Below are 114,301 nucleotides of genomic sequence, written 5' to 3' on the forward strand. Positions count from 1 at the left end.
ACACGGCACGGTACGCCTCGGCCTGCTTGCTCAGGTCGTCGAAGACCACGAGGACGTGCTTGCCGCCGTACATCCAGTGCTGACCGATGGACGAGCCGGTGTAGGGGGCGAGGTACTTGAAGCCGGCCGGGTCCGACGCCGGGGAGGCGACGATGGTGGTGTACTCCATCGCGCCCGCCTCCTCAAGGATGCCCTTGATGCCGGCGATGGTGGAGGCCTTCTGACCGATGGCGACGTAGATGCAGCGAACCTGCTTCTTCGGGTCGCCGGAGGCCCAGTTCTCGCGCTGGTTGAGGATGGTGTCCAGGGCGACGGTGGTCTTGCCGGTCTTCCGGTCACCGATGATCAGCTGCCGCTGGCCCCGGCCGATCGGGGTCATCGCGTCGATGGCCTTGATGCCGGTCTGCATCGGCTCGAAGACGGACTGCCGGGCCATCACGTTGGGGGCCTGCAGCTCCAGCTCGCGGTAGCCCTCGTCGGCGATCTCACCGAGACCGTCGATCGGCTGGCCGAGCGCGTTGACCACGCGGCCCAGGAAGGCGTCGCCCACCGGCACCGAGAGCACCCGGCCGGTGCGCTTGACGCGCTGCCCCTCCTCCAGCCCGGAGTAGTCGCCGAGGACGACGACACCGATCTCCCGGACGTCGAGGTTCAGCGCCACGCCGAGCGTGCCGTCCTCGAACTCCAGCAGCTCGTTGGTCATGGTCGAGGGCAGGCCCTCGACGTGGGCGATGCCGTCGCCGGTGTCGGCGACGGTGCCGACCTCCTCACGGGAGACGTCGGGCGAGTAGGAGGAGACATAGCGCTCCAGGGCGCCGCGGATCTCCTCCGTCGAGATGGTCAGCTCGGCCATCCTCTGCTTCCTTAAGTATCAGGGGCCCGGGATACCTAGTACCGACCGGTCCTCGGGTCGACTGTCTTTCCGGGCGCTTCGCGGGTGCTGGTCAGCGCTTCGCGAGCGCGTTGCGGGTCTCGTTGAGGCGGCGCAGGATCGTCCCGTCGTAGAGGTCCGAACCCACCCGTACGCTCACTCCACCGAGGATCGTCGGGTCAACCGTAAGCTTGACAGCAACCTGTCGATCGTATATGGCGGAAAGCCGATCGCCCAGGCGCCGCTCCTCCTCCTCGGTGATCGGAGCAGCCACCGTCACGTACGCGACCTGCCGGTCTCGCCGCTCCGCCGCCAACTCCACCAGCCGGGACAACGCGGCGGTGAACGACCGGCCACCGAAGCCGGCCAGCGCCGCCTCCGCCAACCGCACCGTCACCGGCCGGGCCTTGCCCGTCAGGAGCATCCCGACCAGTTCGGCCCGCTGCGCCACCGGCGCCATCGGGTCGGACAGGGCGTTGGACAGCTGCGGATCCGCGGCGACCACCTGGCCGAAGCGGAACAGCTCGTCCTCCACCTCGCCCAGTTCGTCGGCGCGGTCCGCGCTGGCGAGCAGTGCCTGCACACCGAGGCTCTCCGCGCCGTCGAGCAGTTCCGACGGCGCGGACCAGCGACCGGCGACGAGGGTCCCGAGCAGGTCGAGCGTGTCCGCGCCGACCTTGCCGGAGAGCACCGAGTTCACCAGGCCGGTGCGGTCCGCACCGGCGCGGGCCGGGTCGGAGAGCGCCCGGCGCAGCCGAACCTCCCGCCGCAGCAGGTCCGCGACGGCGAGCAGTTCCGCACCGGTGCCGGCCACGGTCGACGGCTCGGCACCGGCGACGTACTCCTCCAGCCGCGCGAGCGCGGCGGCGTAGGACTCCCGGCTGGCGGCCTGCATCAGCGGGCCCCCGCGCTCTCAAGGTCGGTGAGGAACCGCTCGACGGTGCCCTTGCGGCGGGCCTCGTCGGCGAGCGACTCGCCCACGATCCGGCTGGCCAGGTCGACCGCGAGGCCGCCGACCTCCGCGCGCAGCTCGCGCACGATGGTCTGGCGTTCCACGGCCAGCGACTCCCGGCCGGCGGCGATGATCCGGTCGGACTCCTCCCGGGCCTTGGCCAGGATCTCCGTCCGGATCGACTCGGCGTCGGCTCGGGCGTCGTCCCGGATCCGGGCCGCCTCGGTACGCACCTCGGCGAGCTGGGCCCGGTACTGCTCCAGCAGCTGGTTGGCCTCGGCCTGAGCAGCCTCGGCACGCTTGAGGCCGCCCTCGATCGCGTCGACCCGCGCCTGGTACATCGCCTCCATGCGCGGCATCACGAACTTCAGCAGCACGAAGCAGAGCAGGGCGAAGGCGATCGACCCGATGACGAGCTCCTGCCAGATCGGCACGAGCGGGTGGTGCTCTACACCTTCAGCGGCGACATACATGTCAGACCTCCGGGTCGCGTCGGGCTACGTCAGACTGCGAACGCGAGCACCAGGCCGAACAGGGCGAGCGCCTCGACCAGCGCGAAGCCCAGGACCAGCCAGGTGCGGTTGTAGCCGGCGGACTCCGGCTGGCGGGCGCTGGCCTGGATGTAGGCCGCGAAGACCAGGGCGACACCGATGCCGGGGCCGATGGCGGCGAGACCGTAACCGATGGTGTTGACGCTGCCATCGATGGCGGCAATAACGTCCATTGCGGGTATTCCTCCTAGTAGACGCGTGAGTCCTCACGCGTACGCGGTCGTACCGGAAGCTTGGTCGGGCCGGGCGGCCCGCCGAGGTCTGTGGATCAGTGCCCGTCGGCGAGCGACGTGCCGATGTAGTTGGCGGTCAGGGTGACGAAGACGTAGGCCTGCAACAGCGCGACGAGCACCTCGAAGAAGGCCATCAGGATCGCCATCAGGAACGAGAAGACCGAGGTCACCTGGACGAAGACGTTGTCCGAGGCGAGCATCACGAAGCCGCCGACCGTGAAGACCAGCAGGATCAGGTGCCCGGCGAACATGTTGGCGAAGAGTCGTACCGCCAGCGTGACGGGTCGGTTGATGAAGTTCTGCAGGAACTCGATCGGGATCAGCAGGACGTGCATCGGCCACGGCACGCCCGGGATGATCAGGCTCTGCTTGAGGTAGCGGCCCAGACCCTGCTTGCGGACACCGATGTAGAGGTACATCACGTAGGTGATCGCGGCTAGCACGATCGGGAAGGCGATGTGCGAGTTCGGGGAGATCTGCAACCCGGGAGTGACGCCGAAGAGGTTGGTCACCGCGATGAAGCAGAACAGCACCGTGAAGTAGGGCGCGAACCGGATGCCGTCCTTGCCCATCTGCTCCCGGGCGATGTTGTCCCGGACCAGACCGTAGATCGACTCGGCCATCCACTGGCCCTTGCTCGGCACCAGCTTCGGGTTCCGGTAGGTGGCCATGAAGAAGATGATCAGAAGCCCGACGGCCAGCCAGATCATCAGCGTGAACTTCGTGACCCACGGGCCGGCGAGATCCGGCGGGTAGAAGTCTCCGACGCTGGGGGGCCAGGGAAGGCCCTCTGCGGCGACAAGCTGTCCGCTCACCGTGTCATCCTCCGCACTCGACAGACCCGCGCGTGCCGGCACTCAGGCACTGAGCCTCTTCATGATCAGGTAGATCGCTCCGGCTGCGCCGAGCATCATGCCCACGGCGATTCCGACGCCGGTCGGCAGGCCCAGGAACTCCCCCGCCAACCAGCCGAGGAATCCCCACACCACGATGCCGGCGAGCAGGTAGCCGAGGACGGCTCCGGCGACACCTTCCGACGAGTGTTCGTCGGGGCTTCTGCGGTGTGGGTTGTCGGCCATGACGAGGCGAACACTATCAGCCGGGTGTTTCGCGAGTGTGCGGCACCCCCCACACTGCGAGCAGCGTGCGGGCGGCGGGTGCGGCGCGTCAAGCCGGGGTTAGCCTACTCCTGTCCGGCCAGCCGGACAGGCCGACGAAACGCCGGGGAAACTCCAGCCGTACGGTCAGTGATCCGACGGACGGTCCACGCTGGGCAGCGGGGAACGCAACGCCCAGGTCAGGTGGGCACCGGTCCACACCACCACGGCCGCGATGATGGCCGCACCCATGTCCGGCAGCCCCGGCCAGCCGGTGGCCGCCACGGCCGCCATCGCCACCCCCAGGATGACGATCTTCGTGGCGTAGGTGACCAACCCCACCGACATGATCAGTCGCGGGTGGACCGCGTCCGCCCAGGCCACCGAGAGACCCGAGATCAGGTAGCTGACGACCACCAGGGCGATGCCGGCGGCCACCCCCGCCGCACCGGTCGGGCCGCGCAGCACGGCGGCGGCCGGCACCGCGACCACGGCCAGCGCGGCACAGGCCAGCAGCGGCAGGCGCAGGTACGGCAGCCGGGCACGGATGGCGCCGGGTTCCCCGGCCCGGGGCGCAGTCGCCCAGGGTACGCCGGATCCCTCCGGGGGCGCGCTCATCGGGGGTACGCCGGGAACTCGGCCGCCAGTTCGGCCGCGTCGGCGGCGATCCGGGCCAACTCGTCGACGCCACCCGGGGCGGACGGGTCGGTCCGCACCGCCCGGGCGATCAGCACGGCGACCTGACGCATCTGCGCCTCCCCCATGCCCTGGGTGGTGACGCTGGGCGTACCCACTCGAATCCCGGAGGCGACAAACGGTTTCTGCGGGTCGTACGGGATCGCGTTCTTGTTCAACGTGATGGTCGCCGCGTCGCACCGCGCCTCCGCCTCGGCGCCGGTGACCCCGATCTCCCGCAGGTCGATCAGAGCCAGGTGGGTGTCGGTGCCGCCGGAGACCGGGCGCATCCCCTCGGCGGCCAGCCCGGCGGCGAGCGCCCGGGCGTTCGCCACCACCTGCGCGGCGTAACTGCGGTACGCCGGTTGCGCCGCCTCGTGCAGCGCGACCGCCTTGGCCGCCACGGCGTGCATCAGCGGGCCGCCCTGGGTGAACGGGAAGACCGCCTTGTCGATCCGCTCGGCCACCGCCTCCCGGCAGAGGATCATGCCGCCGCGCGGGCCGCGCAGCACCTTGTGGGTGGTCGCGCAGACCACGTCGGCGTACGGCACCGGCGACGGGATCGCCTGCCCGGCGACCAGCCCGATGAAGTGCGCGGCATCCACCATCAGGTACGCGCCCACCTCGTCGGCGATCTCCCGGAACCGGGCGAAGTCGATCAGCCGTGGGTACGCGGTCGCCCCACAGATGATCATCTTTGGCTGGTGGGTGCGGGCGAGATCCCGTACCTCGTCGTAGTCGATCAGCTCGGTGTCCTGCCGGACGGTGTAGCCGACGGGTTTGAACCACCGGCCGGAGAAGTTCACCCGGCTGCCGTGGGTGAGGTGCCCGCCGTGCGGCAGCTCCATCGCCAGCACCGTGTCACCCGGCTGGACCAGCGCGGCGTACGCGGCCAGGTTGGCGCTCGCGCCGGAGTGCGGCTGAAGGTTGGCGTGCTCGGCGCCGAAAAGGTCCTTCGCCCGGGCGATGCCGAGCTCCTCGGCCCGGTCCACCTGCGCGCAGCCGCCGTAGTAGCGCCGGCCCGGATAGCCCTCGGCGTACTTGTTGGTGAGCGTCGAGCCCAGCGCCGCCAGCACGGCCGGCGAGGTGAGGTTCTCGCTGGCGATCAGCTGCAACCCGCCGCGCAGCCGGTCCAGCTCGCCCAGCACCACCTCCGCGATCTCCGGGTCGGCCGTGCTGAGCTGCTCGAAGTCCGGCCCCCAGAAGGTGCCCTCGGCGGTCTCCACAGCGCCAGAGTCTAGGAGACCGCAGACTGGAGGCGTGAGATGCCTGGTGACCGGAGCAACCGGATACATCGGCGGGCGCCTGGCGCCACGCCTGCTGGCCGAGGGATACGCGGTGCGCTGCCTGGCGCGGCGGGCCAATCGGCTGCGCGACGTGCCGTGGGCCGCGCAGGTCGAGGTGGTCGAGGGCGACCTGAGCCGGCCGGAGAGCCTGGCCGGGGTCTTCGACGGCGTCGACGTGGCGTACTACCTGGTGCACTCGCTCGGCCAGGCCGGCTTCGAGGCCGCCGACCGACAGGCCGCGACAACCTTCGCCGAGGCGGCCCGCGCCGCGGGCGTACGCCGGATCGTCTACCTGGGTGGGCCGGAGCCGGCGCCCGACGACGTCGCCTCGGCGCACCTGCGCTCCCGCGCCGAGGTGGCGCGGATCCTGCTGGACAGCGGCGTGCCGACGGTGGTGCTGCGGGCAGCTGTGATCATCGGTTCCGGTTCGGCGTCGTTCGAGATGCTGCGTTACCTGACCGAGCGGCTGCCGGTGATGGTCACTCCGCGCTGGGTCAGCAACCGGATCCAACCGATCGCGGTCCGCGACGTGCTGCGCTACCTGGTCGGCTGCGCGGCGCTGCCGCCGGAGGTCGACCGGGCCTTCGACATCGCCGGTCCGGATGTGCTGACCTTCGGCGACATGATGCAGCGCTACGCCCGGGTCGCCGGGCTCTCCCGCCGTCTCCTGCTGCCGGTACGGCCGCTGACGCCCACGCTGTCGTCGTACTGGGTGGGACTGGTCACCCCGGTGCCGAACGCGCTCGCCCGGCCGTTGGTGGAGAGCCTGGTGCACGAGGCGGTCGCGCACGAACACGACATCGCGGAGTACCTGCCGGACCCGCCGGACGGGCTCACCGGTTTCGACCGGGCCGTCGACCTGGCGCTGGCCAAGGTGCGCGACGCCGAGGTGGAGACCCGGTGGTCGAACGCGGCCGGTGCGGACGCCCCCGCCGAGCCGCTGCCGAGCGACCCGCACTGGAGCGGCGGCACCGCCTACACCGACCTGCGGGAGCAGACGGTGGCGGCCCCGCCGGAGGCGTTGTGGCAGGTGATCGAGGGGGTCGGCGGGGAGAACGGCTGGTACTCGTTCCCGCTCGCCTGGTCCGTGCGCGGCTGGTTGGACCGGCTGGTCGGCGGGGTGGGGCTGCGGCGGGGCCGGCGTCACCCGCACCAGTTGCGGGTCGGCGAGGCACTTGACTTCTGGCGGGTGGAGGAGATCGTCCCCGGCGAACTGCTGCGGCTGCGCGCCGAGATGCGGCTGCCCGGCCGGGCCTGGCTGGAGATGCGGGTGCAGACCGACGACGCGGGACAGGTCAGCTACCGGCAGCGGGCGGTCTTCCTGCCCCGGGGTCTGGTCGGGCACGCGTACTGGGCTGCGGTGACGCCGTTCCACGCGGTGGTCTTCGGTGGGATGGCCCGCAACATCGCCGAGGGTGCCGAGCGGTTGGCGGCGGCCGCCCCGGTCCGCGGACCGGCCGCAGGCTGAGGCGGTCAGTTGCCGGTGCGCTGCCCGGTGACCCGCCAGGCGGTCGTCTCGCTCGGCGGCACGAAGTCGCGGACCGGCTCGTCGCGCAGGGCGAAGGAGAGGATCTCCCCGACCGCCTCCACCATGGCGGTCTGCACCGCCCGGCCGACGGCGTCGCGCGGCTCGTCGGGGTTGGCCGCCATCGCCGCCACCGCCACCTGCGGGGTGAGGGCCACGACCGTCTCCGTGGCGTACCGCTCGGAGCTGCCCGTCTTGCCCACCACCGGCCGGCCGAGCTGACCGCGCAGCTCGGTCGCCGTGCCGCCGGCGCAGCCCTGGTACATGGACTGGTCGCCGACCGGGCAGCGGGCGGCGTCCACCGCCGCCCGGGCCACGTCGACGTCGAGCACCTGCCGGCAGTCCGGCTGCCCGGCGGCCACCCGGCGGCCGTCCGCGTCGGTGATCGAGGTGACCGGCGTGGGCGCGCACCAGGTGCCCTCCGCGCCCAACGTCGCGTACGCACCAGCCAGGTCGAGCGGGGTGGTCGCGGACACCCCCAGGGTGAACGGACCCCACTCCCGGGCGCCGTGCCGGGCCAGTTGGGCGTCGTCCTCGGCCCGGAACACGATGCCGAGCCGTTCGGCCATCTCCACCACCCGGTCCGCCCCGACCCGCTCGGTGAGCCAGGCGAAGTACGTGTTGACCGAGTCGCCGAAGGCGGTCCACATGTCGTGCCGGCCGCTCATCGAGGCGCTGGCGTTCTGCGGACACCAGTACCCGCCGCAGCTCGCCTCGGTGCCGCTGACCCGGAAGTCGGTCACGATCCGCCGAGGCGCGTCGTAGACCGTGTTCAGGGGGAGTCCGGCCTCCAGCGCGGCCAGCATGGTGAAGAGCTTGAACGTGGAACCGCCCTGGTAGCCGACGATGGTGCCGCCGCCGGCGACGAGTTGGTTGACGGTGTTGGGGTGGTTCTGCTGCCCGCCGGGGTTCGCGGCCACGCTGTAGGTGCGGTTCACCGACATGGCGAGCACCCGCCCGGTGCCGGGCTGGACCACCGCGGTCGGCATGGCGTGTGGGTGCTCGGCCGGGTAGATCCGCCGCACCTGTTCGGTGGTGGCCCGCTGCACACCGGGGTCGAGCGAGGAGACGATGCTGAACCCGCCCCGGCGCAGGGTGCGTTGCCGCTCGTCGACGCTGCCGCCGAACGCCTTCTGGCTGTTCCACCACCGGGTGAACCAGTCGCAGAAGAAGCCCCAGTCGTTGTGCCCCTCGGGCACTGCGGTGCAGTCGTTCGGTGTCTCGCTGGGCCGCAGGTTCAACGGCTGGGCCGCGATCCGGGCCGCCTCCTCCGGCGCGGCCACGCCCGATTCGACCATCCGGTCCAGCACGTAGCCGCGCCGGGCGGTCGCGCTGTCGGCGTCGCCGTTTATCGGGTCGTCGCTGTCCGGGGAGCGGACCAGCCCGGCCAGCAGCGCCGCCTGGGCCAGCGTGAGCTTCGCCGGTGCGGTGGAGAAGTACCGCTTGCTGGCGGCGGCGATGCCGTACGCGCCGGCGCCGAAGTACGCGATGTTCAGGTAACGGGCAAGGATCTGCTCCTTGGTCAGCTCCCGCTCCAGCGCCAGCGCGTACCGGATCTCCTGGATCTTGCGGGCGGTACTCACCTCGGTGGCCGCGGCGCGTTGCGCCTCGCTGAGCCGGGGGTCGGTGCTCAACACGTTGCGGACGTACTGCATGGTCAGCGTGGAGGCGCCCTGCCGGGTGGCGCCGTCGCGCCGGTTGGCGGTGAAGGCGCGCACGATGCCCCGCAGGTCCACCCCGCTGTGCTCGTGGAAGCGGGCGTCCTCGGCGGCGATGATGGCCTGCCGCATCACCGGCGCCACCTCGTCCAGCGGCACGTCCACCCGGTCCTCCTGGTAGAAGGAGGTGATCAGCGTGGTGCCGTCGCTGGCGTACAGGTTCGATCGTTGGGCCGTCGGCGGTGTCCGCAGCGTGTTGGGCAGCTCCGCGTAGGGCGCGGAGAGCGCCGAGAATCCGATGCCGAACACCAGCGCGGCCGGCAGCGCCGCCACCGCCAGCACCAGGCCGGCAAGCGTGCCGGCCAGCAGGACGGTGAACATCTTCGGCAGGAACGCCCGGGTCATCAGCTCTCCCCGCAGGAGCCGTCAGGACTCCCCCAGGATGGCGCTAATCACCCTTTCTGCCGCGCCTTTCCCCCAAACCCGGATGAAATTCGCCGATCAGGGGAGCAGCAGCGCGGCGAGCGGCTGCACCGTCTCCTCGATCTCGTCGGCGACCCGGCTGAAGCACTGGTCACCGCGCCCCCACGGATCGTCGAGGTCGTCGGTGGGCAGCGCGGTGGCGTCCTGACGGGCCTCGTGCGCCGCCTCGACCAACGCCACGCCACGGGCGTGGACCGCGTCGGCGGTGGCCTCGGCCGCCGGCAACCCGGCCGGATCGAGAGCGGCCAGCAACCGGCCGAACTCGCCGAGGACGAACGTGCGGGCGGCGGCGTCGGGCCGCAGCGCGGTCACGTACTCCTGCTGATCCGCGGTGGCGGTCAGCACCAGGTCGGCTGCGTCGATGTGATCGGAGCGCAGCTTGCGGGCGGCGAAACCGGCGGTGTCGCCGCCCCGGTTGGTGACCTGACGGGCGGCCGGCGGGTTCATCTCCTCACCGGCATGCCAACCGCCGGTGCCCGCGCTGTGGCTGTGCAGCAGTTCCTCCGCCCGGGCCGGGTCGACCTCGCGCCGGGCCAGCCGATCGGCCACGGCGAGGGTGAGCAGCCGCTCGGCCATCGGAGAGCGGCAGACGTTGCCCATGCAGACGTGCAGGACGGTGAAGGGAGGCACCTACACCACCTGACTCTCACGCAGCTCCGGTACCACCTCGCGGAGCCGGGCCAGGTCGATCGCGCCCTCCCGGACCAGCACAGGCTCGTCGCCGGTCAGGTCCACGATCGTGCTGGGCACCGGATCCACCGCCGGCCCCGCCTCCAGGTAGGCCCGCACGGAGTAGGCGAGTTGGTCGCGTGCCTGGTCGGCGGTGAGCGCGGCCGGCTGACCGAGCTTGTTGGCCGACGCGACCGCCATCGGCCCGGTCTCGCGGAGCACCTCCAGCGCCACCGGGTGCAGCGGCATCCGTACCGCCACCGTGCCGCTGTCGTCGCCGAGATCCCACCGCAGGCTCGCCGAGTGCTTCACCACGATGGTCAGCGCCCCCGGCCAGAACGCCTCGACCAGATCACGCGCCGCGGCGGGCAGGGTGTAGGCCAGGCCGTCGAGGGTGTGCCGGGAACCGATGAGCACCGGCGGCGGGGCGTGCGGGACACCCTTGGCGTCCAGCAACGCCTTGACCGCGTACGGGGTGAACGCGTCGGCGCCGATCCCGTAGACCGTGTCGGTCGGCAGGACGACCAGCTCGCCGTTGCGGACCGCCTCGATGGCCGCAGCGATGCCGCGGTCCCGGTCGGCGAGCGACCGGCAGTCGTAGAGCATCACGAGGAGCCAGTCTGCCACGTCGCGGTGGCACCGGGTGGCGGGCGGTCCGCGAGGCGGGACGCGGTGACGAAACGCGGCCGGTCGGCGAGGTCGCGATGGTCGACGATCGCGGCGTACCGACCGTCGGCGGCGAGCAGACCCGGCACCACCACGCCGTGGCTGTCGTCGTGTTCGATGCCGAGGACACCGCCGGGACGCAGCAGGAAACCCGCGCGGTCGATCACCCGGCGGATGACGTCCAGCCCGTCCGCCCCACCGAACACGGCCTCCGCCGGGTCGTGGTCGGCCACCTCCGGCGGTACGGCCACCGCGAGTGGAACGTACGGCGGGTTGCACAGCAGCACGTCCACCCGACCCGCCAGCTCGGCCAGCAGCGCCGGTTCGGTGGCGTCCGCCGCCACCACCTCGATCGGCCGGTCACCGGCGGCGACCCGATCCGCCGCGTTGCGCCGCAGCCAGGACAGCGCCCGCGGCGAGCGTTCCACCGCCACCACCCGGGCGTGCGGCACCTCGGAGGCCACCGACAGGGCGATCGCCCCGGACCCACTGCACAGGTCCACCACCAGCGGCTCCGACCGCCCGTCGGCCTGCCCGCCGTCGTCGCCCGCGATTCGCCGGGCCTGGTCGACGCCCCACCCGGCGAGCAGTTCGGTCTCCGGGCGCGGCACGAAGACACCCGGCCCGACGGCCAGCTCCAGGTGCCGGAAGCCGGCGGTGCCGGTGAGATACTGCAACGGTTCCCGTCGGGACCGGCGGGTCACCAGCGCTCGGTAACCGTCGAGTTGCTCGTCGGTGAAGCCGTCCGCCAGCGCCAACCGCCCGCGAGGGATCCCGAGCACATGCCCGGCCAGCACCTCGGCCTCCGTGCGGGCCGAGGTCACGCCGGCGGTGGCGAGAGTACGGGCCGCGTCGGCGATCACGGGCGTAGGACGGTGACGTCTCGTCCCTTCGGACGGGTGTTGCGGTGCGGTGGTCACGCAATAATCATGAGGCGTCGCCGTGCACGTGCATAAGCGGGTGCAGCGGCACACCGACAGGAGGTCGCGGGTGGGCTGGCTCGACCGGGTCGAGGACCAGGTTGACGCCCTGACGAAGGCGCGGGCGTTGCAGGAGGTGAGCCGTTCCACCGAGGCGTACGGGCTCCTGGAGCAGGTGCTGCGTGCCACCAGCGACCCGCACGCCCGCGCCGACGCGCTCGTGCAGCGGCTCTCGGCCCTGATCAACCTCGGGCGCACCGCCGAGTACACCCGCGCCATCGAGGAGGCGTCCGCGGCGGTACGCGACCTCGCCGAGCCCTATCTGCACGGGCACCTCAACGCCCTGGCCGCGCTGGCCGCCCATCATCAGGGCGCGCTGGACCGCTGCGTGACGCACCTGGTCAAGGCCGCCCGGGCGCTCGGAGCGGTGGAGGAGGCGGACCGGGACACCGCCTGGGGCTGGCACGACCTGGCGATGGCGTACTCGTACCTCAGCTTCCACGGCTACGCGTTGGGCGCGATCGAACGCGCCCGGCAACTGGGCACCGCCGCCGGCATCCCCGAGGAGACGTTCGCCGCACCGGGCATCCGGCTGCGCAACGCGGTCGCCCTGGACCACACCGGTGACAGCGACGGCTGTCTGCGCGTACTGCGGGATGTCGGCGGCGACCTGGGCCGGTTCGTCACCGCCGGACGGGCCGACCGGCTGCGCCCCAGCAGCCTGGCCGCCTACGGCTACGCCGCCGCCCGCCGGTGCGCCCTCGGCGACGACATCGACCCGGTCCCGGGCCTGGACCCGGCCCGGCTGCTCGGCTGCGGCGCGGACAGTGCCCGGGCCCGCGACATGCGCCAGCTCGGCCAGGTGTGTCTCGCCATCGCCAGCGGACGCCCCATCGAGGCGGTCACCCGGCTGGACACCGTCCACGTGTCCGCGGAGACGCTCGGCGCGGCCGAGCCGGCCCGGCTGCGCAGCATGGCGCTCGGACGAGCCGGCGACCACGCCGCCGCGCACCGGGCCGACCGGCTGGCCTTCCGGCTCGCCGCGCAGCGCCACGACCGGCTCCGTGACGTCTACATCGACGGCATCGCCGCCCGGATCGACCACGAGGAGATGCGCCGTGAGGCGGCCCGGTTCGAGGGGGAGGCGTTGACCGACCCGCTGACCGGGCTGCCCAACCGGCGCCGGCTGGAGCGCTACATCGCGGCCGTGGTCGCCCGGGGCGAGCGGGTGGTGATCGGCGTCTGCGACCTGGACGGGTTCAAGGCGGTCAACACGCGGCACGGGCACCACTCGGGAGACCTGGTCCTGCAACGTGTCGCCGGAGTCATCAACCGGGTGATGCGTCGGGGCGACTTCGTCGCCCGCTACGGCGGCGACGAGTTCGTGGTGGTGCTGCCGGAAGCGGGGATGACCGAGGCGGCCGAGGTGGCTCGGCGGATCGACGCGGCCGTCCGCACCGAGGACTGGGAGTCGCTGGTACCGGGCACTCCGGTCGGGGTCAGCATCGGCTTCGCCGAGGTGGGAGCCGGCGGCCCCGGCCAGCGGGACGCGCTCGGCGCCGCCTTCGAGGCCGCCGACCGGGAGATGCTGCGGGCCAAGGTCCGGCCGCGTACCGCCTGACCGACGGCGGCGTCTCAGCGGCGGGTGAGCTCCGCGTCGCCCGCCAGGCGCGCGGCCCGGTCCGCCTCGCCGAGCGCGTCGAGCACGCCGTCCAACTCCCCGGCAAGTACCAGATCCAGGTTGTACGCGGTGAAGCCGATCCGGTGATCGGTGATCCGGTTCTGCGGGAAGTTGTAGGTGCGGATCCGCTCCGAGCGGTCCACCGTACGCACCTGGGCCTTGCGGGCGTCCGACGCGGCGGCGTCGGCCTGCTCCTGCGCGGCTGCCAGCAGCCGGGCGCGCAGGATCCGCATCGCCTGCTCCCGGTTCTGCAGCTGGGACTTCTCGTTCTGGCAGGAGACCACGATGCCGGTGGGCAGGTGGGTGATCCGCACCGCCGAGTCCGTGGTGTTCACCGACTGTCCCCCGGGCCCGGACGAGCGGAACACGTCGATGCGCAACTCGTTCGGGTCGATGGTGACGTCGACCTCCTCGGCCTCCGGCAGCACCAGTACGCCGGCCGCGCTGGTGTGGATGCGTCCCTGCGACTCGGTGACCGGGACCCGCTGCACCCGGTGCACGCCACCCTCCCACTTCAACCGGGACCAGACGCCGTTGCCGCCCTCCGGCACACCCTTCGCCTTGATCGCCAGCGAGACGTCCTTGACGCCACCGAGGTCGGAGTCCTGAGCGTCGATCACCTCGGTGACCCAGCCGCGCCGCTCCGCGTACCGGGTGTACATGCGCAGCAGGTCACCGGCGAACAACGCGGACTCCTCACCGCCCTCACCCGCCTTGATCTCGACGATGACGTCCTTGGCGTCGTGCGGGTCACGAGGGATGAGCAGTTCGGCGAGACGCTCCTCAAGCACCGGCAGCGTCGCCGCGATCGTCTCGGCCTCGGCGGCGAAGGAGGCGTCCTCGGCGGCCAGTTCGCGCGCCGCGGCGAGATCGGCGCGGGCCTGCTCCAGTTCGGCGGCGGCCTTGTGCAGCGGCACCAACTCGGCGTAGCGACGGCCGACCCGACGGGCGGTGCCCTGGTCGGCGTGGATCGCGGGGTCGGCCAGCCGCTTCTCCAACTCGGCGTACTCGTCGAGGAGGGCGGCCAGGCGTTCACTGCTCATGCTGGGGATCGCTCCTTGAGACCGGACACAGACGGACGACGCCCGCGTCCGGCGGTGAACCGGACGCGGGCGTCAGACGAGGAGCTACTTGGCCTTCTTGCCCTGAACCTTGGCGTACTTCTGCTGGAACTTCGCGACCCGACCAGCGGTGTCCAGCACGCGCTGCTTGCCCGTGTAGAACGGGTGGCAGGCGCTGCACGTCTCGACGTGGATCGAGCCGCCCTTGGCGGTGCTGCGGGTGGTGAAGGTGTTGCCGCAGGAGCAGCTGACCTCGGTGGTCACGTACTCCGGGTGGATGTTGGGCTTCATGTCGCCTCGGTCCTCTCGTCTGTGGTCGCCGGGTCGCCCCTGGCCTGCCTGCCGATGGGGGCGTGAACCGGAACCGGTGGCCGATTGACCAGTCTGCCATGGGCTTCGGTGGGCCCTGGAGGCGGGCCGCGTCGGCTGGTCGCCGGTAGCAACATCTGGCCTCACGTACGCATTCCCGCCGCCGGGCCGAGCATTCCTGCGGCCGATCCACCCGAGAAGGGCGTGGCCGGATCCGGCCACGCCCCTTCGTCGGTCTTCGTCGGCGGGAGTTACTCCCCCGGCGTCGACTTGGCGATCTGCATCAGGAACTCGATGTTGGTACGGGACTGCTTGAGCCGGTCCAGCAGGAGGTCGAGCGCCGCCTGCGAGTCCAGCGAGTGCAGCACCTTGCGGAGCTTGTGCACGATGGCCAACTCCTCCGGCGCGAGCAGGATCTCCTCCTTGCGCGTGCCGGACGGGTGGATGTCGATGGCCGGGAAGGTCCGCTTGTCGGCGATCTTCCGGTCCAGCTTCAGCTCCGCGTTACCGGTGCCCTTGAACTCCTCGAAGATGACCGTGTCCGCCATGGAACCGGTCTCCACCAGGGCGGTGGCGAGGATGGTCAGCGAGCCGCCGTTCTCGATGTTGCGGGCCGCGCCGAGGAACCGCTTCGGCGGGTACAACGCCGTCGAGTCGATACCACCCGACATGATCCGGCCGCTGGCCGGCGCCGCCAGGTTGTACGACCTACCGAGCCGGGTCACCGAGTCGAGCAGCACGACGACGTCGTGGCCCAGCTCGACCAGGCGCTTGGCCCGCTCGATCGCCAGCTCGGCGACGGTGGTGTGGTCCTGCGGCGGGCGGTCGAACGTGGCCGCGATGACCTCGCCCTTGACCGACCGCTGCATGTCGGTGACCTCTTCGGGTCGCTCGTCGACAAGCACCACCATCAGGTGGCACTCCGGGTTGTTGTGCGTGATGGCGTTGGCGATCGCCTGCAGCACCATGGTCTTACCGGCCTTCGGCGGCGAGACGATCAGCGCCCGCTGCCCCTTGCCGATCGGCATGACCAGGTCGATGACCCGGGTGGTGAGGATGTGCGGCTCGGTCTCCAACCGCAGCCGCTCCTGCGGGTACAGCGGGGTGAGCTTGTAGAACTCCGGCCGGCGCTTGGCCTCGTCCGGCTCCATCCCGTTAATGGTGTCCAGCCGGACCAGCGGGTTGTACTTGTCCCGCCGCTGCTCGCCGTCGCGGGCCGCCCGGACCGCGCCGGTGATCGCGTCACCGCGCCGCAGGCCGTACTTCTTGATCTGGGACATCGACACGTAGACGTCGTTGGGACCGGCCAGGTAGCCGGTGGTCCGGACGAAGGCGTAGTTGTCCAGCACGTCGACGATGCCGGCCACCGGCACGAGCACGTCGTCCTCGCCGACCTGCGGCTCACGGCCGCCGTCGCCGCCGGAATCGTTGCGGTCACCCCGGCCCCGCCGGCGGTCCCGGAAACGGCTGCGCCGGCTGCGCCGACCGCCGCTGTCGCCGTCGTCGTCACCGTCGTTGTCCCGCTCGCCGCGCTGGCCGCGGTCACCACGGTCGGCGCGCTCGCTCGGTCACTCCGGTCACCGCGCTCGGCACGCTCACCGCGCTCGGCACGGTCACCGCGCTCGGCACGGTCACCGCGCTCACCGCGCTCGGCACGGTCGCCCCGCTCGGCACGCTCACCGCGCTCGGCACGGTCGCCCTGCTCGGCACGCTCACCGCGCTCGGCACGGTCGCCCCGCTCGGCACGGTCGGCGCGGTCGGCGCCACGGTCACGGCCGGACTGGCCCTCGGACCGCTCGCCCTCGGCGGCGGCCTCCTCGGCGCGCGGTTCCGCCACGGCGGTCCGGCTCCGCCGGGTACGGCCACGGCCCTCGCCTCGACGCTCGCCGCCGGCTGTTCGGCGCCACGACGTTCGGCCTCCGGCCGCTCGCCGGCGTCCCGTACCTCCGCGTGCACCTCCTCGCGGACCGGTGCGGCGGCCGCCGCGACCTCGGCCCGTGGTCGAGGGGCCCCGGCAGTGCCGCCCTGCCGCTCGGTGATCGCGCTGATCAGCTCGCCCTTGCGCATGCGAGCCGTCCCCGAGATGCCGAGCGACGCGGCCAGGCTCTGCAGCTCCGGCAGCAGCATCGCCGACAGGCCGGTGCCGCTGCGCCGGCGGCGGGCGGGGGCAGCGGTGGTGGCATCGCCAGCGACGTTGGAAACATCCGACGTCACGTCGGTGGTGTCGCTCAATGGATTCCTTCCCTCGATAGGCCGGGACTGCCCGGAATCGACAACAGGTGGCCGGGCGGCCTCGGTACACCCGCCTCGCATGACGCTTCGCGGGAGTCTTTAACACAGCAGCCGGTCGGTCTCCCGACCCACCAGATGGAGCGGTGGGCGGGGTTTCGCCGTCTGCGGCGACCAGTGAAGACTGCGGTGCGGCGTGGGCCTAGGCAGGGGTGACGGGCTTACCGCCGAAAGCTTCGGGGGTGCGCCGACCCGCAGGGAGATCGCATGCTTCGCGGCTGTGCTAAGTCTAGAGCGTAATCAACTCTTGCGACCTGCGGCAACAGGGTCCCGCTCCGCGTGTCCGAGTCTACCCCGTTCGACTTGCGCCCCGCATACATCTACCGGCAACCGCAGCAGCCGCCAGTCTGTTCCCGCGTCGAATTCTACGGGCAGCTCGGACAGGGCGAGCACGGTGGGGCCCGCACCACTGACCACGGCCGCCACACCGGCCGCACGCAGCTCGTTGACCAGGGTGTTCGTGCCCGGCATCGACGTCGCGCGATAGCCCTGGTGCAGCCGGTCGGCGGTCGCCGGCAGCAGCAGCGCCGGCTGCGTGGTCAACGCGTGCACCAGCAGCGCCGCCCGGCCGGCGTTGAACGCGGCGTCGGCGTGCGGCACGGTGGCCGGCAGCGCCGCACGGGCCGAGGCGGTCAGCCCCCGCTCGGCCGGCACCAGCACCGTGGGGCGTACGCCGTGGGCCACCGGCAGCGACACCGCCCGGGAACCGTCCGGCTCCGTCCAGGCCAGGGTGAAGCCGCCGAGCAGGCAGGGTGCGACATTGTCCGGATGGCCCTCGATCTCGGCGGCCAGCCGCAGCACCGCGTCGTCGCCGAGGCGACTTGCGCCCTCCGCCACCAGCGCCCGGGCCAGCAGCACCCCGGCGACGATCGCCGCCGACGAGGAGCCGAGCCCGCGCGCCTGCGGGATGCGGTTGACGCATTCCACCGCCAGCCCCGGCGGTTGCACACCGAGCGCGTCGAAGGTCGCGCGCATGGCGCGTACCACCAGGTGGCTGTCGTCGACCGGCAGATCACCGGCTCCCTCGCCGATCACCGTCACCGTCACGCCCCCGGCCGTCACCTCGGCGGCGACGTCGTCGTGGAGCGCGAGGGCCAGCCCGAGCGCGTCGAAGCCCGGCCCCAGGTTCGCACTGGTGGCCGGCACCCGGACCCGGACCGGTTCGGCGACGAATGTGGTCGACACCCCGCCCATGCTAGGGACAGCCGCCACCGATGGGGAGCATCGCCCGGCACCTGGGACGCCGAACACCGACGGCCGGCGGACCGCACCTCGCTACCGGTTCTCCGCGACGGCGGGTGGCGACGCGGCGAGCGACAGGCCCCGCGTCGCGATCCGCCAGCCGATCGCGTAGACCAGGGTGACCAGGCCGCAGCCGGCCAGTACGACACGCTCGTCGACGATGTCCACGACCGCGGCCACCACCAGCTGGCTGACGGAGATCGCCAGGGTCGCCAGCATCATGTCGGTGGCGAAGACGCGACCCCGTAGCCGGTCCGGCACCTCGCCCTGCAGGGCGAAGTTCGACATCACCCAGTTGCTGCCACCCGCGAAGTGCGCCACGAAGACCAGGACCAGCACCAGCGGGAACCAGGCGGCCACGGAGGTACCGAGGTAGGCCAGTCCGTACGCCGACATGGACAGGGCCAGGCCGGGCAGCAGCCAGGCGCGGTTGGTCAGCACCCGACGCATCATGATCGGACCGACCAACGCGCCGGCACCACGGACGGCGAACAGCAGGCCGGCACCGAGCGCGCCGACCCCGTACACCCCGGCGAGCAGCGGAAAGACGGTCAACACACCGTTGCCGAGACCCACCGCCGACTTGACCGTCACCAGCGCCAGCACCCGCGGACGGTGCCCGATGTAGACCAGGGCTTCGCGGATCGCCGCCCAGGTCTGCGGCGGCTTCGCACCCCGTTCCCGGGTTGCCTGCAACGGGCGGCGGATGAGCGTGGCCAGGCCCGCGGCGATCACCAGCCCGACCGCGCCGACCCAGAAACAGGCGTACGGCCCGGCGGCCGCGCTGAGCACCCCACCGAGCGACGCGCCGACGACGGTCATCGTGCCCCACGCCGAACCGGCCACCGCGTTGCCCGCGGCCAGCTCGTCCGGATCGAGCACGTTCGGCAGCGCCGCCTGCGCCGCCGGGGAGTAGAACGCCTTCGCCACCGCGACCACGCCGATACCGAGCAGCGCCAGCCAGGCCGTGCCGGCATCGCGTACGCCGAGCAACAGCAGGACGCCGACGAGCGCGGCGGCGTTCGAGACGATCATGATCGTGCGCCGGTCGAAGCGGTCGGCGATGGTGCCGGTGTACGGCAGCAACAGCGCCACGATGCCGGTGTCCACGGCGAGCACCAGGGCACCCCACACCCCGCTGCCGGTCAGCTTCGGCAGCAGCACCAGCAACGGCACCATGACGAACCAGTCGGCACCGAAGACCACCAGTTCGGCCAGGAAGAGATTGCGGAAGTTCCGGTTGCGGGTGAGGACCGAGAGGGTGGACGCCACGGAGCGGACCATACCCGGCCACCGTCGGTGGCCGAGTCGGAGCGCGAACATCCCCGGAGGGCCCGAGGACCCTCCGGGGACCCCCGGTCACCCGTTCGGCGGGAACGGCGAGTTGCGGGTCTTCGGCAGCCGGAGCACCTCGAACTGGTCGGTGTTCTCGATCAATGCCCCGGAGGGCGCCGCCGGTACCGGCCGGCTCTCCCGCCGGCCGGTGTCCGCCGTGCCGGCACGGGCCTGCGCACCCACCGGCGTCCGGTCGGTGTCCGGCGCGGTGCCATCGGCGTCGTCGGCCTCGCCGGCACCCGGTGCACCGGCCGGGTCACCGTGGCGGCGACGTCGCCACGCCCGCACCGAGACCTTGGTGTCCTCCACCATGGCGTACAGCGTCGGCACCAGGATCAGCGTGAGCAGGGTGGAGGTGAGCAGGCCGCCGATCACCACGATGGCCAGCGGTCGCGAGATGAAACCGCCCTCTCCGGTGAGCCCGAAGGCCATCGGCGTCAGCGCGAAGATGGTGGCGATCGCGGTCATCAGGATCGGCCGCAGCCGGTGCCGTCCACCCTCGACCACCGCCTCCCGCACACCCATGCCCTGGGCTCGGTACTGGTTGACCAGATCGAGCAGCACGATGGCGTTCGTCACCACGATGCCGACCAGCATGAGCACACCGATCAGCGCCGGCACGCTCAGTGCGGTGCCGCTGACCAGCAGCAGGGCGATCGCTCCGGTGGCCGCGAACGGAATGGAGACCAGCAGGATGAGCGCCTGCACTACGCTGCGGAACGTCGCCATCATGATCAGGAAAACGATCGCGATCGCGGCCAGCACGGCCAGGCCCAGGTCGGCGAAGGTCTCCCGCTGCTCGGCGCTGACCCCGCCGAGGGAGAACGTGGCCCCCGGTACGTCGATCGCGTCGAGCCGACTCTGCAGCTCGGTGCTGATCGCGCCCAGGTCGGAGCCGGTGACCGTGCCGGTCACCGAGACGCTGCGCTCGCCGTCGATCCGTCGCACCTGTTGCGGGCCGGTGGTCTCGGTGACGTCGGCGATGTCGTCCAGCTTGACCCCGCCCACCGGCAGGGCCCGCAGCTCCGCCACGGTCATCGGCGGTGCCGCCGACAGGCGCAGCACCACGTCCCGGGCGGCGCCGTCGACGGTCACCTGACCCAGCGGCGTACCCCGGAAGGACTGCGACACCAGCTGACCGACGGCGGCCTCGGTGAGCCCGGCCCGGCTGGTCGCCACGCGGTCGACCGTCACGTCGATCCGGGGTACCCGCTCGGCCAGGGTGGTCGAGACGTCCTCGACCCCGCCGATGCCGGTCAGCGCCGTCTCGGCCTGCTTCGCGGCGGCGGCCAGCACCTCGGGATCGGCGGCCCGGACGATGACCGCCAGTTCGTTGGCGGACGCCCCGCCCTGGCCGGCCGGGAAGGTGATCTCGCCGGCTTCGGATCCGAGCGCCGTGAACCGGTCCCGCAGCACGCCCCGCATCGCCTTCGCGTCGGTCTCTTCGCCGAGCCGCAGGGCGTAGTTGGCCACGTTGTTGCCGGCGCTGCCGGCCCAGGGTGTGTCGCCGCCACCGGCGGTGACCTGGTACGAGTCGATACCCGGAGTGTCCGCCAGCACCGCCTCGACCCGCCGGGCCGCCGCGTCGGTGCCGGCCAACCCGGTGCCGACCGGCAGTTCCTGGCGGATGTTGAGGGTGTCCTGACCGGAGTCGTCGAGGAAGTTCGTCTCCAACTGCCGGGCCAACCCGAAGGTGCCGAACAGCACCAGCAGTCCCGCCGCCAGGGTCGCCCACCGGTAGGCCCGCCGCCCGGTGGCGAACCGGATGACCGGCAGATACGCCCGCTGCAACGGGCTGCGCAGCTCGCGCTCCTCCGCCGCCCGCCGGACCGCCGCTCCGTCGGCCGCGGCGCTGACCGGCTTGAGGAACCAGTAGGCGAGCACCGGGATCACCGTCAGCGACACCAGCAGCGAGGCGAGCAGCGCCACGGTGACCGTGATCGCGAAGGGTGCGAAGAGCTGCCCGACGAAGCCACCGACCAGGGCGATGGGCGCGAAGACGGCCACCGTGGTCAACGTCGACGCGGTCACCGCACCGGCCACCTCGCGGACGGCAGTGAGAATCGCCGGCCGTTTCGGCCCCCCGTAGGTCAGGTGCCGCTTGATGTTCTCCAGCACGACGATCGAGTCGTCCACCACCCGGCCGACCGCGACCGTCAACGCGCCGAGGGTGAGCAGGTTGAGCGAGTAGTCACCGATCCAGAGGGCGATCAGCGCCACCACCACCGACAGCGGGATGGAGACCGCGGTGACCAGTGTGGAACGCACCGACAGCAGGAACACCAGGATGACCACCACGGCCATGATCAGACCCAGCAGGCCCTCGGTGCTCAGCGTCTTGATGGACTTCTCCACGAACGGCGCCTGGTCGAGCACGACGGTCAACTCGGCACCCGTGGCGGACCGCAGGTCGGCGAGCCGGTCGGCGACCGCGTGCGAGATCTCCACCGCGTTGCCGTCCGGGTCGGCGGTGACCGCGATGCCGAGGCTCTCCCGGCCGTTGGTACGGGTGATGGCGGTGGCCGGGGCGAGTTGCTCCTCGACCGTGGCGACGTCACCGAGGCGGACCGGTCCGGCCTTCTTGACCGGCGGAGCGACGATCACGTCCCGCAGCTCGTCCAGGGTGGTCAGCGGGGCGCCCACCTGCACCGGCAGGGTGCGCTGGCCGTCCAGCACGGCACCGGCGGGCACCGCCACGCCGTTGGCCTGCAACGCCGTGCCGATCGCGGTCGGCTGCACCTTCGCCTTCGCCAGCTTCGCCGGATCCGGAGTGATCACCACCAGTTCGTCCCGGACTCCGGTCAGCTCGACACCGCGTACGCCGTCGATCGCTGCCAGTTCCGGCACCACGGTGTCCCGTAGCTTGCCGGCGAGGATCCGCTCGTCGTCGTCGCCGGACGCGGCCAGCACCACCGCCGGCAGGTCGTCGGTGCTGCCCGCGATCACCTGCGGGTCGACGCCCTCCGGCAGGCTGGTCCGGTTGATCGCGGTCTGCATCCTGCTGACCATGTCGTCGAGTTCGGTACCGAACTCGTACTGCACCTGGATGGTGGTCAGGCCCTCGCGGGAGGTCGAGATGACCGAGTCGAGACCGGAGATGCCGCGCAGGCTGTCCTCGATCGGCTCGGCGACCTCGGACTCGACGACCTCCGGTGCGGCACCGGGGTACTGGGCCACGATGAATGCGGCGGGGAACTCCAGTGACGGTAGGAGTTGCTGCTTCAGTGATGGCACGGCGTACGCACCGAAGGCCGTGGTCACCACCGCGATGAGGGCTACCAGCCCTCGGTTGGCGAGGCTGAATCTGGCGAGCAGCGACATCGCGAGGCTCACTCCTGAGGGAGACGGTCGAGGGGTACGAGCAGTGTGCCCGACCCGGTCGGTCTGCCGATCTCCGGGGCGGGCGGGGATCACGCCGACGGCAGCACCGGCTCGGCGCCGCCATCACCAGGTACTCCGCGCGCTGTCGAGCTGACTGCACCGGCGGATCGCCGTTGTCCCTCTCCGCCGGCGGGAGGTGCCGGGGTCAGGCGAGGTCGAGGGAGCGGGCGGCGACGAGCGGATCGTTGGCGATGGTGACGGGGGCGGGAGCGGTCGAGATGGCCCACTCCGGATCCTTCAGACCGTGCCCGGTGACCGTGCAGACCACCGTCGCCCCGGCCGGCACCCGGCCGGCGGCGGCCTGCTGGAGCAGGCCGGCGACGCTCGCCGCGCTGCCCAGTTCCACGAAGACACCGACCTCCCGGGCCAGCAGCCGGTACGCCGCCAGGATCTCCCGGTCGGTGACCGCCTCGATCAGGCCCCCGGAGGTGTCCCGCGCGTCCAGGGCCTTCGTCCAACTCGCGGGGTTGCCGATCCGGATGGCCGTGGCGATGGTGGACGGCTCGGCCACCACCTGCCCGGTCACGATCGGCGCCGCCCCAGCCGCCTGGAAGCCGTACATCTTCGGTAGCCGGCTGGCGTTGCCGGCGTCATGGTCCTCCGCGTAACCCATCCAGTAGGCGGAGATGTTGCCGGCGTTGCCCACCGGCAGGCAGTGGATGTCGGGCGCGTCGCCGAGCGCCTCGACGATCTCGAAGGCGGCCGTCTTCTGGCCGTGCAGCCGGTCGATGTTCACCGAGTTGACGAGTGCGACCGGGTAGTCCTGGGCGAGCTTGGCGGCCAGCGCCAGACAGTCGTCGAAGTTGCCGTCGACCTGGAGCAGCTTGGCGCCGTGCACGAGCGCCTGCGCCAGCTTGCCCAGCGCGATCTTGCCCTGCGGCACCAGCACGGCGCAGGTCATCCCGGCCCGGGCCGCGTACGCGGCGGCGGAGGCGGAGGTGTTACCGGTGGAGGCGCAGATGATCGCCTTGTTGCCGGCCTCGACCGCCTTGGAGACGGCCATCGTCATGCCCCGGTCCTTGAAGGAGCCGGTCGGGTTGGCACCCTCCACCTTGAGGTACACGTCGCAGCCGAGCCGGGCGGAGAGCACCGGCGCCGGCAGCAGCGGAGTGTTCCCCTCGTGCAGGGTGACCACCGGCGTGGCCTCGGTGACCGGCAACCGATCCCGGTAGGCGTCGATCAGACCACGCCACATCACGCTCTCCTCGCCTCCGCGATTGACCCGGGCGCTCACAGCCCGCCCTCGACCCGCAGCACGCTCGCCACCGCCCGGACGATGTCCAGCCCACGCAGTTCCCGCACGGTCGCCGCGAGCGCCGCGTCCGGCGCGACATGGGTCACGATGACCAGGACGGCGTCACCGGCCGCCCCGGCGGCACCGGCGGCCGGCACCTGACGGACGGTGGCGATCGAGACGTCGTGCCGGGCGAACACCCCGGCCACCGACTCCAGCACACCGGGCCGGTCGGCCACGTCGAGGCTGATGTGGTAGCGGGTGAGCGCCTCACCCATCGGCCGCACCGGCAGGTCGGCGTACGCGGACTCGCTGGCCGCGCGGACCCCGGCGAGCCGGTTGCGGGCCACCGCCACCACGTCGCCGAGCACCGCGCTGGCGGTCGGCGCCCCACCGGCACCGCGTCCGTAGAACATCAACTGCCCGGCCGCCTCGGCCTCGACGAAGACCGCGTTGAACGCGTCGCCGACGCTGGCCAGGGGGTGGGTGACCGGGATCATCGCCGGGTGCACCCGGACGCTCACCGTCTCCCGGCCCTGCCCGTCGGCACCACGCGCGGCGATGCAGAGGAGTTTGATCGTGCAGCCCATCGCCTTGGCGCTGGCCACGTCCGCGGCGGTGACCTCGGTGATGCCCTCGCGGTGCACGTCGGCGGCGGCGACCCGGCTGTGGAAGGCCAGCGAGGCGAGGATGGCCGCCTTGGCGGCGGCGTCGAAGCCCTCCACGTCGGCCGTGGGGTCGGCCTCGGCGTACCCCAGCTCGGTCGCCTCCTCCAGCGCCTCGGCGAACCCGGCACCGGTGGCGTGCATCGCGGAGAGGATGAAGTTGGTGGTGCCGTTGACGATGCCGGTGACCCGGGTGATGCGGTCACCGTGCAGCGACTCCCGCAGCGGTCGCAGCAGCGGGATGGCCCCGGCCACGGACGCCTCGTAGTAGAGGTCGCCGCCGCCCTCCGCCGCCGCGTCGTGCAGGGCACCGCCGTCCTCGGCGAGCAACGCCTTGTTGGCGGTGACCACGCTCTTGCCGGCCCGCAACGCCTCCACCAGCCAGCCGCGCGCCGGCTCGATGCCACCGACCACCTCGACCACCACGTCGACGTCGTCCCGCTTGATCAGCCCGAGCGCGTCGGTGGTGAACAGGGCCGGGTCGACGGGAAGGTCGCCGCGGTCGCGCCCGATCCGGCGTACGGCGATGCCGGCGATCTCCAACGGAGCACCGACGCGGGCGGCGAGGTCCGCCGACTGCTCGTGCAGCAGCCGGACCACCTCGGCACCGACGGTGCCGCAGCCGAGCAGGGCGAGGCGTACAGGTGACGTCATCCCACATCCAAAGCGAGCAGGTCCTCTTCGGTCTCCGGTCGAACGATCAGCCGGGCCCGGCCGTTGCGCACCGCGACCACGCCGGGGCGGGGCACGTGGTTGTAGTTGCTGGCCATGCTGCGGCAGTACGCGCCCGTGCCGGGCACCGCGACAAGATCTCCGGGCTGCACGTCGGCGGGCAGGAATTCATCCTTCACCACGATGTCCCCGGACTCACAGTGCTTTCCCACCACGCGGGCGAGCATCGGCCCGGCGGCGCTCGCCCGAGAGGCCAGGGTCGCCGAGTACGACGCGTCGTACAGGGCGGTCCGGATGTTGTCGCTCATCCCGCCGTCGACGCTGACGTACGTCCGGATGCCGTCGACATCCTTGACCGTACCCACCGCGTAGAGGGTGAACACGGCCGGGCCGACGATCGCCCGGCCCGGCTCGATGGACAGGTGCGGGGTGGCCAGCCGCTCCGCCGCGCACTCCGAGTCCACGATCTTGCGTAGCCGCTTGGCCAGGTCGTGCGGGGCGGCGGGATCGTCCTGCGAGGTGTATGCGATGCCGAAACCACCGCCGAGGTCCAGCTCGGGCAGTTCGACGCCGCGGGCGTCGCGGATCTGCGCCTGCAGGGCCAGCACCCGACGGGCGGAGACCTCGAAGCCGCTGGTGTCGAAGATCTGCGAGCCGATGTGCGAGTGCAGGCCACGCAGCTCCAGCACGTCCTCGTCGAGCACGCGCAGCGCCGCCGTCAGGGCCGCCCCACCCGCGAGGGAGAAGCCGAACTTCTGGTCCTCGTGGGCGGTGGCGATGAACTCGTGGGTGTGCGCCTCCACCCCGACGGTGACCCGGATCAGCACCCGGGGCCGTACGCCGCGTTCGCGGGCCAACGCGGTGAGCCGCTCGATCTCGTGGAACGAGTCGACGATGATCCTGCCCACGCCGACGTCGAGGGCCCGGGTCAGCTCGGCCACCGACTTGTTGTTGCCGTGGAAGCCGATCCGTTCCGGCGGCATCCCGCCGGCCAGCGCCACGGCCAGTTCCCCGCCGCTGCACACGTCGAGGAACATGCCTTCCTCGGCGATCATCCGGACCACCGCCCGGCAGAGGAAGGCCTTGCCGGCGTAGTAGATGTCCTCGTCCGGGAAGGCCGCCTGGAAGTCCCGGCAGCGCGAGCGGAGGTCGTCCTCGTCGAGCACGTACACCGGGGTGCCGAACTCGGCGGCGATGTCGCGTACGCCCAGGCCCGCGACGGTGAGCGCGCCGTCGGTGCCGCGCGTCACGTGGCGCGGCCACAACTGCGGCACCAGGGCGTTGACGTCGTCCGGGGTACGCAGCCAGGCCGGCCCCCGGTTGCCGATGTCGCCGTGCAGCGCGCCCGCCTCGTGCGCCCGCATCAGTGCCTCCCTGGATTCGCGACCGCGGGACCCGCGGCCTCACTTCTCGCGCTCACGACTACATCCGCTCCGGCGCCGAGACGCCGAGCAGACGCAGCCCGTTGGCGATGACCACCCGGGTCGCGTCGTTGAGCCAGAGTCGCGCCCGGTGCAGGTCGGTGACGGCCTCGTCGCCCCGGGGCAGGATCCGGCAGTTGTCGTAAAACCGGTGGTAGGCCCCGGCCAGGTCCTCCAGGAACCGGGCCACCCGGTGCGGCTCCCGCAGCTCGGCGGCGGCGGCCACCACGGCGGGAAACTCGGCAAGCGCCTTGAGCAGCTCGTTCTCCTTGTCGTGGTCGAGCAGCTCGGGCCGGAACGACGCCGCGTCGCCCCGGGTGAGGCCGACCTCGGCGGCGTTGCGGCCGACGCTTGCCGTGCGGGCCGCCACGTACTGCACGTAGTAGACCGGGTTGTCCCGGGTGGCCCGGGTCCACAACTCGATGTCGATGTCGATCGGCGAGTCGCTGGAGTACCGGGCCAGCGCGTAGCGGGAGGCGTCCACCCCGATCGCGTCGACCAGGTCCTCCAGGGTCACCACGGTGCCGGCCCGCTTGCTCATCCGGACCGGCGCGCCGTCGCGGACCAGGTTCACCAGCTGGCCGATGAGGATCTCCAGCGTCTGCTCGGGGTCGTCGCCGAAGCAGGCGGCCATCGCCTTCATCCGGCCGACGTAGCCGTGGTGGTCCGCCCCCAGCATGATCACGACCCGGTCGAAGCCCCGTTCCCGCTTGTCGAGGTAGTAGGCGCAGTCGGCGGCGAAGTAGGTCCACTCACCGTTGGACTTGCGCAGCACCCGGTCCTTGTCGTCGCCGAAGTCGGTGGTCCGCAGCCAGGTGGCGCCGTCGTAGTCGAAGAGGTGGCCCTGCTCGCGAAGCCGGGTCAGGGCGTGCTCCAGCTCGCCGCGATCGTGCAGGTCCTTCTCGTTGAAGTAGGTGTCGAACTCGACCCCGAAGTCCCGCAGCGAGGACTTGATCTCGGTGAACATCAACGCGACACCCTCGACCCGGAAGACCTCCTGGGCGGCGGCGTCGTCCAGGGCCAGCACGTCGGGCCGCCGGGCGGTGACCTGCTCGGCGATCTCGGCGATGTACGCACCGCCGTAGCCGTCCTCCGGCGCCGGCTCGTTGCGGGCGGCGGCCAGCAGCGAGCGGGCGAAGCGGTCGATCTGCGAACCGGCGTCGTTGAAGTAGTACTCGGTGCCGACCTCCGCGCCGGTCGCTCGCAGCAGCCGGCTCAACGCGTCGCCGACCGCCGCCCAACGGACGCCACCGATGTGCACGGGGCCTGTCGGGTTGGCCGAGACGAACTCCAGGTTGATCTTCAGGCCGGCGAGCCGGTCGCCGCGACCGTACTCGTCGCCCGCCTCGACGATCGCACGGGCGAGCTGTCCCGCGGCGGCCGCGTCGAGTCGGATGTTGAGGAAGCCCGGGCCGGCGATCTCGACCGACTTGATCCCCGGCGTGCTGGCCAGCTCGGCGGCGAGCGCGGCGGCCAGTTCCCGGGGCGGCAGGCCGACCTTCTTGCTCAGCTGAAGCGCCAGGGTGGCCGCGTAGTCGCCGTGCTCCGGGTTGCGCGGTCGCTCGACCGTCGTGTGCCCCGGCAGCGCGGAACGGTCCAGCTCTCGGTCGGCGAAGACGGCGTGAGCGGCGGCGAGGACAGCTTCGGCGAGTTCTGCAGGAGTCACCGATCCATGTTATCGGGGGTAGACTCGGTCCCCGCGGCGGCGACCCAGCAACCGAACCCGGCCCGCCAGAGCCCCTGACCGACCGACCTGACGAGGCACGATGAGTATCAGCACCCCGGGCGGCCCAGAGCGCCGCCCGACCGTGGTCAGCACCGGCAAGAAGCCGGCGGCGGGACGGCCGGCCGCCGGCGCCAAGGCGACCGGAGCCAAGGCTGGCCCGGGCAAGGCCGGCTCGGCCCAGCGCGCGGGGGGCGGCAAGGGGCCACGTAAGCCGATCACCCCGGTGAAGGTCAGCCAGGGCCGGTCGTGGGGACCGATCGCCCTGTTCGTCGCCGTCGGCGTACTCGCCGCGTCGATCATCGGATTCGGCGCCTGGGCGACTTTCAAGGGCAGCCAGTCCTGGGAGGACAAGGCGGCCGACATCGCGGGCATCGTCAACTACCGCCAGGACGACCCGGACAGCCTCACCTACGAGTCGCACCAGGCCGGCAAGATCGAATACAAGTACAGTCCGCCGGTCGGCGGCGCGCACAACAACGCCTGGCAGCGCTGCCTCGGCGACGTCTACGACGCGCCGATCGCGGCCGAGCACGCGGTGCACAGCATGGAGCACGGCGCGGTGTGGCTCACCTACCGCCCCGACCTGCCCGCGGCCGATGTCGAGAAGTTGGCAAGCGTGATCCGGGGCAACGACTTCATGCTGATGAGCCCGTACGAGGGGCTGGACGCCGCCGTGTCGCTCCAGGCGTGGGGTTACCAGCTCAAGGTCGACAGCGCCGACGACCCGCGGATCAAGGAGTTCGTCACCACCCTGGCGCAGAACGCCTCGATCGAGCCGGGCGTGCCCTGCTCCTCCGGCAACTACACCACCGGCACCGGCACCGAGCCGCGCGAGTTGGCTCCGCCGACGGGTGGCTGACATGCCCAGCGCTATCCAGGAGGCGACCCCGGCGGAGCGCAACGGCACCGAACTCCACCGGCCGTCCCGGGCGCTGCGCTACCTGACCCTGGTCATGGCGGCGGTCCTGCTGCTCGGCATCGGGTGGACGGCCGCGACCCTGGTGTCGGACCGGGCTCCAGGTGACGACTCGGCCGAGGCCGGCTTCGCCCGGGACATGTCCCGACACCACGCCCAGGCGGTGGAGATGGCGATGATCGCGTACGCCAAGGCGCAGAATCCGGCGATCCGGCAGATGGGCTACGACATGGCCCTGACCCAGCAGGCTCAGATCGGTCACATGCAGCGCTGGTTGCAGGAGTGGGAGTTGCTGCCCACCGGTTCACGGCCCGCGATGGAGTGGATGCCCGACGCGGTGCCGGTGGGCCCGGACGGGCTGATGCCGGGCATGGCGACCCGCGAGGAGATCACCCAACTGCACGAGGCCCAGGGCGTCGAGGTCGACCGACTCTTCATCAAGCTGATGATCGATCACCATCTTGGCGGCGTGCACATGGCCGACGGGGTGCTCAAGGTCTCGGACCGGCCCGAGGTGGTCCGGTTGGCCGAGGCATCGAAGCAGGCACAGCAGAAGGAGATCAACGAGCTGCGCCGGATGACCCCTGCCGACGGTTGACCCCTTCGTCTGGCTGACCAACCTCGCCGCCCCGCTCGTCGACCGAGCGGGGCGGCGGCGCGTAGGCATCCAGGTGCCAGCGAGTTCGCCTTCTCCGCCCCACCTTGAGGACATAAGACCGATTTTCCCTCTAGGGGTTACTTGGAGCGAAGTGCACTCGTTGTCCGGGACGTGGGGGTTGCACTCAGAGACGCGCGGCGTTCGGTCACCAGTTGGTGCCGACGCCACACCATCGGCGGTGACGGAGCGGTGGCAGCCGTCCGTCGCGGACAGCGGCAGGGTGAGCCGGGAACACTCAGCCGCGAACAGGAACTCGAACTGATCGACACCCTTCGGGGCGTCCACCCCGACGCGTTCGGTCTGGACGAGGAGCTGTGGACCCGCCAGAGTCTGCACGCCCTCATCCAGCAGCAGTTCGGTCTGACGCTGGACGTTGGGGTCGTCGGGGCGTACCTGCGGGCCTGGGGGTTGGGCCCGCGCGAGCCCCGCGAACGGGCCTGCGGGCTCTGCGTCGGGGCGGTCGAACGCTGGGTCCGCAGCGAGTACCCGGCGATCACCCGGGCGGCCCAGGAACACCTGGCCGAGGTCTACTGGGTCGGCCGGGTCCGGCTGCGGGGCACCATGCCGGCGGCCGACGTCATCTCGGCGGTCTCCTCGCGAGGGCGGGTCCGGTTCATGGTCACCACCCCGTCGGTCGACCCACCACTGCCCCGGGAGTTCGTGCACCGACTCAGCGGGGCCGAGCGGCGCACCGTACACCTGATCGTGGACGGCTCCTGGGCCCGCAACGAATGGCCACGCCGACTCCCCCGGCGCATCGTGCCGCACCCGCTGCCCAGCTGCGGACGCGCACTCGCCGCCTGACGCGCCGATACCGATTGGGCGATCGGGAGAGCCGTTTGCTAGTCTTCTCCAGTCGCTGAGCCCCCGTAGCTCAGGGGATAGAGCACCGCCCTCCGGAGGCGGGGGCGCAGGTTCGAATCCTGCCGGGGGCACCTTCTTCTGGAAGATCTTGCAGTGGTTCGACCGCATCCCGAGCCGTACCGTGGCCACATGCCAACGCAGGTGATCGTGCTCAATGGCGGATCGAGTGCGGGAAAGTCCGGAATCATTCGGTGCCTGCAGGCGATCCTGCCGGAACCGTGGCTCGCCGTTGGGGTAGACCGGCTCATCGAGGCGATGCCTGCGACCATGCGCTCGCCGGAGAGCATCGACTTCGCAGCCGACGGCACCGTCATCATCGGGCCGGAGTTCGACCGGCTGCAGCAGGCTTGGATGGCTGGGGTCGCTGCCACTGTCCGAGCCGGTGCCCGCGTCATCATCGACGACGTCTTCCTCGGCGGCGCTGGATCGCAGCAGCGGTGGCGGATCGTGCTCGACGGGCTGGACGTGCTGTGGGCCGGCGTCCGCTGCGATGCGGAGGTCGCCACCGGTCGCGAGATCGCCCGCGGCGACCGGGTCCGGGGGATGGCCGCCGCACAGGCCGACGTGGTGCACCGGGGTGTGGTGTACGACGTGGAGGTCGACACCACCCACACCGAGTCGATCGCGTGCGCCAGAACGATCGCGGCTCTGTTGTAGCGGCCGTCAGCTGAGCGGCCTGCCCATGTCGGGACCTTGGTCCTGGCGGCTTCGGGTGTTCCGGCCCGCGCGCGACGACCCGCCGGGGGGCGACAGTGGTCAGGTAAAGAAGCTGACCACGGAGGCAACGATGACCGTCCACCAGGGCACCCACCGCTCGATCGAGCGCCCGCTCGAGCACGCCGAACTGCCCGGCGCCATGCTGACCACGACCGCCGCCCGGGCCCTCGCCGTGCTGCGGATCTCCACCGGCCTCGTCTTCCTCTGGGCCTTCCTCGACAAGACCTTCGGCCTCGGCTACGCCACCCCGACCGAGCGGGCCTGGATCAACGGCGGATCGCCGACCAAGGGGTTCCTCGCCAACGTCGAGGTGGGACCGTTGCAGTCGGTGGCCCACACGATCGCCGGGACCTGGTGGGCGAACGCACTCTTCATGGTCGGGCTGGCCGCCATCGGCCTCGCCCTGATCGCCGGCGTCGGCCTGCGGGTGGCGGCCGCCTCGGGCACCCTGATGATGGCGCTGATGTGGCTGGCCGAGTTCCCGCTGGCCCGGTTCACCGCCGGTGGCGACCCGACCGGTTCCACCAACCCGGTGGTCGACTACCACCTGATCTACGCCGTGGTCCTGGTCGCCCTGGCCGCCGCGTACGCCGGGCACACCTGGGGTCTGGGCCGGCTCTGGGCCCGCCTGCCCTTCGTGCAGCGCCACCGCTGGATGCTCTGATCCGCTCGACCAGCCGATGGGCCGGACCGCCGCCACGGTCCGGCCCATCGGCGTGCCTGCGGCAGGAAGACCGGCGGGGGCGCTCGTGCTGTTCAGTCCGCGGCGGCGCGCCGGGCGCGGGCCCGACGGCGGCCCTCGTGCATGGCCTGCACCCGTGGCACCGGAATGGCCCGCCCTTCCTCGATCAGGTCGGCGGGGAGCCGCTGCGGCGGCGGCATCAGCCCGGTCCACGGATCCCGCTGCGTCACCAGCGCCGGGACCGTCCGGATGGTGAAGTCCGCCGGGGTCACGGACGCCAGGTCATCCCAGGCCACCGGGAAGGAGACCGGCACGCCGGGACGCAGTCGGGGGCTGTACACCGACACGACTGTCGCGCCGCCGGTGCGGGTGGGGTCGACGAAGACCTTGCCGCCCCGGTCCTCGCGGATGAAGGCGGTGGTCGCCAGCGCCGGATCCAGTCGTTCCGCCCGAACCGCGAGGGCCCGGGTGGCCGCGGCCAACTCCTCGGCGTCGGGGCCGGGCTCGACCGGGACGAAGACGTGCACCCCCTTGGCGCCGCTGGTCTTCACCGCGCCGGCCAGCCCGGCGTCGGCGAGGGCCTGCCGGACCAGCAGCGCGGCCGCCACCCCGGCCGCGAACCCACCACCCTCCGGCGGATCGAGGTCCAGCACCAGGTGGGTGGTACGGCTCAGGTCCCCGACCGTGGCCAGGGTGGGGTGGTACTCGACGGCCCGCTGGTTGGCGAACCAGAGCAGGGTACGGCGGTCGTCGCAGAGCGCGTACGCGATCTCCCGGCGGGACGCCTCGGCCCAGATCGACACCCGAGATACCCAGTCCGGGGTGTACCGCGGCAGGTTCTTCTGCATGAACTGCGGCTGTCCCGGGCGCACCCGGACCACCGACAGCGGACGGCCGCGCAACTGCGGGACGATCCGGTCGGCCACCGCGTCGAGGTAGTCGACCAGGTCGCGCTTGCTCGCGCCCGACCCGTCGAACAACGGCTGGTCGAGGTTGGTAAGCGCGACCCCGTCCCGGGTCTCGTCAGCCCCCACCCGATCACCATCCCGGCCGGACGCCTTGCGGTCAACCGGAACCCGCAGGTGATCCGTTGACGCCGTCAGCTCGACAGGCTCCATGGGAGGAGGGTTCCCGACCGCCCACCGCGAGGCTCACCGGCGGCGACGGCGGCGAGCAGCCGGGCGGCGTGGGCGCGGGTCGCCGCGTACAGGCCGGAGCCGTAGCTGATCCGGGCCACGCCCAGGGCGGCCAGTGCCGTCCGCCCCGGTCCGTCGGGGCGGGCCAGCACGTTCACCGGTGCCGCCACGGCCTGCACGAAGCTCCGCAGTTGCGTCGGGTCGGCCAGCAGGATCGGGTAGACGCAGTCTGCCCCGGCCGCCAGGTAGCGACGCGCCCGGCGGATCGCCTCGGCGAGCCGGTCGGCCGGCTCTGCACCGGGCCGTAGGAAGACGTCCGTCCGGGCGTTGACCACCACCGCCACCCCGGCGTCCTCCGCCGCGGCCCGCACCCCGGCCAGCAGGTCGGCCTGTTCCTCCGCATCGATCAAGACGCCGGTACGCGGATCCGAATCCTCCAGATTGAGCCCGACCGCCCCGGCGTCGAGCAACCGGGCGACCAGTTCGTCCGGGCGCAGACCGTAGCCCCGCTCCACGTCGGCGGTGACCGGGACGGCGACCGCGCGGGCGATCCGGGTCACGGCGGCGAACATCTCGCCCGGCGGGATTCGCTCGCCGTCGGCGTACCCGTGCGAATCGGCGACGGCGGCGCTGCCGGTGGCCACTGCCGGAAAACCGGCGTCGACCACCGCCCGGGCCGAGGCGGCGTCCCAGGCATTGGGGAGCACCAGCGGGTCGCCGGGGCGGTGCAGGGCACGAAGCGCGACCGCCCGGGCCGCCGTCGAGTCGCTCATGACCCGATTCTCGGCCCGACTCGGCGCCCGTCCGGAGAGCCAATTCGGCATCGCCGGTTGTGGGAAACGCCACTGATCTGACCGATCGGTCAGCTCTGACCGATCGGTCAGGCATGCTGAGAGTCATGGCCCGCACCACCCCGCAGACGCACGGCGAGATCCTCGCGGCGGCGGCGAGACGCTTCGCCGCCACCGGCTACCGGGGCACGTCGTTGCAGGACATCGCCACCGAGGTGGGCTGTTCCAAGGCGGCGGTGCTGTACCACTTCGCCAACAAGGAGGCCATCCTCACCGAGCTGATGGCACCCGCGATCGAGGTGCTGCGGTCACTCGACGACCGGATCGCCGACCAGCCCGGGCCGGCCGCCGCGCAGCGGGTCGCCGCCGAGGGCTTCGTCGACCTCGCGGTCCGGTTCCGCGGTGAGATCGCTCTGCTCCGGGGCGAGTTCCCGGAACTGCTGCAACAGCCCGGCTTCGCCCACATCCAGCAGATCTCCGAACGGTTGATCGACGCACTCGCCGGGCGGCCCGAGCGGGCCGCCGCCCGGATCACCGCGCTGGTGCTGCTGGCTGGCATCGCCGAGACCTGCGGCCAGTTCGCCGACGTGCCCGACCAGGAACTGGGCGACGCGCTGCTGGCCCTGCTGCGCCGGGCGCTCGAACCGCCCGCCCACTGACCCGTCCCACCATCCACGACCGAGGGAAAGGACCTCATGGCGACCCTGCTCTACCGGCTTGGCCGGGGATCGATGCGTCGGCGGCGACTCGTCGCCGCGATCTGGCTCGTCGTACTCGTCGGGCTCGGCCTGGCAGCAGCGACCCTGCGCGGCCCGACGGCCAGCAACTTCACCATGCCCGGCACGGAGTCACAGCGTGCGCTCGACCTGCTGAACGAGCAGTTCCCGGCGGCAGCCGGCGCCACTGGCACCATCGCGGTCAAGGCACCCGCGCCGGGGCAGCTCGGCACGCCCGACGGCCAGGCGGCGATCCAGTCGATCGTCCAGGAGGCCACGACCGTCCCCGGTGTGCTCGCCGCCGTCGACCCGTTCCAGGTCGGCTCGGTCTCTCCCGACGGCCAGTACGCGCTGATCCAGGTGCAGTTCAACGACGGTGCCGACCAGATCACCGAGGAACAGCGGGAGGCGTACGAGCAGCTCGGCGCCCAGGCCGAGGCCCAGGGTTGGCAGGTGGCGCCCGGCGGTGAGGTGCTCAACACCGAGCCCGAGGTCGGCTCCACCGAGGCGATCGGCGTCGCGGTGGCCCTCGTCGTCCTGGTGGTCACCTTCGGCTCGCTGGTGGCCGCGGGCATGACCATGCTCAACGCGCTCATCGGCGTCGGCGTCGGCATGGCCGGCCTCTTCGCGCTGAGCGGCGTCATCGAGCTGACCAGCACCGCACCCATCCTCGCGTTGATGCTCGGCCTGGCCGTCGGCATCGACTACTCGCTCTTCATCACCTCGCGGTATCGGCAGAACCTGCTCGACGGCATGCCGGCGGACGAGGCGATCGGCCGGGCGGTCGGCACCGCCGGCTCGGCGGTGACCTTCGCCGGAGCCACGGTGGTCATCGCCCTGGCCGGTCTCGCCGTGGTGAACATCCCGTTCCTGACCGTGATGGGTCTGGCCGCCGCCGGCACCGTCACCGTCGCGGTGCTGGTGGCGATCACCCTGCAACCGGCGCTGCTCGGCTTCGCCGGCCGCCGGGTGCTGCCCCGCCGGTTGCGCTCGTCGGTGCCGGTGGCGCTGACCGCCGATGACCTGCCGGACGACGCCGCCCGCCGCAGCGACGTGACCACCCACCGCGCGGCACCGGAGACCGCCACCAACGGCAGCGAGGACACCTCGGCGTTCGGCTTCCGGTGGGCCCGGCTGATCACCCGGTTCCGGATTCCGGTGATCCTGGTCGGTCTGCTCGGCCTGGGACTGCTCGCGTTGCCGGCGCCGGACATGCGTCTGGCGCTGCCCGACGCCGGTACCGCGCCGGTCGGCTCGGCAGCGCGGGTCTCCAACGACCTGATCACGGAGGGCTTCGGACCGGGCTTCACCGGCCGGCTCGCGGTGGTTGTCGCCGGCGACGACGCCGGTGCCACCGCCGCCGCCATCCCGCAGGTCACCGCCCTGGTCCAGCGCACCGACAACGTGCTCGCCGTGGCCCCGCCGCAGCTCAGCCCGGACGGCCGGACCGCGCTGCTCGGGGTGATCCCGCAGACCGGTCCGACCGACCCGGCCACCGAGACGATGGTGCACGACATCCGCACCGCCGTCGGTGACATCCAGGGCGCCGACGTGCTGCTCACCGGGGTTACCGCGATCGGCATCGACATCTCCGAGAAGCTCTCCGACGCGCTGCCGATCTACCTGGCGCTGGTGGTCGGCCTGTCGATCCTGCTGCTGATGCTGGTGTTCCGCTCGGTGCTGGTGCCGGTCAAGGCGGCGCTGGGCTTCCTGCTCACCGTCGCCGCCACCTTCGGCATCACGGTCGCGGTCTTCCAGCAGGGGCACCTCGCCGACCTGGTCGGCCTGGACACTCCCGGTCCCCTGATCAGCTTCCTGCCGATCCTGCTGATCGGCATCCTGTTCGGCCTGGCCATGGACTACGAGGTGTTCCTGGTCTCCCGGATGCGGGAGGACTTCGTCCACGGCGACACCGCCCAGCAGGCCACCATCAACGGGATGGGGCACGGCGCGCGCGTGGTCACCGCCGCCGCCCTGATCATGACCTCGGTCTTCGGCGGCTTCATCTTCCTCGACGACCCGGTGATCAAGTCGATGGGCTTCGCGCTCGCCATCGGCGTGGCCATCGACGCCTTCGTGGTCCGGATGACCATCGTGCCGGCGGTGATGTCGCTGCTCGGCAAGGTGGCCTGGTGGCTGCCCCGCTGGCTGGACCGGGCGCTGCCGAACGTCGACATCGAGGGCGAGAAGCTGCGCGCCCGGCTCGACGACAAGGTCGGTGCCGGCGCCTGACCCGCACGTCGACCCGGCCCTCCACCGCACGTCGGGTGGCGGGCCGGGTCGACGCCGGCTCAGACGCCGGCCGGGTAGGTCTCCATCTCGCCCGGGGCGGCCAGGGCGGGCAACGGATGCAGGGCGGTGGTCTCGTCGCACCAGATGAAGGCGTCGTAGCGCTCCCCCAGCCGGGTCGGCACGTAGTTGCCCCACGACTCGAACGACGGGTCGTACACCACCCCGATCGCCCGGTGGTCGAGCGTGTCGGTGACCCAACCCGGCTGGTCCGGCCCGCCGAAGACGAGCACCGCCCGCTCCGGCATCAGTTCGTGCAGCCGATGTTCGAGCGAACCGGGCCGGGCCGGTGGCACCACCATCGCCTCCGCCGGCGAACCCCAGCGCGGCGCGGCGATCACCGTGCCCCGCCAACTGCCGAAGCCGATCAGCGCCACCTGGTCCGGGCCGTGGCGTTCCCGGGCCAACTGGCCGATGTTCACCATCCCGTCGGCGGCCATGTCGGTCGCCCGCGCGTCACCGACGTGCGTGTTGTGCGCCCACACCACACCCCGGGCGCCCGGCCCGTAGCGGTCGAGCAGGCGATCCAGGGTGTCGGTCATGTGGATGTCCCGGACGTTCCACGAGCCCGGCCCACCGGCGACCATCTCCCGGTAGTAGCGCTCCGCGCCGGCCACCACCTCCGCGTTCTGCCAGGCCGAGAAGGCGTCCGGCCCGTCGGCGGCGGCGTGTTCCCGGGTACGCGCCAGCAGCCGGATCACCTCCTGCTCGCACCGGGCGGAGACGAACCGGCTCGCCGCGCCGTACTCCTCGACCCGCTTGCCGTACGGCTCGAAGCACCGGTAGGCGTCCTGGGCGATCTCCAGCGACGCCGGCTCCTCCTCACCGAGGTAGTCGAAGATCGCCTGCATCGACTCCCAGAGGCTGTAGACGTCGAGCCCGTGGAAGCCGACCCGGGCGGTCTCGGCCCGGTCCATGTTCCAGGCCCGCAGCCAACGACAGAAGCGGGCCACCTCGGCGTTGGCCCACATCCACGTCGGCCACCGTTCGAACCCCTCCAGGGCGGTCTGCGGCTCGGCCGCCGCTCCCGGGGCACCGGTCACCGAACGGTGCACCCGGTCGCAGTCCGGCCAGTCGCCCTCCACCGCCACGAAGGAGAAACCGCACTCGGCGACCAGACGGCGGGTCAACTGCTCCCGGATGCGGTAGTAGTCGTAACTGCCGTGCGTCGCCTCCCCGATCATCACCACCCGCGCGTCCCGGACACGCTCCAGCAACGGATCGAGGTCGCTCGGCGCGCCGAGCCGCTGTACCAGCATGCCTGCGGCTACCCGGCACCCCGACGGGCAAACGCGGTGGCCCGCCGGGGGTGTGCCGGGGCAGCTACGCGGGTAGTCCGCACAGCATGACCGACAGCGGTGCCGCCCTGCACGAGTACCTCGCCGGGTTGGAGTATCCCGTCTCCCGTGAGGATCTGATCCGCTGGTGTCAGGAGAACGGGGCGAGCACCGAGCAGTTGCAGGCCGTACGCGCGCTGCCGGTGGACCAGTTCAGCTCGCCCACCGAGCTGACCGAGGCGCTGGGCACCCTCCCCTGAGCCGGCTAGCGGGCGTGCAGCAGGCGGTACAGCACCAGCCACTGCTCCGGCCAGACATGCCCCACCGGGAGGTCCGGGTCGAGCCGGCTGGCGCGCAACGCCGCCGCCAGCCGACCCTTCGAGTGCTCGCGGGCCAGCGACGCCGCGAGCGAGCCGCCGACCCCGCCGAACCCCAGCTCGACCATCCGGCGGTACGCCGGTAGGGCCGGGTTGGCAGCAACGGCGTTGCCCGCCGCTCGATGCGCAGGATGCCCGCGTCGACCCGGGGCACCGGGCGGAACGCGGTACGCGGCACCCGCCCGGCGAGCCGCCAGTCGAACTCCGGCCAGCTGAGCACCGTCAGTCGGGTCGACCGGCCGTACTCACCGGTGCGCCGCCGGGCGTACTCCAGCTGGGTGAGCAGGGTGGCGGCGCGCAGCCGCGGCGCGGCCAGGCACCAGCGCACCACCGCCGCGGTCAGCGACCACGGGATGTTGCCGACCACGCAGAACTCCTCCCCCGGTGCCACGGTGGCGAGGAAGTCGGCCTGGCGGTGTGTCACGTTCGGCAGGGTCGCGCAGACCCGGGCCAGTTCCGTCGCGGCGACGGGATCCACCTCGTACGCCGTCAGCCGGCCGCAGCGCGTGGCCAGCGGGCGGGTCAGTTGCCCCCGGCCGGCGCCGACCTCCAGCACCAGTCCGTGCGGATCGGGGCGGGCGGCGTCGACGAACCGCGCGACGGCGGCCGGGTCGGCGAGGAAATTCTGCGAGAGCACGCGACAGGACCGGTCGCGTCCGGTCGTGCGGGTACGGCGGGGCGCCATGGCGTCGTCCTTGTCTGTCGCCGGGTGGCGACGGGAGCGGACAGGCGACCGTCGACGGGGCCTGTCCGAGCGATCGGGACTCGGACGGCCCTGGTGAGATGGCGCGGAAGCGGCACCGCGCGATGCGGTGCGGGTGACGCGGGCGGATGCGCGGAAGGCGTCAGTCGCGGGTCGCGCCGGCCAGGGCCGGACGCCGGACGCGCGGGCGGGCCACCAGCAGCGGCCCGTAGGCGGCCGGCGAGGCGACCGCGTTGATCAGGGCGTGCACGCACATGCCGGCGACCCTACCGACTCCTCCGGCCGGTGGCGACCGCTTTACCGCCCGCGCTCAGGCCGGCACGTCGACCATGGTGCCCTGCGCGCGGGCGGCCTCGGCGGCGGCGAGGACCGCCACCACCTCGCGGCCGAAGCGCACGTCGCAGCGGTGGTCCCGGGTACCGGCGTCGACCTCGGCCAGCAACTGGTCGATGGCCACCCCGAAAGCCGTCGCCGGGCTGGCACCACCGTTCGGCAGTCGCTCGATGCCGCTCTCGCCGTAGAAGACGAACTCGGCGGCGACCGAACGGGGTGGTGCGTCAAGCGTCAGCGAGACCGTGCTGGTGGCCCCGTCGGCGTGGCTGAGCAGCAGGTGCACCAGGCCGCCGGGACCGTCGGTGGCGGCGACCCGGGCCACCCGACCGAGCACCGGCAGCAGCACGGCCAGCGCGTGCGGGCCGACGTCCCACAGCGCGCCGTGCTCCCGCCGCCACGGCGACTGCCCGTACGGGCTGCCGGGCTGGAAGATCGAGGCGAACCGGATCACCGTTGCGGTGTGCCAACCGCCGGCCGCGGCGGTCGCGGCGATGAAGCCGGCGACGTCCGGCTGGTACCGGCCGGTGAAGAAGACCACCGACGCGACACCCGAGTCGGTGGCCGCCTCGACCACGCGGTCGGCGTCAGCCACGGTGAGCGCGAGCGGCTTGTCCAGCAGCAGGTGCCGACCGGCGGTGGCGGCCCGGACGGCGATGTCCGCCTGGACGTCCGGCGGCAGTGCGACGGCAACCGCCTCGCACGCCTCGATCAGCGTGTCGACGTCGTCGAAGGCCGGTACCCCGTACCGGGTGGCCAGCGCGGCGGCCTTGTCCGGGTTGCGCCCCCACACGCCGACCAGTTCCGCTCTCGGGTGCGCCTCGAGCGCCGCCGCGTGCGTCTCCGCCGCCCAGTGCCCGGTGCCGAACAACCCGAACCGCATCCCGTACCTCCGCCGTCCTCGCCTGGCCACGGCCGATCCGCGACAGTGATCACGCTAGTCCCCGCCGAGCGGCCGCGCCCGCCGTCCCGCCGGGACATGTCGGCGTCGCTCTTACTACGGGGGTTAGTAGAGTGGGCCGGTGATCGGAACGAGCACCGGACGGACCGGGTGACCACCGCCGCGACCACCACCGGGTCGCCGGCCGACGGGGCCCTGGCCGTCGCCGCCATCGTGCTGTCGCTGCTGGTCGCGGCCTGGGCGCTGGTGGCCGCGCTGCGCCACCGGCCGCCGGACCGGATGCAGTTGATCGGGCTGGGCGTACTGGAGCTGCTGCTGCTCGGCCTGGTGCTGGTGACCGCCGTGGCGCTGGCCGACGGTGAGCGTCCGGGCGAACCGGGATCGTTCTTCGGCTACCTGGTCACGCTGGTCTGCCTGCCGCCGCTGGCGGCGGTGCTGGCCCGGATGGAACCGACCCGGTGGGGCTCGGCGATCGTGTGCGCGGTGTGTCTGGTTACGCCGGTGGTCGTGGTCCGGCTTCAGCAGACCTGGCAGGTGCTCGGTGGCTGAGCTGAGCACCGCCCGGCCCCGGACCAACGCCGGTCCGGGACGGTTGCTGATCGCGGTCTACCTGCTCTTCGCCATCGCCGCCAGCAGCCGCGCCGCCCTCCAGATCGCCACCAGGTTCGACGAGGCGCCGTTGGCGTACCTGCTCTCCGCGCTCGCCGCGATCGTCTACGTCGTGGCGGCGGTCGGGCTGGCGCGGGCCGGTCACGCGGGCCGCCGGATCGCCCTGGCCTGCTGCGCGCTGGAACTGGTCGGCGTGGTCGGTGTCGGTGCCGTCAGTCTGGCTCGACCGGACCTGTTTCCCGACGAGACGGTCTGGTCCGGCTTCGGCAGCGGCTACGGATACATACCGCTGGTGCTGCCGGTCCTCGGCCTGGCCTGGCTCCGGCACACCCGCCGGAGGGCGGCAGGGGCCCCTTCCTGACACCGGTGTGCCGGCAGGGGCCCCACTGAACGAGGCCGGTCAGTCCCGGGGGCCGCCGGCGACGTAGACGACCTGGCCGGACACGAACGACGCCCCCTCGCTGGCCAGGAACGAGATGGTGTGCGCCACATCGTCGGGCCGGCCCACCCGGCGGACCGGGATCTCCGACTCGGCGTGCTTCTGCATCGCCTCGAAGTCCACCTTCATCCGGGCGGCGGTGGCCGCGGTCATGTCGGTGACGATGAAGCCGGGCGCGACCGCGTTGACGGTCACCCCGAACGGGCCCAGCTCGATGGCGAGGGTCTTGGTGAAGCCCTGCATCCCGGCCTTGGCCGCCGAGTAGTTGGCCTGCCCCCGGTTGCCCAACGCGGAGGTGCTGGACAGGTTGACGATGCGGCCCCAACGGGCCTCGACCATGTGCTTCTGCGCGGCCTGACTGAACAGGAACGCCCCCCGCAGGTGTACGCCCAGGACGGTGTCCCAGTCGGCGTCGGTCATCTTGAACAGCAGGTTGTCGCGGAGCACCCCGGCGTTGTTGACGAGCACGGTCGGCGCGCCCAGGTCGGCGGCCACCCGTTGCACGGCGGCCTCCACCTGGGCCCGGTCCGCCACGTCCGCACCGACGCCGAGCGCCCGGCCGCCGGCCGCCGCGATCGCGTCCACGGTCTCCTTCGTCGCCGACTCCTCGATGTCGACCACCGCGACGGCCAGCCCGTCCGCGGCCAACCGCCTGGCGGTGGCCGCGCCGATTCCCCGTGCCGCTCCGGTCACGATGGCGACCCGCTGCCCTTCCGACATGCCTACCTCCCGGTAACTTGGCTCGACGGCAGGAGCCTAACCCACGCCGGGACGGCCTGACCCCCGTCGATCCCGACCTCCGGACCGGGCCCGCCGGCCCGGAGGTCACCGACCGAGGGTCGGCCCGGCCTTCGGCTCAGTGCGACCAGGATCGACAGAGCCGGATCCAGCGGTAGCCGTGCCCGGACAGTTGCAGTTTGTCCAGCTTGCCGACGTCGTCGTAGTTGCGGTCGGCGAGCACGTCGATGGGCAGATCCGCCTCGGGCTGAAGCCGGCTGAGATCCACCTCGGCGTCGGTGGTGCCGAGGTTGTGCAGGAAGACCATCGTCCCCGTCGGCCCGTCGGCCCGGTGCGCCAGCACCCCCGGCGGCATCGGCACGTCGATGTGCGTGGTGGAGCCGAAGCCGATCTCCGGGGCTTCCCGCAGCGTACGGATCATCCGCTCGAACCAGGCCAGCAGCGAGGTGCGGTCCCGTCGTTGGAGGGTGACGTTCACCTTCTCGTACCCGAACTCACCCTTGTCGATGACCGGGCGGACGAGCTTTTCCGGCTCCGCGGTGGAGAAGCCGGCGTTGGGCTGGTTGGACCACTGCATCGGGGTACGGATGGCCTGCCGGCCGTCCAGCGACAGGTCCTCGCCCATGCCGATTTCCTCGCCGTAGCGCAGCACCGGCGTGCCGCGCAGCGAGAACTGCAGGGAGTACGCCAACTCGACGCGCCGACGGTCGTTGCCCAGCATCGGTGCCAACCGGCGGCGGATGCCCCGGTCGTAGATGCGCATGTGCTCCTCGGGACCGAACTGCTCGTACACCTCGTTGCGCTGTTCGGCGGTGAGCCGGGACAGGTCGATCTCGTCGTGGTTGCGCAGGAACGTCGCCCACTGCCCGCCCTGGGGCAGTGCCGGGGTGTCCCGCAACGCCTCGATCACCGGTTCCGGGTCCTGCCGGGCCAGGGCCAGCATCAGCCGCCCGTTGAGCATGAAGTCGAACAGCATGTGCACCCGGTTCGCCGAGCCGCCACTGTCGCCGAAGAAGGCGGGCAGGTTGTCGGGCTCGACGTTCGCCTCGGCCAGCAGGACCGCGTCCCCGCGCCGCCACTGCACGTGCTGGCGCAGCTCGGTGAGGAACTCGAAGTCCAGTTCCGGGCTCGGGTCGCCGGGCTCGGTGCGCTCGATGATGAACGGCACCGCGTCCATCCGGAAGCCGGCGACGCCGAGCTGGATCCAGAACGACATGATCTTCTTGATCTCGGCGCGTACCGCCGGGTTCATGGTGTTCAGGTCCGGCTGGAACTTGTAGAAGCGGTGGTAGTACCAGGCCTTCGCGGTCCGGTCGTAGGTCCAGGTCTCATGCTGTTCGCCGGGGAAGACCATGCCCTGGTGCCGGTCGGCCGGCTCCTGCTCGGACCAGACGTACCAGTCGCGGTACGGCGAGTCCGGCGAGGAGCGCGCGGACTGGAACCACGGATGCTGGTCGGAGGTGTGGTTCACCACCAGGTCGATGATCACCCGGATGCCCCGGTTGTTGGCCTGGTGCAGCAGTTCGGCGAAGTCGCCGAGCGTGCCGAACCGTGGGTCGACGTTGTAGAAGTCGGTCACGTCGTAGCCGTCGTCGTCGTTGGGCGACGGATGGATGGGGTGCAGCCAGAGGCAGGTCACCCCGAGCCGGGCGAGGTAGTCCAGCCGGCCGATCAGACCCCGGATGTCACCGACCCCGTCACCGTCGGAGTCCGCGTACGTGTCAATGTCGAGGCAGTAGACGACCGCCTCCGAGTACCACCTGTCAGACATGCCCCCGTACCTTCTCCCGGCCGGGACGTCGGCAAACCCGACTCGGTACGGTGCCGGCATGCGCAGCATCGATTGGTCCGGCGGCGACTGGCACGGCCGGCCGGTCCGGGTGGCCGAGGAACCGGACGGCACGCTGGCCGTCGAGCCGGCTCACGGCAGCGACCTGTGGCGGCACACCAGCTACGGATTCGTGCATGACGACGCCCCCGCACTGCTCGCGTCGTTTCCCGTCGGTACGGCCGTGGAGGTCGACTTCCGGCTGGCCTGGACCGGGCAGTTCGACCAGGCCGGCGTGCTGGTCCGGGTGGACGACCGGAACTGGGTGAAGGCGGGCGTGGAGGTCAGCGACGGCCAGCCCCAGGTGGGCGCGGTGGTGACCCGGGACGTCTCCGACTGGTCGGTGGCACCGGTCCCGGACTGGGCGGGCCGGGAGGTGAGCGTACGGGTCAGCCGCGCGGGCGACGCGCTCACCGTACGGGCCCGGGTCGCCGGTGAGTCGTGGCGACTGGTTCGGCTCGCTCCGCTGGCTCCCGACGCGGTGGCGGCGGCTGGGCCGTACTGCTGCTCGCCCAGCCGGGGCGGGCTCGTGGTGCGGTTCACCGGATGGCGCGTCGGCCCGGCCGACGAGGCGCTGCATCCGCCGGAGTGATCTGTTCGACGGGTGTGTCTCGCGGTTGCGGCGGGGTAAGAGTTCCGTTCACGCCGAACCCGCGAAAGGCATCATCATGGCGCTCGCCCAGGACGTCGACCCCACCCAGGTCGGCGGGCTGACCGGCTGGATCGCCGGGGTGATCGAGGCGAGCGGCGCGGTGGGGGTCGCCCTGCTGGTCGCCCTGGAGAGCATCATCCCGCCCATCCCGAGCGAGATCGTCCTGGCAATGGCCGGATACCTGGCCGGCGAGGGAAAGTTCAACGCGCTCGTGGTGACCGTGGCGGCGACCGCGGGCTCGGTGCTCGGCGCGTTGTTCCTCTACTGGGTCGGCGCGGTCGTCGGCGAGGACCGCCTCAAACGGTGGCTCGACAGGTTGCCCCTTGTCGATCTGGACGACCTGGAGAAGGCGGACCGGTGGTTCGAGCGGTACGGCCGCTGGGCGGTGTTCTTCGGCCGGATGGCGCCGGTGGTCCGCAGCCTGGTGTCGGTGCCGGCCGGGGCGAACCGGATGCCGCTCGTCGAGTTCGTCACGCTCACCACGCTGGGCAGCGGCATCTGGAACGGGATCTTCATCGGGCTCGGCTACGCCCTCGGCTCCCGCTGGCAGCAGATCGACCGCTACAGCTCCTGGTTCGACTACGGCATCCTCGCCCTGTTCGCCATCATGCTCGCTACCTGGGTGATCAAAAAACTCCGCCGCCGCCACCACTCCTCCCCCACCCAAACCCCCTCCCGCTGACCGCCCCTGCACCCCTACACCCCCTGCGCCAAGCCCAAGATCCGGGCAACTTCGGGGATGCTGCTGCCCCAGCCGAGCCCGAGACAGCAGCATCGGGGAAGTTGCCCGGATCTTGAGCGTGTCAGGGGAGGGTGCGGAGGTGGGGGGAGACGGTGCGGGCGAAGGTGTTGTTGTTGGTGACGTCCCAGTTGATGGACCAGGTCATGGCGCCGCGCAGGCCGGGGTAGGTGCGCGGCGGACGGAAGCTGCCGCAGTTGGTGCCCCGGGTGAGGCAGTCCAGCGCGGCGTTGACCACGCTGGGCGCGACGATGCCGCCGCCGGCCGCGCCGGGACCGGCCGGCAGGCCGAGCCCGACCTGATCGGGCCGCAGCCCCGCCTCCAACTGGATGCAGGCCAGCGCGACGATGAAGTTGACCGTCCCCTGGGCGTACGCGGCGTTGTTGTCGCAGCCGAGCATCGCCCCGGAGTTGTAGAACTGGGTGTTCACCACGGTCAGGATGTCCTTGATGTCCAACGCCAGCTTGAAGTAGCTACCCGCCGGGTTCTGCATGTCGATGGTCTGCGGCGCCATCGCGATGATCAGCCCGCTGCCCACCTTCGCCCGCAGTGACCGCAGGGCCTGCGCCATGTACGTCGGGTTCAACCCGTTCTCCAGGTCGATGTCGACACCGTCGAAGCCGTAGCGCTGGATCAGGGCGTGGACGCTGTCGGCGAAGGCCACCGCGGACGCCGAACTGTTGACCACGACCCGGCCGGTCTCGCCACCCACCGAGATGATCACTTTCTTGCCACGGCTCTGGAGGGTCCGCACGTCGGCGGAGAAGTCGGCGTCGGTGTACCCGCCGAGGGCGGCGGACAGGCCGGGGTCGATGGCGAAGCCGACCGCGCCGGGCGTCCCGGTCGCGTCGGCGAAGGCGACCGCCACCAGGTCGTACTCGGTGGGCACGTCCCGCAACCGCAGCTCGACGGCCGGGTTGTCGAAGTTGTGCCAGTAGCCGGTGAGGATGTGTTTCGGCAGCCCGGCGACCGGCGGCGGACTGGTCGGCGGCGGGTCGTCGGCGGAGGCGTGGTCGGCGGCGGGGTCGTCGGCGGCGGCGTGGTGGGTGGCGGCGTGGTCGGCGTCGTGCCGCCGGTGCAGGCCGCGCCGTTGAGCCGGCAGTTCGCCGGTACGCCGGAACCGCTGCCGAGGAAGCCGAAGGAGACCGAGGCGCCGGGCGCGATGGTGCCGTTCCAGGAGCGGTTGGTGAACGTGTACCGCTGGCCGCTGGAGGTCAGCAGCGCGTCCCAGTAGGTGCCGACCGTGGTGCCGGCGGGCAGGTCGAAGGCGAGACTCCAGCCGTTGACCGTGGTGCCGCCGCCGTTGGTGATCGTGTACTTCCCCTCCCAGCCCGAGCCCCAGTCGGACGTCTTGACGAAGCTCGCGCTGACTCCGGCGGCGTACGCGGCGGGTGCCAGCCACACCGCGCCGAGCGCGGCGGCCAGCGCGCCGACCACCGACAGCACCAGGGTTCTGGACCGTTTCATGTGCCCCTCCAGCCCGGACGAAAATCCATGAACATCAACCTGGCGCCTATTATTAAGAGTGTTAACTGTTTCTGTCCAGGGCTGGCCTGGAGGAATCGGCACGGCCCCCGGTTCCGCCGGAGGCGACGCCAGGGGCCGTGCCGCACGCCTCAGCGGCGGAAGTGGAACCAGTTGACGTTGACGAAGTCGTTGGGCTGACCGCTGGTGAAGGTGAGGTAGACGGTGCGCCGTCCGGTCACCCCGGAGACGTTGCCGGGCACCGAACGCCAGCTCTGCCAGCCGCCGGTGTTGGCGATGGCGAAGCTGCCGATGGGTGCGCTGGTCGGGCTGTCCACCCGTACCTCCACCAGGCCGCTGACGCCGGACGCCGCGCCGGAGGCGACCCGGGCCACGAAGTCGCGCGGCCCGCCGGAGCCGAACTCCACGTTGTCGAAGCGGACCCAGTCACCGTTGCGCAGCGCCCCGATGTTCTGTCCGCCCTCGGAACACGCCTCGACGATCACGCCGTTCTGGGCGTTGAAGGACTCGGCCTGGATGGTCGCGTACGCGTCCCGGGTGCCGCCCGGCGGCGGGGTGGTCGGCGGCGGCGTCGTGGGCGGCGGGTTGCTGCCACCACCCCGGCTGTACACGGCGACGTAGTCCACGAGCATCGGCCGGCCGGGCACGGTGGCCGAGGTCGGCGTGGCGCTGCCGGCGACCCCGTTCGGGAAGGCCCCGCCCATCGCCACGTTCAGCAGCAGGAAGTAACCGGCGTGGCTGGTCATCTGCGACCAGTACGGCTCACCGATCCGGCTCTGGCTGACCGTGTGGTAGAGCTGCCCGTCGACGTACCAGCGCAGTTGCTGCGGGCTGACCGAGGCGTCCCACTCGAAGCGGTAGGTGTGGAACGCCGACTGGCAGGTGCTGCCCGGGCAGGCCCGGGAGGCGCCGATGCCGTTGAACTCGTCGCACGGGCCGCCCGGTGCGACGCCGCAGTGCAGTACGCCCCAGACCGAGTTGAGGCCGTTGACGTTCTCCATCACGTCGAACTCGCCGATGCCCGGCCAGTTCTGGTAGTTGCCCCGGTAGGGCGAACCGAGCGCCCAGAACGCCGGCCAGTACCCAGACGCGGCGGCACCGGTGACGTTCGGCATCTGGATGCGGCCCTCGATGGCCAGGATCCCGCCGGCCGGGGCCTTGAAGTTGCTGCGGACGGTCTCGATGCGGGCCGAGGTCCAGCGGCCGGAACTGTCGCGCAACGGGGTGATCCGCAGGTTGCCGGCACCGTCCTGGCTGACGTTCGCGGTGCTGTTCGTGTACGTCTGGATCTCGCCGGTGCCCCAGTTGGGCGGGCCACCCGGGTAGCTGGTGCCGGTGTCGATGATCCAGTTGCCGGAGGACGGGAGGGTGCCGGCGGCGCCGGTGAAGTCGTCGCTCCACACCAGGCTCCAGCCCGACGGGGGTGGTGGCACGGCGGCGTCCGCGGTCGTGCTTAGCCCGGCCAGGACGGTGGTGACGGCGGTGAGCAGGACCAACGCCAGCGGCAGCCGGCGTCGCACAGGCGGGGCGGCGGATGCCGCCGGGGCAGATGTCATGGACGTGCCTCTCTGCGGGGACGGGTGAGAGAGCGCTCTCTCAGGAGTTGTACGTCGCCCTCGCGCAGTTGTCAATGTCGATCGATGTGGCCGGTCCGGCCAGCGGACACACCGCGCCACACCGGCCGGAGTTTCCCGGTGCCACCACAGGGGGTAATTGCCGGCCGACCCGGTGCGGACGGACCGCCCGGCAGAAGTGGACGGTGGTACTGATGGTCACACAGGCGGCACCGGCACCGGGCTCACCGGTCGAGGCAACCGATCTGCTCACCGTGGGTGTCGAGGAGGAGTTCCTGCTCGTCGACCCGGACACCGGGGTCGCGGTGCCCGCTGTCGAGGCGGTGATGGAGCAGGTCCCGGCCGAGCTGCGGGGACAGGTCGAGCGGGAGTTCCAGACCAGTCAGATCGAGATCGGCAGCCCGCCGGGATTGGAACTCTCCTCGATCCGGCACTCCCTCGGCCTGCTCCGCGCCTCGCTGGCCGACGCCGCCGAGCGGGCCGGCACCCGGCTGCTGGCGATCGGCACCGGGCCGGTCGACGGTCCGGTGCCCGCCGTGGTCGACAAGCCCCGCTTCGACCGGATGCTCGCCCGGTTCCGGCTGCTGGTCCCCGGGCCGGGCAACAACGGCATGCACGTCCACGTCGGAATTCCGGACCCCGACGCGGGCGTACAGGTGCTCAACCACGTGCGGCCGTGGCTGCCGATCCTGCACGCGGTCACCGCCAACTCGCCGTTCTCCCGAGGGGCGGACACCGGCTACGCCAGCTGGCGGTCGATCGAGTGGGAACGCTGGCCCTCGGTCGCGCCGACGCCCTACCTGGTCAACCACGACCACTACCAACGGCTGATCCGGCAGCTGATCGCCAGCGGCGTGATGCTCGACGAGGGGATGCTCTACTGGTACGCCCGGCTGTCCGCCAAGTACCCGACGGTGGAGCTGCGCATCGGTGACGTCTGCCCGACCGTCGACGACGCGGTCCTGGTCGCCGCGCTGGTCCGTGGGCTGGTGGCGACCGCGCTCGACGACATCGCGGCCGGACGGCCACCGCTGCCGACCGACCATCACCTGCTGGTCGGCGCGCACTGGCGGGCCGCCCACGACGGACTGGAGGGTGAGGCGGTCGACCTGTCCAGCGGTGAGCTTCGGCCGGCCTGGGACCTGCTGCACCAGCTCGTCGGACGCCTCGGGCCGGCGCTGGAACGCCACGGCGACCTCGCCGAGGTGACCAGCCTGCTGGAAGGGCTGCGCCGGCACGGCAGCGGCGCCCAACGGCAGCGTTCGGTGTACGCCCGGACCGGACGGTTGGAGGATGTGGTGACGGACGTGGCACGCCAGACCCGGGGCGAGGACCCGGCCTGAGGGAAGGAGGTGACGGTGTGACGGAACGGCTGATCGTCATCGGTGGTGATGCCGCCGGCATGTCGGCCGCCGCCCAGGCGCGCCGCCGCCGGGGCCCGGACGACCTGGAGATCGTCGTGTTCGAACGGGGGCACTTCACCTCGTACTCGGCCTGCGGAATCCCGTACTGGATCAGCGGCCTGGTGACCGACCGGGAGCAGCTGGTGGCCCGGTCGCCGAAGACGCACCGCGAGGACTACGCCATCGACGTGCGGATCCGGCACGAGGTGGTCGGGATCGACCTGGACCGCCGCGAGGTGGTCGCCCGCGACCTGGACGGCGGCGGCGACGTCCGCGAACCGTTCGACAACCTGATGTACGCCGCCGGGGCGGTGCCGAAGAAGCCTGCCTGGGCGCGCACCGACGCCGCCGGGGTGTTCGGGGTGCAGACCCTCGACGACGGTTCGGCGTTGCGCGGTTGGCTGGAGGCCGAGCCGCGACCCCGGCGGGCAGTGGTGGTCGGCGGCGGCTACATCGGCGTCGAGATGGCTGAGGCGCTGGTCCGCCGTGGGCTGTCGGTCACCCTGGTCGAGCGCGACGAGCAGCCGATGTCCACCGTCGACCCCGACATGGCCCGGCTGGTCACCGAGGCGATGCGCGGGCTGGGCGTGGACATCCGCACCGGCGTACGGGTCACCGGCCTGACGGAGCGCGACGGCCGGGTGAGCGAGGTGGTCACCGACGACGGGCCGATCCCGACCGATCTGGTGGTGCTCGGTCTCGGCGTACGCCCCAACACGGAGCTGGCCACCGCCGCCGGCCTGCCGCTGGGACCGACCGGCGGGATCCGGGTGGACCGCCAGATGCGGGTGTCCGAGGTGCCCGGGGTGTGGGCTGCCGGAGACTGCGTGGAGACCCTGCACAAGGTCAGCGGCATGCCGGTGCACGTTCCGCTGGGCACCCACGCCAACAAGCAGGGCCGGGTCGCCGGGATCAACATCAGCGGCGGGTACGCCACCTTCGCGGGGGTGATCGGCACCGCCGTGACCAAGGTGTGCGACCTGGAGGTGGGGCGCACCGGGCTGCGGGAACGCGAGGCGCGGATGGCCGGGTTCGAGTTCGTCTCGGTGATCGCGGAGTCGACGAACCGCGCCGGCTACTACCCCGGCGCCCGGCTGATGACGGTGAAGCTGATCGCCGAGCGCCCGAGCGGGCGGCTGCTCGGCGCCCAGATCGTCGGCTGGTCCGAGGCGGCGAAGCGGATCGACACCCTGGCCGTGGCGCTGTGGAACAAGATGACGGTGGACGACATGACCGCCCTCGACCTCGGCTACGCCCCGCCGTACGCCCCGGTCTGGGATCCGGTGCTGGTCGCCGCCCGCAAGGCCGTGGACGCGCTCGCCCGCTGACGGCTCCGGGGCGGGATTCTGTCGGTGCCGGGGGTTAGCGTGTGCGCGCCGCCCGGTCAGGGCCGACGCGAACCCTCGGAGGAAACCTTATGTCGCAGGAGACGACCTACCTCGAACTGTCCGAAGTGGACGGTGCGGCGCACAAGTTCTACGAGGTGGCGGTCGACGACACCACGATGACGGTGCGCTATGGGCGGATCGGCGACCAGGGCCAGGTGAAGACCACCGGCTATCCCGACAACGCCCGGGCGCGGGCCGCCGCGGCGAAGAAGATCGGCGAGAAGATCCGCAAGGGGTACGCCCCGGCCGTGCCCGGCGTACGCCAGAAGCGGGCCGTCTCCCGGCGACAGATCGTCAGCACCCGCTCCACCGCCCGCACCGCCCCGGTGCTCTGGCGGTACGACTCCGGCGCACCGGCCTTCGGCATCTTCGTCGACGGACGCACCTGCATGGTGGGCAACGAGCGGGGAGTGATCACCACCCTCGACCACGATGCCCGGGTGGTGGACCAGGTCCGCCTGCCCGACGGGGTCAAGTGCATCGTCGCCGACGACGCCTGGATCTACGCCGGCTGCGACGACGGCAACGTCTACGACCTCTCCGGCAAGATCCCCCGGGTGGCGTACGCGATCGTGCCCGACATCGACATCTACTGGCTCGACATCCACGACGGCGTGCTTGGTGTCTCCGACGCCGACGGCGGGATCGCCGCCATCGACCACGAGGACGAGTTCCTCTGGCGGCGGGCCGGGCGCGGCCGGTCGGCCTGGATGGTGCGCTGCGACGCCGACGCCGTCTACCACGGCGACTCGACGGGAGTGAGCGGCTACGACTGGCGCACCGGTCGCGAGCTGTGGCACACCCGCACCGGCTCGGTGCTCTTCGGCTGGCAGGAACGCGACGCCGTGTTCGCCGGCACCGCCACCCGCGAGGTGGTCCGGATCGGCAAGGACGGCGGGTCGGCGCTGCGCACCTACCGGGCCGACGCCCCGGTCTTCTCCTGCGCCACCGCCGCCGACGGCCGCTACGTCTTCGCCGGGGACAGCCAGTCCTCGATCTACTGTTTCGCCGCCGACGGCACCCGGCTGTGGAAGCTCGGCACCGGCTGCGGGTCGGCCTACTCCATGCAGTACCACGACCAGCGCCTCTACGTGGTGACCACCAGCGGCCACCTGGCCTGCATCGACGCCAGTGAGCCCGCCATCCGGGCGGCGGAGGCGGGCAGCGTGCCCGACGTGGTCGACGTCAAGGCGCCGGCCCGACTGCCGGAACCGGCGGCGGTGACCCAGGTCGAGGTGGTCGCCGACACCGGCGGCGGCGTGGTGGTGGAGTGTGTCGAGCAGGGTGGCCGGCTGCGGGTGCACGTGCTCTCCGGCGGCTACCACCGGGACTGGTCGGTGCAGTTCCCCAAGGGCATCCGCGAGCCGGGCGCGCGCTACCTGGTCACCGAGGTCCGTGAGTCCGGCCGGGGCGGCTTCTACCGGGCGTACGGCGACATCCGCCGGCTCCGCTGATCTCCGTTGTGATGGCCGACCGGGCTCGGCCATCATGATTCGGTGAGCGGCGTGCTGCGCGTCCCCGACGGCTTGACCTGGCTGCACGGCGTGCCGGGCGGGTCGGAGTGGTTGGCCGGGCTGCCCGACCGGCTGGCCACCTGCGCCCGGCGCTGGTCGCTGCGGCTCGGGTCGCCCTTCGGGTACGCCTGCGCCTCCTGGCGGTGCCGGCCGAGTTGCCGGACGGCACCCGGGCGGTGCTCAAGGTGCAGTTTCCCGACGCGGAGAGCGCGCACGAGGCGACGGCGCTGCGTAGCTGGGACGGTGCCGGGGCCGTCCGGCTGCTCGCCCACGACCCCGGCCTGCGGGCACTGCTGGTGGAGCGCTGCGACCCCGGCACACCGCTGCACGCGGTACCGCTCGACGAGGCGCTCGACGCCGTGGTGGCGCTGCTCCCCCGCCTCTGGGTACCGGCCGGTCAGCCGTTCCTGTCGTTGGCGGAGGCCGCCGCCGGTTGGGCGTCCCGGCTGCCGGCCAAATGGGAGCGGGCCGGACGGCCGTTCGAGCGGCGGCTGGTCGAGGTCGCGCTCGACCAGCTCAACGGGTTGGCCGGCAGCCAGGGCGAGCAGGTCCTGGTCAACCAGGACCTGCACGCCGCCAACGTGCTGCGCGCCGAACGCGAGCCGTGGCTGGTGATCGACCCGAAGCCGTTGGTCGGCGAGCGGGAGTTCTCGGTCGTGGCGATGGTGCGCGGCACCGAGCTGGGTCACTCCCGGGCGGCCGTCCGTCGCCGGCTGGACCGGCTCAGCGCCGAGCTGGGGCTGGACCGGGACCGGGTCGTGGGCTGGACGATCGGTCAGACGATGGCCTGGAGCATCGACGGCGACCGGGTCTTCACCGACCACGCCGAGGTGGTCCGCTGGCTCCTCGACTGAGGTGGCATTTCGGTCAGATCTTGGTCGAGCACGGCCCCCTGGAGGGCCGTTCCGGACCAAGATTCACGCCGGTGGGGTCAGGACTGGCAGGTGGGGCACCAGTAGAGGTTGCGGGCGGTGATGGTGCCTCGGCTGATCGGGGTGCGGCAGACGTGGCAGGGCTGGCCGGGGCGGCGGTAGACGTAGACCTCTCCCCCGTGCCGGTCGACTCGCGCCGGACGACCCATCGCCTCGGGCAGGTGGGCGGCGCGGACGGTGTCGATCCGGCCGGTGCCGACCGCGAGCGTCATCAGTTCCACCAGATCGGCCCAGAGCACCTCCCACCCGGCCCGGGTCAGTTCCCGGCCGGGCAGCCTCGGCGACAGACCGGCGCGGAACAGCGCCTCGGTCACGAAGATCAGACCGGTGCCGGCCACCACCGCCTGGTCCAGCAGCAGCGCCGCCAGCGGCGTCACGCTGCGCGAGATCCGGGCGTACGCCCGCTCCGGGTCGGCGTCGACGCGCAGCGGATCCGGTCCGAGTCGCGCCCGGAGCGCGGCCACCTCGGGCGGGCTGAGCAGTTCGCAGGCGGTCGGTCCGCGCAGGTCGAGCCAGTGCCGGTCACTGGTCAGCCGTAGCCGGATCTGTCCCACCGGCTCCGGCGGCTCACCGTCACCGTCGGTGACCTTGCCGTAGAGGCCGAGGTGCACGTGCAGCGTCAACTCACCGGCGTAGTGGTGCAACAGGTGCTTGCCGTACGCCTCGGTGTCGTCCAGCACCGTCCCGGAGACCATGGCGGCACCGTCGGCGAAGCGGCCCTGCGGGCTGGCGGCATGCACCTTGTCCCCGGCGAACAGCTCGGCGTGCCGGGCCGCCAGGCGATGAATCGTGTGTCCCTCTGGCACGGCGCCAAGCGTAGCCAGCGGTTGGCGCAGCAGTCTCCGGCCGGCCGGCGTCACCCTGCTCCGCCCCGCACCCGGCGGGTCGCCCCCCGGCCCCGGCGCAACCCTCGACTCCCCCGCCGCTCGGCCGGCCCGGCAGCTGACAGTTACTCGACGGTAGGGATTGTCCTCGGGATTCTGGTTCAATTGCCGGTCGGGCCGCCGGCACGGCGGGCAGCACGTCGACTCGATGGGGCGGTGAGTCGTGACGGATCGGATGCGCCGCGCGGTGGTGGTCGGCAACAGCGACGGGATCGGACTGGCGTTCACCCGCCGGCTGCTCGCCGACGGCTGGCTGGTCACCGGGCTGTCCCGGCGGGACAACCCGATCATCGTCCCGACGTACGCCCACCACACCGTCGACGTCACCGCGCCCGACTATCCCGAGGTGCTGAGCAAGGCGATCGACGAACTCGGCGGGGTGGACCTGTGCGTCTACGCCGCCGGCGTCGGCGAACCCGTCGACCTGGCCGACCTGGACCCGCAGACACGCACCTTCGAGGTCAACCTGATGGGCGCGGTACGCACCGCCGCCGTGGTGGTGCCCAAGATGCTCGCCGCCGGCGACGGGCACCTGATCGGGATCTCCAGCCTGGCCGACCGGCTGGTTTCCGGCGAGGCACCCGGCTACGCCGGTTCGAAGGCGGGGCTGTCGTCGTACCTGATGGGTCTTGCGGCGGCCCTGCGCCGGCACGGCGTGCACGTGACCACCGTGCGGTTCGGATTCGTCGACACCAAGATGGCCAAGGGCACGTTCCGACCGCTGATGATCCCGGTCGACCGGGCCGTCGAGGTCCTCGCGCACTGTGTCCGCAACCGCCCCGTCCGAGTCTCCCGCCCCCGCCGCCTCGCCCTGCTCACCGCAGCCCTGGCCCCCCTCACCCGCCCCCACTGACCCACCCACAAACCCTGATCGGCGGGGTGGGGGGTGGGGCAGGGGGTGTCGGTGGGGCGAGGGGTGGGTAACTCCGAGATGTTGTGGCGTGGCTGGCGAATACGGGGCTGATGCCGCCGTCCACGCATCGATCAGGAGGTGAAGATCATGAAGTTTCCTTCGCTGTTGCGCCGGGACGAATCGGCGGCACCGACGGACGACGACCGGGGCCGGAGCGGGACGGTCGCCACCGACACCCGCACCGACGCGCGACCCGACGTCACGGGCGGCACCGACGGCAGCACCGAGCAGCGCCGAACGCCGACCGGCAACACCGTCGTCACCGGGCGGGCTTCCGCCGACCGGAGCGCCGGCCCGGACGCCGACCGGGTGACTCCCCAGCCCGACGCGGAGCGGGCCGCCGAGGCCCGGGCCGCCACCGCCCGCTCCACCGTGCACGGTGGCGGAGCGGCCGCGCCGCCACCGAGACCACCGACCGCGACGCGACCGTGGACGGCCACCGCACCACGGGCCTCGACCGCACTCTCGACGGCCACCGCACCGCCGAGGGCGACCGGATCGTCGACGAGAACCGGCGCGCCGACCGTGACCGGATCGCCGACACCGTCGAGCGGGACGGCACCGTGGATGACCGGACGCCCGACGGCGAGGCCGATCGAGACGTACCGCCGGCACCCGTCGGCCCGCGACCCCGGGCCAGCATGCTGGCCACGCTCGGCCTGATCGTCGGCGTCGGCAGCGTCCTGTTCGTGCTCACCGGCGCCCTCGCCGGGTACGGCATCGCGCTGGGCGCGATCGGGGCGGTGCTCGCCGTGCTCGGTCTGATGGCCACCCGCCGGCGGCACGTCGCCGGCAAGTCCGACGCGCTGCTGGGCATCGCGTTCGGACTCGGGGCGGTGGTCCTGGGCGTGCTCGCGATGACCGGCCAGTACGACTGGCCGACCACCGATGGGGACACCGTGGTCCGCTTCCGTGAGTGGCTTGATTCACAGTTTGTGGATCGCCTGTAGCGGGCACTTTTCGCCCCGCCGGTGGTTCACCGGTGCCGGTCGGTGCGGAACCGACCGTAGCCCGATCAGATCTGGTGGTTCACCAGCCGGGCGCACACGCTCGTCAGGGGCGGCGATTCGCCGCCCCTGACGTATGCCCGGGGTCGATCCGCCGCTGTTCACGAGCCATACGCAATGAATCTGCACCAGTCGGGTGCCAAACGCAACGATCTGCCGCTGAATGCAAGGGTTCGCGGTGGATCCTGCCGGTCTTGCCCGCATACCGTTGAGCCACGGCGCCAGCCCGTGGGCCGACGGTGGCCGGGCGCGCCCGAGGCTTGGAGCAGGACACATGACGATGGACGCCACCCGCCAACGGTTTCTGATGTGCCGGCCGACGTACTTCGCCGTCGACTACGCGATCAACCCGTGGATGGATCCGACCGCCCCGGTCGACGCCGACCTCGCCGTACGGCAGTGGGAGCGGCTGCGGCAGGTCTACCTGGACCTGGGCCACACCGTCGAGGAGATCGCGCCGGTACCGGGCCTGCCCGACATGGTCTTCGCCGCCAACGGCGGCACCGTGATCGACGGCAAGGCGATGGCGGTGCAGTTCCGCGATCCGCAGCGCGCCGACGAGGCCCCCGCGTACCGCGCCTGGTTCGAGGCCGCAGGCTTCGAGATGTACGACCCGAAGCACGTCAACGAGGGTGAGGGCGACGTCCTGCTGGCCGGCGACCACCTGCTCGCCGGCACCGGTTTCCGCACCGCGCACGCCTCGCACGCCCAGCTCCAGGAGGTCTTCGGGTACCCGGTGATCACCATGCAGCTGGTCGATCCCCGTTTCTACCACCTGGACACCGCACTGACCGTGCTCGACGAACGCACCGTGGCGTACCTGCCCGAGGCGTTCTCGCCCGGCAGTCAGGCCGTGCTCCGCCGGCTCTTCCCGGACGCGGTGCACGCCACCATGGCCGACGCGGAGGTGCTCGGCCTCAACGCGGTCAGTGACGGCCGGCACGTGGTGCTGCCCGAGCAGGCCACCGACCTGGCCGCCAAGCTGCGCGACCGGGGCTACCAGACGATCGGCGTCGACCTGTCCGAGCTGCGTCGGGCCGGCGGCGGCCCGAAGTGCTGCACGTTGCGACTCCGTCAGGGAAAGGCAGACCGATGATCGAGGACATGCTGCGGACCCCCGCCGCGGTGCAGGACTCGGAGCGGCACACCGCACACAACTACCACCCGCTGCCGGTGGTGATCACCTCGGCCGAGGGTGCCTGGGTGACCGACGTGGACGGCAACCGCTACCTGGACTGCCTGGCCGGCTACTCGGCGCTGAACTTCGGTCACCGGCACCCGACGCTGATCGCCGCCGCGCACGCTCAGCTCGACAAGCTCACGCTGACCAGCCGGGCGTTCATCCACGACCAGTTCGCCGACTTCTGCCGGGAACTGGCGGCGCTGTGCGGCAAGGACCTGGTGCTGCCGATGAACACCGGGGCCGAGGCCGTGGAGACCGGCATCAAGGTGGCCCGCAAGTGGGGCTACCAGGTCAAGGGGGTACCGGCCGGCCAGGCGAACATCGTGGTCGCGGAGGGCAACTTCCACGGGCGTACGACCACGATCGTCAGCTTCTCCACCGACTCCGACGCCCGGGCCGACTTCGGGCCGTACACGCCGGGCTTCCGGATCGTGCCCTACGGCGACCTGGCCGCGCTGACCGAGGCGATCGACGAGCACACCGTCGCCGTGCTGCTGGAGCCGATCCAGGGCGAGCAGGGCGTGGTGGTGCCGCCCGAGGGTTACCTGCCCGGCGTACGGCGGCTGTGCACCGAACGCGATGTGCTGTTTATCGCCGACGAGATCCAGTCCGGCCTGGGTCGCACCGGCGCCACGTTCGCCTGCGAGCAGGAGGGCGTCGTGCCGGACATGTACCTGCTGGGCAAGGCGCTCGGCGGGGGCATCGTGCCGGTCTCCGCGGTGGCCGCCGACGCGGACGTGCTCGGCGTACTCAAGCCCGGCCAGCACGGTTCCACCTTCGGCGGCAACCCCCTCGCCTGTGCCGTGGCGACCGAGGTGGTCCGGCTGCTGGCGACCGGCGAGTTCCAGCGCCGCTCCGCCGCACTCGGCGAGCGGCTGCACGCCGGTCTGCGTGGTCTGCTCGGCAAGGGTCTGGTCGCGGTACGCGGCCGAGGTCTGTGGGCCGGCCTGGACATCGACCCGGCGCTGATGAGCGGCCGGGAGGCCTGCGAACGGCTGATGGAGCGTGGGGTGCTGGCCAAGGACACGCACGGCTCGACCATCCGGCTCGCGCCGCCGCTGGTGATCACCGAGGAGGAGATCGACCACGCGGTGGCGCAGCTGACCGCCGTACTGGCCGGCTGAGCTGTCGTACCGCCGGTGGCGCCGGGCCGACGGTCCCGGCGCCACCGGCGTCAGCGTGGCAGGCGCATCGCCATGGTCGGCGCCTCGGACATCACCGAGTCCGGGTTGTACGGCGCTCCCGCCGGGAACTCGTTCGGGCGACCGATCTGCACCCCCGGGTACAGCTCCACCATGTCACCGGTGCCGAGCACCCGGGACTGCTGTGGGGCCAGTGCGAGCCGGTCCGTCTCCGCCAGGGAGCCGCCCGGCCGTACGCCCGAACCGTTGGTGCTGACGTCGGTGGCGACGACGTCCGCGCCGCGCAACTCCAGCCGCAGGTGGTTGCGGCTGATCCAGCGTCGCGCCTCGTCGTTGAGCCACTGGCCGAGCATGATGCCGCCGGAACCCTCCGGTGCCCGGCCGATCATCACCGGCTGGTCCTCGGTGAGCACGAAACGACGACGGATCAGGCCACCGACGCGTACCGCGAGAACCTCACTGCGTGGCCGGGGCCCGGCGTCCCGCAGCCGCGAACCGTGCCGGGGGCAGGTGGGCACGCCGTTGCGCAGCGACGGCGGCGGCTGCCCGGTCGGCGCGCGGTCGATCCGGCCAGGTCGGCGAAGGCTCCGCCGCCACCGGCACCGCCGAACAGGGTGCAGCCGGACTCGGGGCACCGCCACTCACGGGAGAGCAGCTTGGCGCCGGCCGGTGAGGGCGGGCCGGAGACCGGGGTGTGACCGCCGCCGACGTGGGCGATGAAGACCGGGCCGCCAGCACCCGGCACCGGGGCGAGGACCCGGCCCGGCTGCTCCACCAGCCAGGGGAACCGCCCACGTAGGCCGTCGAAGCGGACCCGGCTGAGCACCGGCAGGCCGAGCAGGTCGGCCACCTCCAGCATCCGGTCACCGGGGTTGTCGAGCACCTCCACCAGGCCGTCGTCGGCCCACCGACGCACCACCATCCGCTCGTTGGAGGTGAGATCGGCGTCGGAGAGCATCCCCCGGTGCACGACCGCGTAGACCGGGACGCTGTCCTCCTCCAGGCTGCGCGCCAGCGCGTCGATGACCATGCCGAGGCGCAGCGAACTGGCCGGCCGCCCACCGTCGAGATCCTGGTAGCGGATGATCTCGGCCAGGTCGAGCACCGCGCGGGCCAGTTGCGGGTCGGTGCAGACCCGACCCTCGATGGCGTCCAGCACCTTGCTGATCTCGAACCTCATCAGGCACTCTCCACGATCTCGTCGATCCGCCGGGCCAGTCGGATGTCACGCATGGTGACCCCGCCGACCGAGTGGGTCACGCAGCGGAAGGTCACCGTGCGCCACCGGATGTCGATGTCGGGGTGGTGGTCCAGTTCCTCTGCCGTGGCGGCGACCCGGTCGACCACTGCGATGGCGTCCAGGAAGCTGACCAGCTCCACGGTTCGGGTGATCCCGGCGGGGTCCCCCGACCAGCCCGCCAGCCCACCCAGCTCGTCTCGCACCGCCTCGGCGGTGAGCACCTCTGCCATGGCCAGACCCTACCGGTGCCGACCGGAACCATCGCCACGCCGTTGACGTGGACACTCTCAGCTCATCCGGCCGACGGCGGATCGCAGCCGGACCAGGTCCCTACGGCGGCGCTCGTAGGTGGTCGCCAAGCCGATCAGCGCCAGCCCGGCGGCGGCCAGAAAGGCCCACCGGGGCAGCAGATCCCAGCTGCGCACCAACTCGTACAGGGCCAGCAGGGCCAACGTGCCCGCGCCGAGCAGCACCGGCGCCTGCCAGCGGCGGACCGCACCGAGCAGCGTCGCGGCGAGCGCGACGACGCCGAGCAGCAGTCGCCGCCAGGGGTCCGGGTCGGTGCCGAACAGCACGACGGTCAGGCTGGGCAGCAGCAGGGCGGCCAGGCCCGGGCCGAGCGCAAGCCAACTGTTCAGTCCCGGCCGGGTACGCAGCCCCACCGCACCAGCACCCAGCGCCACCGCGGCCAGCGGCACCGTGTACGCCTCTAGCACGCTGACTCCGCCGGCCGCCAACAGCAGCCAGACGGCCAGCAGTTCACTGCCCCCGCCGATACCGGCGAAGCCCCAGCGCCGCTCGAACGACTCGTCCCGACGCAACACCCGGACACCCATCGCGACGCCCCACAGCACGCAGATCGTCGCGGCGTGCCGGAGTGCGCCAAGGGTGAGCAGCAGCGCGAGCAGCGCCACCGCCTGCGCGGCGACGTCGAGCACCCGGCCAAGCAACACCCCCGCGGCGGGGGCGGCGGATGTCCCGGACGCCGTTCGGCTGGTCCCCGCCGCCGGCGCAACAGTCGGAGGAGGCCCTGCCGGTCGCGGCGGGTTCCACCGGCTCGACGGCAGCATCGCGGCGAGCGCCAGGGTGAGCGCGGCCACACCGAGCACCGCGAACGCCGCCACCCGCAGCGGCTGCCCGCCGGCCAGCGGTGCGGTGACCGCGAACCCGGTCGCCGCCGCCACCGCCACCAGCCAGCCGAGTACGCGTACCGGCACCGCACGGGCGGCCACGCCGACGACCGTCGCCGCCACCACCAGCAGTCCCAGCGCGCCCAGGGTGCCCGCCCGGGTGGCGTGCAGGCTGAGCAGCCCGGCGACCGCCAGCACCAGGCCGACCGGCAGGGCCACGGCACCGAACCGTCCGCCCGGGCGGGACAGCGCGACCGTCAGCAGCAGAGCCACCCCGCCGAGCAGCGCCACCGCCGGCACCACCGGCCACGGCGTGGCGGCGGCGACCAGCAGCACCGGACCGGCCGCGGCGACGAAGGCAGCACCGCACCGGCCACCCGCCAACCACCGCCACCAGCGCCCCTGCCAGCAGCGGCTCGCGCGTCGTCGCCGCTGCCACGGCCGTCCGAACCAGCACCGACACCCGCAGCAGCGCCGGCCACGGCACTCGCCTGCGGCCGAAGCCTCCGGCCCGGCCGGCGTCGACTCGCCGTGTCTCGGGCCGGTGCGCGAGGCCGGCCAGACGGCCAGCGCCGCCGCCAACGCCAGCAGTGCCATGGTCAGGCCGACCGGTAGCGCGTCCGGTGACAGGCGAGTCGCCGGAACGCCGACCATGGGGCGGGTGGCGGCCCGTACGGCGTCAGCAGGGCGGACAGCACCACCGGTAGGGCCACCACCGTCGCCACCGTGGCCAGAACCAGCCCGGCCACCGGCAACAGCCCCACCGGGCGGGCCCGGAATGCGGCGAGAGCGACAAGCGACGCCGCCACCGCCGCGTACACCGTCACCCGCTCCGCACCCGGCACGGTCAGGGGCGACAGGCCGGTCAGCACGGCCACCACGGCGAGCCCGGTCGAGGCGTACCCGGCCAGTTCGGGCCAGGACCGACGCAGCGCGAGCAGCGCCACGGCCGGCAGCGCGACGGCGGCCAGCGCGCCCCGGGCCTGCCACCACGGCGGGGCACCGACGCCGATCAGCGCGATCGCCGCCCCCGCCGGTACCACGAGCACCGCGGCGGCCAACCCGCAGCCGGCCACCGTCCGCCGCACCGCATCGCCGCGTCGGCCGGCGACCGCCGCGCCGAGGCCGACGGCCAGGATCACCGCGCAGGCGGTACTGGCGCCGATCGGGTCGGCCAGACCCACCAACAGCCCGTGGCCGAGCAACACCGCACCGGCCGCCGCCGAGGTCAGCACCGCCGCCGTGGGCAGCGCCGGGCGGACCAGCGCCGCGACCAGCAGCACCGCACCCACCACGAGGTCGATCGCGACCACCGCCGGCCACGACGCGGCCCAGGCCACCGGCACGGCGAACGCGGTCGCCGCGAGAGCGGCCGCCAGCACCGCCGGCCGCGCCGCCCGGACAGCAGCAGCGCCACCGCCGCCGAGGTCAGCGTCACCGCCACCGGCAGTTGCCACCCCCACGCGAAGGCCGGCCCCGCCGTGGCCCCCGCCACGGCGGCAACGACCGACCCACGGCGGCACCCGCCAACAGCAGTCCCGCCAGTGCCGCCAGCAAGCCCGCCACCGCCGGCCACCAGCAACGCCCCCACGCGTGGACCGGGCCGCCAGTTGGGCGGAGCAGGCGTACCGCGCCGGCCAGTCCGGCCGCGACCAGCGCTGCCACCAGCAGCCACACCGAGGCGCGTAACTCCACCACCGGACGGAGAATCGCCGCTGCCAGCACCGGCACCAGCGCGCCGCCTGCCACCGCCCGCGCCGGCCCGCCGCCGGCCAGCAACGCCGCACCCAACGCGGTGAGCGCCACCAGCAGCATCGGCCCACCGGCCAGCAGCGGTACGCCACCCGCCCGGCCGACCAACAGCGGCACTCAGCGCACCGCCCGCGGCGAGCAACAGCCAACCGGCGAACCCGACCCAGGCCAGCGCTGAGCCGGCCAGCCGTCGCCGGTTCGGCGCGGCCCCCTCGTCCGCGCCGACACCGGCCCGCCGCCGCAGCGCCACCACCACCGCCAGGTCGACCAGTGCCACCCCGACGAAGACCACCGACCAGCCGGCCGGTCCCGGCGAGCCTCGGCGGCGAGCAACGGCAGCAGCGGCTGGCCGACGAGCAGCGCGGCGAACCACGGCACGGCCAGTCGGCTGAGTCGGGCGTGCTGATCGCCACCGCCGTGGCGATGGCGGCCACCAGGGCGGCGTACCGGCTGCCCGGCCAGGCGGTCACCCCGGAACAGGTCGACCGTCCAGGCGGCGTACCCGTCGAGCAGCACCAGCAGCAGCCCGACGGCGGCGAACGTCTCGGCGGTGCCACGCAGCCCCCGCCAGCGGGCGACGAGCGGCACGGCCAGCAGCAGCGCGGTGAACGCCAGCAGGATCACCGCCCGGCCGGCCACCCCGACCGAGGCCCAGGCCACCGCGGTGAAGACCGTCGCCGCCGTGCCGAGCAGCAGTCCACCCAGGACGAAGAGCAGGCCCTGCACGGTCCGCGTCGACGTCTCCGCGCCACCCGGGCGCGCCGAGACGGAAGCGGGCCGGCCGCCGGTCGACACCGGAGCGGGCGCCGAGTGCCCGCCGACGGTCGGTGGGGCGCGGTGGCCCGGCGGCGCGGTGGCACCGGGAACTCGGCCCGGACCGCGGCGGCCAGTTCGTCCCGCCGTCGCCGCACCGCATCCAGCCGCCCGGTCAGCCCCTCGTACGCCTGACGGGCCCGCTGCACCTCACCGCCCAGCGCGACGATCTCCCGGTCAAGCCGGATCACCTCGGCGGCGGCCTGGTGCGGCGGTCGGCCGCAGCCGGTGCAGCCGGAGGTCAGATTCGCCGGGCTTCCGCAGGCCGGGCAGGGGTAGGCGTTGTCCACGCCGTCATCCTCGACGGCCGGACGCCGCCGGCACCAGAGTGCGCGTACTCAGGAGCGGGTGTGCTCGAAGACCCAGGCGGCGTACCCGGGATGGGCGCACTCCACCCGGGTGACCAGAATCTCCGGCACCTCGTAGGGATGGCTGGCCCGCAACTGCTCGACCAACGCATCGACCCGGTCGGGCGCGGTCTTGAACTGCACCGACCATTCGGTGCTGGTCTCCACGCCCGACCGCCACCAGTACGTGCTGTCCACCTGGCCACCCACCTGCGCGCAGGCCGCCAACCGCCCGGCCACCGCGGCGGCGGCCAGCAGGTCGGCGACCGACCGCGCGTCGACCACCGTCGTCACCACGCTGATCTGCTCCACCCGCGCACCCTACGTCGCGTCGTCGCGGTTGGTCGCGATCCACTCGTCTATCCGACTCCACCATTCGTAGAGCCAGTCGATGCGCTCCTGCCGGCCGGTCGGCACCTCCTCCGGCGGCACCGACCAGAACCGCATCACCAGCCGCTTGTCCATCGGCAGTTCCCGCCACACGTCGGTGACGGTGAGCATCCGGTCCAGTCCGGTGTGCGCCACGAAGATCACCCCGGCGTCGGGTGCGGCGTCCAACGCCGCCAGCAGCCCACCCGGCTGTGGGGCGAGCACGTGCCGCATCGCCTCCGCCTTCAGCGCCATCCGCTCGTGCCCCCGGTCGCGCAGTCGGGCGATGGCCCGCAACCGGCGCTTCGGGGTGAAGTTGCTGCCCTCGGGAAAGATCACGAAGGCGTCGTCCTCGTCCAACCCGGTGGCCAGATGCCCGACCTGCTCGGTCAGCGAGCCCCGCCCGTCGTGCCCCGGCGCGATGAACCGGCTCGGCAGCCGGTTGAGCAGCACGTCGATCGCCGGATCCCACTGAAGCGTGTCCTTGAGCACGATCCGTGGCTCCCGCCGGAACCAGTTCACCAACGCGTGGATCAGGATGAACGAGTCACCCGGACCGGCGTGCCGGCACAGCACCAGTTCCGGTCGGCCCGGCAGGGCGGTGTCCGGGTCGGTACCGACCACATCGATGCGCAGCCGCAGCATCGACCGGGCCTGCCAGAAGAACACCCGCAGGAACCAGCCGGCCAGCACGTAGTGGGCCCGCTGGAAGGCCGGCGCGCGCACCCGCCAGCCGAATCCGGAGCCGACCCAGAGCCCGAAGAGGCTCAGCAGCGCCGCCGCGTCCCAGACCAGGTAGAAGCAGCCGAGCCAGAGCAACCGCAGGGGACGGAGGTGCCCGGGGACGAACGGGGACACGGCGAGGGCGAGCAGGGCCCACAGCGGCACCGTGGTGACCAGCAGGATCGCCAGCAGAACCACGCCCGGTGCCAGCAGCAGTCGGCGCAGCCAACGCGGCGGTAACGGCATTTCAGCGGTCCAGGTTGGCCAGGTAGTGCCGGGAGGCCGAGTAGGCCCGGCTGATCCGTCGGCCCACCGCCGCCATGTCCCGGTACGCCCACGGAGTGTCGTCGCGTGGCTCCAGCCCGCCGGTCGGCAGCACGTGCACCTCCACCCCGTCGGGCAGGGCGGCCATCTCGCGGGCGAACCGGTGCCGGCGGGCGATCTCGAACGCGACCTGGGCGATCTCCCAGGGTCGCCGGGGCGGTGTCAGCGCCCGCTCGATCCGGCCCACCTGGAGTACGAAGATCCGGCCGGCGCCGGCCGCGACCGCCTCGCCGATCGGGATGGAGTTGACGATCCCGCCGTCGACGTAGTGCTGGTCACCGATGCGGGCCGGCGGCAGCAGTCCCGGCACCGAGGCGGAGGCGAGGACGGCCGGCACCACCGGCCCGCTGACGAACCAGTGCTCGGCGGCCCGCTCGATGTTCGCCGCGCAGCAGCGGAACGGAATCTTCAGATCGGCGAAGGTGGTCTGGGCGCCGAGTTCGTTCTCCAACAGCTTCCGCAGCGGCCGGGGCGAGTGCAGATGGGTACGGGCGGCGAAGCGTCGCAGCTGCCGGGCGACCGAGTCGCCGTACACCTCGCTGGCCTCCGGGGAGGCCCACAGCCGTACCAACCGGTCGGTCACCGCCTCGGACGGGTCGGCCGCCACCAGGGCGCCGTTGACCGCACCGATGGAGGTGCCGAGGACCAGGTCGGGCCGGATTCCGGCCCGGAACAGGGCGCGCAACATGCCCACCTCGACCGCGCCCAGGACGCCCCCGCCGCCGAGCACGAAAGCCACCGGTCCCCGCGCCATGCCGTTCATCCTGGCACGGCCGGGCACCGACGGTCCCCTCCCGTACGCCCTCGCACCCGTGGCACCCCCACCGTTACGCGACGCCACCGGCCAGTCGCACCCACCGATATGCATCGAGGCCCGTTGACAGGTGAGCAACATTCGCGCAACCTGATACCGCTCCCACCTATGAGGCAGGTGCGATCCGTGAAGCCAGCGCTGCAGCCCGGCCGGTTGCTGGCCACCAGATACCGGCTGATCGACCAGATCGGCTCCGGCGGCATGTCGGTGATCTGGCGGGCCCACGACGAGGTACTCGACCGGGTGGTCGCACTGAAGGTGCTCGCCCCGTCACTGGCCGCCGACGCCAGGTTCCGCGACATGGTCCGCGAGGAGGCCCGCGCCGCCGCGCAGCTGGTCCACCCGAACGTCACCTCGGTGCACGACTACGGCGAGACGGTGTCGCCGGACGGCGCCATCACCTCGTTCGTGGTGATGGAACTGCTCGCCGGTGAGGAGCTGGAGTTCCGGCTCACCGAGGGTCCGCTGCCGTGGCCACAGGCGGTCGAGATCGGCGCCCAGGTCGCCGACGCGCTGGCCGCCGCCCACCGGCTCGGCATCGTGCACCGGGACATCACCACGGCCAACGTGATGATGACCCAGGTCGGCGCGAAGGTGCTCGACTTCGGCATCGCCACCCGGATCGGTGCCCCCGACGACGACGAGGACGGTGCCACCTTCGGCACCCCCGCGTACGTGGCGCCGGAGCGGCTCGACGGCGCGCCGGCCCAACCGGCGACCGACGTCTACTCGCTCGGGGTGCTGCTGCACGAGACCCTGACCGGCCGGGTGCCGTACCCGGCGGACACCTGGGACGAACTCACCGTGGCGCTCGCCGAGCGCCCACCGCCGTCGCTGGTCGGGGTGCCGGGGTTGCCGGCCACGGTGGCCGAGATCTGCCTGCGCTGCCTGTCGCGGGACCCTGCCGACCGCCCCACCGCGCGGCAGGTGGCCACCGTGCTGCGTGACCAGATGCTGCCCGCTGATCCGCAGGCCAACACGATGCTCGCGCCCACCGTCACGCTGCCCACCACACGCCGGGCCGACGCCCCGGTTCCTGCCTGGGTCCTACCGACCGTCGGCCCCACCGCTTTGCAGCCTGCCCTCGCCGGGGCCGTCTCCGGCGCTCCGGCGGGCACCTCGGTCGCTCCCGGTGGCACGGTCGACGGCGCCGCCGGGCAGCCGTCCGGGCGCGACGCACAGACCGCTACCGGGGTGCTCGACGGCGGGTCCGTCCCGGTCTCCGGGTCGATCCGGGGCGGGGGCGGCGGTTACCGCGCCCGGCACCGGTGACCGGCGACGACCCACAGCGGGGGCGGCGACCGTGGCGCCCGCTGCTCGTCACGGCGGCCGTGGTCACGCTGGTCGCCGCGGCGCTGACGGTGCCGGCACTGCTGCCGGACGATGACGCCGGACCGCCCGCCGTGCTACCCACGACCGGACCGACGGCGACGTCCGAGCCGGCCCCACCGGATGCCACCGCCAGCGTGCCGCCGACCCCCGCGCCGTCGAGCACCTCGGCCACGCCAGCGGCGACGACCGGCGCGCCGAATCCGCCCCCGGGTGGCGGCGACAGCCTCGTCGAGGCCGCGAACCGCCTGGACCAGGTGATCGGTGCCGGTCTCGCCGACGGTGGCATCCGTGACGATGTCGGCATCGACCTGCGCAACGAACTGCGCAACCTGACCCGGGAAGTGACCGGGGGCGAGGGTGAGCTGGGGCCCGGCGTCGCCCGGCTCCGGGAGAAGGTCTCCATCCGACTGCGCGAGAAGGGTCTGAGCCCGGCGTACGCGCAGCAGTTGGACGCGGCGATCACCGCGCTCGGTGCCGCGCAGGTCTGAGCGGCACGACCGGTCAGGCCGGGGTGACCCGGGCCGGCTCGCGAACCGCGGCCCGGGGGGTCGCGGCCGCGAGGAAGCGGCGGTACACCTCCTCGTAGCCGGCGGCCATCCGCTCGGTGGAGAAGGTCCGGGCCACGTGCGCCACGCAGTCCTCCGGGTCGAGCTCCACAGCCCGCCGCAGGGCCGCCGGCAGCTCGTCCGACCGCTGGCAGATCAGCCCGCTCACCCCGGGGCGGACCAGTTCCGGCACCGCTCCCCGGTTCAGCGCCACCACCGGCGTCCCGGTCGCCATCGCCTCCAGCATCACGATGCCGAACGGCTCCTCCCACTGGATCGGCATGACCAGGCAGCGTGCCTCGACCAGCAGCCGCAGCACGGCCTTCCGGTCGGCGTCGAGCACCACCGTGACGTCCGGCCCGAGCATCGGCCGGATCACCTCGTCGTAGTAGCGCCGCTCGGCGGGCTCGTTGCACTTGCCGGCCAGCACCAGCGGCAGACCGGCCGCACGGCAGGCGCGGATGGCCAGTTCCGGCCCCTTGTCCGGGCTGAACCGGGCGAGCCACAACACGGGCCCGTGGCTGGGGGCCTCCTTGCGCGGGAAGCCGTCCAGGCTCATCGCGTTGTGCACGGTGCCGACCCAGGGCAGCTGCGGATTCAACCCCCGTTGGGTGTGTGAGATCGCCACCAGGCCAACCCCCCGGTCGGTGTCGCTGAGCACCGTGCCGTACTCGCCCACCGGGTTGCCGTGCACCGTTGCCACGGTGGGTACCTGCCGTCGCCCGGCCACCAGCGGACCGATCGTGCTGTGGTCGTGCACGATGTCGAAATCGGCCGGACTGAGCAGATGGTTGACCCGGGCCAGGTGGGCCAGTTCGGGCAGCGCCTCACCGAGGCGGTCGAACTGCAACTCGTCGAGGGTGGCGAGGAAGTCGGCGGCGGTGCCGTGCGCCGCGCCGGCACCCATCAGCGTCACCGCGTGCCCCCGGGCGATCAGGGCGTCGACCAGACCCGCCACCACGTGTTCCAGTCCGCCGTAGCCCGGCGGCGGCACCGACAGCCAGGGCGGCACGACCATGGCGATCCGCAACCGCTGCTCGCGCGCAAGGTTGTCGGCCACGTGCCCTCCCCGTTGCTGTGCGGGCGTCGACCCCGATCGGCTCCCCTGCTGGGATCGAGCGTCTTCCCGGTCCGGGCATGGACAAACCGGGGCCGGATCGCCGGGTCAACCGCCCACCAGCAGGTGATCGCGTACCATGCACACGCCCTCGGCCGACCACGCGATCCGTTCCGCCTGATCCCGCTCCCACCAGGACCGCACCACCCCGCTCAGGGTCACCGTGTCGCCGCGTACCTGGACGATCACCCGTTCCGTGCCGATTCCCCGCATCAGAGCCCGTTGCACGTCACTGCGAATCCGGTCGACGTCGGCCGGCGCGGCGGGCCGCACCTCGACCAGGTTGGTGACGCCGCGTACGCCCCGCAGCCGGCGCAACTCCCGCTCGGCGGTCCGCCGCTGCCAACCGAACTCCACGGTGCCGCGTAGCATCAGCCACCCGTCGGAGACGGTGAGGTCCAGCCGCTCGGCCGGCACGAAACTGTGCCACTCCAGGGCCCGGCTGGCCGCGATCGCCAGGTCGCCGTCGGTGATGTCGACCGGACCGGTGGGTCGTACCTCGATGTCGTCGGCGACCGCCCGCACCCCGCGTACCCGTTGGGCCCCGCGCACCGCCGCCCACCTGCGGGCGGCGCTGTCCACGCCGCCGGCCAGCGACACCACTCCTTCGCGCACGCTCACCCCGATGTCGGTGGAGCGCACCTGCGCGTCCCAGGCGAGTTCGGCGAGCACGTCGCGCTGGATCTGGTCGTCACTGCGGGTAGCCGTCGCCGTGGTCATGACACCCTCCGGTTCCGCTGCGGCAGTCTCCGTCGCCGATGTTGCCGACCGGCAGGGTGAGGTTGGTTCACCCGGTCGGGGTGAACGGGCTCGAGATGGAGGAAGGGCGGCGGGTGCCATGGCCAACCCCCTTGGCCACGCCACCCGCCGCCCCGGAGGGAGGAAGCAGGTCCTGTCTCGTTAGGACGCTTCGGCGAGCGTCACGGTTGCCGTCGCCTCGGCCCCATTTCGCTGGTACGTCACCTCGACCTGGTCACCGACCTTGCCGGCCTGAACGGCGGCCACCAGATCGCTGGAGTCGTTGATCACCTTGTCGCCGAACCGGGTGATGACGTCACCCTGTTGCAGCCCGGCCCGCTCGGCCGCGCTGCCCGGGTTCACCGCGCCGATCAGCGCGCCACCGTCGGGCGCCGCGTTCACGCTGACCCCCAGCGACGGGTGGCTGATCTTCTCGCCGCGCTGGAGCTTCTCCGCGACGTCCTTGGCCTTGTTGCTCGGGATGGCGAAGCCCACGCCGATGTTGCCGGTGTTGCCCTGCCCCGCGGTGGCGATCGCGGTGTTGATGCCGATCACCTCGCCCCGGGTGTTCACCAGTGCGCCACCCGAGTTGCCCGGGTTGATCGGCGCGTCGGTCTGCAACAGCCCGGAGATCGAGCTGACCGCCTGGCCGGGGAGCTGCTGCCCCCCGCCGGCCTGGATGGTGCGGTCCCGGGCGCTGAGGATCCCCGCGGTGACCGAGCCCTGCAGGCCGAGCGGACTGCCCAGGGCGAGCACCTGGTCGCCGACCTGCATCGCGTCGCTGTCGCCGAGGGTGGCCGGCTGGAGATCGGTCAACCCGTTCGCCTTCAGCACCGCGAGGTCGGTCTTCGGGTCGGTACCGACAACCTCGGCCTGGGTGCTGGTGCCGTCGGCGAAGAAGACCCGGACCGTGTCGCCACCCCCGGCGATCACGTGGTTGTTGGTCAACACGTAGCCGTCGGCACTGAGCACCACGCCGGAGCCCTCACCACTGCCGGTGCTGATGGACACCACGCTGTCCTGCACCGACGCGGCGATGCGCGGCAGGTCGGCGCCGTCGATCACGGGTGCGGCGCTGTAGGTGCGGGTGATGCCGCCGCCGTCGCTGAGCGCCAGGGTGAGCGCCCCACCGGCGACGCCGCTGCCCAGCATCAGGGCGAACACCGCCACGCCGGCTCCGGCAAGCTTGGCGATCTTGCCGAGGCGGGGGCCGCTGGACGGAGTGGGTGCCCACGGGGCCGGCTGCCCCGGGTACCCGCCCTGCGTTCCGGGCTGCCCCGGGTAACCACCCGGCGTGCCGCCGGCCTGCCCCGGATACCCGGACTGGGCGACGCCCGGGCCGGTCGGCTGGCCGCTCCAGGCCGGCTGGCCGGGATACCACGGGTTTGCGGGGTAGCGGGCGCCCGGCTGGTACGGATGCTGGTGCTGGTGGCCGCCGGTCGGCGCCCAACTGGGCTGACCGGAAACCGGCTGTGCCGCCGGGGTCGAGCCGGCGGCGGCCGGGGCCGGCCGGCTCGGTGCGGCGTCCGGTCCACCCGAGGACGGGTCGACGGCCCGGACCGGTACGGTCGGCGCCTCGACCGTCGGGTCGGCGTCGGGACGGTCAGTGGACGGAGAGTCGGACCGCGCGTACTCGGCGCGGGACAGCTCGGGTTGCGACGGCTCGGCGTCGGTGGGGGCCGGCCGCCGCGGGTCGGGCTCGTACTCGGTCATGCCCCTACCTTCTCCCATCGCTCTGCGTCCCGCCTTGGGCGGAACTGAGGATTGGCTGAAAATCACTGATCGTCGATGTCGGTGGCCGGTGCGAGCGGCAGCCGTACCCGGAAGGTGGCACCACCACCCGGCGTCTCGCTCACCTCCACCGTGCCCTGGTGCACGGTCACCAGCGCGGCGACGATGGCCAGGCCGAGACCGGTGCCGGTGTTGCCGTCGGTCCGCCGGGTACGCGAGGCGTCCACCCGGTAGAAGCGCTCGAAGACCCGCTCCGCCTGCTCGGCGGTGAGCCCCGGCCCGGTGTCAACCACCTCGATCACCGCCAGGTTGCCGGGCTCGGCGCGCAGCCGCAACGTCACCGCCGCACCGGGCGGGGTGTGCCGCAGCGCGTTCGTCATCAGGTTGCCGATCACCTGCCGCAACCGGGCGTCGTCGCCGCGTACGACGAGCGGCCCGGAGCCCGGCTCGATCTCCAGCTCGATGCGCCGGTCCGGTGCCGTCGCGCGGGCCGCCGCCACCGCGTCCGCGGCCAGTACCGGCAGCTCCACCGGGGCGAGCGAGAGCGGTCGTTCGCGATCCAGCCGGGCCAGCAGCAGCAGGTCCTCCACCAGCAGTCCCATCCGGGCCGCCTCGTCCTCGATACGGCGCAGCAGGTCGGAGGTCTGCTCCGGGGCGCGGGCGGCACCCTGGCGGTACAGCTCGGCGAAGCCCCGGATCGTGGTCAGCGGGGTACGCAGTTCGTGCGAGGCGTCCGCCACGAACTGCCGCATCCGTTCCTCGGAGCGGCGGGCCCGGGCCTCGGAGATGCGGGCCCCCTCGGCGGCCTCCCGGGCCGCGGACTCCGACGCCGCCCGGGCGGTGAAGGCCATCTCGATCTGACTGAGCATCGCGTTCAGGGCCCGGGACAACCGGCCCAGTTCCGAGGTCGGGCAGGGTTGGCCGTCCTCCGGGTCGGGGACCCGGCGACTGAGATCACCACCGGCGATGGCGGCGGCGGTGCGTTCGATCTCCACGAGCGGCTTGAGGCTGGTCCGGACGATCGCCGCGCCGACCGAGGCGAGCAGCACCAGCACCGCCCCACCGACCAGCAGGTCGATCCAGATGAGCCGCTTCACCGCCTGCTCCACGTCGGTGAGGTGCTGCCCGATCGCAGCCCACTGCCCGTTGGGTAGCTCGGTGTAGAGCATCCGCCAGCGCACGTCGGTGCCTCGCGCCCGGGTATCGAACGGTTTCCCGGCCAGTTGCTGGAAGCCGGCGGCGTCCTCGGGCCAGTGCGGCAGGTCGGCAGCGTCGAACCGGCGTTCGTCGAACCCGTAGTCTTTGACCAGCCCGGTGCTGCGGCTGGTCACCACCACCACGTAGTCGGTGGGGATGACCGAGTCGGGCGGGATGTAGACCTCCGCCCAGGGCTTGCCGGCCAGATCGCTCTCGATGGTTTCGACCGCGCTTGTCAGCTCCTCGTCCACCTGGTCAACCAGGTAGCTACGAAGAAAGATCGTGGTCAGTGAGGCGATCACCAGCAACGCGGCGGCGACCAGGGTCAGCACGGCCGCGACCAGCTTGACCCGCAGCGGTACCGCGCGGAGTCGGGTCTTGCCCTGCTGTACCGCGTTCACGCCGCCGGCTTGCGCAGGACGTACCCGACGCCGCGCAGGGTGTGGATCAGCCGGGGATCGGTCGTGTCGACCTTGCGGCGCAGGTACGAGATGTACGACTCGACGATGTTGTCGTCGCCCCGGAAGTCGTAGTTCCACACGTGGTCGAGGATCTGCGCCTTGGACAGCACCCGGTTGGCGTTGAGCATCAGGTAGCGCAGCAGCTTGAACTCGGTCGGCGACAGCTGCACCCGCTGACCGGCCCGGTACACCTCGTGGGTCTCCTCGTCCAACTCCAAATCGGCGAAGGTGAGCCGGGGGGGTGCCTGCTCGCCGGTGCTGGTGCGGCGCAGCACCGCCCGGATCCGGGCGGTCAGTTCCTCCAGGCTGAACGGCTTGGTCACGTAGTCGTCGCCGCCCAGGGTGAGCCCACGGATCTTGTCGTCGGTGGCGTCGCGGGCGGTGAGGAAGACCACCGGCGTACGGGTGCCGCCCTCGCGCATCATCCGGATCACCTCGAACCCGTCGAGGTCCGGCAGCATCACGTCGAGCACCACCAGGTCGGGGCGATGATCCCGGGCCGCGCTCAGCGCGGCGCTGCCGCTGGTGGCGGTGGCCACGTCGAATCCCGCGAAGCGCAGGCTCGCGGAGAGCAGTTCGAGGATGTTGGGATCGTCCTCGACGACGAGCAGTCGCGCCTCGGTCTGGGTAGCGGCCATGCCGCCCATCATCCGCGCAGACACTGCGCCTCCGCTGGGCGGATCCTGGAAAAACCCTGTGAGCGGCGGTTGTCGGAGCTGCTTCAGCCACCGGGCCCGTCGCCGGGCACCGACGGTCAGGCGGCCAGCGGCAGCTCCCATTCCGGCTGCCCGGCGGGTGAGCCAGCCGCCGCACCGGCCGGCGACGTGACGGCCGGAGACCGGGTCGGCACCGGTAGCACGGTCGCCGTGGGCCGTCCCGGCGCACGGACCGGCTGTTCGGGCGCGGGCCCGGCGACCACCGGAGCGGTCAGCGCCACCGACGCCGACGGTACGAGGTGCACGGCCGATTCGGCGACCCGGGCCAGTGCCCGCCGGTCGGCGGACCGTCCCGGGTGCAGGGGGGCGGCGATGTCGACGCAGACCGTCAGCTTCCGCACCGCGAGCATCCGCCGCACCGAGCGCAGCAGGGTCTCGTCGCCGACGAAGGCCGGGGCCGTGGTGGTCTCGCCGGTCACTCCGCACCGGTAGCCGATCCGCAGTGGCACGACGGGCGCCCCGGCGTCGATCGCGGCCTGGAACATCGCCGGCCGGAAACCCGTCGGCGGACGGCAGGACGCCGCGCCGCCGCACCAGGTGGTGCCCTCCGGGAAGACCGCGACCGAGCGGCCCGACCGCAGCGCCGAGGCGACCCGGCCCACCGTGGCGGGCAACCCGCGAGGCCGGGAGCGATCCACGAACACAGTCCCGGCCGCGCGGGCGAGCAGCCCGATCAGTGGCCACCGGCGCACCTCCTGCTTGGCCACCAGCCGGGCCGGCGCGACCGCGAGCAGCGCCAGGACGTCCCACCAGGAGACGTGGTTGGCGACCAGCAGGACCCGCCGGCGGGGCAGCCGACCGCGCACTTCGAGGCGTACTCCGCAGGCGCGGGCCGTGGTGCGGGCCCAGCCGCGTAGCGCGGCCTGACGCTCCCGGGTCGGTAGCGCCGGAAGCAGGGCCGCCAGCCCGATGCCGAGCCCGAGCATGCCGAGCAGGCCGGCGGCACGGCCCAGTTGCCGGAACACCGGGATGGCGGGTGCCTCGCCCGGGCCGGGCAGACAGGCCGGACCACAGCCGGAGCTGGGCCGCCACAGCGGGCTCACGGTTGCCCGCCGAGGAAGTGCCGCAGGTAACGCGGGTTGATCCGGTCCATCGAGAGCAGCACGTAGAAGTCGGCCACCCCGAAGTCCGGGTCGTACGCCGGTTCGCCACAGACCTGCGCGCCGAGCCGCAGGTAGCCGCGCAGCAGCGGCGGGACCAACCGGGCCGATCCGGCGATCGTCTCGGTCGGCACACCCGGTTCGGCGAACCAGGGCCGCAGCGGCCGGACCCGCAACGGCTCCGGTGCCAGGTGCTTCGCCCGGGCCTGGGCCCAGACCTCGGCGGCGGCGAGACCACCGTCGGCCACCGGCACGGAGGCACACCCGCCGAGCCAGCGCAGCCCTCGCAGGTGCAGGTAGCGGGCGATGCCCGCCCACATCAGGTTGATCACCGCCCCGCTGCGGTGCGCGGGGTGCACGCAGGACCGGCCGGCCTCGACCAGTTGGGTCCGCAACGGGTCGAGCGCGCTCAGGTCGAACTCGCCCGCCGCGTATCGGCGGCTGGTCCGCCCCGGCGGAAGCAGCCGGTACGTGCCGACCACCTCGCCGCTGCTCTCCTGGCGCACCACCAGGTGGTCGCAGTACGGGTCGAAGATGTCGCGGTCGAGGCCCGCCGTGTCGGTGGACACGGTGGCGCCCAACTCGCCGGCGAACACCTGATGACGCAGGCGTTGCGCGGCCTCGACCTGGCTGGGGTTGTCGGCGATCGAGAGGGTGTAGCCGCTGGTCGTCAGTGCGACGTCCACGGCTGGCAGAACGGCCATGCCCTCTGTGTAGCGCCCGGTCGGTTGCCGGCCATGGTGACCAGCGGTGTCGATCCGGTGAACGCCGGTCGGCGACCGGTGGCCGACCCGCCGCGCCGGGCCTCGGCGACGACGTGCGAGGCTGCCGGTGTCGGCGACGAGGCCGGGCGGGCGGAGGGCTTGATGATCATCGAGGGTCGCTTCAACGGACCACCGGGCTCGGGCAACGGCGGCTGGAGCGCCGGGGTCTTCGCCACCGCGTACAGCGGGCACGGTCCGGTCGAGGTGACCCTGCGCCGACCGCCGCCGCTGGACACCCCGCTGACCCTTGTCGACGCACAGGTGCGCGACCCGGCCGGCGAGGTCATCGCGCAACTGCGCCCGGCGGGCGACCTCGGCGAGGCCGTCCCCCGGTGGACCTGGCGTCCGCCCGGGCCGCGTCGGCGGCGTACCCGGGGCTGGTGGAGCACCCGTTCCCCGGCTGCTACGTCTGTGGTCCGCAGCGCACCGACGGTCTGCGGATCTTTCCGGGTCGGCTGCCGGACGGTCGGACGGCCGCGCCGGTTCGGGCACCCCGGCAGGTCGTCCCCGCCACGGTCTGGGCCGCCCTGGACTGCCCCGGCGGCTGGGCGGTGATCGGTGCCGGCCGGCCGTACGTGCTGGGCCGGATCGCGGCCCGGATCGAGGCGCTGCCCCGCCCCGACGACGAGTGCGTGGTGACCGGTGCGGTGATCGGCACCGAGGGCCGCAAGGCGTTCGTGCACACCAGCCTGTACGCCCCGGACGGCCACCCGCTCGGTCACGCCCGGGCGACCTGGATCGCCGTGTAGACACGGTGGTCGATCGGCTCGTACCTGGGGATGAGACGTCTCCTGCCTGAGACGGACCACGATTTCCCGAACGAGCCCGATTGAATTACTTGACCATTAACGTCACGCTGTGCAACGGCGCACCCCGGCGCCACACGGGAGGAGAACGATGACCGACGGGCGACCAAGCCCCACCAACGACGCCCAGATCGTGGTTTCCGGTCTGACCAAGCGGTACCGCAACGTGGTCGCGGTCAACAACCTGTCGTTCACGGTCGAACCGGGTCGGGTCACCGGCTTCCTCGGCCCGAATGGTGCGGGTAAGACCACCACCCTGCGGATGCTGCTGAACCTGGTCACCCCGACCGCCGGCACGGCCACCATCGGCGGTCGGCGCTACCCCGACCTGGCCGACCCGCTGCGGCACGTCGGCGCGGTCCTGGAGGCGTCCAGCGCGCACAAGGGGCGCACCGGCATCAACCACCTGCGAGTGATCTGCGCGGCCGCCGGGCTGCCGCGGGAGCGGGCCGACCAGGCGTTGGAGCTGGTCGGGCTGACCCCTGCGGCCAAGCGCAAGTTCAAGGGTTACTCGTTGGGCATGAAGCAGCGGCTCGGCATCGCCGCGGCGATGCTCGGCGACCCCCGGGTGCTGATCCTCGACGAGCCGGCCAACGGCCTGGACCCGGAGGGCATCCGGTGGATGCGCGGGTTCCTCAAGGGCCTGGCCGCCGAGGGCCGCACCGTGCTCGTCTCCAGCCACCTGCTCTCCGAGATGCAGTTGCTGGCCGACGACGTGGTGATCATCGCGGCCGGACAGCTGGTCCGGCAGGGTCCGGTGGAGCAGGTGATCGGGTCGATGGCGCAGGGCGTCCGGGTGCGGGTCCGCACCCCACAGGCCGACGCGCTGACCGCCGCGCTGAAGGGCGGGCCGGCCACGGTGGAGAACGACGGACAGGGTGCCCTGCTGATCGGCGGGGTCGACGCGCCGACGGTGGGTCGGACGGCTCTGACTGCCGGGGTGGAACTGCACGAGCTGACCACTGAACGACCCGACCTGGAACGCGTGTTCCTGGAACTGACGGCCGGAAAGGCGGGCATCCGATGAGCAACCTTGTCCGCTCCGAACTACTCAAGATCCGTACGACCAGCACCTGGTGGTGGTTGGCCATCGGGGCGTTCCTGTCGATCGCCCTGGCCTTCGCCTTCAACGCGTGGCTGGCCACCGAGACGCTCAGCGGCGGTGGCGAGGAGTTCGGCTACACCGGCGACGCCGCCTCCGCACCGGCCCAGGCGGCGAACCTCTACACCTCGGGGCAGTACCTGGGGCTGATGTTCGTGATGCTCATCGGCATCCTCATGGTCACCAACGAGTTCTTCCACCAGACCGCGACCACGACGTTCCTGGCCACCCCGCGACGCACCTCGGTGATCGTCAGCAAGCTCGTCGCGGCCAGCCTGCTCGGCTTCGCGTTCTGGCTGGTGACCACGATCATCGATCTCGCCGCCGGTGCGACGTTCCTGTCCCTCAACGACTACGGCACCCAGCTCGGCGAGTGGGAGGTCCAGCGGGCCCTGCTGCTCAACCTGATGGCGTACGCGATCTGGACGGTGCTCGGCGTGGGCATCGGCACGCTGATCACCAACCAGTTGGGCGCGGTGATCACCGCCTCGGTGCTCTACCTGATCGGCACCCAGGTGGTGGGGCTGCTCTTCCTGCTGTTGGCCAACTTGCTGGACAACATGGCCGTGATCAAGTGGCAGGTGCTCTGGCCGGCCGCCGCCTCCCAGGTCATGATCACGCCGGGCGAGAACGAGATGTTGCCGGTGTGGTGGGTCGGCGCACTCGTACTGGTGGGCTACGCCGTGGTCAGCGGCGTGGCCGGGATCCTCATCACCCGGCGCCGCGACATCTCCTGACACCCGGGCGGCCGACCCGGTCGCCCCGTCCCGACGGGTCCGGTGCACCGGTGGACAGCCGGCGCACCGGGCCCGTCGGCCTTAGCAGCGATCAAGGGAATACGCAGCGCTAACCGAACTTCTGGCATCTTCTGTGAATCCGACCACGGGACGGAGGCGGAAATGCCCCGGAGTCGGCTACGGCGTAGCCTGGAACCGTCCTGTGCGCCCGTCCCGGCGCATCGGGCACCGCGTGACACACAAACCCGCGTGAAAGAGGCGATTACCGGCCGTGTCGACCCAGCAGACTTCGCAGGAGAACCCACTGGCGGGTTTCGGCCCGAACGAGTGGATCGTCGAGGAGATGTACCAGCGCTACCTCGCCGATCCCCGCAGCGTCGACCCGGCCTGGCACGACTTCTTCGCCGACTACCGGCCCGGTCAGAACACAGCGGGCACCGGTGACGGGCGGCCGGCCACCACCGCCGCCAAGGACGCGACCCCGGCCAGGACCGAGACGGCCACCAAGAGCGAACCGGCGGCCAAGGCCGAGCCGACGGGCAAGGCCGAGCCGGCAGCCAAGGGCGACCGCCGCGCGGCGGCGGAGACCTCGAAGCCGGCGTCCGCCGCGTCCAAGTCGACCACCGCGAAGCCCGCCGCTGCCAAGCCCGCCGCCGCCAAGGCCGAGCCGACGAAGAGTCAGCCCACCCGGACCGCGCCCACCACCGGCGGGCCACAGACCACGCCGCTGCGCGGAGTGGCCGCCAAGATCGTCCAGAACATGGACGCGTCGTTGGCCGTACCGACCGCGACGAGCGTCCGAGCCGTGCCGGCCAAGCTCCTGGTCGACAACCGCATCGTGATCAACAATCACCTCGCCCGGGGACGCGGCGGCAAGGTCAGCTTCACCCACCTGATCGGCTACGCCCTGGTGCGGGCGCTCGTCGCCCACCCCGAGATGAACAACTCCTTCGCCGAGGTCGACGGCAAGCCGGTGATGGTCCGCCCCGAGCACGTCAACCTGGGCATCGCCATCGACCTGACCAAGCCCGACGGCAGCCGCAACCTGGTGGTTCCCTCCATCAAGGCCTGCGAGCAGATGGACTTCCGGCAGTTCTGGCAGGCGTACGAGGACGTCGTCCGGCGCGCCCGCCGCAACGAGCTGACCATGGAGGACTACTCCGGCACCACCATCTCGCTCACCAACCCCGGCGGCATCGGCACCGTGCACTCGATGCCGCGACTCATGCAGGGCCAGAGCGCGATCATCGGAGTCGGCGCCATGGAGTACCCGGCGCCGTACCAGGGCATGAGCGAGGCCACCCTGGCCGAGCTGGCGGTCAGCAAGGTCATCACGCTGACCAGCACGTACGACCACCGGATCATCCAGGGCGCGCAGTCCGGCGAGTTCCTCAAGGTCATGCACGAGCTGATGCTCGGCGAGCACGGCTTCTACGACCAGATCTTCACCTCGCTGCGGATCCCCTACGAGCCGGTGCGCTGGATGCGCGACGTCGCGGTCGACAGCGAGGGGCAGATCAACAAGACCGCCCGGGTCCACGAGCTGATCCACTCCTACCGGGTGCGCGGTCACCTGATGGCCGACACCGACCCGCTGGAGTTCAAGATCCGTAAGCACCCGGATCTGGATGTCCTCCAGCACGGGCTGACCCTGTGGGACCTGGACCGCACCTTCCCGGTGAACGGCTTCGCCGGCCGGCAGCGGATGAAGCTGCGGGAGATCCTGGGGGTCCTGCGCGACTCGTACTGCCGCCGGGTCGGCATCGAGTACATGCACATCCAGGACCCGGCCGAGCGCCGCTGGATCCAGGAGCGGGTCGAGCGCAAGTACGAGAAGCCGCCGGCCGGCGAGCAGAAGCACGTGCTCAACCGGCTCAACGCGGCCGAGGCCTTCGAGACGTTCCTGCAGACCAAGTACGTCGGCCAGAAGCGCTTCTCGCTGGAGGGTGGCGAGTCGCTCATCCCGCTGCTCGGTGAGGTGCTGGAGAACGCCGCCGAGGGCGGGCTGGACGAGGTCGTCATCGGCATGGCCCACCGGGGTCGACTCAACGTGCTGGCCAACATCGTCGGTAAGCCGTACGAGAAGATCTTCTCCGAGTTCGAGGGACACCTGGACCCACGCTCCACCCAGGGCTCGGGCGACGTGAAGTACCACCTGGGCCAGAACGGCAAGTTCACCACTCCCGACGGCGACCACGCCGTCAAGGTGTCGGTGGTGGCGAACCCGTCGCACCTGGAGGCCGTCGACCCGGTGCTGGAGGGGATCGTCCGGGCCAAGCAGGACCGCATCGACCTCAAGCTGGAGGGCTACACCGTGCTGCCGCTGGCGGTGCACGGCGACGCGGCCTTCGCCGGCCAGGGCGTGGTGGCCGAGACGCTGAACCTCTCCCAGTTGCGCGGTTACCGCACCGGCGGGACGGTCCACGTGGTGGTCAACAACCAGGTCGGTTTCACCACCGCGCCGGAGTACAGCCGCTCCAGCCTCTACAGCACCGACGTGGCCCGGATGATCCAGGCCCCGATCTTCCACGTCAACGGTGACGACCCGGAGGCCGTCGTCCGGGTGGCCCGGCTCGCCTTCGAGTACCGCCAGGCATTCAACAAGGACGTCGTCATCGACCTGGTCTGCTACCGGCGGCGCGGGCACAACGAGGGCGACGACCCCTCGATGTCCAACCCCCAGATGTACCGGATCATCGACTCGAAGCGCTCGGTCCGCAAGCTCTACACCGAGGAGCTGATCGGGCGGGGTGACATCACCGTGGAAGACGCCGAGGAACTGCTGCGCGACTACCAGGCGCAGTTGGAGCGGGTCTTCAAGGCCACCCGCGACGCGGCCAGCACGCCACGTCAGCTGAGCCGCCCACCCCGGCAGGACGAGCCCGAGCCGCAGGTGGAGACGGCGACCGAGGCTTCGGTCATCAAGGCCATCGGTGAGGCGCACGTCAACCTGCCCGACGGTTTCACCCCGCACAAGCGGATCCGGCAGCTGCTCGACCGGCGGGCCCGGATGGCCGTCGAAGGCAACATCGACTGGGGTTTCGGCGAGATCATCGCCTTCGGTGCGTTGCTGCACGACGGGGTCACCGTCCGGCTCGCCGGGCAGGACTCGCGTCGCGGCACCTTCGTGCAGCGGCACGCCTCGATCGTCGACGCGGAGACCGGCGACGACTACCTGCCACTGCAGTCGCTCACCGCCGACGGCGAGCGGTCCCGGTTCTTCGTGCACGACTCGCTGTTGAGCGAGTACGCCGCGATGGGCTTCGAGTACGGCTACTCGGTGGAGAACCTGGAGGCGCTGGTCTGCTGGGAGGCGCAGTTCGGTGACTTCGTCAACGGTGCCCAGTCCGTGATCGACGAGTTCATCTCCTCGGGCGAGGTGAAGTGGGGCCAGCGTTCCGCCGTGACCCTGCTGTTGCCGCACGGCCACGAGGGTCAGGGACCGGACCACACCTCCGGCCGCCCGGAGCGCTTCCTCCAGCTCTGCGCCGAGGACAACATGCGGGTGGCGAACCCGACGACGCCGGCGAACTACTTCCACCTGCTGCGCCGGCAGGCGTTGTCGCCCAAGCGCAAGCCACTCGTGGTGTTCACGCCGAAGTCGCTGTTGCGGCACAAGCTCTGCGTCTCCTCGGTGGAGGACTTCACCACCGGCGGCTTCTCCCCGGTGCTGGCCGACCCGGCGGCCGGCAACGCCGAGCGGGTCAAGCGGGTGCTGCTCTGCTCGGGCAAGGTCTACTACGACCTGTTCCAGGCTCGGCAGGAGCGCGGCATCAGCAACACGGCGATCATCCGGCTGGAGCAGCTCTACCCGATGCCGGTGGAGGAGATCCGGGCCGCGCTCGCCCAGTACCCGAACGCGGAGGACTTCGCCTGGGTGCAGGAGGAGCCGGCCAACCAGGGCGCCTGGTCGTTCGTCGCGCTCAACCTGCTGGAGCACCTCGACGATGTTCGGCTTCGCCGCATCTCCCGTCCGGCCGCCGCGGCGCCGGCAGTCGGGTCGGCGAAGATGCACGAGGTCGAGCAGACCGCGCTGATCGAGGCGGCACTTCCCCGCCCCTGACGAGAACTGACCCGGTCCCGTCCCGCCCCAGGGTGGGACGGGACCGGACGGCTTCACCGGGGCTCCGGTGAGGAAGCGAGCAGACCCATGTACTTCACCGACCGGGGCATCGAGGAACTGGTCGAGCGGCGCGGCGACGAGCAGGTCAGCCTGGAGTGGCTGGGCGCGCGGCTGCGTGACTTCGTCGACCTGAACCCGGAGTTCGAGACCCCGATCGAACGGTTCGCCACCTGGCTGGCCCGGCTCGACGACGAAGACGACGACTGATCACCGTGCCAGCCATCGGGCCGGCCGGCCGACGCGCCCGGTCGTGGCGTCGACCGCTGTCGAGCCCGACCGGCGCCCCGGGGCGCCGACGGAGGGTCGTGGCGACCGGGTTCGCCCTGGCGTTGCTGCTGGCTGGTTGTGCCGACCAGCCCGCACCGCCTCGGGTGACCGACCCGGTCGGCTCCGCGCCGCCCCTGCCCTCGGTGTTCTATCTCGACCCGGCCAATCCGGCCGAGTTGGAGGCGCAACAACGCGCGGCCCGGGGTGACACGGCCGCAGCGGAGACGCTGCGCACAATCGGCAGCCGACCGAGCGCGAAGTGGCTCACCGGTGGTCCGGCCCGCGACGAGGTCGACGCGTTCCTGGGTCAGGCCGCGATCGCGGGCCAGACACCCGTGCTGGTGTTGCACAACGTGCCGCAACGCGACTGCGGCCGGCAGGGCGAGGGAGGCGCCCGTACCGGCGCGGAGTACCAGGCGTGGATCCGCGATGTCGCGGCCGGTGTCGCCGGCCGTCCGGTGATCGTCGTCCTCGAACCGGGTGCGCTGCCCGACGCGGTGGCCGGCTGCGTCCGGGACGCCGCCGGCCGGCTCGCCCTGCTGCGCGACGCGGTCACCGTGCTCGCCAGCACCGGCACCGCCCGGATCTACCTCGATGCCGGGCATCCGGGGTGGATCCGCGACGTCGAGGCGTTGGCGGCGGCACTGCGCCAAGCCGGCGTGGACCAGGCCGACGGGTTCGCACTCAACGTGGCGAACTTCGTCCGCACCACGGACAACGTCAGCTACGGCCACCGGATCTCCGACGCGCTCGGCGGCGACACCACGTTCGTCATCGACACCAGCCGCAACGGCAACGGCCCCTACCCGGCCGAACGCGTCGGCGGTGCGCCGAGCTGGTGCAATCCGCCGGGCCGGGCGATCGGCGAGGAACCCACCGCCGACCCAGGCCTGTCCCGGGTGGACGCCCTGCTCTGGATCAAGTTCCCCGGCGAGTCCGACGGCGACTGCCGTCCCGGCGAACCCCCCGCCGGCCAGTTCTGGCCCACCTACGCCATCTCACTCGCCCACCCCGGACAACCCCGTTGATCATGAGGTTAGCGGCGGCGAAACGGACAAAATGCCCCGCTAACCTCATGATCAATGAGAGCTGGTGGGGGTTGGGGTGGGGGGCAGGCCGGTGCGGCGGAGTTTTTGCCAGCCTAGGCGGCCGCCGGTGAGGGCGGTCGTGACCGACTGGATCATCACCAGGTACATCAGCTGGCGGTAGACGAACTGCTGCAACGGCAGCACCCACAGCACGCTCAGCTTCTCCCGATCGAGGCGGAACGCGACCACGGCGGTCAGCGTCTGCAAGGCGAGCATGACCAGCCAGGCCACCGCCGTCGCGGTCCGGTCGAGGAAGAACAGGCCGTAGAGCGCGAGGAGGTCGATCACCGGTGCCAGCAGCGGCAGCAGCACCCCGAACAGGCTCAGGAACAACAGGCAGCGACGGGTGAATCGGCCGGAGGCGCCACGGTCGACAAGCGAACGCCGATGTTTCCACATCGCCTGCATGGTGCCGTAGCTCCACCGGTACCGCTGCTTCCACAACTGCCCCAGCGTCGCCGGGGCCTCCGTCCACGCCCGGGCCGTCTCCTCGTAGACCACCTTCCAGCCGGCACGGCCGAGCGCCATGGTGACGTCGGTGTCCTCGGCCAGCGTGTCGTCGGTCAGGCCACCGGCGTAGCGCAGCGCCTGCCGGCGGAAGGCGCCGATGGCCCCGGGCACGGTGGACATGCAGCGCAACGTCTCGTACAGCCGGCGGTCGAGGTTGAAGCCGATGACGTACTCGATGTGCTGCCACTTGGCGATCAGGCTGTCCCGGTTGCCCACCTTGACGTTGCCGGCCACCGCGCCGACCTGCGGATCCGCGAAGGGTTGGACGAGCCGTCGCACCGAGTCGTGCTCGAACACGGTGTCCCCGTCGACCATTACGATCAGTTCGTGCCGGGCCAGCGCGACCCCGGTGTTCAGCGCGCTCGGCTTGCCGCCGTTGGGCTTGCGGACGACCCGGACGTTCGGCAGCCGCAGCGCCTCGACGATCGCCGCCGTGCCGTCGGTGGAACCGTCGTCGACGACGATCACCTCGATGCCGCCCGGATGGTCGCCACCGGCCAGCGAGCGGACGGCCGCGGCGATCCCCTCCTTCTCGTTGTACGCGGGCACGATCACCGAGACCGGCTCGGTCACCGGCGGCCCCCAGGCCCAGTCGGGGGCGCGGCGTCGCCGGGCGTGCCGGCCGGCGAGCACCAGCAGCAGGACGGTACGAGCCACCGTCAGCGCGCCCACCGCCAGGAAGATGAACCCGAGCCAGCCCAGCGTCCGGTCCGCGCCCTGCACCCCCCAGATGAGCATCCGGCCGCGCCAGCGTTCCCCGGTGCTGGCCGGCTGACCGGCGTCGACCCGGTGGTCCACGCCGGCCTCGGCGAGCGCGAGGTTCAGGCCACCGGTGACGGTGACGAAGCGGTAGCCGCGCTCCTTCAGCAGCGGGATGAACCGGTCGAGCGCGGCGACGGTCTGCGCCCGTTCGCCGCCCGCGTCGTGCCAGAGTGTGATCGCGCCCGAGTATCCGGGCGGCGTGGCGTTGGTGACGATCTGGTCGACGCCGGGCAGCGCCCAGTCCCGGCTGTCGGTGTCGTTGAGCACGTTGAGGTAACCCAGCTCGCCGGCCTGGGCGAACACCGGCCAGTCCAGATCGTTGATGGCCTGGGCATAGGAGGAGTACGGGAACCGGATCAGCGAGGTACGGACGCCGGCCGCGCTGGCGATGGCCAACTGGGTCTGGGTGTACTCCATCCGGCGTCGCCAGTCGGGCAGGACGGCCAGGTCCGGGTGCGTGAAGGTGTGCACACCGATCTCGTGGCCGTCGGCGGCCAGTTCCCGAACCAGCTCCGGGTGGCGGGCCACCTGCGAACCGACCACGAAGAAGGTCGCCGGCACCTGATGAACGGCCAGCACCCGCAGCACCTCGCGGGTCCAGACCGGGTCGGGACCGTCGTCGAAGGTGAGCGCGACGGTGCGCGGGGGCAGTCGGTACGACCGGGTCAGCCCACCGGTGCTGCTGATGATCGGACCACCGGCGACCACCGCCGTCGGCACCGCACGCTGCCCGTCGTGGCTGACCTGACGATCCGGCGCGAAGGACGCGTTGGCGTACGCGCCGACGAGCAGCACGGCGGCGAGCACCGCGCAGAGTACGCCGAGAAGGGTCCAGCTCGGCGGTGGCACGACCCGCCGACCTCGCACCGCCCGGCGGGACCGGCGCGCCGGCAACTCAGTCATCGGCCGGGGCGTCGTCGGCACCGTCCGACGGGTCGACGCTCGGCGACGCCGGTGCCGTGGTGGACGGCTCGACGCTGGGAGTGGTCGCCGGTGTGGTCGACCGGGAGGGTCGCGGTGACGCCGGTGGCGACGACGAGACACGGCTGGGTGGCGCCGGGATGCTTGTCGTCCTGGCTGCCCGGGTCGGGGTGGCCTGCGGGCGCGGCGCACCACCGCCCGTGGTACGGGAGGCGGCCGTGCTCGGCGGCGCCTCCGCGGCGGGGATCGACGGGGCCGGTGGCGGTTGCCAGGGCCGGCGGGTCGGCTCCACGAAGGGCAGCACCCTGTCGGCGTTCACCGGGCCGCCCGCGAAGCTCGCCACAACCAGGCCGGTGTAGAGCAGACCCACCAGACCCAGGGCGTACCCGATCCAGCGCAAGCGGGACCGGCGCCGGCCGCTCGGGTCCACGAAGACCGGCGGCGGCTGGGGTACGGCGGCCATCACGGTGGTGGGGCTGTCTCCCGGCAGCACCACCGTGGCCGCGTCCAGCACGGCCGGCTGCACCACCGTGGGTGCGTCCAGTACCGACGGCTGCACCACCGTGGCCGCGTCCAGTACCGACGGCTGCTCCACCGTGGGTGCGTCCACCACCCGCTGCGTGACCGTCGGCGAGTCCAGCACGACCGGCTGCACGAGGGTCGGGGCATCCAGCACGACCGGCTGTACCGCCGCAGGCGCTTCCGGTGCGGCCGGCCGCACCGCTGTCGAGGCCGCTGCCACGGCGGGCGGTGCCATCGTCGGCGGCTCCGCGGGCCCTGGCGTCGCGGCCGGTTCGGCGGCTGTGGGTCGCTCGACGCCCCATCCGCCGTTGGCCGTATCGGCGCTGGTCAGAGGGTCCGCAGTCATGGCCGGGAGTCTAGGAGTGAACAATCCTCGGCTTCCTCCGGGAGCCCGGCGGTGGGACGGACATCCCAGTTCACCGCACGAGCACCCGAGCCGGCGTGAGCGTCGACTCGCAGAGGGTGAGCATCACCTCCGCCGGTGGGCGGCCGGTTGCGTCGACCCGGCTCCCCGGGCTCGTCGAAACCGGCCGCGAGCAGGTCGAACGTACCGGCGGCGCTCGTGCCGGCGGTCGTACCGACCGGATGGTCCGGCGTCCGCCCCTGGGCGGTCGGGTCGAAATAAAGATCTTCCTGGCCGAGCCGGAGGTCAGCCGTGCGCTCGTCGGACGGGCGGTCACCGGACGGCCCGGGTGGGCGGGTCCGAGGACCCACGCGAGAACCACCCTGATCTTGTAGCGTGAGTGCCGTGGCCCGGAGCGTTTACCTGACCAGTGTCGGCTCGGGCGGGGGGAAGTCGACGATCGCCCTCGGCCTCGCCGAGCTGCTGTCCCGACAGGTCGGCGGGATCGGCGTGTTCCGGCCGCTGGTCGCGCAGGATCGCCCCGACCCGATCCTCACCCTGCTCAGCGAGCGTTACCGGGTGGGCCTACCGGTGGCGGAGCTGAACGGCACCACGTACGCCGAGGCCACCGCCCTGGTCGCCGACGGTCGTCGGGAGGAACTGATCTCCCGGATCGTCGAGCGTTACCGGGAGGTGGAGCGGCGGTTCGCGGCGATGGTCGTGGTGGGCAGTGACTTCGCCACCGCCGGTGACACCGCCGGCCCTCGCGAGCTGGCCTTCAACGCCCGGCTGGCCACCGAGTTCGGCAGCGTCGTGGTACCGGTGGTCGACGGCTACGGACAGCAGCCGTCGGCGATCGCCGCGGCCGCCCGAGGCGCCTACCACGACCTCGCGGACCTCGGCGCGACCGTGCTCGCGGTGCTGGCCAACCGGGTTCCGGGGGCGATGTCGCTGCCCCCGTTGCCGGTCCCCGCGTACGCCATCCCGGAGGTGCCGAGCGTGTCCGCACCGACGGTGGCGGAGGTGGCGGGCGCGTTGGGTGCCACGCTGCTGGCCGGAGACGAGACCGCGCTCGCCCGTGACGTGCTCGACTACGTCGTCGGTGCGGCGCACGTGCCGACCCTGCTGGAACACCTGACCGAGGGCGCACTGCTGATCATGCCCGGTGACCGGGACGATCTGCTGGTGGCGGCGAGCGCCGCGCACGTGGCCGGGCAGGTGTCGCTCGCCGGGTTGGTGCTCACCCTCGGGGTGCCGCCCGACCCTCGGGCGATGCGTCTGGTGGAGGCACTGAACGCCCGACTCGCGGTGCTCTCGGTAACCAGCGACAGCTATCACACGGTGGCCGCGTCGAGCCGGATCGAGGGCCGGCCCAGCACCGGGAACCCCCGGAAGGTGGAGGCCGCGCTGGGCGCCTTCGAGGCGCACGTGGACACCGTCGAGCTGGCCGGCCGACTCCGGGTCAGCCGGTCCGCTCGGGTCACTCCGTTGATGTTCGAGTACGACCTGATCGACCGCGCCCGGGCCGGACGGCGACATCTGGTACTGCCGGAGGGCACCGAGGAACGGATCCTGCGCGCCGCCGAGATCCTGTTGCGCCGGGGAGTCGCCGACCTGACCCTGCTCGGGCGGTCGGACGAGGTTGCCCGGCGGGCCCGGGAGCTCGGGTTGGACATCGGCGAGGCCCGGGTGGTGGACCCGGCGAGCAGCCCATGGCGCGACGAGTTCGCCGAGGCGTACGCGAAGCTGCGCGCGCACCGGGGCGTCACCGCCGAACTGGCGCACGACATCGTCGCCCAGCCGAACTACTTCGGCACCATGATGGTGTGGGCGGGCCACGCCGACGGCATGGTCTCCGGCGCCACGCACACCACGGCGGCGACCATCCGGCCGGCCTTCGAGATCGTCAAGACCATGCCGGAGGTCTCCGTCGCCTCGAGCGTCTTCTTCATGCTGCTCGCCGACCGGGTGCTGGTCTACGGCGACTGCGCGGTCAACCGTGATCCGGACGCCGCCCAGCTCGCCGACATCGCCATCTCCTCGGCGGACACGGCGGCGCGGTTCGGCATCGAGCCCCGGGTGGCGATGCTGTCGTACTCCACCGGCGCCTCGGGCGCGGGCGAGGACGTGGAGAAGGTCGCGGCGGCCACCGAGTTGGTCCGGCGACGCCGACCCGAACTGGCTGTCGAGGGTCCGATCCAGTACGACGCGGCCATCGACCCGGCCGTGGCGGCCACCAAGCTGCCGGGCAGCGCGGTCGCCGGCCGCGCGACGGTCTTCATCTTTCCCGACCTGAACACCGGCAACAACACGTACAAGGCGGTGCAGCGCTCGGCCGGGGCGGTGGCCGTCGGGCCGGTAATGCAGGGCCTGCGCCGGCCGGTGAACGATCTCTCCCGGGGGGCCACCGTGCCGGACATCGTCAACACCGTGGCGATCACCGCCATCCAGGCCGCCGCGCTCGCCGAGGTGCCCCGGTGAGCAAGGTGCTGGTGCTCAACAGCGGGTCGTCGTCGGTCAAGTACCGGCTGTACGACGGCGACCGCGTACTGGACCGGGGCACCGTGGAACGGATCGGCGAGCCCGGCGGCGGTCCGAGCGACCACACCGGCGCGATCCGGCAGATCCTGGACGGCCTGGACCTGACCGGCCTCGCCGTGGTGGGGCACCGGGTGGTGCACGGCGGCCGGCGGTTCACCGCACCGACGCTCGTCGACGACGCGGTACTGGCCGCCATCACCGACCTGGTGCCACTGGCTCCCCTGCACAACCCGGCGAACCTCGCCGGCATCGAGGTGGCCCGTCAGGCCCTGCCGGAGGTACCGCAGGTCGCCGTGTTCGACACCGCGTTCCACCACACGCTGCCCGACTCCGCCGCCACCTACGCCATCGACCGCGAGGTCGCGCAGCGGTACTCGATCCGGCGGTACGGCTTCCACGGAACCTCCCACGCGTACGTGTCCCGACGCACGGCGGAGCTGCTGGACCGGCCGTACGAGGAGATCAACACGGTCACGTTGCACCTGGGCAACGGCGCCAGCGCGTGCGCGGTGGCCGGCGGACGAAGCGTCGCCACCTCGATGGGCATGTCGCCGTTGGAGGGCCTGGTGATGGGTACCCGCAGTGGCGACCTCGATCCCACGATCGTGTTCCACCTGCGCCGCGAGGGCGGCCTGGGCGTCGACGAGATCGACGACCTGCTCAACCACCGCAGCGGCCTGCTCGGGCTCAGTGGGGTCAACGACATGCGCGAGCTGCTCGCCCGCCGGGCGGCCGGCGACGAGGCCGCGACGCTCGCCTTCGACGTCTACTGCCGCCGGATCACCGGCTACGTGGGGGCGTACTACGCGTTGCTCGGCCGGGTGGACGCGGTCACCTTCACCGCCGGGGTCGGCGAGCACGCGGCACCGGTACGCACGGCGGCGCTGGCCGGGCTCGACCGGCTCGGCATCACGGTCGACCCGGACCGCAACGAGGGCAGCGGCGACCGGTTCATCTCGCCGGACGGCGCGGAGGTCGCCGTGTGCGTCATCGGCACCGACGAGGAGCGGGAGATCGCCCGCGCCGCCCGGGCCGTGGTCACGGCCCGCAGCTGACGCCCGACCGGTCAGCCGAAGGCGAGCCAGGTGGCGAGGGCGAGCAGCACCGCGGCGATCACGGCCGCGCCGATGATCAGACCGGTACGCGACGCCGCCTCCGCCGGAGCGGCCTCCGGGTTGGCGAAGGCGCGGAACGCCTCGGTGTTGCCGCTCGGGTCGGTGTAGTTCTCAGCCATGCCGGGAACCTTAGCGAAACCGATCCAGCCCTCCGTGCCCCGGACCACCCGCGATCTTGCACTTTCCGTCTCGACAATCATCAGCAAAACCGACATTCATCCGACCAGAAGTGCAAGATCGGCGCGACCGGAACGGCGGTGTCGGAGATCGGGGCGGGCACAATCGGAGCCATGTCGCGTCGTGTCGCCTCCGTTCTGGTCGCCACCAGCCTCCTCGCCAGCGCTCTGGTCGGGTGTTCCACCGACCGTGAGCCCACCGAGGGGGCGGGCGCGCCCACACCTCAGCCCACCGCCTCTGCCGCGCCCTCGGCACCGGCGGTTCCCGCCGGCCGCGCCCCGGCAGACACCTTCGCACTCGGCGTACGGCAGCTGAAGCTGAACCGCGACGGCGACCGACCGCTACCGGTGACGGTCTGGTACCCGGCGGCCGGCCGGGCCGGTGGGCGGCCGGCCAACGGTGCCGAGGCGGCAGACGGGAAGTTCCCGGTCATCATGTTCAGCCACGGCCTGGGTGGCCGTCCCGACGACTACGAGTCGCTGCTGACCCGGTGGGCCTCGGCGGGATTCGTGGTTGCCGCGCCGACCTTTCCGAAGACCTCCCGCGGTGGCGGCGAGAACAACGTGCTCGACGTGCTCAACCAGCCGGCCGACGTGTCGTACGCGCTGACCCGGGTGCTCGCCCTCGACGCCCGCGACGGTGACCCGCTACGCGGGCGGCTGGCCACCGACCGGGTGGCCGCCGCGGGTCACTCGGCGGGTGCGGTGACCACCATCGGGCTGTTCACCGCCGGTCGTGACGAGCGGCTGGCCGCCGGAGTCGTCTTCGCCGGTACCGCCCTGGGGGTGGGCACCGCCTTCGCCGGTGCCGCCGCCCCTCAGATGTTCGTGCACGGCGAGGCCGACGAGGTCGTGCGGTACGCCGCCGGCAAGGCCGTGTACGACAAGGTGCCGTGGCCGAAGGCGATGCTGAGCCTGCCCAACGGCGACCACGGCCGCGCCCTGCTGCGCGGTGAGGGCGCCGCGCTACGGGTGGTCGCCGACACCACCACCGAGTTCCTGCGCTGGACGCTCTACGGCGACGCCGAAGCCAGAAAGCGCATCCCCACCGCCGCCTCCCGCGACGGCATCGCCACCCTCGACGACCACCTGTAGGCGGCCCGAGGAACTCACGCGGTGTGGTCGACGACCACCTTGCCGAAGATGTCACCGGAGTGCAGCCGGGCGAAGGCGTCGCCGACGCGGCTGAACGGCACCACGCTGTCGATCACGGGGCGCACTTTCCGCTCGGCGCAGAACGCCAGCAGGGCGGCCAGTTCGTCGGGAGTGCCCATCGAGGTGCCCAGGATCTCCAGCTGCATGGCGAAGACCCGGCGCAGGTTGACAGTCGGCTCGTGGCCGGCGGTCGCGCCGGAGACCACGATCCGGGCACCCAGGGCGGCCGACTTCAGCGAGTGGTCGAAGGTGGCCGCACCGACCGTCTCGATCACCACGTCCACCCGTTCGGGCAGCCGCGCACCCGGTTCCACGGCGGTCGCGCCCAGCTCGGCGATGCGTTCGCGCTTGGCGGCGTCGCGGCTGGTCGCGTAGACCCGCTTGCCCATCGCGGCGGCCAGCGCGACGGCCGCGGTAGCCACGCCGCCCCCGGCGCCCTGGACCAGGACGGCCTCGGCGTCGTCGACCCGACCCTTGGTGGTGAGCATCCTCCAGGCCGTCAGCCAGGCCGTCGGCAGGCACGCGGCGTCGGTCGCCAGCAGCCCCGCCGGCAACGGCAGCAGGTTCGACCGGGGTACGGCCACCCGCTCCGCGAGCGTGCCGGGGAAGTACTCGGAGAGGATGGACATCCCGCGCGGGTCGCCAGGTGTCGGCACGACGGGGTACACGACCACCTCGTTGCCGTCCGGGTCCACCCCGGTCGCGTCGCAACCGAGGATCATCGGCAACTGCTCGGCGCGGAGCCCGACGCCGCGCAGTGACCAGAGGTCGTGGTGGTTGAGCGAGCTGGCCGTGACGCGCAGCGTCACCCAGCCGTCGTCGGGCAGGCTCGGCTCGGGCTGTTCACCGACGGTGAGCGCGGCGAGCGGGTCGGCGTCGTCGAAACGGGAGGCGAAGGCGGCACGCATGATCCGCACCGTAACAAGCTGAGCGCCCGTTAAGAAGGGCCCTGTGCACGCGTGGACAGGGCCCTTCTCACAACTCAGGCGCGGGCCACGCCGTCCCGGCGGGCCGCCTCGGCCACCGCGTCGGCGACCGCCGGTGCCACCCGTGGGTCCAGCGGCGAGGGCACGATGGCCTCCGGCGTGAGCGACTCGGCCACCACGGAGGCGATCGCGTCGGCCGCGGCGACCTTCATGGCGTCGGTGATCCGGCTGGCTCGGGCCTGGAGTGCACCCCGGAAGACGCCCGGGAAGGCCAGCACGTTGTTGATCTGATTCGGGTAGTCACTGCGGCCGGTGGCGACCACCGCGACGTGCCGGGCAGCCACCTCCGGATCCACCTCCGGAGTGGGGTTGGCCAGCGCGAACACGATGCCGCCCGGAGCCATGCCGGCGACCGCCCGTTCGGGGATCAGCCCGCCGGAGACCCCGATCAGCACGTCGGCGTCGCGCAGCGCCTCGGTGACGTCACCGTGCCGGCCGTCGGCGTTCGTCAGTTCGGCGAGTTCGGCCTTCGTCCCGGTGAGGCCGGTGCGTTGCCGGGAGATGATGCCCCGGGAGTCGCAGACCACCACCCGCTCCGGGTCCACGCCACCGGCCACCAGCATCCTGGTCACCGCCACGCCGGCCGCTCCCGCGCCGCTGACGGCCACCCGCAGGTCGCCGAGCTTGCGGTTGAGCAGCGTCGCGGCGTTGCGCAACGCGGCCAGTACGACGATCGCGGTGCCGTGCTGGTCGTCGTGGAAGACGGGGATGTCCAGCGCCTCGTCGAGTCGCCGCTCCACCTCGAAGCACCGGGGAGCGCTGATGTCCTCCAGGTTGATGCCGCCGAACGACGGCGCGAGCGCGGTGACCACCGCGACGATCTCGTCGACGTCCTGGGTGGCCAGGCAGACCGGTACCGCGTCGACCCCGCCGAACTGCTTGAACAGCACGGCCTTGCCCTCCATCACCGGCAGCGCTGCGCTCGGGCCGATGTTGCCGAGACCGAGTACGGCCGAGCCGTCGGTGACGACCGCGACGGCGCGCGAGGCCCAGGTGTATTCGTGGGCGAGGTCCGGGTCGGCGGCGATCGCCTCGCAGACCCGGGCCACACCCGGGGTGTACGCGAGGGACAGGTCGTCCCGACTGGTCAGCGGCACGGTCGAGACGACGGCCATCTTGCCGCCGCGGTGCAGTTGGAAGACGGGATCAGCAGGGTCCACGGTGGACGAAGACATGGTGACTCCAGAAGAATCGAGCAACTGGGCCGGCCGGTCGGGCGCACGGTGAGGCGAGCGAGCGGCGGCGGTGCGGGGGGTCACCCGGGCACTTCCGAGCATAGCCACGCTCGGGGGTCCAGTATGTGAGCAGGTTCATAACGGTCTTGGCGGCACCCGGCCGGGCCGGGGCCAGTACCGGGCCACCACCCGGCCCCGCACGTCAGCCACGCCGTACGCGCGGGAGTCGTCGGTGACCAGGCCGTTGTCTCCGGCCAGCCACCAGCCGCCGTCGACGGGGCGGACCGCCCGCTTGACCACCAGCAGGTCCGGTCGACTGCGGAACACCGCGATCACCACGTCACCGGGCCGGGTCGCCCGGCCGCCCCGGCGCACCAGCACCGCGTCGCCGTGGCGCAGCGTGGGCGCCATGGAGGGTCCGGTCACCAGCACGGCCGACAGCGGCCACCGCAGCCGGGGCGCGGGCACGGGTTTCACCTCCAGCCGCCTCGGGGACCACCGTCCAGGAGTAATGTCGTCTTGGATCATCGCAAACTTCCCATGGAGGATCCCGATGCGACTTCCACGCATCCTTGCGCCCCGCGTGAGCGCCAGCGCCCACTGCGACCTGCCCTGCGGTGTCTACGACCCCGCGCAGGCCCGCATCGAGGCCGAGTCGGTGAAAATGATCTGCGAGAAGTACCAGGCCAACACCGACCCGGAGTTCCGCACCAGGGCCATCCTGATCAAGGAGCAGCGGGCCGAACTGGTCAAGCACCACCTCTGGGTGCTGTGGACCGACTACTTCAAGCCCCCGCACTTCGAGAAGTACCCGCACCTGCACCAGCTCTTCAACGAGGCCACCAAGCTGGCCGGCGCGGCCGGCGCCAAGGGTGCCACCGACCCGACCAAGGCGGACGAGCTGCTCCAGAAGATCGACGAGATCTCCAAGATCTTCTGGGAGACCAAGCAGGCGTGACGTCGCCCGCGTACGGCACCTGAGGTTGGTTCATCGCGTCGGCGGTCGACGTGTCCCTCGCGGACGCGTCGACCGCCGACGCGTTGGTCCTCGGCCCCGCTCCCGAACGGCGCTCCGATGTGGTTCAACCCGTGTCGCTCGCACGCCGCGCTGAGGCGTCATCAACCGTATGGCGGCCCGAGCGGGTAGAGTCCCCGACCGGGGGGATGAGTGGTGACTCAACTGACCGGCCAGCCGACGACCGACGACGACATCGTGCACCTCACCGTGCCCGCGGACGGCGGCTATCTGAGCGTGCTCCGAACCGCCACCGCCGGCCTCGCGGCCCGTCTCCAGTTCGCCCTGGACGAGATCGAGGACCTGCGCATCGCGGTCGACGAGGCGTGCGCGATGCTGCTCGCCATCGCCGCCGCGGATGCCGAGCTGGACTGCCGCTTCTCGGTCACCGAGGACGCGCTCACCGTCGAGGTGACCGTGCCGACGGTGCCCGGTGCCCGGCTGCCGGCGGAGTCGTCGTTCGCGTGGAAGGTGCTCACCGCGCTGACCACCTCGGCGGGGGCGCGGGCGGCCGACGGCCGGGCGACCATCTCGCTGCTCACCCGGCGCGCCTCCGGTTGGTGACCGGGGTCCGGTCAGGTCACTCGAAGCCCAGAGCGCGGGTGGTGGGCGGGCTGACCAGCAACCAGGTGACACCGACGCCGAGCGCGATCAGCGGCACGCCGAGCCAGCCGAGCCCGCCCTGGATCATGAACCAGCCGATCGGCAACAGCATGAGCTGAAGCACGATGGCCGGCGCGCGGGCACCGGCCCGCCGACGCAGCAGTGCGCCGCTCAGCGCCCAGAGGGCGGCCGCGGCACCGATGGCGAAGGCCGTCACCAGCAGCGCCGACGTCAGGTCGGTGGTGGTGGCGGTCAGATCCGCGAAGACAAGCCAGGCGGCGACCAGCCCGACGGCGACCGCCTGGCCGCGCAGTAGCCGCACCGCCAAACGGAGCGTGACGGGGGCCGGGTCGGAGTCGATGGTCACGCGGTCACGATACCGGTGGCGGTGCGGGGTATTGTGCCGCCCATGCGGGCCGTCCTGCTGGTCAATCCGAAGGCCACCACCACCAGTGAGCGTGCGCGTGACGTCCTCGTCCGAGCGCTGCGCAGTGAGGTCGACCTCTCCGTGCGTTACACCCGCCAGCGCGGCCACGCCACCACGCTGGCCCGGGAGGCCGCCGAGGAGGGCGTCGACGCGGTGGTCACCCTCGGTGGCGACGGCACGGTGAACGAGGTGGTCAACGGCCTGATGACCGCGACCACCGCGGGTGGCGCCGAACCGACCGCCGACCGGCTACCCGCCCTGGCCACCGTGCCGGGCGGTTCGACGAACGTCTTCGCGCGGGCCCTCGGCCTGCCCCGGGAATGGCCGGAAGGCGCCAGCATGATCATGGAGGGACTGCGGCTGGGCCGGCGCCGCACGATCGGTCTCGGCCGGGCCGACGACCGCTACTTCACCTTCTGCGCCGGCTTCGGGCTCGACGCGTCGGTGATCCACCGGGTCGAGGAGGCGCGCCGCCGGGGCCGGGTCTCCTCCCCCTCGCTCTACTTCCGGGCCTTCAGCGCGCAGTTCCTGCTGGGCAGCGAGCGCCGGCATCCGGCGATCCAGTTGGAGCGTCCGGGCGAGGCGACCGAGGGTGAGCTGGCCACGATCATCGTGCAGAACACCGCCCCGTGGACGTACGTCGGGGACCGGGAGGTCAACCCGAATCCGGGCGCGTCGTTCGATCTGGGGCTCGACGTCTTGGCCCTGCGCCAGCTAGGCGTTGCCAGCACGACACGCACCGTGACGCAATTCTTCTCGCCGACGCCCGATCCACGCGGTCGCCAGGTGCTGCGGCTGCACGACGTGGCCGAGTTCACGCTGGTCGCGAGCCGTCCGCAGGCGTTTCAGCTCGACGGTGACTATCTTGGCGAGCGGGAAAAAGTCAGATTCACAAGCGTTCCCGCCGCACTCAGAGTAATCTGTTAGGTCTCCGGTACCACCGGGGTGAGGTGGTCGGCGGCACCCCCGGCGCGACGACTGCGACACCCGGGACGGATGCCGGAAATGTCAGCAATGTTCGGCGGACTGTACTATATTGATCCTCGACTGTGGTACGACGGGTAGCCGGAGAGATCTGGAACCCGGACAAATGGGTTGTGGGCTTGCTCACCGTCCGGAGTTTTTCCGAGCGTCACCCTTGACATCGCGTGAGTTCGTGAAAGTATTCACAAGCGAACTTGAGTTACCGGGATATTGCCTGGACATGCTCGGCACGTTGAGCTTTTCCAGCAGGCCCCCGGGGCCAACAGCCTGCTCACGCACTGCCGAAATGGCGGACGCGAACCGTCACCATCGGCAATGCGGATGCATATAGGAAAAGCACCAACAAGCAACATCTGCCACCCATCCAGAATGAGGAGTGTTGCCGCCATGGACTGGCGTCACCATGCTGTCTGCCGCGACGAGGACCCGGAGCTGTTCTTCCCGATCGGGACGTCCGGTCCGGCTCTCCTGCAGGTCGAGCAGGCCAAGGCCGTCTGCCGGCGCTGCTCCGTGACCGACCAGTGCCTGCAGTGGGCGCTGGAATCCGGTCAGGACGCTGGCGTCTGGGGCGGGATGAGCGAGGAGGAGCGGCGCGCCGTCAAGCGTCGCGGCGGCCTCCGGGTGCTGCGCGCTCACTCCGCCTGACCACCACACACGTACGAAGCGAGACGCCCCGGCCGGCTCAGCCCGCCGGGGCGTTCTGCTGCCCGCTCATGATCCCCACAATCTCCTGATAGTGCTGCCTCGACGGGAATGAGGCGGCAACAACCCTGAAGTTGCACGGCCCCCGAGCGGCAGAGTGGTCAGGTGGGGGTGGTTCGGCGGAGGATCAGGTCCACCAGGTCTGGCGCGTCGGTCAACGGGGACGCCACGGCGATCGCGCCAGCCGCCCGGGCAGACGCCGTCACCGCATCATGGAACAGCCCGGGGGCCAGGAAATAGGCGGCAACGGCCACCCGGCGCGCGCCAGCCGCCCGGAGCCGGGTCACCGCCGCGCCGGCATCCGGCGGCGCCGCCGAGGCGTACGACACCCGGGTCGGGAGGTTCAGGGCCGCGCCCAACGCGGCGGCCACCCGGCCGACGGACCCCCGGGCCGCGGCGTCACGGGTGCCCGCGGCAGCCAGCACCACAGCGTCACACGCGCCCGGCTCCGCCTCGTCCAGCCGTCGCCGCAGCCCGGCCAGCAGCGCCGGGTCCACCTCGCCCCCACCGGCCCGAGCACGTCGCTGACCCGCACCTCGATCGGTGGGCCGGATCGCTGGGCCGCCGCCACCGCCGCCGGGATGTCGACCCGGCGGTGGTAGGCGGCGGTCAGCAGCAGCGGCACCAGTACCGCCCGGGAATGCCCGGCTGCGGCCAGCCCCTGTAGCGCCTCGGTCGGGCCGGGCTCGGTGTGGTCGAGCCAACTCGCCAACACCGGCACCCGCGGGCGCGCGGCGGCGACCGCCCGAGCCAGCGCCCTGGTCGCGTCGGCCGCGCGCGGATCGCGGCTGCCATGGGCGACCAGCAGCAGCGGCTCGCCAACCGGCCCGGAACCACCAACCGAACCCGGCGCGCCGGCCGGCCGAGGGTCGCTTGGCAAGGCCGGGCCGGCGCCTCCGGTCAGAGGTGCAGCCCGCACTCGGTCTTCTCGAACATCGCCCAGCGACCAGCCCGAGGGTCCTCACCGGCTCCGGTCCGCCGGGTGCACGGCCAGCAGCCGATCGAGCCGTAGCCGCGCCGGAACAGCTCGTTGACCGGCACGTTCCACCTGGCGATGTACGCGTCGACGTCCGCCTGCGTCCAGGCCGCGATCGGATTGACCTTCACCTTCCCCCGCCGCGCGTCGAAGGTGACCACCGGCGTGTTGGCGCGGGTCGGCGACTCGTCGCGACGCAGGCCGGCGGCCCACGCGTCATAGTCGGTGAGCGCCCGCTCCAGCGGTTCCACCTTGCGTAGCTGGCAGCATTCGTCCGGGGACCTGTTGAACAACCGCGGTCCGTACTGGCCATCCTGTTGGCCGACGGTCAGTCGCGGCCGGATGGAGCGGACGTTCACCGGGAGCGTGCGGGCCACCTCGTCGCGGACGGCCAGGGTCTCCGGGAAGTGCAGCCCGGTGTCGAGAAACACCACGTCCACCCCGGGTGCGACCCGCGAGACCAGGTGGGCGAGGACGGCGTCGGCCATCGAGCTGGTCACGCAGAACCGGTCCCCGAACGTCTCCGCCGCCCACCGCGCGATCTCCGGCGCGGGCGCGCCCTCCAACTCCCGGCCGGCCCGTTCGGCGAGCACCCGCAGCTCGTCCGGATCGCGTCGGGACGGATCGGCGGTGGCCACGGCGGTGGTGCCGACCAGGCCCAGGCCGGCGGCGGAGACCAGGGCGCTCACCGGTTCACTGCCCGGGAGAGCAGGCCACTGAACCGGACCGTGAAGACCCGTGCGCAGGCGTGGCACTCCCATGCGCCATGCCCGGTCTCACTCGGCCGCAGATCCTCCTCGCCGCAGTACGGGCAGTACAGCGGCACGGAACGAGTCTCACCACTCATCGCAGTTCCTCCTCGTCGACCCGAATCACCCAGTTGGCGAACGTCTCGCCCTCGGTCCGGCCGGCCAGGTAGCGCTCGGCCAGCCGCTCGACGTACCCGGGCAGCTCCTCGGCGGTCGTCTTCAGGCCGCGCAGCTTGCGCCCGAAGCCGGCGGTGCGCCCCTCGGCCATGCCGAGCCCACCGCCGAGATGCACCTGGAAGCCCTCCACCTGACTCCCGTCCGGCCCGGTCACCAACTGCCCCTTGAGGCCGATGTCGGCGACCTGCGTGCGGGCGCAGGCGTTGGGGCACCCGTTGATGTGGATGGAGATGTCCGCGTCGAAGTCGCGCAGTCGCTGCTCCAACCGGGCCACCAGTTCCTCGCCGCGCGCCTTGGTCTCGACGATGGCGAGCTTGCAGTACTCGATGCCGGTGCAGGCCATGGTGCCGCGCCGCCAAGCCGACGGCTGTGCCTCCAGGCCGATCTCCCGCAGGCCGGCGACCAGCGACTCCGTCCGCTCCGGCGGCACGTCGAGCACCAGCAGCTTCTGGTACGGCGTGAGCCGCACCCGCTCGCTGCCGTGCGCCTCGACCACGTCCGCGAGCCGGGCGAGCTGGGTCCCGGAGACCCGCCCGACCACCGGGGCGGCGCCGACGTAGTCACGGCCGTCGCGCTGCCGGTGCACGCCGATGTGGTCGATCGGCCGCTCCGGCAGTGTCGGTGCGGGGCCGTCGAGCAGCGTCCGGCCGAGGTACTCCTTCTCCAGCACCTCGCGGAACTTCGCCACCCCCCAGTCGGCGACCAGGAACTTCAGCCGGGCGCGGTGGCGCAGCCGCCGGTAGCCGTAGTCACGGAAGATGCCCACCACGCCGGCCCAGACGTCGGGCACCTCGGACAGCGGAACCCAGACGCCGAGGCGCTGGGCCAGCATCGGGTTGGTGGACAGGCCGCCGCCGACCCACAGGTCGAAGCCCGGGCCGTGCTCCGGGTGGTCGACACCGAGGAAGGCGATGTCGTTCGCCTCGTACGGGGTGTCCACCAGCCAGGAGATCGAGGACTTGAACTTGCGCGGCAGGTTGGAGAACTGCTTGTCGCCGACGTACCGCTTGACGATCTCGTCGATGGCGGGGGTCGGGTCGATCCGCTCGGCCTCGGCCACCCCGGCCACCGGGCTGCCCAGCACGATCCGGGGACAGTCACCGCACGCCTCGGTGGTCTGCAGCCCGACCGACTCCAGCCGCCGCCAGATCTCCGGCATGTCCTCGACCCGGATCCAGTGGTACTGGATGTTCTGCCGGTCGGTGATGTCCGCGGTGTCCCGGGCGAACTCCCGGGAGATCTCGGCGATCGTGCGCAGCTGGGTCAGGTCGAGCTGGCCGCCGTCGACGCGTACCCGCAGCATGAAGAACTCGTCTTCCAGCTCGTGCGGCTCCAGCACGGCGGTACGTCCGCCGTCGATGCCCGCCTTCCGCTGGGTGTACAGGCCCCACCACCGGAACCGCCCGCGCAGATCCTGCGGGTCGATGGAGGCGAAGCCACGGTGGGCGTAGATGTTCTCGATGCGGGCCCGGACGTTCAGCGGGTCGTCGTCCTTCTTGATCCGCTCGTTGGGGTTGAGAGGCTCCCGGTGCCCGAGCGCCCACTGGCCCTCACCACGGGGGCGCCGGGGCGCCCGCGGCGGGCGGGCCGGAATCTCGCTGACTGCCATCGCGGCGTCCTCCGTTGTCTGCTGCGCCTCGGTGGGGCTGAGCGGGCGCGACGACCGGTTCCCGGAGGGACCGTGGACAGCGATGTCTCTGCACGGCCGGCGCGCTGCGTGCCCGAGGCAGGGATGGTCGGGCGTCGTCAGTGAGCCGGACAGATGGCGCTGCGCACGCGGCCGTAATCAACGTGGCGTCGAGCCACGAAGCGGCGCACGACAGCGGCAGTCATGAACGTCATGCTGCCACACCTCGGGCGGGCCGGCCAATGGTCACGTGCGCGATCCCACATCACGGGCGGTCGCTGCCGGCTCCCCCGAGCGTCACCGTGTGGCAGGCTCGCAATGTGGGCGATTTGTCCGACAAGTCGATTCCGGTTACTGGGATCGGCGTCCGGCTGAGCGGCGGGCGACTGCGCTCGGTGCCGGTGTGGCTGGTGCCGGCGACGGTCACCCTGCTGGCGACGCTTGCCGGCCTGGACGCCGCCCAGCCGTGGCGCGACGAGTTGGCGACCTGGAGTGCGGCGACCCGAGGTCTGAGCGGCCTGTTCCGCCTGGCCGGCACCATCGACGCCGCCACCGGCCCCTACTACCTGCTCGTGCACGCCTGGCTGGCGGTGGCCGGCGACTCGGTGGCCGCCCTGCGCCTGCCCTCCGCCCTGGCCATGGCCGCGACCGCCGGGCTGACGGCGGTACTCGGACACCGGCTGTGGGACGCCCGCGTCGGCACCCTCGCCGGCCTGCTGTTCGCGGTGCTCCCCGGCACCTCCCGGTACGGCCAGGAGGCGCGGCCGTACGCCCTGGCCGGCGCGCTCGCGGTGCTGAGCACGCTGCTGCTGGTCGACGCGCTGCGCCGGCCCAGCCGGTGGCGCTGGGCCGGCTACGCGGCAGCGACCACCGCCCTCGGGCTCACGCACCTGGTGGCCCTCACCCTGCTCGCCGCCCACGCGGTCGCCGTGCTGACCGCGACCAGGGCGGTCCGGGCCGACGGCGGACCCGGTGGCCGGGGTGACAGGTCGAGCGACGGTGGGCAGCGGCGGCCGCCAGTACCGGGCCGGGTGGTCCGGTGGTGGTTCGCCGCCCTGGTGCCGGTGGCCACGGCGGTGGTGCCGCTGGCCCTGATCGCCCGGGGCCAGCGGGCCCGGCAGCTCGACTGGGTGGACGCCGCCCGACCCGGCGACCTGGCCGCGCTGGCCGGCGGGGTGACGCAGAGCAGTGTGGTCGGCGGCGTGCTGCTCGGACTCGCCGCGCTCGGCGCGGCTCGGGCGGGCCGCCGGGGGCTGCTGCCGGTGAGCTGCGTCCTGGCGCCGGTGCTGCTGCTCTTTCTCGCCGGACTGGTCGTCCCCCTCTGGGTGCCCCGCTATCTGGTCTTCGTGGTGCCCTTCGGCTGCCTGCTGGCCGGCGCGGCGCTGGCCTCCGCCCGGCTGCCCGCCGCGCTCGCGGTGGTGGCCCTGACCGGCCTGCTCGGCCTGCCCGACCAGGCCGCGCTGCGCCGTACCCACGAGTGGCCACGCAGCGCGACCGTGGACTACCGGGCGGTGGCCGAGATCGTCGGGAGCGGTCGGCGGCCCGGTGACGCGGTGGTCTACTCACCCCGCGACAGCTGGCTCTTTCTCGACCTCGGCCTGCGCTATCACCTCGGCGGCCGGACCCCGCAGGACGCGCTGCTGGTCGAGGGGCAGGAACGTCGGGGTGACCTGTGGGCCGCCGAGTGCGACCGGCCGACGGAGTGCCTGGCCGAGGTCGACCGGGTCTGGCTGGTGCTGGCCGGACGACGATCCGAGCCACTGGCTGCCGTGCCCGGCGTCAAGGGCGACGCGCTCCGGGACCGCTTCGCGGTGGCCCGGGTGTGGCCACACTCCGGCATCACGCTCGCGCTGCTGACCCGACGCGGCTGACCGTCGGCTCGTCCTTCCCCGACAGGGAACGCACCGGAACCGGAACTGTCGGAGCACGGGCAGGAGGTCAACCGCCGCCGCGGCCCTCGGGGGCGCTGCGGGCCAACGGGAGGGCCAGGAACGCCTCGGTGCCACCGTCGGCACCGGGACGCAACTCGATGGTGCCGCGCAGTTCCCCGGTGACCAGCGCCCGGACGATCTGCAAGCCGAGCTTGGCGCCGCCCTCGGCGTCGAATCCCGCCGGCAGGCCCCGGCCGTTGTCCGTCACGGTGACGTTGAGCATCCGGCGGAGCCGGTGCGCCGAGACCACCACCTCGGCCTTCGGCGGCCCGGCGGGCACCGGCGCGTCGTCATCGGCCGGCGGGAAGCCGTGTTCGACGGCGTTGAGCAGCAGCTCGTTGAGCACCATCACCAGCGAGGTGGCGATCTCGGCCGGCAGCACGCCGAAGGTGCCGGTACGACGCATCGCGACGGTCACCTCGGTCGCCGCCACCTCGGTCGCCGCGTTGGCCACCCGGTCGACGATGCCGTCGAACTCCACCGCCTCGTCGCTGGACATGGCGAGCGTCTCGTGCACCAGCGCGATCGACGCCACCCGGCGTACCGACTCCTCCAGGGCCACCCGCGCCTCCGGCATGGCCACCCGGCGGGCCTGGAGGCGCAGCAGCGCCGCCACCGTCTGCAGGTTGTTCTTCACCCGGTGGTGGATCTCCCGGATGGTGGCGTCCTTGGTGATCAGCGCGCGGTCGCGTCGGCGTACCTCGGTGATGTCGCGGACCAGCACCAGCGCGCCGATCGGCACGCCGGCGGGCATCAGCGGCAGGGCCCGGGTGAGCATGGTCGCCCCACGCGCGTCGATCTCCCGGCGGGGCGGCGCCTCGCCGCGCAGCGCGGCGAGGATGCCGTTGGCGGCGTCGGTGCCGTCCAGGGGATCGCCGGCCAGCCGCCGGTGCAGCACCGCGAGATCCTCGCCGACCAGGAGTGAGGCGTGACCCAGGCGCCGGTACGCCGACTGCGCGTTGGGGCTGGCGTAGGTGACCTTGCCGCCGGCGTCCAGCCGCACCAGCCCGTCACCGACCCGAGGCGCCGAGGTGGTCTCGCCCGGGTGCCGGGGCGGTGGGAAGGTGCCGTCGGCGATCATCTGTGCCAGGTCGTCGGCGGTGGTCAGGTAGTTGAGCTCCAACTGGCTGGGGGTACGCGCGGTGGAGAGGTTGGTGTCCCGGCCCACCACGGCGATCACCTCGCCGGACTCGCCGTCGGCCGTGCGCAGCCGGACCGGGATCGCCTCGTGCCGGGCGGGCACGTCGCCGTACCAGACCGGATCACCCTCCCGCCAGATGCGCCCCTGCCCGTAGGCGACCTCCAGGTGCGCCACCTCCGGACCACCGACGATCCGTCCCACCTGATCGTCCTGGTACGCGGTGGGCGCGGTGGTCGGGCGCACCTGGGCCACGCAGAGGAAGCTGCCCTCACCGTCGACCGGAACCCAGAGCAGCAGGTCGGCGAAGGAGAGGTCGGACAGCAACTGCCAGTCACCGGCGATGCGGTGCAGGTGGTCGATGTCGACCCGGCGCAGGCGGGTGTGCTCCTCGGCGAGATCGCGCAGCGTTGACACGCCGACCAGCGTGCCACGCCGACCGTCACATCGTCGCGGTGACCTTCTTCAACCCGCGCGGCGCGTCCGGATCCTCCCCCCGGGTGAGGGCGAGCGCCAGGGCCAGCCGCTGCAACGGCAGAATGTCCAGTAGCGGGGCGTACCGCTCGTCGACCTCGGGCACCGCGAGGCGGGTCGCTCCGTCGATCGCGGCGGAGCCGACCACCACCACGTCGGCGCGGCGCTCACCGAGCCGGGGCAGCACCTCGCCCATCGACCGTCCGCCCGGTCCCGAGCCGACCACCGCCAGCACCGGCACGTCCGGGTCGGTCATGGCCAACGGGCCGTGCAGCAGGTCGGCGCCGGAGAACGCCAGCGCCGGCAGGTACGACGTCTCCATCAGCTTCAGCGCCGCCTCCCGGGCGGTCGGGTACGCGTACCCCCGGCCGGTGGTGACGATCTGGGCGGCGAAGCGGTAGCGCGGCGCGAGTTGTGCCGCGACCGGGTCGGTGAGGGTACGGGCGGCCAACTCAGGCAGGTCGGCCAGCGCCCGGCGCTCCTCGGCGGGCAGCGCGCCGTCACCGGCCCGGATCCCCTCCACCAGCATCAGCAGGGCGAGCAGCTCGGCCGTGTAGGTCTTGGTGGCGGCCACCGCCCGCTCGTGCCCGGCCGCGATGTCGATGGCGAGTTCCGCGGTGGTCGCCAACGGGGAGTCCGGTGCGTTGGTGACGGCCAGGGTGAGGGCACCGGAGTCGCGGGCGGCCCGGAGCACCTCCGTCAGGTCGGGGGATCCGCCGCTCTGGCTGACCCCGACCACCAGGGCGTCGGAGAGGTCCGGCCGGGCACCGAAGAGGGTGACCGCGCTCGGCGAGGCCAGGCCGGCAGGCAGGCCGAGGCGGATCTCACTGAGATAGGCGCCGTACAGCGCGGCGTGGTCCGAGGTGCCCCGTGCGGTGAACACCACATGCCGGGGGCGACGCTCGGCGATGGCCGCGGCCACCCGGGCGATGGGGGTGGCGTGCTCGGTGGAGAGCAATCGCTCGTAACCGGCCGGCTGCTCGTCGATGTCGGCGGCCATGCCGCTGCCTGGGCGCGTCACGAAAACCCCTCCCCTGCGCGATATCCGCGCGATTGCTGCTCAGTCTTGCATCTTTGATCCGATCTGAGCAATCAAATGAGCAGTAGTGCGCAGTGGATCACCAAAACTGGGGTTCGTCACCTACGCTGACCCGACCTCACCGCGCAGCCGGGACCAACGAGTGAGAGGACCACGTGGCCGAGGGAACGGACGACCGGGCGCTGCCGGCGACGGAGGAACTGATCCTGGCCCGGCGGGCCCTGGATTCCGGCGAGCTGACGCATGCCGCCGACCACGTCGCGGCGGCGCTGGCCCGGGCACCGACGCTGCCCGAGGTGCACGAGACCCTCGCCCGGCTGGCCGCCGCCAGCGGCGACGGCGGGATCGGCCTGTTCCCGTTGCAGCACCACACCTTCGTCGGTGCCGTGGTCGCCCGGGCACATCTGCTCGCCGCGGCCGGCCGACCGGCCGAGGGCCTCGATCTGCTGGTCGCAGCCACCGCCCACGCACCGGGGGCGGACTGGGCGGGCGTGCCCTGGGTGACCTCGCCAGAGCTGGCCGAGCGTCTCGGACCCGAGCAGGCCGCCCGGGTGCTGATGCAGGTCTGCGCCGCCGTGCCCGACCCGGTCGCGCCACCGAACCGGGCCGCCCTGTCGCCGTACCTGACGCTCGCCCGCAACGCGATCACCGTCCACCCGGAGCACGCGCTGCTGCTGGGCACGGCGTCCGCGCTGGCCCGGCGGGTGGAGGAGGTGCCGCTCGCGGTCCGCTGGGCCAGCCGGGAGTACGGGCGGCGCCGTCGAAGATGGGCGAGGTGTGGCTCGGGTACGCGCTACGCAGCGCCGGCCGGACCCGGGAGGCGCTCGCCGCGTTGCGCCGCGCCGTCGAGCACGACCCGGACGACCTCGCGGTGTACGCCGACATCGCCGGCACCCTGGCCGACCACGGCCGGCTCGACGAGGCGCTCAGGTGGATCGAGCGCGCCCTGGCCCGCAACCCGTCCTTCGACTGTGCGGTGCACACGGCACACCGCCTGCGATTCCAACGCGATGGTGAGGTGCGGCACCTGGTGGCGCTGGCGGATTTCGTCCGCGACCACCCGGACGACTCGCACGAACACGGCGACCTGGCCGAATGCTGCCGTGGCCGTCCCTGGCTGGGGCAGGTGACGCCGGCACCACCGGCAACCGGGACCGCCGCAACGGTCGGGCGACCCGGCACCGGGCCCGCCGACGGGTCGGAGCCGACGGTGGCGGCGCGTCTAACGTCGCCGCCGTCGGCGGAGGCCGCCCGCCGCCTGCGCCAGCTCGCCCACCCCGCCTGGCCGCACCCACCGGCGGCCTACGACGCGGCGGTCGGCCTGGCCACGCTCGACCTGGCCGACCTGCTCGGCCTGCTGGCCCATCCGCCCGAGACACCGCAGACCGCGCTCGGGCGGGTGCTCGCCGGCCAGGACCCGGCGCTGTGGTTGCGCTGCGTGCAGGTCTGGACCTGCCTCGGGCTGCTGCACCACCGCACCGACGAGCCGTGGCCCGATTCCACCCGGCGACGGGTGCTCGTGGAGCTGGCGCACGAGGTGCCGGAGGTCGCCGAGGCGGCCCTGTTCGCCCTGGTGACCGCCGCCTGGGTGGATCCGTCGGTCCGCACCGACGTGGCCGCACTGGTCACCGAGCGGCTGGCGGCGGTGGCCACGGCGGTTCGGCACCATCCGGTGCCCACCGCGGCCTCGCTGGCACACCTGGCGCTGGCCACGCCGGACCTCGATCCGGAGACCATCGCCACCGCGCGGACGCTGGCCGGCGTGACCGTCCGCAAGCGGCGTGGCGCCACGCGGGCCCTACGCGCCCTGCTACGCCGTCTGCTCCGTCGATCGGCGTGACGAGTCCCGAGCGCCGTGACACCCCCGCCGGGGACGTCCGCCGCCGGAACGCGCCCTCCGGACGCGCCCCGGCGGTCCCTGGTCGCCGTCAGACGGCCGGTGCCCGGGCCAGCTCGGTCTCGGCCTGCTCCTGCCGACTCGCGTCCGACTCCGGCTCGTTGCTGGTGCGCAGCGGAATCTCCCGGATGAACCAGGCCAGCACCGGAACCACCGCGGCGAAGAGCACCGCCCAGAGGAACACGTGCGAGATCGCGTCGGCGAGCCCGCCGAGCACCACCTCGCGGGCCTGCGCCGGCAGTTCCCGCAACTGCTCGATGTTCATCGCCGCGCCGGCCTCGCCGCCACCGCTGAACGCGCCACCGGCGGCCGAACCAGCCAGCCGGTTGGCGAAGATGGCGCCGAACAGGGAGATCCCGAACGACCCGCCGATGGAGCGGAAGAAGGTGGCCGCGCCGCTGGCCGCCCCCAGGTCCTTCTGAGCGACGCTGTTCTGCGCGATCAGCATGGAGGTCTGCATGAGGAAGCCCATGCCGGCACCGAGCACGAGCATGTAGAGCGACGAGGAGAATCTGCTGGTGTCCACCTCCAGCAGACTCAACAGGGCGAGCCCGGCGGTCATCACCACGCCGCCCACGATCGGGAAGATCCGGTACCGCCCGGTGCGGGTGATCGCCCGGCCGACGACCAGCGAGACCAGCAGCATGCCGAACATCAACGGCAGCAGCAGCAGGCCGGAGTTGGTGGCCGAGGCACCCTGCACGGTCTGCTGGTACAGGGGCAGGAAGTTCATCGCGCCGAACATCGCGAAGCCGAGCAGGAAGCCGATCACCGAGATGAGGGCGAAGTTCCGGTTGGCGAAGAGCCGCAGTGGCAGGATCGGCTCAGGAACCCGCCGCTCGACGAACCCGAACACCACGAGCGCCGCGACAGCCAGTACGGCGAGGCCGAGGATCTGCGGGCTGACCCAGGCGTACTCGTTGCCACCCCAGGTGGTGATCAGCACGATCCCGGTGATGCCGATCGACAGCAGGGCGGCACCGACCCAGTCGATGCGGTGCTCGGTGCGGTACTTGGGCAGGTGCATGGTGGCGATCAGCAGCACCAGCGCCACACCACCCAGGGGCAGGTTGACGTAGAAGGCCCAGCGCCAGGAGAGGTGATCGGTGATGAAGCCGCCGACCAGCGGACCGGCGACCATCGCGATCGCCATGATCCCGGCGATCATGCCCTGGTAGCGGCCGCGCTCGCGGGGTGGCACCAGGTCGCCGATGATCGCCATGACACCGACCATCAGGCCACCGGCGCCCAGACCCTGGACGGCCCGGAAGGCGATCAACTGGACCATGCCGTCGTCGGCGCCGCCGAGGAAGCCCGACCCGGCCATACCGCACAGCGCGGAACCGACCAGGAAGATCACCACGGCGGTGATGAAGACCGCCTTACGGCCGTAGAGGTCGCCGAGCTTGCCCCAGATCGGGGTGGAGACGGTGGTGCCCAGCACGTACGCGGTCACCACCCAGGTGAAGTGGTTGAGCCCGCCGAATTCGCCCACGATGCGCGGCAACGCGGTGCTGACGATCATGTTGTCGAGCATCGCCAGCATCATGGCGATCATCAGACCGAAGAGCACGACCCGGACATTGGGTCGCACGGCGGTCTGGTTCTGCTGGGCCATCGGTAAGCTCTCCCCCCGAGATGCGGCGCACTTACTTGCCGCCCGGCTAGTTACCTTACTAGCCGGACGGTAAGTTGGACAGGCAACGACGGTCAACCGGATTGGCAGGTAGGGGTGAGTCAGAGCACAGGCGGCACCCGCGAGCGGATCAAGGCCGTGGCGCTGGAGCTCTTCACCGAGCAGGGCTACGAGGCGACGTCCCTGCGTGAGGTGGCCGAGCGGCTCGGGGTGACCAAGGCCGCGCTCTACTACCACTTCAAGAGCAAGGACGAGATCGTCTCCAGCGTGGTGGAGGACCGGCTGGAGCGGATGGACGCGCTGATCGCCTGGGCCGAGAGTCAGCCGGCCACGCTGGCCACCCGCAGAGCCGTCATCGAGCGGTACGCCGACGCCATGTTCAGCGGCGAGCAGCCCTCGGTGATGCGGTTCTTCGAGCAGAACCAGACGGCGCTGAAGAGCCTGTCCGCCGGCCGGGAGCTGCGCGACCGGATGTTCCGGTTGGCCACCGCCCTCTGTCAGGGCGACGACTCCCCCGGCGCCCAGCTCCGTGCCGTGCTGGCCCTGTTCGCCGTGCACAGCAGCTGGTTCGCGGTACGCACACCGGACATCACCGACACCGAGCGCAAGCAGGTGGCCCTGGAGGTCGCCGACGAGCTGCTCGCCGCGATCGCCGCGCCGCCCGCCCGGCCGTGAGCCGCGACGTCGGCTAGCCGAGGGGCAGCCGCAGAGCGAGCAGGTCCACCCCGGGGAACGGGCTCCAGTCCCGGTCGGGCTGGCGGACGAAACCGCGCCGGCGGTAGAGGCGGTGCGCCGGCTCGGCGTGGCCGTCGCGTACGCAGATGGTCACCGCGGTGCAGCCCAGCTCGATCGCGCGCACCACGCACGCCTCGACGAGCGCCGCGCCGGCTCCCCGTCCCTGCGCGGTCGGGTCCACCGCCAGCATCCGGAACTCCGCCTCCCCCGGGGCGCACATCTCGGCGTACCGGGTGCCGGGCAGCACGAAGGTGACCGAGCCGAGCAGGTGACCGTTCGCCGGGTCGACGGCCACCAGCACGTCACCGTGCTCCGCCCGGGCGGAGACGTCGGCCAGCACGTCGGCGTAGCCGGTCTCGCCCTTGAGCTGGCCGTCGGCCTCGTACGCCGCGACGGTGAGCCGGGCGACCCCGGCGTAGTCGGCCGGCTCGGCCGGACGGATCAGCGGGCCACTCAACCGATCACCGCGATCAGGTCACCGTCCTGCACCACGTCGCCCTCGTTGACCGCGAGCTGCTGCACCACGCCGTCGGACTCGGCGATCACGGGGATCTCCATCTTCATCGACTCCAGGATCACCAGGGTGTCCCCCTCGGACACGGCGTCCCCGGCCGACGCGACGACCTTCCAGACGTTCGCCACCATCTCGGCGCGGATCTCCTCGGCCATCTCTGCGGCCCCTTCCTCGCGGCTCCTGCGACGTATCCAATCATGAGCGGACGGCCAGCGGGCGCGGAGCGGCCCCGGCAGCGGTCCGCCCGTACCGTCGGCACTAGCATCAACGGGTCAGACCCGACGTCGGCGAGGGCGACCGGCTCCGGTGACGGGGGTCGTCCGCAGCCCGATCCGGCCATCACGAGGAGGTCACCATGGCGAAGAAGGCCCGCAAGAAGAAGGCCCGCAAGAAGAGCGCCGCGAACCACGGCAAGCGCCCCAACTCCTGAGCCGGCGGGCGGCTGCCCGCCGCGATCGGACGACGGACGCAACGGTGCCCGGGTCGGAATCGACCCGGGCACCGGCGTGTGTCAGTCGGCCAGTTCGCGCGACTCGCTGGTCTCGAAGACGACGAGTTCGCTGATCCGTACCCGCAGCCGTTCGCGCAGCTCGTCCGGCGCGGACTCGTTGCCGCAGCAGCGGGCCACCAGCGCCTTGACCTCCTGCTCGATGCCGTACTCGCGCAGGCAGTGGCCGCACTCGTCGAGATGGTGCCGGATCAACGTCCGCCGCTCCTGCGCGCATTCCAGGTCGAGGTAGAGGTAGACCTCCGCGAGCACCTCACGGCAGTCCGTCTCGTGCGGGTCTCCACAGCTCACGTCACACCTCCCGGCCGGTGGCGGCGGTCGAGCTCCGGGCCGGTTGGGCCGCGGAGAAGCCCCGCTCCGCGGCGTACCCCTCAAGCAGCTTGCGCAGATTACGACGTCCACGGTGCAACCGCGACATCACCGTGCCGATCGGCGTGCCCATGATGTCGGCGACCTCCTTGTAGGAGAAGCCCTCGACATCGGTCAGGTAGACCGCCAGCCGGAACTCCTCCGGCAACTGCTGGAGGGCCTCCTTGACGTCGCTGTCCGGCAGCCGGTCGAGCGCCTCGGTCTCGGCGGACCGCAGCCCGCTGGAGGTGTGCGACTCAGCCTCGGCCAACTGCCAGTCGGTGATCTCGTCGGTGGGCGCCTGCACCGGTTGGCGCTGCCGCTTGCGGTACGAGTTGATGTAGGTGTTGGTCAGGATCCGGTAGAGCCAGGCCTTCAGGTTCGTGCCCTGCTCGAACTGGTGGAAGGCGGCGTACGCCTTAAGGTAGGTCTCCTGGACCAGGTCCTCGGCATCCGCCGGGTTACGCGTCATCCGCAGGCCGGCCGCGTACAACTGATCGACGAATGGCATCGCGTCCCGTTCGAACCGGGCCCTGCGCTCGTCCGTCTTCTCCGTGGTCAACCGCACATCCCCTCGGGTTGGATGCTTCCCCGCCGAGGATACGCGCACCGACCTTCCGGAAGATTCGGTTCCGACGGGTGTGCCCGTCGCCACCTCGACCGGTGGTACCGCCGCCGGCCAGTTCGGGCCGGCAAGCAGCTTTCTGAGCTGCCGTGCCTCCCGCTCGTCCTGTCCCCGGTTCCGGATCTCGGTCGGCACCGGTCACCCCCTCGCACAGTGGTTGTCCGAGGTGTTCAACGCGTGCCATGGGCCGACACATTCCGGCTCGGACCCGGGCGTTCCTGGTCCCTGCCCCGGCGGTGCGACCGAAGCTGGGACCAGGAAGGGCCTGGGAGCCCGGTGTCGCCGCCCGGACCGGGCACTGGGACACCACCGGGTGCAACGAAGCGGCGCGGCCGGCGGACACGGCACCGGTGACGTGGTGGCCCGAAGGCAGCCCAGTGGCGTCAGGCACCGGCCCAACCGTGCTCACGCAGCCAGTCCACCGTCAGGGCGGCCGTACCGACGGGGTCGCCCCGCAGGTCGTGCCGCTCTCCCGACCGGACCACCACCCGCACCCCCGGGCCCGGCTCCGGCACACCGAACGGATCCCGATCCCCGTTCACCACCAGGGTCGGCACACCGGTCACCAGCTCACCGGCCCGGCTCCGGTCCGGTCGACCGGGCGGGTGCAACGGGAAGGCGAGTGCCACCACCCCGGCGGCGCCCACCGTGCGCGCCGTCCGACAGGCCACCCGCGCACCGCTGGAACGGCCACCCACCACCAGCGGTACGCCCGGCTGCCGCTGCCGCAGCGCCGTCAGCACGACGGACCACGCCTCGTCGAGGTGCCCGGCCGGTGCCGGTGCGCGACGGCCGGCGACCCGGTAGGGCTGGGTCACCCGCGCCACCACCAACCCGGCGGCCACCGCCGCGTCGCGCAGGGCGATCAGATCCGGGGCGTCGACGCCGCCTCCGGCCCCGTGCCCGAGCACCAGCAGGGCTCGGGGCGGACCGGACGGTTCGTCGGTGTCGACCCGAGCGGGTCCGCGCGGAGTGTCGAGGACGTCATGCGGCACCGCCCCATTGAACCCGTTTCGACCGGGACCACGCCCGTCGGTCAGCTCAACGGCACCAGGGTGAGCAGCCGGTCGCGCACCGGCGGGCCGGGCTCACCGGCGGCATCGGGATCGGGTTGCACCTCGCTGCGCCAGGCGACGAGCATCGCCCGCCGCTCCCGTGGGGTGGTGCCACCCCAGACCCCGTGACAGTCGCCGACCTCGAGCGCCCACGCCAGACAGGAGCCCTGCACGTCGCAGCTGCGGCACAGGGCCACCGCCGCGTCGGCC

At 72.1% G+C, this 114,301-nt stretch carries 102 protein-coding genes, 1 tRNA gene and 9 pseudogenes (2 of these 112 running past the window's edge); 43 read left to right on the forward strand and 69 right to left on the reverse strand.

The annotated features are described in order from the left end of the window. The 8 genes from atpA to ENC19_RS14105 all read right to left on the reverse strand — a co-directional run. A protein-coding gene (gene atpA, locus ENC19_RS14070) for a F0F1 ATP synthase subunit alpha (RefSeq protein WP_164447643.1) crosses the window boundary here: on the reverse strand, positions 1-853 show its 5' portion. It extends 794 nt beyond the left edge of the window; only the first 853 of its 1,647 coding nucleotides appear in the window; the start codon lies at positions 851-853; its stop codon lies off the left edge, out of view. A gap of 91 nt (positions 854-944) precedes the next feature. Then, positions 945-1,766 carry a F0F1 ATP synthase subunit delta gene (locus ENC19_RS14075; protein ID WP_164447644.1) on the reverse strand — a complete coding sequence of 274 codons (822 nt, stop codon included), beginning with the start codon at positions 1,764-1,766 and terminating at the stop codon, positions 945-947. Continuing rightward, complete coding sequence (locus ENC19_RS14080; protein WP_093405427.1) at positions 1,766-2,296, reverse strand: F0F1 ATP synthase subunit B; 531 nt, start codon at positions 2,294-2,296, stop codon at positions 1,766-1,768. Before ENC19_RS14080 ends, ENC19_RS14075 begins: the two co-directional genes overlap by 1 nt. A gap of 29 nt (positions 2,297-2,325) precedes the next feature. Continuing rightward, positions 2,326-2,547, reverse strand: a complete 222-nt coding sequence (gene atpE / locus ENC19_RS14085; protein ID WP_164447645.1) for an ATP synthase F0 subunit C — start codon at positions 2,545-2,547, stop codon at positions 2,326-2,328. A 95-nt stretch (positions 2,548-2,642) separates the two neighbouring features. After that, positions 2,643-3,464 carry a F0F1 ATP synthase subunit A gene (gene atpB, locus ENC19_RS14090; RefSeq protein ID WP_164447646.1) on the reverse strand — a complete coding sequence of 274 codons (822 nt, stop codon included), beginning with the start codon at positions 3,462-3,464 and terminating at the stop codon, positions 2,643-2,645. Continuing rightward, positions 3,465-3,686, reverse strand: a complete 222-nt coding sequence (locus ENC19_RS14095; RefSeq protein ID WP_093405421.1) for a hypothetical protein — start codon at positions 3,684-3,686, stop codon at positions 3,465-3,467. It abuts the gene before it with no gap. A gap of 165 nt (positions 3,687-3,851) precedes the next feature. Next, entirely contained in the window at positions 3,852-4,322 is a 471-nt protein-coding gene (locus tag ENC19_RS14100) for a hypothetical protein (protein ID WP_164447647.1), read from the reverse strand. Next, positions 4,319-5,605 carry a serine hydroxymethyltransferase gene (locus ENC19_RS14105; RefSeq protein ID WP_164447648.1) on the reverse strand — a complete coding sequence of 429 codons (1,287 nt, stop codon included), beginning with the start codon at positions 5,603-5,605 and terminating at the stop codon, positions 4,319-4,321. Before ENC19_RS14105 ends, ENC19_RS14100 begins: the two co-directional genes overlap by 4 nt. A 34-nt stretch (positions 5,606-5,639) precedes the next feature. Between ENC19_RS14105 and ENC19_RS14110 the strand changes: the two genes are divergently transcribed. Then, positions 5,640-7,133: an SDR family oxidoreductase gene (locus tag ENC19_RS14110; protein ID WP_164447649.1), complete on the forward strand. Its 1,494-nt coding sequence runs from the start codon at positions 5,640-5,642 to the stop codon at positions 7,131-7,133. 5 nt (positions 7,134-7,138) lie between these two features. On the opposite strand, the gene ENC19_RS14115 is transcribed toward ENC19_RS14110, so the two are convergent. The 4 genes from ENC19_RS14115 to prmC all read right to left on the reverse strand — a co-directional run bounded on the left by ENC19_RS14115 (position 7,139) and on the right by prmC (position 11,586). Further along, positions 7,139-9,253: a transglycosylase domain-containing protein gene (locus tag ENC19_RS14115; protein ID WP_164447650.1), complete on the reverse strand. Its 2,115-nt coding sequence runs from the start codon at positions 9,251-9,253 to the stop codon at positions 7,139-7,141. A gap of 96 nt (positions 9,254-9,349) precedes the next feature. Continuing rightward, on the reverse strand, positions 9,350-9,961 hold the full coding sequence (locus tag ENC19_RS14120) for an arsenate reductase/protein-tyrosine-phosphatase family protein (RefSeq protein WP_164447651.1): 612 nt from the start codon (positions 9,959-9,961) through the stop codon (positions 9,350-9,352). Then, positions 9,962-10,606 carry an L-threonylcarbamoyladenylate synthase gene (locus ENC19_RS14125; RefSeq protein WP_164447919.1) on the reverse strand — a complete coding sequence of 215 codons (645 nt, stop codon included), beginning with the start codon at positions 10,604-10,606 and terminating at the stop codon, positions 9,962-9,964. Continuing rightward, entirely contained in the window at positions 10,606-11,586 is a 981-nt protein-coding gene (gene prmC / locus ENC19_RS14130) for a peptide chain release factor N(5)-glutamine methyltransferase (protein WP_164447652.1), read from the reverse strand. Before prmC ends, ENC19_RS14125 begins: the two co-directional genes overlap by 1 nt. A gap of 70 nt (positions 11,587-11,656) precedes the next feature. Here prmC and ENC19_RS14135 point away from each other — a divergent pair, with 70 nt between their 5' ends. Then, positions 11,657-13,207: a GGDEF domain-containing protein gene (locus tag ENC19_RS14135; RefSeq protein ID WP_164447920.1), complete on the forward strand. Its 1,551-nt coding sequence runs from the start codon at positions 11,657-11,659 to the stop codon at positions 13,205-13,207. A 14-nt stretch (positions 13,208-13,221) separates the two neighbouring features. Here ENC19_RS14135 and prfA read toward each other — a convergent pair whose 3' ends face one another. The 10 genes and pseudogenes from prfA to argS form a co-directional block, all read right to left on the reverse strand. Further along, a complete protein-coding gene (gene prfA, locus ENC19_RS14140; RefSeq protein ID WP_164447653.1) occupies positions 13,222-14,310 on the reverse strand; it encodes a peptide chain release factor 1 in 1,089 nt (362 codons plus the stop codon). Between the two features lie 84 nt (positions 14,311-14,394). Next, positions 14,395-14,619, reverse strand: coding sequence for a 50S ribosomal protein L31 (gene rpmE, locus ENC19_RS14145; RefSeq protein WP_093405395.1), 225 nt, complete (start codon positions 14,617-14,619; stop codon positions 14,395-14,397). A gap of 269 nt (positions 14,620-14,888) precedes the next feature. Then, positions 14,889-16,869 (reverse strand): annotated as a pseudogene (rho, locus tag ENC19_RS14150) (transcription termination factor Rho). Between the two features lie 297 nt (positions 16,870-17,166). Further along, positions 17,167-18,111, reverse strand: coding sequence for a homoserine kinase (thrB, locus tag ENC19_RS14155; RefSeq protein ID WP_164447654.1), 945 nt, complete (start codon positions 18,109-18,111; stop codon positions 17,167-17,169). Positions 18,112-18,201: 90 nt separating this feature from the next. Continuing rightward, entirely contained in the window at positions 18,202-19,440 is a 1,239-nt protein-coding gene (locus ENC19_RS14160; protein WP_164447655.1) for an MFS transporter, read from the reverse strand. A gap of 87 nt (positions 19,441-19,527) precedes the next feature. Continuing rightward, the gene (locus tag ENC19_RS14165) at positions 19,528-22,824 is read right to left on the reverse strand and encodes an efflux RND transporter permease subunit (RefSeq protein WP_164447656.1); all 3,297 of its coding nucleotides are present in this window, start codon (positions 22,822-22,824) and stop codon (positions 19,528-19,530) included. Positions 22,825-23,029: 205 nt separating this feature from the next. After that, on the reverse strand, positions 23,030-24,079 hold the full coding sequence (gene thrC, locus ENC19_RS14170; RefSeq protein WP_164447657.1) for a threonine synthase: 1,050 nt from the start codon (positions 24,077-24,079) through the stop codon (positions 23,030-23,032). Positions 24,080-24,114: 35 nt separating this feature from the next. Further along, positions 24,115-25,437 (reverse strand): homoserine dehydrogenase, encoded by a 1,323-nt coding sequence (locus ENC19_RS14175; protein WP_164447658.1) that lies wholly within the window; start codon positions 25,435-25,437, stop codon positions 24,115-24,117. Continuing rightward, on the reverse strand, positions 25,434-26,819 hold the full coding sequence (lysA, locus tag ENC19_RS14180; protein ID WP_164447659.1) for a diaminopimelate decarboxylase: 1,386 nt from the start codon (positions 26,817-26,819) through the stop codon (positions 25,434-25,436). Before lysA ends, ENC19_RS14175 begins: the two co-directional genes overlap by 4 nt. Before the next feature lie 58 nt (positions 26,820-26,877). Next, a complete protein-coding gene (argS, locus tag ENC19_RS14185) occupies positions 26,878-28,542 on the reverse strand; it encodes an arginine--tRNA ligase (protein WP_164447660.1) in 1,665 nt (554 codons plus the stop codon). A gap of 100 nt (positions 28,543-28,642) precedes the next feature. Here argS and ENC19_RS14190 point away from each other — a divergent pair, with 100 nt between their 5' ends. From ENC19_RS14190 to ENC19_RS14215, 6 genes are all read left to right on the forward strand, one after another. Then, positions 28,643-29,461, forward strand: a complete 819-nt coding sequence (locus ENC19_RS14190) for a DUF3105 domain-containing protein (RefSeq protein WP_164447661.1) — start codon at positions 28,643-28,645, stop codon at positions 29,459-29,461. 1 nt (position 29,462) lies between these two features. Continuing rightward, on the forward strand, positions 29,463-30,116 hold the full coding sequence (locus ENC19_RS14195) for a DUF305 domain-containing protein (protein WP_164447662.1): 654 nt from the start codon (positions 29,463-29,465) through the stop codon (positions 30,114-30,116). Between the two features lie 171 nt (positions 30,117-30,287). Then, the gene (locus ENC19_RS14200; protein WP_093405373.1) at positions 30,288-30,980 is read left to right on the forward strand and encodes a winged helix-turn-helix domain-containing protein; all 693 of its coding nucleotides are present in this window, start codon (positions 30,288-30,290) and stop codon (positions 30,978-30,980) included. A 59-nt stretch (positions 30,981-31,039) separates the two neighbouring features. Next, a tRNA-Arg gene (locus ENC19_RS14205) sits at positions 31,040-31,111 on the forward strand. A gap of 58 nt (positions 31,112-31,169) precedes the next feature. After that, positions 31,170-31,697 (forward strand): chloramphenicol phosphotransferase CPT, encoded by a 528-nt coding sequence (cpt, locus tag ENC19_RS14210; RefSeq protein WP_164447663.1) that lies wholly within the window; start codon positions 31,170-31,172, stop codon positions 31,695-31,697. A gap of 130 nt (positions 31,698-31,827) precedes the next feature. Then, positions 31,828-32,421 carry a DoxX family membrane protein gene (locus ENC19_RS14215; protein ID WP_164447664.1) on the forward strand — a complete coding sequence of 198 codons (594 nt, stop codon included), beginning with the start codon at positions 31,828-31,830 and terminating at the stop codon, positions 32,419-32,421. Positions 32,422-32,513: 92 nt separating this feature from the next. Here the strand turns inward: ENC19_RS14215 and ENC19_RS14220 are convergent, their stop codons facing one another. Together ENC19_RS14220 and ENC19_RS14225 are read right to left on the reverse strand one after the other, a co-directional pair. After that, entirely contained in the window at positions 32,514-33,557 is a 1,044-nt protein-coding gene (locus ENC19_RS14220; RefSeq protein WP_235944785.1) for a DNA polymerase domain-containing protein, read from the reverse strand. Further along, positions 33,539-34,348, reverse strand: a complete 810-nt coding sequence (locus ENC19_RS14225) for an isocitrate lyase/PEP mutase family protein (RefSeq protein ID WP_164447666.1) — start codon at positions 34,346-34,348, stop codon at positions 33,539-33,541. The genes ENC19_RS14220 and ENC19_RS14225 overlap by 19 nt, the downstream gene beginning before the upstream one ends. 125 nt (positions 34,349-34,473) lie before the next feature. On the opposite strand from ENC19_RS14225, the gene ENC19_RS14230 reads away from it, so the two are divergent. The 3 genes and pseudogenes from ENC19_RS14230 to ENC19_RS31835 all read left to right on the forward strand — a co-directional run. Continuing rightward, entirely contained in the window at positions 34,474-35,025 is a 552-nt protein-coding gene (locus ENC19_RS14230) for a TetR/AcrR family transcriptional regulator (RefSeq protein WP_164447667.1), read from the forward strand. Positions 35,026-35,061: 36 nt separating this feature from the next. After that, positions 35,062-36,067, forward strand: a pseudogene (locus ENC19_RS31830) (MMPL family transporter); the annotation flags it as partial. A 113-nt stretch (positions 36,068-36,180) separates the two neighbouring features. Then, a pseudogene (locus ENC19_RS31835) lies at positions 36,181-37,314 on the forward strand (MMPL family transporter); the annotation flags it as partial. Between the two features lie 59 nt (positions 37,315-37,373). On the opposite strand, the gene ENC19_RS14240 reads toward ENC19_RS31835, so the two are convergent. Next, the gene (locus ENC19_RS14240) at positions 37,374-38,630 is read right to left on the reverse strand and encodes an erythromycin esterase family protein (protein ID WP_164447669.1); all 1,257 of its coding nucleotides are present in this window, start codon (positions 38,628-38,630) and stop codon (positions 37,374-37,376) included. 86 nt (positions 38,631-38,716) lie between these two features. Between ENC19_RS14240 and ENC19_RS14245 the strand changes: the two genes are divergently transcribed. Next, the gene (locus ENC19_RS14245) at positions 38,717-38,908 is read left to right on the forward strand and encodes a DUF2795 domain-containing protein (RefSeq protein ID WP_164447670.1); all 192 of its coding nucleotides are present in this window, start codon (positions 38,717-38,719) and stop codon (positions 38,906-38,908) included. A 5-nt stretch (positions 38,909-38,913) separates the two neighbouring features. On the opposite strand, the pseudogene erm reads toward ENC19_RS14245, so the two are convergent. After that, positions 38,914-39,710 (reverse strand): annotated as a pseudogene (gene erm / locus ENC19_RS14250) (ErmE/ErmH/ErmO/ErmR family 23S rRNA (adenine(2058)-N(6))-methyltransferase). 328 nt (positions 39,711-40,038) lie between these two features. Further along, positions 40,039-40,941 carry a Gfo/Idh/MocA family protein gene (locus ENC19_RS14255; protein WP_164447671.1) on the reverse strand — a complete coding sequence of 301 codons (903 nt, stop codon included), beginning with the start codon at positions 40,939-40,941 and terminating at the stop codon, positions 40,039-40,041. A gap of 168 nt (positions 40,942-41,109) precedes the next feature. On the opposite strand from ENC19_RS14255, the gene ENC19_RS14260 reads away from it, so the two are divergent. After that, positions 41,110-41,508, forward strand: coding sequence for a hypothetical protein (locus ENC19_RS14260; RefSeq protein ID WP_164447672.1), 399 nt, complete (start codon positions 41,110-41,112; stop codon positions 41,506-41,508). Then, positions 41,501-41,929, forward strand: a complete 429-nt coding sequence (locus tag ENC19_RS14265) for a hypothetical protein (RefSeq protein WP_164447673.1) — start codon at positions 41,501-41,503, stop codon at positions 41,927-41,929. Before ENC19_RS14260 ends, ENC19_RS14265 begins: the two co-directional genes overlap by 8 nt. Positions 41,930-41,968: 39 nt before the next feature. Here ENC19_RS14265 and fabG read toward each other — a convergent pair whose 3' ends face one another. Both fabG and ENC19_RS14275 read right to left on the reverse strand, forming a co-directional pair. Further along, entirely contained in the window at positions 41,969-42,727 is a 759-nt protein-coding gene (gene fabG, locus ENC19_RS14270) for a 3-oxoacyl-ACP reductase FabG (protein ID WP_164447674.1), read from the reverse strand. 136 nt (positions 42,728-42,863) lie between these two features. After that, positions 42,864-44,516, reverse strand: a complete 1,653-nt coding sequence (locus ENC19_RS14275; RefSeq protein ID WP_164447675.1) for an alpha-amylase family protein — start codon at positions 44,514-44,516, stop codon at positions 42,864-42,866. A gap of 58 nt (positions 44,517-44,574) precedes the next feature. Here ENC19_RS14275 and ENC19_RS14280 point away from each other — a divergent pair, with 58 nt between their 5' ends. Together ENC19_RS14280 and ENC19_RS14285 are read left to right on the forward strand one after the other, a co-directional pair. Further along, positions 44,575-45,165 carry a DUF1349 domain-containing protein gene (locus tag ENC19_RS14280; RefSeq protein ID WP_164447676.1) on the forward strand — a complete coding sequence of 197 codons (591 nt, stop codon included), beginning with the start codon at positions 44,575-44,577 and terminating at the stop codon, positions 45,163-45,165. 76 nt (positions 45,166-45,241) lie between these two features. Next, a complete protein-coding gene (locus tag ENC19_RS14285; RefSeq protein WP_164447677.1) occupies positions 45,242-45,907 on the forward strand; it encodes a DedA family protein in 666 nt (221 codons plus the stop codon). Between the two features lie 121 nt (positions 45,908-46,028). On the opposite strand, the pseudogene ENC19_RS14290 reads toward ENC19_RS14285, so the two are convergent. After that, a pseudogene (locus ENC19_RS14290) lies at positions 46,029-47,431 on the reverse strand (chitinase). Positions 47,432-47,580: 149 nt separating this feature from the next. Further along, entirely contained in the window at positions 47,581-49,005 is a 1,425-nt protein-coding gene (locus tag ENC19_RS14295; protein ID WP_164447678.1) for a carbohydrate-binding protein, read from the reverse strand. A 212-nt stretch (positions 49,006-49,217) separates the two neighbouring features. Between ENC19_RS14295 and ENC19_RS14300 the strand changes: the two genes are divergently transcribed. The 4 genes from ENC19_RS14300 to ENC19_RS14315 all read left to right on the forward strand — a co-directional run bounded on the left by ENC19_RS14300 (position 49,218) and on the right by ENC19_RS14315 (position 54,182). Further along, positions 49,218-50,366: a carboxylate-amine ligase gene (locus tag ENC19_RS14300; RefSeq protein ID WP_164447679.1), complete on the forward strand. Its 1,149-nt coding sequence runs from the start codon at positions 49,218-49,220 to the stop codon at positions 50,364-50,366. A gap of 17 nt (positions 50,367-50,383) precedes the next feature. Continuing rightward, positions 50,384-51,754, forward strand: coding sequence for an FAD-dependent oxidoreductase (locus ENC19_RS14305; RefSeq protein WP_164447680.1), 1,371 nt, complete (start codon positions 50,384-50,386; stop codon positions 51,752-51,754). 89 nt (positions 51,755-51,843) lie between these two features. Continuing rightward, positions 51,844-53,268 (forward strand): WGR domain-containing protein, encoded by a 1,425-nt coding sequence (locus tag ENC19_RS14310; protein WP_164447681.1) that lies wholly within the window; start codon positions 51,844-51,846, stop codon positions 53,266-53,268. A gap of 107 nt (positions 53,269-53,375) precedes the next feature. After that, a complete protein-coding gene (locus ENC19_RS14315) occupies positions 53,376-54,182 on the forward strand; it encodes an aminoglycoside phosphotransferase family protein (RefSeq protein ID WP_328824244.1) in 807 nt (268 codons plus the stop codon). A gap of 77 nt (positions 54,183-54,259) precedes the next feature. Here ENC19_RS14315 and ENC19_RS14320 read toward each other — a convergent pair whose 3' ends face one another. Beyond that, on the reverse strand, positions 54,260-55,066 hold the full coding sequence (locus ENC19_RS14320) for an Fpg/Nei family DNA glycosylase (protein ID WP_164447682.1): 807 nt from the start codon (positions 55,064-55,066) through the stop codon (positions 54,260-54,262). Between the two features lie 241 nt (positions 55,067-55,307). On the opposite strand from ENC19_RS14320, the gene ENC19_RS14325 reads away from it, so the two are divergent. Then, the gene (locus ENC19_RS14325; protein WP_164447683.1) at positions 55,308-55,997 is read left to right on the forward strand and encodes an SDR family NAD(P)-dependent oxidoreductase; all 690 of its coding nucleotides are present in this window, start codon (positions 55,308-55,310) and stop codon (positions 55,995-55,997) included. 131 nt (positions 55,998-56,128) lie between these two features. Here ENC19_RS14325 and ENC19_RS14330 read toward each other — a convergent pair whose 3' ends face one another. Beyond that, a complete protein-coding gene (locus tag ENC19_RS14330; protein ID WP_164447684.1) occupies positions 56,129-56,497 on the reverse strand; it encodes a hypothetical protein in 369 nt (122 codons plus the stop codon). Here ENC19_RS14330 and ENC19_RS14335 point away from each other — a divergent pair. From ENC19_RS14335 to rocD, 3 genes are all read left to right on the forward strand, one after another. After that, the gene (locus ENC19_RS14335) at positions 56,486-57,007 is read left to right on the forward strand and encodes a UbiA prenyltransferase family protein (protein WP_164447685.1); all 522 of its coding nucleotides are present in this window, start codon (positions 56,486-56,488) and stop codon (positions 57,005-57,007) included. The two genes, ENC19_RS14330 and ENC19_RS14335, sit on opposite strands and share 12 nt — an antisense overlap. Before the next feature lie 337 nt (positions 57,008-57,344). Beyond that, positions 57,345-58,160 (forward strand): dimethylargininase, encoded by an 816-nt coding sequence (gene ddaH, locus ENC19_RS14340; RefSeq protein ID WP_208020905.1) that lies wholly within the window; start codon positions 57,345-57,347, stop codon positions 58,158-58,160. Continuing rightward, positions 58,157-59,371 (forward strand): ornithine--oxo-acid transaminase, encoded by a 1,215-nt coding sequence (gene rocD / locus ENC19_RS14345; protein ID WP_164447687.1) that lies wholly within the window; start codon positions 58,157-58,159, stop codon positions 59,369-59,371. The genes ddaH and rocD overlap by 4 nt, the downstream gene beginning before the upstream one ends. A 50-nt stretch (positions 59,372-59,421) precedes the next feature. Here the strand turns inward: rocD and ENC19_RS14350 are convergent. The 9 genes and pseudogenes from ENC19_RS14350 to ENC19_RS14390 form a co-directional block, all read right to left on the reverse strand. After that, positions 59,422-60,569, reverse strand: a pseudogene (locus ENC19_RS14350) (FHA domain-containing protein). Further along, entirely contained in the window at positions 60,569-60,859 is a 291-nt protein-coding gene (locus tag ENC19_RS14355; protein WP_164447688.1) for a 4a-hydroxytetrahydrobiopterin dehydratase, read from the reverse strand. The pseudogene ENC19_RS14350 and the gene ENC19_RS14355 overlap by 1 nt, the downstream one beginning before the upstream one ends. A gap of 57 nt (positions 60,860-60,916) precedes the next feature. Beyond that, positions 60,917-62,413, reverse strand: a complete 1,497-nt coding sequence (locus ENC19_RS14360) for an SCO7613 C-terminal domain-containing membrane protein (RefSeq protein ID WP_164447689.1) — start codon at positions 62,411-62,413, stop codon at positions 60,917-60,919. Further along, complete coding sequence (locus ENC19_RS14365; RefSeq protein WP_164447690.1) at positions 62,359-63,216, reverse strand: hypothetical protein; 858 nt, start codon at positions 63,214-63,216, stop codon at positions 62,359-62,361. The genes ENC19_RS14360 and ENC19_RS14365 overlap by 55 nt, the downstream gene beginning before the upstream one ends. Beyond that, positions 63,194-63,628, reverse strand: a complete 435-nt coding sequence (locus tag ENC19_RS14370) for a hypothetical protein (protein ID WP_164447691.1) — start codon at positions 63,626-63,628, stop codon at positions 63,194-63,196. The genes ENC19_RS14365 and ENC19_RS14370 overlap by 23 nt, the downstream gene beginning before the upstream one ends. Further along, positions 63,629-64,237: a hypothetical protein gene (locus ENC19_RS14375; RefSeq protein WP_164447692.1), complete on the reverse strand. Its 609-nt coding sequence runs from the start codon at positions 64,235-64,237 to the stop codon at positions 63,629-63,631. Positions 64,238-64,662: 425 nt separating this feature from the next. Next, on the reverse strand, positions 64,663-64,983 hold the full coding sequence (cutA, locus tag ENC19_RS14380; protein WP_164447693.1) for a divalent-cation tolerance protein CutA: 321 nt from the start codon (positions 64,981-64,983) through the stop codon (positions 64,663-64,665). Between the two features lie 9 nt (positions 64,984-64,992). After that, the gene (locus tag ENC19_RS14385; protein ID WP_164447694.1) at positions 64,993-66,009 is read right to left on the reverse strand and encodes a 1-acyl-sn-glycerol-3-phosphate acyltransferase; all 1,017 of its coding nucleotides are present in this window, start codon (positions 66,007-66,009) and stop codon (positions 64,993-64,995) included. A 1-nt stretch (position 66,010) separates the two neighbouring features. Beyond that, positions 66,011-66,841 carry a patatin-like phospholipase family protein gene (locus tag ENC19_RS14390; RefSeq protein WP_164447695.1) on the reverse strand — a complete coding sequence of 277 codons (831 nt, stop codon included), beginning with the start codon at positions 66,839-66,841 and terminating at the stop codon, positions 66,011-66,013. A 186-nt stretch (positions 66,842-67,027) separates the two neighbouring features. Here ENC19_RS14390 and ENC19_RS14395 point away from each other — a divergent pair, with 186 nt between their 5' ends. Further along, positions 67,028-68,173, forward strand: a complete 1,146-nt coding sequence (locus ENC19_RS14395) for a serine/threonine-protein kinase (RefSeq protein WP_328824245.1) — start codon at positions 67,028-67,030, stop codon at positions 68,171-68,173. After that, positions 68,170-68,721 (forward strand): hypothetical protein, encoded by a 552-nt coding sequence (locus tag ENC19_RS14400; protein WP_164447696.1) that lies wholly within the window; start codon positions 68,170-68,172, stop codon positions 68,719-68,721. Before ENC19_RS14395 ends, ENC19_RS14400 begins: the two co-directional genes overlap by 4 nt. Before the next feature lie 13 nt (positions 68,722-68,734). Here ENC19_RS14400 and ENC19_RS14405 read toward each other — a convergent pair whose 3' ends face one another. From ENC19_RS14405 to ENC19_RS14435, 7 genes are all read right to left on the reverse strand, one after another. After that, positions 68,735-69,796, reverse strand: coding sequence for a glycosyltransferase (locus tag ENC19_RS14405; protein WP_164447921.1), 1,062 nt, complete (start codon positions 69,794-69,796; stop codon positions 68,735-68,737). A gap of 147 nt (positions 69,797-69,943) precedes the next feature. Beyond that, entirely contained in the window at positions 69,944-70,615 is a 672-nt protein-coding gene (locus tag ENC19_RS14410; protein ID WP_164447697.1) for a BON domain-containing protein, read from the reverse strand. Positions 70,616-70,795: 180 nt separating this feature from the next. Beyond that, positions 70,796-72,346 (reverse strand): S1C family serine protease, encoded by a 1,551-nt coding sequence (locus tag ENC19_RS14415; protein WP_164447698.1) that lies wholly within the window; start codon positions 72,344-72,346, stop codon positions 70,796-70,798. A 62-nt stretch (positions 72,347-72,408) separates the two neighbouring features. Further along, positions 72,409-73,962, reverse strand: coding sequence for a sensor histidine kinase (locus ENC19_RS14420; protein ID WP_164447699.1), 1,554 nt, complete (start codon positions 73,960-73,962; stop codon positions 72,409-72,411). Further along, positions 73,959-74,660 (reverse strand): response regulator transcription factor, encoded by a 702-nt coding sequence (locus ENC19_RS14425; protein WP_164447700.1) that lies wholly within the window; start codon positions 74,658-74,660, stop codon positions 73,959-73,961. The genes ENC19_RS14420 and ENC19_RS14425 overlap by 4 nt, the downstream gene beginning before the upstream one ends. 116 nt (positions 74,661-74,776) lie before the next feature. After that, positions 74,777-75,781, reverse strand: a complete 1,005-nt coding sequence (locus ENC19_RS14430; protein WP_164447701.1) for a lysophospholipid acyltransferase family protein — start codon at positions 75,779-75,781, stop codon at positions 74,777-74,779. Continuing rightward, a complete protein-coding gene (locus tag ENC19_RS14435; protein WP_164447702.1) occupies positions 75,778-76,542 on the reverse strand; it encodes a GNAT family N-acetyltransferase in 765 nt (254 codons plus the stop codon). The genes ENC19_RS14430 and ENC19_RS14435 overlap by 4 nt, the downstream gene beginning before the upstream one ends. 162 nt (positions 76,543-76,704) lie before the next feature. Here ENC19_RS14435 and ENC19_RS14440 point away from each other — a divergent pair. The 6 genes and pseudogenes from ENC19_RS14440 (at position 76,705) to ENC19_RS14465 (ending at position 84,665) form a co-directional block, all read left to right on the forward strand. Then, positions 76,705-77,351, forward strand: a pseudogene (locus ENC19_RS14440) (hypothetical protein). Between the two features lie 148 nt (positions 77,352-77,499). Further along, a complete protein-coding gene (locus ENC19_RS14445) occupies positions 77,500-78,435 on the forward strand; it encodes an ABC transporter ATP-binding protein (protein ID WP_164447703.1) in 936 nt (311 codons plus the stop codon). Then, the gene (locus ENC19_RS14450; protein ID WP_164447704.1) at positions 78,432-79,247 is read left to right on the forward strand and encodes an ABC transporter permease; all 816 of its coding nucleotides are present in this window, start codon (positions 78,432-78,434) and stop codon (positions 79,245-79,247) included. The genes ENC19_RS14445 and ENC19_RS14450 overlap by 4 nt, the downstream gene beginning before the upstream one ends. A 271-nt stretch (positions 79,248-79,518) precedes the next feature. Beyond that, entirely contained in the window at positions 79,519-83,310 is a 3,792-nt protein-coding gene (locus tag ENC19_RS14455; protein ID WP_164447705.1) for a multifunctional oxoglutarate decarboxylase/oxoglutarate dehydrogenase thiamine pyrophosphate-binding subunit/dihydrolipoyllysine-residue succinyltransferase subunit, read from the forward strand. Positions 83,311-83,397: 87 nt separating this feature from the next. Beyond that, positions 83,398-83,577 (forward strand): DUF6104 family protein, encoded by a 180-nt coding sequence (locus ENC19_RS14460; protein ID WP_164447706.1) that lies wholly within the window; start codon positions 83,398-83,400, stop codon positions 83,575-83,577. 98 nt (positions 83,578-83,675) lie between these two features. Further along, complete coding sequence (locus ENC19_RS14465) at positions 83,676-84,665, forward strand: glycoside hydrolase family 6 protein (RefSeq protein ID WP_164447707.1); 990 nt, start codon at positions 83,676-83,678, stop codon at positions 84,663-84,665. A gap of 51 nt (positions 84,666-84,716) precedes the next feature. Here the strand turns inward: ENC19_RS14465 and ENC19_RS14470 are convergent, their stop codons facing one another. Together ENC19_RS14470 and ENC19_RS14475 are read right to left on the reverse strand one after the other, a co-directional pair. After that, on the reverse strand, positions 84,717-86,900 hold the full coding sequence (locus tag ENC19_RS14470) for a bifunctional polysaccharide deacetylase/glycosyltransferase family 2 protein (protein ID WP_164447708.1): 2,184 nt from the start codon (positions 86,898-86,900) through the stop codon (positions 84,717-84,719). After that, positions 86,893-87,786, reverse strand: coding sequence for a hypothetical protein (locus ENC19_RS14475; protein WP_164447709.1), 894 nt, complete (start codon positions 87,784-87,786; stop codon positions 86,893-86,895). Before ENC19_RS14475 ends, ENC19_RS14470 begins: the two co-directional genes overlap by 8 nt. 393 nt (positions 87,787-88,179) lie before the next feature. On the opposite strand from ENC19_RS14475, the gene pta reads away from it, so the two are divergent. Both pta and ENC19_RS14485 read left to right on the forward strand, forming a co-directional pair. Then, positions 88,180-90,264 carry a phosphate acetyltransferase gene (gene pta / locus ENC19_RS14480; RefSeq protein ID WP_164447710.1) on the forward strand — a complete coding sequence of 695 codons (2,085 nt, stop codon included), beginning with the start codon at positions 88,180-88,182 and terminating at the stop codon, positions 90,262-90,264. Next, on the forward strand, positions 90,261-91,379 hold the full coding sequence (locus ENC19_RS14485; protein ID WP_164447711.1) for an acetate/propionate family kinase: 1,119 nt from the start codon (positions 90,261-90,263) through the stop codon (positions 91,377-91,379). The genes pta and ENC19_RS14485 overlap by 4 nt, the downstream gene beginning before the upstream one ends. 11 nt (positions 91,380-91,390) lie before the next feature. On the opposite strand, the gene ENC19_RS29315 is transcribed toward ENC19_RS14485, so the two are convergent. Continuing rightward, complete coding sequence (locus ENC19_RS29315) at positions 91,391-91,558, reverse strand: hypothetical protein (RefSeq protein ID WP_166458564.1); 168 nt, start codon at positions 91,556-91,558, stop codon at positions 91,391-91,393. A gap of 171 nt (positions 91,559-91,729) precedes the next feature. On the opposite strand from ENC19_RS29315, the gene ENC19_RS14490 reads away from it, so the two are divergent. After that, positions 91,730-92,710: an alpha/beta hydrolase family protein gene (locus tag ENC19_RS14490; RefSeq protein WP_164447712.1), complete on the forward strand. Its 981-nt coding sequence runs from the start codon at positions 91,730-91,732 to the stop codon at positions 92,708-92,710. A 14-nt stretch (positions 92,711-92,724) separates the two neighbouring features. On the opposite strand, the gene ENC19_RS14495 is transcribed toward ENC19_RS14490, so the two are convergent. The 3 genes from ENC19_RS14495 to ENC19_RS14505 all read right to left on the reverse strand — a co-directional run bounded on the left by ENC19_RS14495 (position 92,725) and on the right by ENC19_RS14505 (position 95,459). After that, positions 92,725-93,687 (reverse strand): zinc-binding dehydrogenase, encoded by a 963-nt coding sequence (locus ENC19_RS14495; RefSeq protein ID WP_164447713.1) that lies wholly within the window; start codon positions 93,685-93,687, stop codon positions 92,725-92,727. Between the two features lie 65 nt (positions 93,688-93,752). Next, entirely contained in the window at positions 93,753-94,931 is a 1,179-nt protein-coding gene (locus ENC19_RS14500) for an NAD(P)-dependent malic enzyme (protein WP_164447714.1), read from the reverse strand. Positions 94,932-95,066: 135 nt separating this feature from the next. Further along, positions 95,067-95,459, reverse strand: coding sequence for a S24/S26 family peptidase (locus ENC19_RS14505; RefSeq protein ID WP_164447715.1), 393 nt, complete (start codon positions 95,457-95,459; stop codon positions 95,067-95,069). Between the two features lie 25 nt (positions 95,460-95,484). Here ENC19_RS14505 and sodN point away from each other — a divergent pair, with 25 nt between their 5' ends. Further along, positions 95,485-95,889, forward strand: coding sequence for a superoxide dismutase, Ni (gene sodN, locus ENC19_RS14510; RefSeq protein ID WP_093405250.1), 405 nt, complete (start codon positions 95,485-95,487; stop codon positions 95,887-95,889). A gap of 213 nt (positions 95,890-96,102) precedes the next feature. Then, complete coding sequence (locus ENC19_RS14515; RefSeq protein WP_164447716.1) at positions 96,103-96,510, forward strand: ATP-binding protein; 408 nt, start codon at positions 96,103-96,105, stop codon at positions 96,508-96,510. Between the two features lie 16 nt (positions 96,511-96,526). Here the strand turns inward: ENC19_RS14515 and ENC19_RS14520 are convergent, their stop codons facing one another. Continuing rightward, on the reverse strand, positions 96,527-96,916 hold the full coding sequence (locus tag ENC19_RS14520) for a hypothetical protein (protein ID WP_164447717.1): 390 nt from the start codon (positions 96,914-96,916) through the stop codon (positions 96,527-96,529). A gap of 42 nt (positions 96,917-96,958) precedes the next feature. On the opposite strand from ENC19_RS14520, the gene ENC19_RS14525 reads away from it, so the two are divergent. Together ENC19_RS14525 and ENC19_RS14530 are read left to right on the forward strand one after the other, a co-directional pair. Continuing rightward, positions 96,959-97,903, forward strand: a complete 945-nt coding sequence (locus tag ENC19_RS14525; RefSeq protein WP_164447718.1) for a diacylglycerol/lipid kinase family protein — start codon at positions 96,959-96,961, stop codon at positions 97,901-97,903. 444 nt (positions 97,904-98,347) lie between these two features. Continuing rightward, positions 98,348-98,605, forward strand: coding sequence for a WhiB family transcriptional regulator (locus ENC19_RS14530; protein WP_007072794.1), 258 nt, complete (start codon positions 98,348-98,350; stop codon positions 98,603-98,605). 158 nt (positions 98,606-98,763) lie between these two features. On the opposite strand, the pseudogene ENC19_RS14535 reads toward ENC19_RS14530, so the two are convergent. The 4 genes and pseudogenes from ENC19_RS14535 to ENC19_RS14545 all read right to left on the reverse strand — a co-directional run bounded on the left by ENC19_RS14535 (position 98,764) and on the right by ENC19_RS14545 (position 102,173). Further along, a pseudogene (locus ENC19_RS14535) lies at positions 98,764-99,473 on the reverse strand (sirohydrochlorin chelatase). An 89-nt stretch (positions 99,474-99,562) separates the two neighbouring features. Beyond that, positions 99,563-100,327, reverse strand: coding sequence for a phosphoadenylyl-sulfate reductase (locus tag ENC19_RS14540; RefSeq protein WP_164447719.1), 765 nt, complete (start codon positions 100,325-100,327; stop codon positions 99,563-99,565). Then, positions 100,324-100,485 carry a hypothetical protein gene (locus ENC19_RS29320; protein ID WP_166458566.1) on the reverse strand — a complete coding sequence of 54 codons (162 nt, stop codon included), beginning with the start codon at positions 100,483-100,485 and terminating at the stop codon, positions 100,324-100,326. The genes ENC19_RS14540 and ENC19_RS29320 overlap by 4 nt, the downstream gene beginning before the upstream one ends. After that, entirely contained in the window at positions 100,482-102,173 is a 1,692-nt protein-coding gene (locus ENC19_RS14545; protein ID WP_164447720.1) for a nitrite/sulfite reductase, read from the reverse strand. Before ENC19_RS14545 ends, ENC19_RS29320 begins: the two co-directional genes overlap by 4 nt. 389 nt (positions 102,174-102,562) lie before the next feature. On the opposite strand from ENC19_RS14545, the gene ENC19_RS14550 reads away from it, so the two are divergent. Beyond that, positions 102,563-104,062, forward strand: a complete 1,500-nt coding sequence (locus tag ENC19_RS14550) for a glycosyltransferase family 39 protein (RefSeq protein WP_235944816.1) — start codon at positions 102,563-102,565, stop codon at positions 104,060-104,062. 67 nt (positions 104,063-104,129) lie between these two features. Here the strand turns inward: ENC19_RS14550 and ENC19_RS14555 are convergent, their stop codons facing one another. Both ENC19_RS14555 and ENC19_RS14560 read right to left on the reverse strand, forming a co-directional pair. Then, positions 104,130-105,677 carry a sensor histidine kinase gene (locus ENC19_RS14555; protein ID WP_164447722.1) on the reverse strand — a complete coding sequence of 516 codons (1,548 nt, stop codon included), beginning with the start codon at positions 105,675-105,677 and terminating at the stop codon, positions 104,130-104,132. A gap of 25 nt (positions 105,678-105,702) precedes the next feature. Continuing rightward, complete coding sequence (locus ENC19_RS14560; RefSeq protein WP_164447922.1) at positions 105,703-106,734, reverse strand: SIS domain-containing protein; 1,032 nt, start codon at positions 106,732-106,734, stop codon at positions 105,703-105,705. Between the two features lie 194 nt (positions 106,735-106,928). Between ENC19_RS14560 and ENC19_RS14565 the strand changes: the two are divergent. After that, positions 106,929-108,613, forward strand: a pseudogene (locus ENC19_RS14565) (tetratricopeptide repeat protein). Between the two features lie 88 nt (positions 108,614-108,701). Here ENC19_RS14565 and ENC19_RS14570 read toward each other — a convergent pair. Then, a complete protein-coding gene (locus ENC19_RS14570) occupies positions 108,702-110,288 on the reverse strand; it encodes an MDR family MFS transporter (protein ID WP_164447723.1) in 1,587 nt (528 codons plus the stop codon). A 114-nt stretch (positions 110,289-110,402) separates the two neighbouring features. Here ENC19_RS14570 and ENC19_RS14575 point away from each other — a divergent pair, with 114 nt between their 5' ends. Continuing rightward, positions 110,403-110,981 carry a TetR/AcrR family transcriptional regulator gene (locus ENC19_RS14575; RefSeq protein ID WP_164447724.1) on the forward strand — a complete coding sequence of 193 codons (579 nt, stop codon included), beginning with the start codon at positions 110,403-110,405 and terminating at the stop codon, positions 110,979-110,981. A gap of 13 nt (positions 110,982-110,994) precedes the next feature. Here the strand turns inward: ENC19_RS14575 and ENC19_RS14580 are convergent, their stop codons facing one another. Together ENC19_RS14580 and ENC19_RS14585 are read right to left on the reverse strand one after the other, a co-directional pair. Beyond that, positions 110,995-111,498 (reverse strand): GNAT family N-acetyltransferase, encoded by a 504-nt coding sequence (locus ENC19_RS14580; RefSeq protein ID WP_164447725.1) that lies wholly within the window; start codon positions 111,496-111,498, stop codon positions 110,995-110,997. Then, complete coding sequence (locus tag ENC19_RS14585; RefSeq protein ID WP_164447726.1) at positions 111,495-111,710, reverse strand: biotin/lipoyl-binding carrier protein; 216 nt, start codon at positions 111,708-111,710, stop codon at positions 111,495-111,497. Before ENC19_RS14585 ends, ENC19_RS14580 begins: the two co-directional genes overlap by 4 nt. Positions 111,711-111,910: 200 nt before the next feature. Here ENC19_RS14585 and ENC19_RS31840 point away from each other — a divergent pair, with 200 nt between their 5' ends. Continuing rightward, on the forward strand, positions 111,911-111,985 hold the full coding sequence (locus tag ENC19_RS31840) for a 50S ribosomal protein bL37 (RefSeq protein ID WP_370461611.1): 75 nt from the start codon (positions 111,911-111,913) through the stop codon (positions 111,983-111,985). 81 nt (positions 111,986-112,066) lie between these two features. Here the strand turns inward: ENC19_RS31840 and rsrA are convergent, their stop codons facing one another. From rsrA to ENC19_RS14605, 4 genes are all read right to left on the reverse strand, one after another. Next, positions 112,067-112,354 (reverse strand): mycothiol system anti-sigma-R factor, encoded by a 288-nt coding sequence (gene rsrA / locus ENC19_RS14590; protein ID WP_164447727.1) that lies wholly within the window; start codon positions 112,352-112,354, stop codon positions 112,067-112,069. A gap of 1 nt (position 112,355) precedes the next feature. Next, a complete protein-coding gene (locus tag ENC19_RS14595) occupies positions 112,356-113,171 on the reverse strand; it encodes a sigma-70 family RNA polymerase sigma factor (RefSeq protein WP_281603094.1) in 816 nt (271 codons plus the stop codon). Positions 113,172-113,419: 248 nt separating this feature from the next. Then, on the reverse strand, positions 113,420-114,031 hold the full coding sequence (locus tag ENC19_RS14600; protein WP_164447728.1) for an alpha/beta hydrolase family protein: 612 nt from the start codon (positions 114,029-114,031) through the stop codon (positions 113,420-113,422). 41 nt (positions 114,032-114,072) lie between these two features. Continuing rightward, a protein-coding gene (locus tag ENC19_RS14605; protein ID WP_093405204.1) for a WhiB family transcriptional regulator crosses the window boundary here: on the reverse strand, positions 114,073-114,301 show its 3' portion. 164 nt of this gene lie beyond the right edge of the window; the window shows 229 of its 393 coding nt (coding positions 165-393); its start codon lies beyond the right edge, outside the window; the stop codon is at positions 114,073-114,075.

The organism is Verrucosispora sioxanthis (assembly GCF_010560025.1).
GTDB lineage: Bacteria > Actinomycetota > Actinomycetes > Mycobacteriales > Micromonosporaceae > Micromonospora > Micromonospora palythoicola.

Excerpts from the sequence above, each read along its gene's own strand:
- ENC19_RS14195 (WP_164447662.1), top strand. The coding sequence starts at position 29,463 with ATGCCCAGCGCTATCCAGGAGGCGACCCCGGCGGAGCGCAACGGCACC.
- ENC19_RS14445 (WP_164447703.1), top strand. The coding sequence starts at position 77,500 with ATGACCGACGGGCGACCAAGCCCCACCAACGACGCCCAGATCGTGGTT.
- ENC19_RS14505 (WP_164447715.1), bottom strand. The coding sequence starts at position 95,459 with ATGATCCAAGACGACATTACTCCTGGACGGTGGTCCCCGAGGCGGCTG.
- fabG (WP_164447674.1), bottom strand. The coding sequence starts at position 42,727 with ATGTCGGAAGGGCAGCGGGTCGCCATCGTGACCGGAGCGGCACGGGGA.
- ENC19_RS14225 (WP_164447666.1), bottom strand. The coding sequence starts at position 34,348 with ATGAGCGACTCGACGGCGGCCCGGGCGGTCGCGCTTCGTGCCCTGCAC.
- ENC19_RS14245 (WP_164447670.1), top strand. The coding sequence starts at position 38,717 with ATGACCGACAGCGGTGCCGCCCTGCACGAGTACCTCGCCGGGTTGGAG.
- ENC19_RS14585 (WP_164447726.1), bottom strand. The coding sequence starts at position 111,710 with ATGGCCGAGGAGATCCGCGCCGAGATGGTGGCGAACGTCTGGAAGGTC.
- ddaH (WP_208020905.1), top strand. The coding sequence starts at position 57,345 with ATGGACGCCACCCGCCAACGGTTTCTGATGTGCCGGCCGACGTACTTC.
- prfA (WP_164447653.1), bottom strand. The coding sequence starts at position 14,310 with ATGAGCAGTGAACGCCTGGCCGCCCTCCTCGACGAGTACGCCGAGTTG.
- ENC19_RS14215 (WP_164447664.1), top strand. The coding sequence starts at position 31,828 with ATGACCGTCCACCAGGGCACCCACCGCTCGATCGAGCGCCCGCTCGAG.
- ENC19_RS14390 (WP_164447695.1), bottom strand. The coding sequence starts at position 66,841 with ATGGCGCGGGGACCGGTGGCTTTCGTGCTCGGCGGCGGGGGCGTCCTG.
- ENC19_RS14435 (WP_164447702.1), bottom strand. The coding sequence starts at position 76,542 with ATGGCCGTTCTGCCAGCCGTGGACGTCGCACTGACGACCAGCGGCTAC.
- ENC19_RS14500 (WP_164447714.1), bottom strand. The coding sequence starts at position 94,931 with ATGTCTTCGTCCACCGTGGACCCTGCTGATCCCGTCTTCCAACTGCAC.
- ENC19_RS14190 (WP_164447661.1), top strand. The coding sequence starts at position 28,643 with ATGAGTATCAGCACCCCGGGCGGCCCAGAGCGCCGCCCGACCGTGGTC.
- ENC19_RS14125 (WP_164447919.1), bottom strand. The coding sequence starts at position 10,606 with ATGCTCTACGACTGCCGGTCGCTCGCCGACCGGGACCGCGGCATCGCT.
- ENC19_RS14295 (WP_164447678.1), bottom strand. The coding sequence starts at position 49,005 with ATGACATCTGCCCCGGCGGCATCCGCCGCCCCGCCTGTGCGACGCCGG.
- ENC19_RS14525 (WP_164447718.1), top strand. The coding sequence starts at position 96,959 with ATGCGGGCCGTCCTGCTGGTCAATCCGAAGGCCACCACCACCAGTGAG.
- ENC19_RS14425 (WP_164447700.1), bottom strand. The coding sequence starts at position 74,660 with ATGGCCGCTACCCAGACCGAGGCGCGACTGCTCGTCGTCGAGGACGAT.
- ENC19_RS29320 (WP_166458566.1), bottom strand. The coding sequence starts at position 100,485 with ATGAGTGGTGAGACTCGTTCCGTGCCGCTGTACTGCCCGTACTGCGGC.
- ENC19_RS14240 (WP_164447669.1), bottom strand. The coding sequence starts at position 38,630 with ATGCTGGTACAGCGGCTCGGCGCGCCGAGCGACCTCGATCCGTTGCTG.
- ENC19_RS14255 (WP_164447671.1), bottom strand. The coding sequence starts at position 40,941 with ATGCGGTTCGGGTTGTTCGGCACCGGGCACTGGGCGGCGGAGACGCAC.
- ENC19_RS14355 (WP_164447688.1), bottom strand. The coding sequence starts at position 60,859 with ATGGCAGAGGTGCTCACCGCCGAGGCGGTGCGAGACGAGCTGGGTGGG.
- ENC19_RS14560 (WP_164447922.1), bottom strand. The coding sequence starts at position 106,734 with ATGGCCGCCGACATCGACGAGCAGCCGGCCGGTTACGAGCGATTGCTC.
- cpt (WP_164447663.1), top strand. The coding sequence starts at position 31,170 with ATGCCAACGCAGGTGATCGTGCTCAATGGCGGATCGAGTGCGGGAAAG.
- ENC19_RS14410 (WP_164447697.1), bottom strand. The coding sequence starts at position 70,615 with ATGACCACGGCGACGGCTACCCGCAGTGACGACCAGATCCAGCGCGAC.
- ENC19_RS14285 (WP_164447677.1), top strand. The coding sequence starts at position 45,242 with ATGGCGCTCGCCCAGGACGTCGACCCCACCCAGGTCGGCGGGCTGACC.
- ENC19_RS14080 (WP_093405427.1), bottom strand. The coding sequence starts at position 2,296 with ATGTATGTCGCCGCTGAAGGTGTAGAGCACCACCCGCTCGTGCCGATC.
- ENC19_RS14100 (WP_164447647.1), bottom strand. The coding sequence starts at position 4,322 with ATGAGCGCGCCCCCGGAGGGATCCGGCGTACCCTGGGCGACTGCGCCC.
- ENC19_RS14095 (WP_093405421.1), bottom strand. The coding sequence starts at position 3,686 with ATGGCCGACAACCCACACCGCAGAAGCCCCGACGAACACTCGTCGGAA.
- ENC19_RS14405 (WP_164447921.1), bottom strand. The coding sequence starts at position 69,796 with ATGGTCGTGCCGCCCTGGCTGTCGGTGCCGCCGCCGGGCTACGGCGGA.
- ENC19_RS14310 (WP_164447681.1), top strand. The coding sequence starts at position 51,844 with ATGTCGCAGGAGACGACCTACCTCGAACTGTCCGAAGTGGACGGTGCG.
- ENC19_RS14300 (WP_164447679.1), top strand. The coding sequence starts at position 49,218 with ATGGTCACACAGGCGGCACCGGCACCGGGCTCACCGGTCGAGGCAACC.
- ENC19_RS14220 (WP_235944785.1), bottom strand. The coding sequence starts at position 33,557 with ATGGAGCCTGTCGAGCTGACGGCGTCAACGGATCACCTGCGGGTTCCG.
- ENC19_RS14460 (WP_164447706.1), top strand. The coding sequence starts at position 83,398 with ATGTACTTCACCGACCGGGGCATCGAGGAACTGGTCGAGCGGCGCGGC.
- ENC19_RS14450 (WP_164447704.1), top strand. The coding sequence starts at position 78,432 with ATGAGCAACCTTGTCCGCTCCGAACTACTCAAGATCCGTACGACCAGC.
- ENC19_RS14360 (WP_164447689.1), bottom strand. The coding sequence starts at position 62,413 with ATGGTCGGCGTTCCGGCGACTCGCCTGTCACCGGACGCGCTACCGGTC.
- rpmE (WP_093405395.1), bottom strand. The coding sequence starts at position 14,619 with ATGAAGCCCAACATCCACCCGGAGTACGTGACCACCGAGGTCAGCTGC.
- ENC19_RS14230 (WP_164447667.1), top strand. The coding sequence starts at position 34,474 with ATGGCCCGCACCACCCCGCAGACGCACGGCGAGATCCTCGCGGCGGCG.
- ENC19_RS14470 (WP_164447708.1), bottom strand. The coding sequence starts at position 86,900 with ATGACTGAGTTGCCGGCGCGCCGGTCCCGCCGGGCGGTGCGAGGTCGG.
- ENC19_RS14490 (WP_164447712.1), top strand. The coding sequence starts at position 91,730 with ATGTCGCGTCGTGTCGCCTCCGTTCTGGTCGCCACCAGCCTCCTCGCC.
- ENC19_RS14475 (WP_164447709.1), bottom strand. The coding sequence starts at position 87,786 with ATGACTGCGGACCCTCTGACCAGCGCCGATACGGCCAACGGCGGATGG.
- ENC19_RS14280 (WP_164447676.1), top strand. The coding sequence starts at position 44,575 with ATGCGCAGCATCGATTGGTCCGGCGGCGACTGGCACGGCCGGCCGGTC.
- ENC19_RS14545 (WP_164447720.1), bottom strand. The coding sequence starts at position 102,173 with ATGGCAGTCAGCGAGATTCCGGCCCGCCCGCCGCGGGCGCCCCGGCGC.
- ENC19_RS14275 (WP_164447675.1), bottom strand. The coding sequence starts at position 44,516 with ATGTCTGACAGGTGGTACTCGGAGGCGGTCGTCTACTGCCTCGACATT.
- ENC19_RS14570 (WP_164447723.1), bottom strand. The coding sequence starts at position 110,288 with ATGGCCCAGCAGAACCAGACCGCCGTGCGACCCAATGTCCGGGTCGTG.
- ENC19_RS14415 (WP_164447698.1), bottom strand. The coding sequence starts at position 72,346 with ATGACCGAGTACGAGCCCGACCCGCGGCGGCCGGCCCCCACCGACGCC.
- thrC (WP_164447657.1), bottom strand. The coding sequence starts at position 24,079 with ATGTGGCGTGGTCTGATCGACGCCTACCGGGATCGGTTGCCGGTCACC.
- rocD (WP_164447687.1), top strand. The coding sequence starts at position 58,157 with ATGATCGAGGACATGCTGCGGACCCCCGCCGCGGTGCAGGACTCGGAG.
- atpE (WP_164447645.1), bottom strand. The coding sequence starts at position 2,547 with ATGGACGTTATTGCCGCCATCGATGGCAGCGTCAACACCATCGGTTAC.
- ENC19_RS14165 (WP_164447656.1), bottom strand. The coding sequence starts at position 22,824 with ATGTCGCTGCTCGCCAGATTCAGCCTCGCCAACCGAGGGCTGGTAGCC.
- ENC19_RS14175 (WP_164447658.1), bottom strand. The coding sequence starts at position 25,437 with ATGACGTCACCTGTACGCCTCGCCCTGCTCGGCTGCGGCACCGTCGGT.
- ENC19_RS14385 (WP_164447694.1), bottom strand. The coding sequence starts at position 66,009 with ATGCCGTTACCGCCGCGTTGGCTGCGCCGACTGCTGCTGGCACCGGGC.
- ENC19_RS14530 (WP_007072794.1), top strand. The coding sequence starts at position 98,348 with ATGGACTGGCGTCACCATGCTGTCTGCCGCGACGAGGACCCGGAGCTG.
- ENC19_RS14075 (WP_164447644.1), bottom strand. The coding sequence starts at position 1,766 with ATGCAGGCCGCCAGCCGGGAGTCCTACGCCGCCGCGCTCGCGCGGCTG.
- sodN (WP_093405250.1), top strand. The coding sequence starts at position 95,485 with ATGCGACTTCCACGCATCCTTGCGCCCCGCGTGAGCGCCAGCGCCCAC.
- ENC19_RS29315 (WP_166458564.1), bottom strand. The coding sequence starts at position 91,558 with ATGGCTGAGAACTACACCGACCCGAGCGGCAACACCGAGGCGTTCCGC.
- ENC19_RS14115 (WP_164447650.1), bottom strand. The coding sequence starts at position 9,253 with ATGACCCGGGCGTTCCTGCCGAAGATGTTCACCGTCCTGCTGGCCGGC.
- lysA (WP_164447659.1), bottom strand. The coding sequence starts at position 26,819 with ATGCGGGCGCACGAGGCGGGCGCGCTGCACGGCGACATCGGCAACCGG.